Below are 115,343 nucleotides of genomic sequence, written 5' to 3'. Positions count from 1 at the left end.
GACGACATGCAGCTCGCGCGGCGCGGCCGTGGCCTCCAAGGTGCTCGTCACATGGGCCCGTAGCGCTTCGACCGTCGGTGCTTCGCTGCCCTCGCGCACCACGATCGCGGCGGCCACCCGCTGGCCCAGCCGGTCGTCGGCGAGACCGAACACCGCGCAGTCGGCCACCGCGGGATGGGTGCACAGCGCGGCCTCGACCGGCTGCGGCAGCACCGTCAACCCGCCCGTGCTGATCGCGTCGTCGGCGCGGCCGAGCACGGTCAGCACGCCCGCCTCGCCGAGGGCGCCCAGGTCCTCGGTGCGGAACCAGCCGGGCTCGGCGAACGGGTCGGGGTCGACGGGGTTGCGGTAGCCCTTGGCCAGCGTCGCGCCGCCGATGAGGATGCGACCGCCGGCCGTCACCCGCAGCGCCACACCGTCCAGCGGGACACCGTCGTACACGCACCCGCCCGCGGTCTCGCTCATCCCGTAGGTGCGGACCACGGCGATGCCCGCCGCGGCGGCCGCGTCGAGGACCGGTCTCGGCGCCGGCCCGCCGCCGAGCAGCACCGCATCCAGGTCGGCCAGCGCGGCCGTGGCCGCGGGGTCGGTGAGCGCCTTGGCGAGCTGGGCGGCGACCAGCGACGTGTATCGCCGGCCGGACCCCAATCGCGTTGCCGCACCGGGCAATTCGGCGACGTCAAATCCCTTCGACACGTCGAGCTCGACGGGCGCGGTGCCGGCGAGCACGCTGCGCACCAGCACCTGAATACCTGCGATGTGGTGGGGCGGCAAGGCCAGGAGCCACGCGCCGGGGCCGCCGAGGCGACGGTGGGTGGCCGTCGCGCTGGCGGTCAGGGCGGCGGCGGTCAGCAGGGCGCCCTTGGGGGCACCGGTGGTTCCGGACGTCGGCGCCACCAGGGCCACGTCGTCGTCTACCGGTTCGCCCACTCGCAGGGCGCGCGACGCGCCGTCGTCACCCGGAGGCACCGCGACCAGCGCGGGTTCGCGGCCGTCCAGCACCCGCTCGAGGGCCGGCAGCAGCACGGGGACGGCGGAGCCTGCCGGGACGCTGAGCGCACGCAGGATGGCTATGGGCGCGCTCCGTCGTCGCGAGGCTCGTCAAGCGGCCAACCCTTGGCGGCCAACCGGGTCCGGACGCGCTCGACGTCGACCGGCGACGGCAGCTCGTCGGTGATCTGGGTGATCGCCACACCGATGTCGATGTCGTCGAAATCGCCGCGCTGCGTGAGTTCGTGGGCCACGGCCACGACCTCGTCGTTGCTCAGCCGGCGGGTCAGCAGGGCAAGCACCGCGAAGGTGTCGGTCGCCGGGATGCCGTCCGGATATCCCGCGCGCAACCACGAGACAACCGAACTGAGGAATCGGTTCACCTTGTATCTCTCCGCGCGAGGGGCCGTACGACCATTCGATCCTACTTAGGCTTGGCCCCTAAAAAGGCCTGGCCCAGCTGGTGCGCGACGAAGTCGCGGGAAATGTACAGCAGCGCGAGGACGATCACCGCGAGCACCAGCGCGTAGATCGCCCAGGCGATGACCAGCAGCACCGGGTTCTTCTGCGCAGGGCCGCCGTTGTTGCCGGTGTGTCCGCCGCCGACGGCGTGCAACCGCAGACCCAGCGCGAACAGGCCCGGCAACGCGCCGCCGACCAGCATGCTGAAGACCAGGATCTTCAGGGAGGCTTCGTAATTGAACCAGTCGCCGAAGTGGTTCACGATCGGTTCGCCGCGCTGACTGTCGGGCCGTTGGAGGCGGTTCGGGATGGCGCCGGGATCCTCACCGTGGGCCCGGGATGCGCCGGCGGTTCGGGCTTTTCGTCCGTCCCGCCGAGACCGGCGGTCAGGCTGCCCTCCCACTCGGCGTTGACGTTCTTGTGGTCGACCTTGACCTTGCGCGACCGGATGTAGATGGCCGCGGCCACCGCGACCAGCAGCCCGAATCCGATGATCGCGCCGAGGTATCCGCCGATGAAGTGCACGATCCAGTACGTGATCGCCCCGACCGAACCGGCCAACGGGAGCGTCACCAGCCACGCGACCGCCATCCGGCCGGCCACGCCCCAGCGCACCTCGCCGCCCGGCTTGCCCAGGCCGCTGCCCAGCACGGACCCGGTGCACACCTGCGTCGTGGAAAGCGCGTAGCCGAAATGGGCGGACAGCAAAATGACAGCGGCCGAGGACGATTCGGCGGCCATGCCCTGCGGCGACCTGATCTCGACCAGCCCCTTGCCCAGCGTGCGGATGATCCGCCAACCGCCCAGGTAGGTTCCCGACGCCATGGCCAGGGCGCAGCAGACGATGACCCAGAGCGGCGGCGTGGCGGCGGTGTGGCTGACCGCGCCGTAGGACATCAGCGCCAGGAAGATGACGCCCATCGTCTTCTGCGCGTCGTTGGTGCCGTGGGCCAGCGAAACCAGTGACGCCGAGCCCCACTGGCCGTAGCGGAACCCGGCCTCGGTGTGCTTGGCCGACACACCGCGGGTGATCCGGTAGACCAGCCAGGTCGCCATCGCCCCGACCGCGATGGCGAGGATCGCCGAGACGACCGCCGGGATGATCGCCTTGGACACCACGCCCTTCCAGATGACGCCGTGCCCGCCCACGGCGGCGATCGTGGCGCCGACGATGCCGCCGATCAGCGCGTGCGACGAGCTCGACGGGATGCCGAGGAACCACGTCAGCAGGTTCCAGACGATGCCGCCGACCAGGCCGGCGAACACCAGGTCGAGCGTCACGATATGGCCGTCGATCAGACCTTTGGCGATGGTGGCCGCGACCGCGGTGGACATGAACGCGCCCACCAGATTGAGCACCGCCGACAGGGCGACGGCCGCCTTCGGCGCCAGCGCGCCGCTGGCGATGGACGTCGCCATCGCGTTGCCGGTGTCATGGAAGCCGTTTGTGAAATCGAAAGCGAGCGCCGTGATTACGACAACGATCAAGAGGAACAAATCGATGTTCACAAGGCCCGATTCTCGTAGTCGGAGGATTCAATTGTCGAACGGACAGGCGGCGGAGACGCAGGTGTACCTTGACTTGTCGTTTGATGTTAGCTCGTAGTTCACCGGATGTTCCCTTGGTCGCCGCGGGTGTCGCGGCGCAGGGGATGATCGCCGGGAACCTCGACGAAAATCAGCGTGATCCCGTCCGGATCCGTGACGTGCATCTCACGCAACCCCCACGATTCGCGGCGCGCTTCGCGGGCGATCGACACCCCCCGGCCGCGCAACTCGGCCTGGGTCGCCTCGATGTCGCGGACCTGAAGCCACAGCGCACCGGGAAAGGGTCCCCGCGAATGGTCCGGGGAGCCGTAACCGGCCAGCTCCAGCAAAGACTGCCCCGCGAAGAACACCGTGCCGGCGCCGTACTCGCGGGCTATCGCCAGCCCGATCTCGTCGCGGTAGAAGCTCAGCGACCGCTGATAGTCCGCCGGCCGGAGCAGCATCCGGCTGGCCAGGATCTCCATAGCTCGTGTCTATCACGTCTCTAGCGCGCCGGCTGGATGCTCTGGCGCTGCATGAGCGTGTTGACCCAGCGTGGGCCGAACGTGTCCAGCGCCTTGGCCGCGATCGCCATCCGCGGTGCGATCCGCACCGGTCGGGTGCGGGCCGCGGTGAGCATCCACTCGGCGGCCTCTTCCGACGTCAGCGCGGGCACCCCCTCGTAGGCCTTCGTCGGCGCGATCATCGGCGTGGCCACCAGCGGGTAATACAGCGTCGTCGAGTGCACACCATTGCGGCCCCACTCGGTTTCGACGACCCGGCTGACCGTCGACAGCGCGGCCTTCGACGCGTTGTAGACGGAAAACAGCGGCGAGGCCTCCGACAGCACGCCCCACGTGGAGACGTTGATGATGTGGCCGTCGCCGCGCTCGAGCATCCCGGGTGCGAGCCCGCGGATCAGCCGCAGCGGCGCGTAGTAGTTGAGCACCATGGTCCGCTCGACGTCGTGCCAGCGTTCCAGCGACTCGGCCAGCGGCCGGCGGATGGACCGGCCCGCGTTGTTGACCAGGATGTCGACGCCGCCGAGCCGCTTGTCGACGTCGGCGACCAGCGCGTCGACGGCGTCGAGGTCCGAGATGTCGCAGGGGATCGCGATGGCGGCGCCGCCGGCCTTGGTGACGCGGTCCACCAGCGCCTCGAGCAGGTCGCCGCGGCGGGCGACGACGACCACCGTCGCGCCCTCGCGGGCCAGCCGTTCGGCGCCGGCCTCGCCGATGCCCGACGACGCCCCGGTCAGCAGGATCCGCTTGCCGTCGAGGTTGACCGGCTTGATCGCGGGCCGGTTGACCAGGATCTGCGGCGAGATGGGGGGTCGCATGGTCGCCAGGACGAGCTGGTCGGTGAACCTGCGCAGCGGACTCTTGCTCACAGGGGGCGAGTGTAGGCGGGCCGGCGGGGAGACCGGGGTCACGCTCGCGTGGCCTAGAAGTAGCGCGGGAACGGGCTCCAGTCAGGGTCGCGCTTTTCCAGGAACGCGTCGCGGCCCTCGACGGCCTCGTCGGTCATGTACGCCAGCCGGGTGGCCTCGCCGGCGAACAGCTGCTGGCCCACCAGCCCATCGTCGAGCAGGTTGAACGCGAACTTCAGCATCCGTTGCGCCTGAGGCGATTTGGCGTTGATCGCGGCCGCCCACGCTACGCCGACGCGTTCCAGGTCGGCGTGGTCGACGACCTCGTTGACCGCGCCCATGCGGTGCATCTGCTCGGCGGTGTAGGCGCGGCCCAGGAAGAAGATCTCGCGGGCGAACTTCTGGCCCACCTGGCGGGCCAGGTACGCGCTGCCGTAGCCGCCGTCGAAGCTGCCGACGTCGGCGTCGGTCTGCTTGAAGCGCGCGTGCTCGCGGCTGGCCAGCGTGAGGTCGCAGACCACGTGCAGGCTGTGGCCGCCGCCGGCGGCCCACCCGTTGACCAGGCAGATGACCACCTTGGGCATGAAGCGGATCAGCCGCTGCACCTCGAGGATGTGCAGCCGGCCCGCGCGGGCGGCGTCGATCGTGTCCGCGGTCTCCCCGCTGGCGTACTGATAGCCCGAGCGCCCGCGGATCCGCTGGTCACCGCCGGAGCAGAACGCCCAGCCGCCGTCCTTCGGCGAGGGGCCGTTGCCGGTGAGCAGCACCACGCCCACGTCGGGCGACATCCGGGCGTGGTCGAGCGCCCGGTAGAGCTCGTCGACGGTGTGCGGCCGGAAGGCATTGCGCACCTCGGGCCGGTTGAAGGCCACCCGCACCGTGGCGTCGGCGACGTGGCGGTGGTAGGTGATGTCGGTCAGGTCGTCGAACCCGTCGACGGGCCGCCATGCCTGCGCATCAAAGGGGTTGTCGCTCACGGCCTTTGGGCTCCTATGCCGGGTCCAGCCGGAAGACCGGACACACACCGGCCAGCGCCTCGAACTCCTCGGGGCGTCCCTCCTTGACCAACCCGGAGCGTTTCATGAAGCCGACGCCGGTGGGCACCTCGGTGGGAAAGGCCCGCAGGAACGGCCGCGCCGCTTCGGCGGACAGTTCCACCATCCGTACTCGCTCGGAGTGCCGGCCGCGGGCCAGCGTCACGGAGTCGGCGGCGCGGACGTTACGGATCCAATCCGCGCCCGGAAACCCGCCCACCACATACCGTTTGCCGTCCACCGTCATCGGCGTCACCGGCGTCGAGCGCTCACGTCCGGACTTGCGTCCCCGGACCGTCAGCACGACGGGGCTTTCACCGCCGAAGCTGAGGCCAAGCCGCGACATCCGGATGAAAACCTTGTTCGCCGGCTTCAGCCACCAGGGCGGCTTGACGTATTTGCCACTGGCCATGCGCCTCACCCTAGCCGCCGAGGGCCTAGCCGACGGCCCGGCCGGCGCCCTCCCAGAACCGCGCCCGGACGGTCTTCTTGTCCGGCTTGCCCAGCCCGGTCAACGGCAGCGAGTCGACGATCACCACCCGCTTGGGCGACTGCACCGACCCCTTGCGTTCCTTGACCGCGGCCTGGATCTCGGCGGTCATCGCCTCGATCGCGGCGTCGTCGCGGGGCGCGTCGGCGCGCAGCACCACCACGGCGGTGACGGCCTCGCCCCATTTGTCGTCCGGCGCCCCGACCACGCACACCTGCGCGACGGCCGGGTGCTCGGCGACCACGTCCTCGACCTCGCGGGGGAACACGTTGAAGCCGCCGGTGACGATCATGTCCTTGACCCGGTCGACGATGTAGTAGAAGCCGTCGTCGTCCTCGCGGGCCATGTCGCCGGTGTGCAGCCAGCCGTCCTTGAACGTTTCGGCCGTGGCCTCGGGGAGGTTCCAGTAGCCCCCCGCCAGCAGCGGCCCGCCGACGCAGATCTCGCCCGGCTCGCCCTGCGGCACCGGCTGCCCGTCCTCGCCGAGCAGGGCCACGCGCGCGAACAGCGTCGGGCGCCCGCACGAGGTCAGCCGCTTCTCGTCGTGGTCGCCCTTGGCCAGGTAGGTGATGGCCATCGGCGCCTCGGACTGCCCGTAGTTCTGCGCGAAGATCTTGCCGAACCGGCTGATCGCCTCGGCCAGGCGCACCGGGTTGATCGCCGACGCCCCGTAATAGACGGTCTCCAGCGACGACAGGTCCCGGGTGCGCGAGTCCGGATGGTCCATCAGCGCGTACAGCATCGAGGGCACCACGAACGTGGCCGTGATCCGCTTCTCCTCAATGGTTTTCAGGACCTCGGCGGGATCGAACTTGGGCAGCACGTACATCTGGCCGCCCTTGACCAGGGTCGGCAGGAAATACGCCGCCCCGGCGTGGGACAGCGGCGTGATCATCAAGAACCGCGGCTCCTCCGGCCACTCCCACTCCGCGAGTTGGATCATCGTCATCGTCGAAATCGACTGCGCGGTGCCCATGACGCCCTTGGGCTTGCCGGTGGTACCGCCGGTGTAGGTCAGGCCGATGACCTGATCGGGCGGCAGGTCCTTGGCGGTCAGCGGCTGCGGCTCGTACTTGTCCGCCTCGGCCGACAAATCCACGGCCACACCGTTGAGCGCTTGCGGCACCGGGCCGATGGTCAGGATCTGCTTGAGCGAGGGCACCTTTTCCAGCAACGCCAGCGCGCGCTCGACGAACATCGGGTTGGGGTCGATGATCAGCGAGCTGATGCCGGCGTCGGAGAGCACGTAGGCGTGGTCGTCCAGCGAGCCGAGTGGATGCAGCGCGGTGCGCCGGTAGCCCTGGGTCTGTCCGGCGCCGATGATCATCAGCACCTCGGGGCGATTCAGCGACAGCAGGCCCACGGCCACGCCGGTGCCGGCGCCCAGCGCCTCGAACGCCTGGATGTACTGGCTGATCTTGTCGGCCATCTGGCCGCCGGTCAGCGTGGTGTCGCCGAGGAAGAGCACCGGCTTGTTCCTGTGGCGCTTGAGCGCGCCCACCAACATGTGGCCGTTATGGGTCGGGTTGCGCAGCTGCTGGTCACTCATGTGGGCAAGACTAGAACGTGTTGCAATTCGGGTCGGTCGCGCCCTCGGCCACTAGCATCCGTGCCTATGGCCGCCGCCGATCTCGTCGTCGCCGGAACCGTGCTGACCGTCCGCGACGCGCGGCCCACCGCCGAGGCGCTCGCCGCGGCCGCCGGCCGGATCGTCGACATCGGGCCGGTGACCGTGCGCGACGCCCGTGCGACGTTTTTCGCGGGCCGCCGGGTGTACCCGCGGTGAGGCCGTCGCTCGAGGACCTGGTGGGCCGCCTGCACGTGGTGGCGCTGCCGATGCGGGTGCGCTTTCGCGGCATCACCACCCGCGAGCTCGCGTTGATCGAGGGCCCGGCGGGCTGGGGCGAGTTCGGCGCGTTCGTCGAATACGGCCCGCAGGAGGCCGCGCACTGGCTGGCCTCGGCCATCGAGGGCGCATACCGGCCGCCGCCGCCGGTGCGCCGCGACCGCGTGCCGATCAACGCGACCGTGCCGGCCGTCCCCGCCGCCGAGGTCGCCGAGGTGCTGTCGCGATTTCCGGGGGCCGGCACGGCCAAGGTGAAGGTCGCCGAGCCCGGCCAGACGCTGGCCGAGGACGTCGAGCGGGTCAACGCGGTGCGCGAGCTGGTCGAAACCGTGCGCGTGGACGCCAACGGCGGCTGGAGCGTCGAGCAGGCGGAGCGGGCGGCGGCCGCGCTGACCGCCGACGGCCCGCTGGAATACCTCGAGCAGCCCTGCGCGACCGTGCCCGAGCTCGCCGCGCTGCGCGCACGGGTCGACGTGCCGATCGCCGCCGACGAAAGCATCCGCAAGGCCGACGACCCGCTCGCCGTGGTCCGCGACCGGGCCGCCGACGTCGCGGTGCTGAAAGTCGCTCCGCTGGGCGGGGTTTCGGCCCTGCTCGCCATCGCCGCCCGGATCGACATCCCCGTCGTGGTCTCGAGTGCGCTGGACTCGGCGGTCGGCATCGCCGCCGGTCTCACCGCCGCGGCGGCCCTGCCGCAACTGCCCCACGCCTGCGGCCTGGGCACCGGTGGGCTGTTCACCGAAGACGTCGCCGACGCCGCCGTCCCCGTCGACGGCTACCTGCCGGTGGGCCGGGTGACACCCGACCCCGCGCGGTTGCGGGCGCTGGCCGCGCCGCCGGGGCGGCGGCAGTGGTGGATCGACCGGGTCAAGGCCTGCTATCCGCTACTTGTACCGTCGTGCGGGTGATCAACCTGGCTTACGACGACCGCGGGTCCGGCGAGCCCGTCGTTTTCATCGCCGGCCGCGGCGGCGCGGGCCGCACCTGGCACCCCCATCAGGTGCCGGCTTTCCTGGCCGCCGGGTACCGGGCCATCACCTTCGACAACCGCGGGATCGGCGCCACGGAAAACGCCGAGGGGTTCACGACGCAGACCATGGTCGCCGACACCGCCGCGCTGATCGAGTCGCTGGGTGCCGCCCCCGCGCGGCTCGTCGGGGTGTCCATGGGTGCCTACATCGCGCAGGAACTCATGGTGGCCCGGCCCGAACTGGTCTCCTCCGCGGTGCTGATGGCCACCCGCGGCCGCCTGGACCGCGCCCGCAAGTTCTTCTACGACGCCGAGGTTGAGCTTTACTCCTCCGGGATCCAGCTGCCGTCCATCGTGGACGCGAGAAACCGTGTGCTGGAAAGCTTCTCCCGCAAGACGATCAACGACGACGCGGCGGTCGCGGACTGGATCGCGATGTTTTGCACGTGGCCGGTCAAGCAGACCCCGGGCCTGCGCTGCCAGCTGGACGTTTCCCCGCAGACCAACCGGCTGCCGGCCTACCGCAGCATCGCCGCGCCGGTGCTGGTGATGGGCTTCGCCGACGACGTGGTAACGCCGCCCTACCTGGGACGCGAGGTCGCCGACGCCATGCCCAACGGCCGCTACCTGCAGATACCCGACGCCGGCCACCTCGGGTTTTTGGAGCGCCCGCAGGCCGTCAACTCCGCGGCCCTGCAGTTCTTCGCCGGCGTCAAGGCCTAACCCGGGCCCCGACGTCGACCTGTTTGCGCGAAAATCCCGGCGGTTCGAGCCAACAACTCCACGCTCGGCGTCGGTTTCGCGGGTTATGACACCCTGTAGGAGTGAATCCCTCGACGACCCAGGCCCGCGTCGTCGTCGACGAGCTGGTCCGCGGCGGCGTCCGCGACGTGGTGCTGTGCCCCGGGTCGCGGAACGCGCCGCTGGCGTTCGCTTTGGCCGACGCCGACCGGTCCGGCCGGATCCGCCTGCACGTGCGCATCGACGAGCGCACCGCCGGGTACCTGGCCATCGGCCTGGCCATCGCCGCCGGCGCCCCGGTGTGCGTGGCGATGACGTCGGGCACCGCGGTGGCCAACCTCGGCCCGGCCGTGGTGGAGGCCAACTACGCGCGGGTGCCGCTGATCGTGCTGTCGGCCAACCGGCCCTACGAACTGTTGGGCACCGGCGCCAACCAGACCATGGAGCAGCTGGGCTATTTCGGCACCCAGGTGCGCGCCGCGATCAGCCTGGGCCTGGCCGAGGACGCGCCCGAGCGGATGGCGGAATTCAACGCCACCTGGCGCTCGGCCACCTGCCGGGTGTTGGCCGCCGCCACGGGATCTCGCACCGCCAACGCCGGCCCGGTGCAGTTCGACATCCCGCTGCGCGAGCCGTTGGTGCCGGATTCCGAACCGCACGCGGCCGCGGCCCCGCCCGGGCGGCCCGACGGCAAGCCGTGGACGTACACGCCCGCGGTCACGTTCGATCAACCGCTGGAAATCGACCTGGCTCCCGACACGGTCGTCATCGCCGGGCACGGCGCCGGAGCGCACCCGAACCTGGAGCGGCTGCCCACCGTCGCCGAGCCGACCGCGCCCGCCCCGGCCAACCCGTTGCACCCCCTGGCGCTGCGGCTGCTGCGCCCCAAGCAGGTGATCATGCTCGGCCGCCCGACGCTGCACCGGCCGGTTTCGGCGCTGCTGGCCGACCCGCAGGTGCCCGTGTACGCGCTGACCACCGGGCCCCGCTGGCCCGACGTCTCGGGCAATTCGCAGGCCACGGGCACGCGGGCGGTCACCACCGGGGAGCCGCAGCCGGCATGGCTGCACCGCTGCGCGGAGATGAACCGGCACGCCAACGACGCGGTGCGCACCCAGCTCGGGGCGCACCCGTTGACCACCGGGCTGCACGTCGCCGCGGCCGTGGCCGACGCGTTGCGCCCGGGGGACCAGCTGGTGCTCGGGGCGTCCAACCCGGTCCGCGACGCGGCGCTGGTGGGCCTCGGGTCCGCGAGGCATCGCGGACAGATCACAGTCCGGTCCAACCGCGGGGTCGCCGGCATCGACGGCACCGTGTCGACGGCGATCGGCGCGGCGCTGGCGTTCGAGGGCGCGCACGACGGGCGCACCGTCGCGCTGATCGGCGACCTGACTTTCGTGCACGACAGCTCGGGGCTGCTGATCGGGCCCACCGAGCCGACGCCGCAACGGCTGACGATCGTGGTGTCCAACGACAACGGCGGCGGCATCTTCGAGCTGCTCGAGCAGGGCGATCCCCGGTTCTCCGACGTGTCGTCGCGGATCTTCGGCACCCCGCACGACGTCGACGTCGGCGCGCTGTGCCGCGCCTATCACGTGGAGAGCCGGCAGATCGAGGTCGACGAGCTGAGCGCGGCCCTCGACGAACCCGTCCCCGGCATGCGGGTGCTGGAGGTCAAGGCGGACCGCTCCTCGCTGCGACAGCTGCACGCCGCCATCAAGGCGGCCCTTTGATTTCACCAAAGGTCTTGTTGCACGTACTTATTCACGGTCGAACCGACAAGCCGCCGACGACCCGCGGCCGGATCGTGTTGCGGTGGTTGCGCATCGCTGTGTTGGTCCTGACCGCCCTGGTCACGCTGCAGTCGGTGCTGCTGGTGGCCGGCGCGTGGCGCGACGACCTGGCGATCCAGCGCAACATGGGCGTGGCGCAGGCCGAGGTGCTCAGCGCCGGGCCGCGGCGCTCGACCATCGAGTTCGTCACGCCCGAGCGCGTCACCTACCGACCCGAGCTCGGCGTGCTGTATCCGTCGCAGTTGGCGACCGGCATGCGAATCTACGTCGAATACAACAAGAAGGATCCAAACCTGGTTCGGGTGCAGCACCGAAACGCCGGGCTGGCGATCATTCCGGCGGGGTCCATCGCGGTGGCCGCGTGGCTGGTCGCGGCGGCCGCCCTGGCCGGGCTGGCGCTGCTGGAACGGTCGCTGGACCGCCGGGACCAGCAGATTTCGCGCGGGATACGCCCGTAGGCAACCTGCCCGACAACCGAAGTCGGCATGCTGGCGTCGTGCGCGTTGCCATCGTCGCCGAATCCTTCCTCCCGAACGTCAACGGTGTCAGCAACTCGGTGCTGCGCGTCCTCGAGCATCTGCGCCGAACGGGTCACGAGGCCCTCGTCATCGCCCCCGACAACCCGCGGGGCATGCCCCGGGCGGACCGGATTCACGACGGCATCCGCGTGCACCGCGCGCCGTCGCGGATGTTTCCCAAGGTGACCACGCTGCCGCTGGGGGTGCCGATGCCGCGGATGCTCGGCGTGCTGCGCGGGTTCGATCCGCACGTGGTGCACCTGGCGTCGCCGGCGCTGCTCGGTTACGGCGGGGTGCTGGCGGCGCGCCGCCTGGGCGTGCCGGCGGTCGCGGTCTATCAGACCGACGTGCCCGGTTTCGCGGCGAGCTACGGCATTCCGATGACGGCACGGGCGGCGTGGGCCTGGTTTCGCCACCTGCACGGCCTCGCCGACCGGACCCTGGTGCCATCCACCGCGACCATGGAATCGCTTGCCGCCCAGCGCTTCCCGCGGCTGCACCGGTGGGCGCGCGGGGTGGACGTGCTGCAGTTCGCGCCGTCGGCGCGCAGCGAGGAGCTGCGGCGGCGGTGGTCGCCGTTCGGCAAGCCGATCGTCGGGTTCGTGGGCCGGCTCGCGCCGGAGAAGCACGTCGAGCGGCTGGCCGCGGTGGGCGCCGACGATTCGGTGCAACTGGTCATCGTCGGCGACGGCGTCGCGCGGGCCAAGTTGCAATCCGCCATGCCCTCAGCGGTTTTCACCGGCGCGCTCTACGGCCCGCGGCTCGCCGCGGCCTACGCCAGCATGGACGTCTTCGTGCATCCCGGTGAGCACGAAACGTTTTGCCAAGTCGTGCAGGAGGCGCTGGCGTCGGGCCTGCCGGTCATCGCCCCCGACGCCGGCGGCCCGCGCGACCTGGTCGCCCCGTGCCGCACCGGGCTGCTGCTGGGTGTCGACGAATTCGAGGCGCGGCTGCCCGCCGCCGTCGCGCACCTGCTCGCCGAGCGGCACCGCTACGCGCCGGCCGCCCGGCGCAGCGTGCTGCGCCGCAGCTGGCCGGTCATCTGCGACGAGTTGCTCGGGCACTATGAGGCGGTGCTGGGCGGGCGCGGGGCCGCCGCCGCCTGAGCGGCAGGTAGCGTCGACGCCGTGAGTCGCGCGGCGCTGGACAAGAACCCCCGCGACGTCGCGTCGATGTTCGACGGGGTAGCCCGCCGTTACGACCTGACCAACACGGTGCTGTCGCTGGGCCAGGACCGGTACTGGCGGCGGGCCACCCGCGCGGCGCTGAGGATCGGGGTGGGCCAGAAGGTCCTCGACCTGGCCGCGGGCACGGCGGTGTCGACCGTGGAGCTGTCGAAATCCGGGGCCTGGTGTGTGGCCGCCGACTTTTCCGCCGGCATGCTCGCGGCGGGCGCGGGCCGCAAGGTTCCCAAGGTGGCCGGCGACGCCACCCGGCTGCCGTTCGGCGACGCGGTCTTCGACGCCGTCACCATCAGTTTCGGGTTGCGCAACGTGGTCGACCACCGGGCGGCGCTGCGGGAGATGTTCCGCGTCACCCGCCCGGGCGGCCGGTTGGTGGTGTGCGAATTCTCCACGCCCACCAACGCGCTGTTCGCCACCGCTTACAAGGAATACCTGATGCGGGCGCTGCCGCGGGTGGCGCGCGCGGTGTCTTCCAACCCCGACGCCTACGTCTACCTGGCCGAGTCGATCAGGGCCTGGCCCGACCAGCCCACACTGGCGCACCAAATTTCAGCGGCGGGATGGTCGGCGGTGCGGTGGCGCAACCTGACCGGTGGGATCGTCGCCCTGCACGCGGGCTACAAGCCGCTGTAGCACTCTCGCCCGCGAGACTGCAACTACCGACATATCGGCCGAGAGAGGGTGTCGCTAGTTACAGTCTCGCGGTGCCGCCATTTGCTCAGCGGCCCGCGGCCTGCACGAAGCCGACCTGGTCCGGGCAGTAGTGGTCGACCGCGGCCCCCAGGAATTGGAGCGCCTGACCCTGCGTGGTGCCCAGCGGAAGGTTGTGCTGGATGAAGTTGGCCGACTTGTACGCGTCGCCGTCCACACCCCTGCCGATCCGCTCACAGCTGATCTTGCCCAGCCACGCGAGTTGGTCCTGCGGGCCGTAAACGCCGAAGTGGTTGACGGTCTGCTTGAAGATGTAGTCGTAGTCATCGGCCTGCGCGGGCGCCGCCAATGCGATAGCGGCGCCCGCCATGGCGATGAGCGAAGCCAGCCTCGAAGCCTTCATTAGCCGGACTATACACCTCACGCCAAATGCGCGGTCAGTAACCAGGCGCCGACCGATTTGAGGCCGTTGGGCTCGTCGCGGACGTCCGGAAACAGCATGCCCGGCATGTCCGTGATGCCCTCGGGCAGCTTGGCGTAGATGCGGGCCGGCCTGATGTCGTCGACGACCCAGTACTTGGATACCGCCTCGCGCAGCTCGTCGGCGGTGACGGCGTTGATCGGGCCCTCGGGCACCGAGGCCTTGTCGAAGACCAGCGCGAAGTACGACGCGCCCGGCGCGGCGGCCCGCCGGATCGACTGCTGGTAACCCTCGCGCGCCTCCACCGGGATGGAGTGGAACAGGGTGCTGTCGACGATGGTGCCGAACCGGCCGTCGTAGCCGGTGAACGAACTGATGTCGGCCACCTCGAAGGTCAAATTGGTCAGCCCGCGCCTCTCGGCCTCGCGGCGCGCCAGGTCGATCGCGGTGGGGGACAGGTCCAGGCCGACGGTGGTGTGGCCGCGTTCGGCCAGCGCCAGCGAGATGGCCGCTTCGCCGCAGCCCACGTCGAGGACGTCGCCGTGGAACTTGCCCTGCTCGATCAGCGCGGCGAGCTCGGGCTGCGGGGCGTCGATGCTCCAGGGCGGTCGCGTGCCCTCACCGAATTGGGCGGATTCGCCACGGTAGGCGGTTTCGAATTCGAAATCTAGTGGTTGAGTCATGCGTCATATATATCAACCGTGCTGATATATGTCAATGGGGTTGATACCTCGACATACACGGCGGCGGCGACACGCCGAAAAGCGCAGCCCCGGTTTATGTATCGGCTCGGCGGGGGAACCGGTCCCCGCGGAGGCTTGGCGGGTTCAGCTGAACGGCGTTCGGCGGTCGATCAGCCGGGACAGCCGCCCGCCGCCCCGCCAGGCCCGCGCCACCCAGTCGGCGTCCTCGTCGGTGACCAGGTTGGCCATCACCCGCACGGCGATGGCCATTAGCCGCGTCGAGCGCATCGCGATCGGCCCGGTCGCGGGCAAGAACCGCTGGAAGGTCAGCAACAACGCCAGCCGGCGCGCGACCGAGAACCCGCGCGCGTAATGGTTTTGCAGCAGCGACGGCCACAGCCGAGACAGATCGGCGCAGTCCAGCAGCTCGGCGGCCAGCCGACCAGTCTCCATGCCGTAGTCGATGCCCTCGCCGTTGAGGGGGTTGACGCAGGCCGCGGCGTCGCCGATCAGCATCCAGTTGGGCCCGGCCACCCCGGACACCGCGCCGCCCATCGGCAGCAGCGCCGACGCCACCGCGCGCGGCTCGCCGACGAAGCCCCACTCGTCGCGGCGCAGGTCGGTGTAGTAGGAGATCAGGGGTCGCAGCGCCAGGTCCGCCGGCCGCTTCGACGTCGACAGCGCACCGACGCCGATGTTCACCTCGCCGTTGCCCAGCGGGAAGATCCAGCCGTAGCCGGGCAAAACGGCGCCGTCGGGGGAGCGCAGTTCCAGGTGCGACGTCAGCCAGGGGTCGTCGCCGCGCGGGGTGGTCAGGTAGCCGCGGGCGGCGACGCCGTACACCGTCTCCTGATGCCAGCGCCGCCCCAGCTTGCGGCCCAGCGGTGACCGGGCCCCGTCGGCGACGATCAACCGGCGGCACCCCACCTCGGTCCCGTCGGCCAGCGTCAAAGAGACCACCCGCCGCGACGAGTCATGATGGGCGGCAACGGCTTTGGTGCCCAACAGCATCCGCGCCCCGGAATCCTCGGCGCACTTGCGGATCCGGTCGTCCAGCTCGAGGCGGGCCACGGCGCTGCCGGTCGACGGGAACGACGGCCCGGGCCAGTCGACTTCGACCTCGCCGCCGAACCCGCTCATCCGCAGCCCGCGGTGGCGGATGCGGGTGTCGAGCCAGTCGCCGAGGCCCAGTCGTTCGACCTCGGCGACGGCGCGCGGGGTCAGCCCGTCACCGCACGCCTTGTCGCGGGGGAAACTGGCGAAGTCGACGACGAGCACGTCGGCGCCCGCGCGGGCGGCCCAGGCCGCCGCGGCCGACCCCGCCGGCCCGGCGCCCACGACCACCACGTCGGCTCCGATCCTCATGCCCACCAGTATGTTGGTCGGGTGAGCACTCCGGCGACCGTGGTGGCGGGCATCGACTTCGCGGATGCCGCGTTCGCCGAGACCGTGCGCGACGGCGTCGGGCGGATCGAGCAGCTCATGGACACCGAGCTGCGCAGCGCCGACGCGGTGATGACCGACTCGCTGACCTACCTGTTCAAGGCCGGGGGTAAGCGGTTTCGGCCGCTGTTCACCGTGTTGTCCGCGCAGATCGGGCCCAACCCCGACGCCGCCGAGGTGACCATCGCCGGCGCGGTCATCGAACTGGTGCACCTGGCCACGCTGTACCACGACGACGTGATGGACGAGGCCGAGGTCCGCCGGGGCACGCCGACGGCAAATGTGCGCTGGGGCAACAACGTCGCGATCCTGGCCGGCGACTACCTGTTCGCGACGGCGTCGCGGCTGGTGTCGCGGCTCGGGCCCGAAGCGGTGCGGCTGATCGCCGAGACGTTCGCCCAACTGGTGACCGGGCAGATGCGCGAGGGGCGGGGAGCCGCCGAGGGGACCGATGCCCTCGAGCACTACCTGAAGGTGGTGTACGAGAAGACGGCGTGCCTGATCTCGGCCGCGGGCCGGTTCGGCGCAATGTTCGCGGGCGCCGACGGCGACCAGGTGGAGCGGCTGAGCCGCCTCGGCGGCATCGTGGGCACCGCGTTTCAGATCTCCGACGACATCATCGACATCGACAGCGACTCCCACGAGTCCGGCAAGCTGCCCGGGACCGACGTGCGCGAAGGCGTGCACACCCTGCCGATGGTTTATGCGTTGCGCGAGCCCGCGCCGGAGGCGGCGCGGCTGCGCGAGCTGCTGTCCGGGCCCGTCGAGGACGACGCGCAGGTCGCCGAGGCGCTGACGCTGTTGCGCGCGTCACCCGGCATGGCCAAGGCCAAGCACTTCCTGACGCAGTACGCGGCCCAAGCGCGCCAGGAGCTGGCGCTTTTGCCCGACGGCCCCGGCCGGCGCGCGCTCGAGACGCTCGTCGACTACACGGTGAGCCGCCACGGTTAGCGGTCACGGAACCTCAACCGCCGTCTCGGGCGTTCAATGGTCGACAATGATGAGCGTGAACGCGTCGTGCGGAGTGTTCCTAGGAGGGCACCGATGACCTGGCATCCCCATGCCAACAGGCTGAAGACCTTCGCCCTGTTGGTCGGTATGTCCGTGTTGATCGTGCTGGTGGGCTCGCTGTTCGGCAGGACGGCCATGTGGTTGGCGGTCCTGTTCGCGATCGGCATGAACGCCTACACCTACTTCAACAGCGACAAGCTGGCGCTGCGGGCCATGCACGCGCAGCCGGTCTCGGAGTTGCAGGAGCCGGCCATGTATCGGATCGTGCGCGAGCTGGCCACCGCCGCCCACCAGCCGATGCCGAGGCTGTACATCAGCGACACCAACGCCCCCAACGCGTTCGCCACCGGCCGCAACCCGCGCAACGCCGCGGTGTGCTGCACCACCGGCATCCTGCAGATGCTCAATGAGCGTGAGCTGCGCGCCGTGCTGGGGCATGAGCTTTCGCACGTCTACAACCGCGACATCCTGATCTCCTGCGTCGCCGGTGCGATGGCGTCGGTGATCACCGCGCTGTCCTACATAGCGATGTTCTTCGGCGGCAATGACCGCGACGGCGAGAATCCCTTTGCGCTGCTGCTGGTTTCGTTGCTCGGGCCCATCGCGGCGACCGTGGTCCGGCTCGCGGTGTCCCGGTCGCGGGAATACCAGGCCGACGAGTCGGGCGCCGTGCTGACCGGGGACCCGCTGGCCCTGGCGTCGGCGCTGCGCAAGATCTCCAGCGGGGTCCAGGCGGCCCCGTTGCCGCCGGAGCCGCAGCTGGCCAGCCAGGCGCACCTGATGATCGCCAACCCGTTCCGCGCGGGTGAGAGGATCGGCTCGCTGTTCTCGACGCACCCGCCGATCCAGGACCGTATCCGCCGGCTCGAGGAGATGGCCGGCCGCTAGCGGCGGCGTACCATCGGGTTTAGCCGTACTCCGTTGGCTGACCGTTATGAAGGCGGTGACTGCGATGCCGGAAGCTAACGCACTAGATATTCACGAAGCCGGGCTGGCACTGGATCTGCCGGATTTGATCTTCGAAACACGCGCCGGCGCGGACATGAACCAGGCCCAACTCGCGGAGGCGCTCGGCGTCGCGCAGGACGCCGTCGCGGCGTGGGAGGCGGGGACCGAGGTGCCGCGCGTCGATGTGCTGGCACGCCTGGCGCAGGTGTGCGGCAAGCGGCTTCACATCCGCATCGACGTCGACTGACCGCTCGCGGTTGGGTTAGGCTGCCGCTTCGGGCCTTTCGGCTTCGACCAGCCTGGTGGTGTGTCGACGGATGAGGTGGCCCGTCTCGAACAGTCCGTGGATCCGGACCGTGCCACGCGTCGCCTCGAACTGGCGCCGCCAGTCGCTGATCGCTTGATGGGCGGCGTGATCGAGGTAGTTGACCGAAAGCTCAACCGTCACTGACGATCCCGCGGGGACGGACGCCAACACGCGAGTCAGTCGGGGCAGGGCGAGGAAGGTGCATGCCGGGCCCTCGATCAGCACGTGCCATCCTTGGCCGTCGGGCGTGGCTTCGACCCTGGCGCGGATCACCCGCCATCCGGTCAACGCGATGGCCAGGGCGAGTCCGATCAGCACGCCGTGCAGCAGGTTGAGGAAGATGACGCTGACCGCGGTCACCACGTAGACGGCGAGATCGCCGTGCCTCATGGCCGTTTCGATGTGGGCCGGCTTCAGCAGCTGAATGCCGATGACGATCAGCAATCCGGCCAGCGCCGCGGTCGGAATCTCTTCGACCAACCCCGCGAACGGAACCGTGAACAACAGGATCCACACGCCGTGCAGGAGGGCGGAGGCGCGGGTTTTCGCGCCGGCGTTGACGTTGGTTGAGCTGCGGACGATCACCCCGGTGATCGGCAGCCCTCCGATCGCCCCCGACACGGCGTTGGCGGTGCCCTGCCCGATCAGCTCGCGGTCGAAGTCGGTGCGCGGACCGTGGTGCATCCGGTCGACCGAGACCGCCGAGAGCAGGCTCTCGACGCTGGCGATGAGCGCCACGGTGATCACGCCGATGGCGAACGCGCCCCAGTTGCCGTGCGGAATATCGGGCAGCTGCAGCGCGTCCAGGGGTGACCCGTTGAGCTGGATTCGCCGCACGTCGAACGGGAAGACCACCGAGATGATGGTCACACCCACGATGGCGACCAGCGGGCCCGGAATGAAGCGCAGTCGGGCCGGAACCCAGCGCCACCCGACCATGATGACGATCACCGCCACACCCAACAGCGCGCCGGGCCGATGCGCCCCGATGATCTGCCCAGGCAGGCCAACGAGGTTGTGCCAGGCGGTGCTCTTGGATTGCCCGCCCAGCAGCACGTGCGCCTGTTGCAGCGCGATCGTGATCCCGATCCCGGCCAGCATGGCGTGCACGACCACGGGCGAGATCGCCAGCGCGGCCCGCGCCACCCGGCTGAGCCCCAAAAGAACCTGGAGCACGCCCGCGGCCATGGTGATCAAACAGGTTACCCCCCAACCGAATTGGGAGATCAGGTCGGCCACCACCACGGTGAGGCCGGCGGCGGGGCCGCTGACCTGCAGCGGTGATCCGCCGATGGCTCCGACGACGATGCCCCCGACGACCGCGGCGATCAGCCCGGCGAGCACGGGGGCGTTCGAGGCGATCGCGATCCCCAGTGACAACGGGAGCGCGACCAGGAAGACCACGAGCGACGCCGGCAAGTCGTGGCGGGCGATCGATCGTATCCGGTCCATTCGTGTTTCCTTGTGGCCCTGGTCGATCGCTTGCTCGTCGAGCTGGTCGATGTCCTGCATCGGTTGGCTTCCCTCGTTGTCTTAGCGGGGGATGTTCCGATATTCGCCCCGGATTGCGCTGCGTTGCGTCGGCGTAGCTCGTTGGCGCACAGACGATTACGACTGCGCGAATCGCGGGTCACAGCCCGGCTACCTGCTACGACGGTATTTGCCGGGCAAAGCGCGGGTCAAGCCGACGGGCCTCCCGCATAGCGAATCCAAATGTTTTCGCTACGCGCCGTTCAACCGCCGGATCAGAAACCTGAGCCGTGCACCTCGTGACCGGGAACCTCGGCGGCGAGCCCGCGGTAGGCCTGTTCGACGCTCGAGCCGTGGTTGATCACCGCGTCCACCTCCCGGGCAATCGGCATGTTCAGGCCGAATTCGTTGGCGAACTCCATGATCACGCTGGCCGCCTTGACGCCCTCGGCGACCTGGTTCATCGACGCGATGATCTCGTCGATCGGCTTGCCGGCGCCGAGTTGTTCGCCGACGTGGCGGTTGCGGCTGCGCTGGCTGGTGCAGGTAACGATCAGGTCACCGAGACCGGCCAGGCCGGGGAAGGTGTCGGGGTTTCCGCCCATCGCCACGCCCAGCTTGGTCATTTCGCGCAGCGAGCGCGCGATCACCAGCGCGCGGGTGTTTTCCCCGATGCCCAGCGAGTAGCCCATCCCCACGGCGATGGCGAAGACGTTCTTCAGGGCACCGGCCATCTCGACCCCGATGACGTCGTCGGTGGTGTAGACGCGGAAGCGCCGGGTGCGGAACAGGCCCGCCAGCCGGGTCGCCAGGTGCTGGTCGGGCATCGCCAGCACCGCCGCGGCCGCGTAGCCCTCGGCCACCTCGCGGGCGATGTTCGGCCCGGCCAGGATGCCCGCCGGGTGGCCGGGCAGCAGCTCCTCGATGATCTGCGACATTCGCATGTTGGTGCCCTGCTCCAGCCCCTTGACCAGGGACACCACCGGCACCCAGGGCCTGAGCTCCTTGCTCAGCTCGGTGAGCACGCCGCGGAAGCCGTGCGAGGGCACCCCCATCACGACGACGTCGGCGGAGTTGGCGGCCTCGACGAAGTCGGTGGTGGCGCGCAGCGTGTCGCTCAGTACGACGTCGTTGCCGAGGTAGCGGCTGTTGCGGTGGTTGTCGTTGATGTCCTTGGCGGTCGCCTCGGAGCGCACCCACTGCAGCGTCGGCGCGCGGCGCGCGCAGATGGACGCCACCGTGGTTCCCCAGGAACCGCCACCGAGGACAACGACTCTGGCTTCGCGCTTGTCGGGTGCCATGGCGATCAGCGTATTCCCGCGCGGGCCTACCCGGCCAGCGCCGCGCGGTCGGACACGCGGCCGAACACCATCGACTCCTCGATGCGGTCGAACCGGTAGTCGATGGCGTCGGCGAGGTAGTTCTGCCGCACGTTCCACGGCCGCTTGGTGCCCGATTTCGGCAGCGCGTGCCACGACCGTTTCACGTAGTTGGCCTGGATGTCCCACGACGGCTTGACGTCCATGGGCTGGTCGCCGAGGTGCGGGTAGGCGTGCGTGTAGCCGTGGGAGGCCATGTGCGCCAGCAGCTTTGCCGTGGCCCGCGCGGTGATGTCGGCCCGCAGCGTCCACGAGGCGTTGGTGTAACCCACGCACCAGAACAGGTTGGGCACGTCTTCGAGCATGTGCGCCTTGTAGACGAATCGGTCGCGGTGGTCGACCGGTTCGCCGTCCAGGCTGATCGCGGCCCCGCCCAGGGCCTGCAGTTGCAGGCCCGTCGCGGTGACGATGATGTCGGCGTCGAGGTGCCCGCCGGATTCGAGGACGATGCCGGTCGCGTCGAAGTGGTCGATGCGGTCGGTGACGACCTCGGCGCGGCCCTGGGAGATGGCGTTATAGAGGTCGGCGTCCGGGATCAGGCACATCCGCTGATCCCACGGGTTGTACCGCGGCCTGAAATGGACGTCGACGGCGTAGCCGGGGGGCAGGCTGTTGATCGCCTTGCGCCGCAGCAGCCAGCGCACCAAACCCGGCGCCTTGCGGGACAAGAAGAAGAACACCGCCTCCGTCAGCGCGCTGTACATCCGGATCACCAGGTGGGAAGGCCTGCGGGGCAGCAGTTTACGAGCGACGGCGGCGACCTTGCCGTATTTGGACGCCGAAACCAGGTACGTCGGTGAGCGCTGCAGCATGGTGACCTTGCCGGCGCTTTCGGCCAGCGAGGGGATCAGCGTGACGGCGGTGGCGCCGCTGCCGATGACGACGACGTTCTTGCCGGCGTAGTCGAGGTCCTCGGGCCAGTGCTGGGGGTGGATGACGGTGCCCTCGAAGCGTTCGATGCCGGGAAAGTCCGGGGTGTAGCCCTCGTCGTAGTCGTAGTAGCCGCTGGCGAAGAACACGAAGCGGCCGCGGTAGGTCCGGCGCGCGCCGTCTTCCTCGGCGGTGACCGTCCACGTGTCGGTGGACGAGTCCCAGTCCGCCGCGACGACGCGGCTGTTGAACCGGATGTGGCGGTCGATGCCGTACTTGTGCGCGGTGGTCCTCAGGTACTCGCGGATGTGCTCGCCGTCGGCCACGCCCTCCTCGCGGGTCCACGGCTCGAAGGGGAACGACAGGGTGAAGATGCTGCTGTCGGAGCGAACGCCGGGGTAGCGGAACAGGTCCCAGGTGCCGCCGATCTGCGCGCGCCGCTCCAGGATCGTGTAGGTCAGGCCGGGGTTGCGCTCGGAGATACGGTAGGCCGCGTCGATGCCGGAGATGCCCGCGCCGATGATGACGACGTCGAACTGCCGGTCCTGGGGAGTCACGGTCATCGTGAACCTCGCTTAACTCCGGGGGCTTCCCCATGCAGCCTAGATACCCACCGGTTGGTCGGGCCAGGGACCAAGGTCAGCTGCTACCGGTAGTTGACGAACTGCAGCGCCACGTCCAGGTCGGCCTGCTTGAGCATCGCGATGACGGCCTGCAGGTCGTCGCGCTTCTTGCTGGTGACGCGGACCTCGTCGCCCTGGATCTGGGTCTTGACGTTCTTCGGCCCCTCGTCGCGGATGAGCTTGGTGATCTTCTTGGCGTTCTCGCTGCTGATGCCCTGCTTGAGGCTGCCGGTGACCTTGTAGACCTTGCCCGACGCCTGCGGCTCGCCGGCCTCGAAGGCCTTCATCGAGATGTCGCGGCGGACCAGCTTCTCCTTGAAGACGTCGACGGCTGCCTTGACGCGCTCCTCGGTGGACGACGTCAGCTCGATCGCCTCGTCACCCTTCCACGCGATCTTGGTGTCGGTGCCGCGGAAGTCGAACCGGGTGGCCAGCTCCTTGGCGGCCTGGTTGAGCGCGTTGTCGACTTCCTGGCGATCGACCTTGCTGACGATGTCGAACGATGAGTCAGCCATGCGATCCGTCCCTTCATCCGGTTAGCCGTTTGTGCCTTGTCTACCCGGTCGTTGTAACCTGTCTGGCGGCAGGTTGCCCGAGCGGCCAATGGGAGCGGACTGTAAATCCGTCGGCTTACGCCTACACAGGTTCGAATCCTGTACCTGCCACCAGTCTTCAGGGCGAGGGCGTTTCACGGACCTCGCCGAGCGCCCCCAAAGTCGCCTGCGCGCGCTCGATCGCGCTGCGAAACGGCGTGCCGGTGATGGGTAGCTGGGTGGCCGCCTCCGGTGTCGCGCGCACAGGCACGACCGATGCGGCGGCCGCGCCGGCGGTGGTCCTCCGGCGCGGGCCGTCGAATTGATACCCGAAGTCGTATTCGGGCGGGCTCAGCACCTCGGGCACGTCCAGCCGCGGGCCGAAGGGGTCGGCGGCCCCCGACACGTCGGTGCTGACGACTTGGCTCCCGCCGTAGCTGCCGGGCTCGATGTCCACCAGCCGCGGCGGCCACGTGGGGCTGGGCTCCTTGCGGGCGGTGTCGATCGGGCCCCTGCTGCCGGCCTCGTCGGGGGGTGGAATCGGCACGTCCGGCGGGCGCGCGTGCGACGCCGCGCCGCCGCCGTCGGCGGTCTCGGCGGGCGCCTGCGCGGTCGGCGCCTGCGGCGATCCCGGCGCCGCCCCCGTCATCTGCTCGAGGTATTGCCGCCAGGCCGCGAGATAGCTGAACAACTGCTGCGTGTAGTCGGCCGGCGCGGGCGGCGTCGGCGCGCCCGCCGCGGCGGGCGGCGGCACGAACGGCACCGCGGGCGGCACGAACGGCACCGCCGGCGGCACGAACGGCACCGTCGGCGGCACGAACTGCCCGCCCGGTGGCATGAACGGCGCCGCGGGCATCGCGAACGGGAGCGTCGGGAACGGCACCCCGGCCGTCATGCCGGTCCACTGCTCCAGCAGCTGGCGCCAGGCCTGCAGGTAGGCGAGCAACTGCTGGGTGTAATCGCTTGTCGGCATGAACATTTCTAACCTCCAGCGGGCGGGGGGACGGGGGACACGGGGGCACCCCAGCCGGCGAGTACGTCCAGCGGATGGGGGAGCGACTGTTGGCAGAATTTCGAGTCCAGCGTGCGCAGGGCCCGGGTGTCGGCCGGCTCGCGATTTTCGATGTCGAAGACGTAGCAGTAGTCACCGGCCGGTGTGGGCAGCCGAATCGGGCTCGACAGACCCTGATCGAGGAAGCCGTAGGGGAATTCCCAGCGCAGGGTCGTCTTCTCCCGGCGATCGACGCCGCCCGATTCGACCCAGACGTAGTGGTCGAGGATGGCGTTGACGGCATGCCGTCCCGACTCGCATGCGGCCTCCATCGAGGTCAACCGGGTGAACGTCTTGTTCCAGGTGCCCGCGAAGACGACCGAATTGTGGTGCACCTGATAGCCGCCGTGGCGGGCCTGCCAGACGTTGCGCTTCTCGAGGTCTTCCAGCCACCAGTCCTCCGGCGGCGCGCTGCTCCACGACGTCCCGTGCGGGTTCCACGGGTCGCTGCTGGGCCGGTTGGTCCAGTCCCCGACGATGGGAACGAGGTACGGCGTCTCGTTGCGCACGGGGCGGCCCCCGCCCTGACCCGGGCCGACCGCCATCACCAGGCCACGGTCGAGCGCGTACCACGCGGGCCACGGCAGGACCTCCTCGGCGAAGGCCTCGACGTTGCCCGTGAGCGCGGCCACGATCTGCCGCCACACCTCGGCGGCGATCTCGTCGGGCGTGCAGTCGCGGGCCGCCTTGCCCAGGTGACGGGACGGGGCGTTGAAATTCCCGATGTCGACCGACAGCACCGAGACGTGGCCGTCGCGGTCCAGGATCGGTTGTTTTTCCCACAAACCCTGCTGATTGATCGACGACAGCGCCCAGTCCGTGCCGGCGTACAACATGTGTCCGCGCAGCAGTTGGAATTCCGTGTCGAAGTAGTACTGGATGCCGCACAGCGTCTGGAACCGATCCCACGGCACCCGGCCCAATTCGTCCATGGCGTAGGGATTCCGGCGTGTTCGCGGCCGCGTCGACGCCGGCTGCAGCGGACCGTCGGGCGGGGGAGCGAGCGTGGTGAATCCGTCCAGTCCGGCCACGGTGCCGCCGGTGCCGCCCGCGCGCAGCGCGGTGGTGATGAATTCGGCCGCCGGGGCGTCGACGGCGACGATCGTGTAGTCGGGGGTGGCCCGCGTGCCGTCGGCGAATGTGATCCGCACCCGCGGCCTGAGGTGGGGCGGTTCGGCCGCGTCGAAGGCGGGCGGGTCGAGGCGGGTCGCCGCGTTGTGGACGAAGCGGACACCGAGCGCGACGAGGTGGCGATACCAATGGTCGAACCAGGCCTCGGTGGTGGGGCCGTTGAGTACCCCGTCGGCCTTGTTGTCGGTGCGGTCCATGTTCAGGTACAGCTGCAGATAGGTGCTGAGGTTGGTGCGCGCGTCGCCCCAGCGCGAGTCGAATGCGGCCAGGACCCTTGGCATTTGGCGCAGCAGCGCCTCGCACGGTGGCGTGTAGGAGAATTGGTTGGTTCCGGTCTTGCTGTCGTGTCCGACGAAGAAGTCGTAGGCGGACACGTTTTGCAGCTCCCGCGCCCGGCGCAGGGGGCTGGTGACCAGATAGCGCAGCATCCTGCTCTGGAAGGTCGCGACGTCGCCGAAAGTCAGGCCCACCGTCGCGAGTTGGCCCAGGATGCCGAGAAACTCGGCACCGCTGCGGGGGCGTTCGCGGGGAAAGACGAGGGACGGCTTGCCGTCGACGGTGACGCCCTGGGTGATCACCCGCCGGACGTTGTCATAGATGGTGCGCGAGGTCGGCGCCCATCCGCCCGTGTGGGTGGGCTCGTAGACCGGAATGCGCTGGAACATGTCCCAGATGTGTAGGTAATACGCGGGAAAGAAGCGGAACCCGTGTTCGCCCGCGACCGCTCGCCCGGGCGGACGTGGCCGCCCCCGGCGGCCCGGGAACGGTCGCAGTTCGGCTTGGCTTCCGTCGTGGCTGCCCACCGTCGAGTACTGGGACGCGGCGAGGCCGCCGAGCTTGACGGGAGGGTACGTCCCCGCGGGCGCGGTGCAAAATCCGTTGCGCTCGTCGCGTCGCGGCTCGTACACGGTGACGACGAAGCCGCGCTCGGCCAGTTCGTGCGCGGCGGTGAGGCCGGCGATGCCGGCGCCGAGGACCGCCACGGTGGGGCGCCGCTCGCAGGACGCCGGCGTGCAAACGCACTCGGTCATGGCGGCCCCGCCCGCAGTTCGGCCAGCAGTGCGGGCTGAGCGGGCGCGCGCACCGCGGCGTGGACGTAGGCCAGCAGCGAGTCGTGCGCACGCTGGACGTCGTCGAGAGCGCCCCGCACGCGCACCGTGCCCGCCTCCACCGCCTCGCCGAGCCCCACCCCGGCGTCGAGCAGGTCGAGGATGGTGGCTCGCGAGGTGACGATCCGGACACCGGCCGCGCCCGCCGCGCCGTCCGACACCCGAAGCCGATCACCGCCGCGCACCGCAAAGACCTCGCCGTCGACGTCCAGCTCCACCACCATCGTGCCGAGCTCGGCGACCAGCAAGCGGTAGCTGTCGGGCACCTCGTCCTCCAGGTGCTCGACCGAGCGACGCAGCAGCGATGAAATCCGTTCAGCCATAGAGGAACTCGAATACACCGGTACCGACAAAGTCGAAGTCTTCGCCTTGCACTGTGCCGCTCGCGCGGACGGTGCCGTCCGTTTCACAGAGCACCGTCGAGCGGTTGAGGTGCATCTCACTGGGCTGCGCCAGGCGCGCATAGGAGCGCGAGCGGAACTCGGCGTGCACCGAATCGCCCGCCCGCGTGGCGGTGATGTCGATCCGTTCCGGAACACCCGGCGCCTCGCCGTCCAGCAGCAGGCGCATCGGCGGCGGTAGCGTGCAGTCGGCCGCGCGGTCCAGCACGCCGTCCGCGCGTGTCTGCACCGCCGCGTGCCGGAATATCGCGCCGGGCTCGTCGTGGTGCCACACGTAGAGCGATCGGGACAGGCAGCGCAGCCGCTTCCGGTCGGTGATCTGCACGAAGACCATGGACCACGGGTCCCGCGGTCCGCTGGGCAAGATCGTGCCCCACGTCCAGCCGAAATCGTCGCCCCACCAGAACCGGCCCCAGTTATGGTCGTGATAGGCGAGGTCATCATCCATGCGGTGCTCGCGACCGCCGATGTGAAGCCATCCCTCGGCGCGCAGCCTCGGTACGACGAGCCAGCTAATCCGGCCGTCGCCCGCCGGTTCGTTGCGAACCACGAATGGCCGGATCGCCGAGGCAAAGTGCAATTTCCCGCGAATACCCTTGTCGGGCAAGTCGATTACCACGCAATAGCCATCGGGCCGAACGGTCATCCGGTTGCCGCCGACGGTCAGTTCGCCCAGATCGGCCGAGACGTTCAGGGCGCGGTCGTCGAACCGCTCGATGACGCCGGTCCAGTTCGCGTCGTGCGCGATCACGATGACCCGAGGCACCAGTCGGGCCCGGCCGGCGCCGCGCGCTTCGTTGGTGAGGCTGAAATTGATCAGGAGCCGGAAGCCCCGCCCGTGCACCACGAAGTGGTGCCACTCCTTGAAGCCGGCGGGCCGCGCGGTGGCCAGCACCGGGGCGCGGAGGAAGTCGCTGCGTGCGAGCACCGCGCTCATCGCAGCCACCTCAGGGTCGTCGGGGCCGCGGGCTCGGCGGTCGGGTGCGGTTGTGCCGCAGCGGCATTGGCGAGCCTCTCAATCGCTGCGCCCAGGCTCGCGAGCCCCAGCAGCGCGTGCACGAAGTCGTCGGGGTCGCGGCGAGCCGCGGCTGGGCGGTCGTCCTCGGCCAGGGTGTGGACCAGCCGGGCCAGCCCCGCGAGGCCGAGCAGGTAGCCAATGAAATCGGCCTGGTCGGCGAGCGCTTCGCGGGGATCGGCCAGTGTCATACGAACCCCTCGGGCCGCAGTCGGTCCAGGACGGAATCGTCGAGGCCGCCGCCGATGACAGCGTCGGCCAACAGATCCGCCCAGGCGTCGGGGGCGGCGTTGGGTGCGGCGGGACCGCCGAGAACGTTGAGGCTCACCATCTCCCAGACGCGTCGCAGGTTTTCTACCGCTTCCGAGGCGACCAACGCGTCGCGCAGCCGCGCCCCGCGCGGAGTGCTTGCGTAGCGACGGCCCTCGGCGACGAGTCGGTCGTGCAGCCCCCGGGCGGCCGCGGGGTTCCCCAAGACGGCACGGCGCGCGCCAAGGAGCAGGTCGAACACGCCCCGCTCCGTTTCGCCGGCCTCGTCCGCGGGGGCCGGTCGCAACCCAGGGGTCTGTCGCTCGATGAGGTCGAGGGTCAGCTCGCGGATGCGTTCGAGCTCCGCCAGCATGCCCAGCAAGGCTTCGGGGGTCATCGGGTGCGCCCGTGTACGTAGTCGACGAGATCGGCCAGCACGTCCCGATGGCGGCTGCGGGGGAACCAGTCCAGGCCCGCGAGCGCTTTGGCCGCGTCGCGGGCGTGCCGGGCGGCGACCTCGCGGGCGTGCCGCAGCGAGCCGACCCGGTGCATCAGTTCGTAGAGCCATCGTATGTCGTTGAGGCTCTTGGGCTCCGAGGGATGATGTCCCCGCAGCCGAGTATCGATCTCGAGCCGGCCGGATTGGGAGAGCTGGCCGCGGGCGGTCAGCCGATCGAGCAGCTCGGTCATCCCCAACTCGCCGTCGGCGCTCGGGCGCCGCCGGGACAGAATCTGCACGGCGCGATCCTGGTCGCCCGGTTCGGCGGATCGCAAGGTGTGCAACAGCATCAGGGTTCGCTTGCCCTCCCAGAGGTCGCCGCCGATCTCCTTGCCGTACTCCTCGGGGTCGGCCCGCAGATTCAGCAGGTCGTCGGTGATCTGAAAGGCCGCCCCGAGGTGCCGGCCGAGGGATTCCAGCGGCGCCATCTTCTCGTTTCCGGCGCCGGCCGCGATCGCGCCGGCCTGCAGCGGCGTGATGAACGAGTACCAGCTGGTCTTGAGTTCCACCATCTCGAGGTAGTCGTCGTCCTCGAGCCGCCAGGTGTTGGACCGGACCCACTCGAGCTCCAGGGCCTGGCCGTCGACGGTCAGGCGGGTCATCTTGGCGACGGCCCGCAGGATGCGCAGGGCGGGCCCCAGCCCCATCCGTTCGACGTTGTCGAGCAGCGGCTGCAGCGACAGCGACAGCATGGCGTCGCCGACGTTCACCGCAATCGGCACTCCGTGATCGATGTGAAGCGTGGGTTTGCCTCGGCGCCACCACGACTCGTCCTCGATGTCGTCATGGATGAGGAAAGCGTTGTGGTAGAGCTCGAGGGTCGCGGCGGTCGGCAGTATCGCCTCGAGGTGGCCCCCGAGCCCGAGGCAGGTCGCGATGCTCAGTGCCGGCCGCAGCGCCTTCCCGCCGCGCATCGGGTAGTCGAGGATCAGGTCGTAGAGACCGTTGGACCCGCGCTCACCCGGGCCGTACAGCCGGTCGATCTCGCCGTCGCAGGCCTCCTTGCACAGGGCGAGGTATTCCTCGAGCGCGCCCGGCGCCAGGGAAAGCGAGCGCGCCTGGGTAGGGGTCGACGTCATTATGGGCGAAGGATGACCGCGTATCCGCTCGGGTCCTTGATCCTTAACACGTAGGTGATGCGGACCCTGAATTGGATCATGTTGTTGGCCGCGCCGCCGACGACCTCCAGGCTGGGCGGGACGCTGACGGCGAGGTCCAGCGGCTCCTCACCCGCTGACGCGTCCGCCGCGCCGGCCGGCGCGATCCGTTGGCGCCGTCCCAGCAGATATGCCAGGGCTTTGGCCGGCGGGGTCTCGAGCGCATCCACCCGTTGCAGCGAGTTGATGTTGGCGGGAGGCAACAACACATTGGTGCCCGGGTACCCGCTGACCAATGCGCTGAGGTCCTTGAGCCCCTTCGTGTCCGTGATGAGGGACGACGGCGCCCGGTACCCACCCTGCTCGACCAGCGCCCGCGCATCGATGAGACCGTTCAGGATCTCCGGGGTGGTCCCCGGCTTGACGATCTTCGCCTCGGGTGCGCCGGTCCGAAGGGCGGGAAAGACCGCGTCGTCAACGGCCTTAGCGAGTTTCACGGTGTGAGCGATCACGTTCGCGAGCAGCGCGTCGGGCTTGGGCGCGATCACGTCGGCCAGCATCACCTGGAAGTCCTCTGGCAACGGCGTGAGCGTCAAGAAGTTTGGCGTTTTCAGGTTGTCGTTCGGCACCTGGGTCTGGCTGGGGTCCCCGGTGTCCCAGTGTGGGATGTTCTGCCAGGCGGCGCTGGACTGCTCGAAAGTCTCCTTGACCGTCTGGTTGGCGAGGGCCAACCGTTCCGCGCTCAGGTACATGGCTGTGACCCTCCTGACTGTCGCCCAAAATCATGGCAGACAAACGCACGCGTGCCCAGCAATTCATCGCGGTCGCAAAAAAGTGGGGTAGCGCGCTACTTGTTCGACAGCGCTATTTCCTGACCTGGGGTCATCTCGCCGCGGGCCACCGCGTCGCAGTGCGCCAAGTGCAGCAGTGCGACGGGGTCGTCGGGCAACAGCCGCCGGCATCGTTCGAACGCGGCGCGGGCCCGCTCGACGTCGCCGGCGTCGAACAGCGCGAAGGCCTCGTCGAAGGCGGGCTGCGCGGAGCGCTTGGCGGCGCGGAGCGGCGCCGAATCCTCGTTGTACACCTCGTAAATCGTCACCGGCCGGCGCCGATTGACCACCATGACGCGCTCCATGCGGCGCACGTCGAACTGCTCCGGATCCGCGAGGCGGGCATGGGTCGCATCGGAGATGAGCAGCGCGGAGCCATAGCGTTTGTTGGTGCTCTCGATGCGCGCGGCCAGGTTCACCGCGTCGCCAATGATGGTGAGCACCATGCGGTTCACCCCCCCGACGAGCCCGACCCCGACCGTGCCGGTGTTGATGCCGATTCCCGCCCGCAGTTCCGCGGAGCCGAGCGCGGCCCGCTCCCGGTTGTGCCCGCGCAGGGAGCGCAGCATGGCCAATCCCGCCCGGACGGCGTCGGACTCCGAGTCGAAGACGGCGACGATCTCGTCGCCGCGCACGTCTTGGATCATGCCGTTGTAACTGATGATCGGGAGCTCGACGGCGCGCAGGAAGCCCATCGCCAAGTTACTCGCCTCGGCGACGTCCATGTCCTCGAGCATGGTCGTGTAACCGCGAATGTCGCTGATGAGCACCGTCATTTCGCGTTCGACCCGGTAGCCGTTGCGCACGCGGCGGAGGTCGTCGATGTCGAGGATGCGCAGCAATTCGTTGGGCACGAATTTCGATTGCACGTCCATCAGCGACTGCCGGTGCTCGTCGGCGGCGCGGAGTCGCGCCTCGAGCTGGAAGTTCCACAGGGGAGCGGCGGCCTGTTCGCACAGGAAGGTGACCGCCTCCTCGTGGTCGGCGCCAAAGGTGCGGCCGGACGCGTCCCGCTCGGCGTAGATCACGCCAATCGTGGTGTCGTGCAACCTGATCGGAACGACGAGGATCGGCGAACTCGCCGCCTGGCGGTCGGCGCCGACGACGACCGTGGAGCCGCTGTCGATCGCGCGGCGCACGGCATCCCGGTCGTAGGGCACCTCGGTCCATGGCCCGTCCACGATCGAAATGTCGCCATGATCATTGACGGCCCGCACCGTGGGGCTCTCCGCTCCGCCGGTGAGGAACAGGACGCGGCCCGCACCGGTCGTGTCCGCGACGGAGCCCAGGATGATGTTGGCCAAGGCGTCCGGGGTCCGCGCGCCCGAAAGCGCATGCAAAAGCTGATGCGCGCCGACCGGGTCGATCCCGGCCGGGCCCGTCTTGAGATCGCGTCTGAGTAGCCAGGAGTGTTCCCGCGCGAGCCGGTCCGTGCGGACCGCCAAACCCAGACTCAGCCAGCGCTGGTACGCCGACCGCAGCATGTGTTCGTGAAGCGTCTTCCGCCCGGTGTCGGCGTAGAGGGCGGCGGCCTCCTCGTGGGCGTACGCACTGATCATCGGGAGCCGGCTTTCCTCCGCGAGCTCGATCGCTAGGTGAAGATGGCGCTCGGACTTGACGTGTCGTCCGCGCGCCCGCGCCCACGCCCCCTGGATCAGTTCGTGCGCCGCCCGGTAGTTGTCCGGCGCCCCCGCAGCCCACTTCCGATGCAGCTCCAGCGCCTGCCGTACGAAGCGGACCGTCGAGCGATGCCTCGGCGCGCACTGGATCATGCTGAGGGCGCCCAGCAGGTAGACGAGTTGCGACGCCGCGACGCCGGCCAGGCCGCCGCGATGCGCCATCGCCTCCGACGTTGCGGTGACCGCGCCGGCGTAGTCACCGCACCAGAAGTGCAGGCCCTGCTTCATCGCGGCGGCCGCGCTCAGCGCCACCTCGTCGCCCTCGCGGCGGGCCGCCGGCAGCACGTCGCGCTCGTCGTAGCCGCTCTCGCCGGCGAGCAGCAGGGGATCGGCACTGCGCCCCATCAAGTTGAGGCAAAGCTGCTGCACGGCCTGGCAAAGGGCGGTGGGCACGGGCTGGGAACGGATGTGGGGGATGAGGGCGCTTGCGAGGGCGTCGATCTCGGCCAGCGGACGACCGACCCAGAACGACTGGGAGAGCAGGACCGCGAGAAGGAATCCGGCGTTTTCCTGGTCGCCCTGGTCGAGTGCCTGCTCGACGGCGTCGCGAAGCTCGCCCAACCCGTCGCGGATGGGATGGCGCCAGTGGTGGATGTAGTCCAGGTACATGAACACCGTCTGCGGCCGGGCCTCGCGGAATTCCGGGCGCTCGGCAAGCTGCATGCTGACCTCGCCGAAGCGCTGGCCGCCCGCGTGGTCACCGAGCAGCACGAGGACAATCCCGTAGCCGGCAATGACCGGCGGCGAGGACGGCGTGTGGCCGTGGGCCAAGGTGAGATCGAGTTGCTTGCGCACCAGCAAGGGCAAGAGGTTGGGGCGGACGAGAACCGACATGCTGCACAGCTCGGCGAGAATCCGGTGCAGTGCGATCACCCGCTGGTCGTCGCAGCGCGGAAGTGCGAGCAGCCGCTCGTTGCTCCAGCGGCGCATCGTCAGCCGCATTCGCACCAGCGCGTTGCCCATGCGCACCTTGCCGGCGTCGGCCGGCACCGGTTCGCCGAGCTCGTCGAGCGCGCGCAGCCCGATCTCGAGGGCATCCTGGAGACGGTTCTGCGCCACGCGGCCCTTGAGCCTGAGGTAGGCCAGGCGGGCGCGGTCGGCGGGCTCGCCGAGATTCGCCTCGGCCTCGTCGAGGAGCGGGTGCAGCGCCGCCACGTCGCCTACCAGCAGCGCGGCGTCCGCGGCGTCGAGTTGCAGCTCCCGGGTCAGGGGGAAGTGCGCGGACCAACGCCGCTCCCCGAGCAGCCCCAGGGCGTTGCGACAGTATTCGAGCGCCAACGGGAACGAGGCCTGCGCCCGCGCCTTGCCGGCCGCACGCCGCAGCACCTCGGCGAACCGAACGCGCTCGGCGTCGTCGGCCAGCCCACGCCCGCCGATGCCCACGTGCCGTGCCGCTTCGAACAACCGATCGTCGCCGAGCTCGACCAGCCGCCGACCGATCCGCAGGTGCGTTTCGCGTTGGGCTTCGTCGGGCATCCCGTCCCGCGCCGCCTCCGCCACGCGGTCGTGGCTGAAGCGGTACCGGGCGTCGCGACTGATCGCATTGGCGATCCGCCTGCCGCGGCTGTCGACCGCCTCGAGCAGTCGAAGCTCGAGGCACGCCCAAAGCGCCTGTGCCACCACGTCCGGGGGCGCCGCGGCCGCGGCGATGGCGTCGTCCAGGTCGAACTCGCCCCCGATGCACGACAGCGAGCTCAGCACCGCCCGGTCGTTCGGGCGCAGCTGACCGAGGTAGCGGCCGAGGAACTCCGCGGCCGTGGCGGTGACCTCGATGGACGAGAGGACGCGCAGATCCCAACTGGGACGCCCGCTCGCGCCGGCGGGGATGAGCGCGCCTTCGCGTTGCGCGCGGTAGAGCAGCTGACGAACCTGCAGCGGATTGCCGCCGGTCCGGTGGTGGAATTCGGCGGCCACGTCGCCCAGCTCCACACCGCGCCCGGACACCGCGGCGAGCAACTCCTCGACGTCCTCGAGGGCCAGCGGGGCGAGCTCGAGCCGGAGCAGGCCCTCGGAGGTGAAACCCGCTGCGGCAGGGTCGAATTCACCCGCGCGATGCGCACCGAGGACCAACACGTTGCGCAGCGACACCGTCAGCAGCTCGGACAGCAGGAGCAAGGTGTCGCGATCGGCCCACTGCAGGTCGTCGATCGCCAGCACCACGGGTCGGTAGGACGCGGTTTCGGACAGCAACCGGATGGCCGCACGGTGCAGCCGCCGGCGTGAGTCCGCCGCGTCGAGGTCCGCCGCCACCTGCGGGGTCTCGCCGAGCACGCGCGCCAGGTCGGGCACGAGCTCCCCGAGAATCCCCGCGATCGAGGACATTCCGGCGAGGATGTCCGCGCGCCACCGGTCGCGTTCGGCGGGCCCGGTCGCCTCCATGGTGCGGACCAGCGAGCCGAGCGCATCCCCCACGGCCGAGTACGGTGCGGGCGCACCCTCCCGGCACCTCCCGTAGGCGAACACGCAGTCGCGCCCGGAAACCTCGGCGCCGAAGGCCTGCGTCAGCGTGGACTTGCCGACTCCCGGCGCCCCGCTGAGCAGGACGCATCCACCGCCGGTGCGCCCCGCCGCCTCCACCGCGGCCCGGAGGTCGGCGAATTCCTGCTGCCGGTCGACCACTCGCCCGTCGAGGTCGAGCACCGGGGCGGTCATGTTGCCGAGTCCATAACGCCCGTGTACCTCGATGTCCCTCTACCGGAGCTGTCGAATCATCGTAGTGACCGGCCCGCCCGCGCGGAAGTTCGCTGATCCGGTCGGCGCGTCGAAGGGGTCGGCCGGCGGTGTCCGGTCCGAGCAACGCTGCGTACCCTGGCGGGGTTCGCGGGTCCGATCGCGCCGGCGCCGCCGTCGCACGAAGGAGCTAGCCCAGGTGACCGAGACAAGCACGCCGGCGACCGACGCGGTCGACGCGTCGTCCGGATCCGCCTCGCGCCGCCGGTGGCTGGGCCGGGGGCTGCTGGCGATCTGGGGCCCCGGGCTGGTCGTGATGTTGGCCGACACCGACGCGGGTTCGCTGATCACCGCGTCGCAGTCCGGCGCCCAATGGGGCTATCGGATGGTCCTGCCGCAGTTGATCCTGATGCCGGTCCTCTACGTCGTGCAGGAAATGACGGTGCGGCTGGGCATCGTCACCGGGAAGGGGCACGCCGCCCTGATCCGGGAACGGTTCGGCCGGTTCTGGGCCTGGGTTTCGGCGTTCACGCTTTTCGCGTCGGCCATCGGGGCGCTGCTGACCGAATTCGCCGGGGTCGCGGGGGTCGGGGAACTGTTCGGCGTCTCGCGGCGGGTGAGCATTCCGGTCGCGACCGCCGCGCTGCTGGCGTTGGCGCTGACGGGCAGCTACCGGCGCGTCGAACGCATCGGCCTCATCGTCGGCGCGGCCGAACTGGCGTTCCTGGCCGCCATGGTGATGGCGCGGCCCGAACCCAAAGCCCTTGTGGAAGGCCTGAAGTCGCTGCCGCTGGGCGACTCGTCGTATCTGCTGCTGATCGCGGCCAACGTCGGCGCCGTCATCATGCCCTGGATGATCTTCTACCAGCAGGGCGCGGTCGTCGATAAGCGCTTGTCGAAGGCCGCGATTCGTCAGGCCCGGGCCGACACCGCGGCGGGCGCCGTGCTGACCCAGCTGATCATGATCGCGGTCGTGGTCACCATGGCCGGAACACTGGGCAAACACCACGACGGCGCGGCACTGCAGACCGTCGGCCAAATCGCCGGCGCGCTCACCCCGTACCTCGGCCACGTCGGTGGCACCGTCCTGTTCGGCCTGGGCATGCTCGGCGCGGCGCTGGTCGCCGCGATCGTGGCCTCGCTCGCCGGCGCGTGGGGCCTCTCGGAGGTCTTTGGGTGGCGCCACACCCTCAACGAGCGGCCCGGCCGCAAGACCGCCAAGTTCTATCTCACGTACGCGCACGCCCACGTCGTCGGCGCGGTGCTCGTGCTGGCCAGCGTCGACCTGGTCAACCTGGCCGTCGACGTCGAGGTGATGAACGCGTTGCTGCTCCCGGTCGTGCTGGGGCTGCTGCTGGCGCTCGAGGCCCGGGCGCTGCCCGAGCAATGGCGCATGCGCGGGCCGCACAAATACGTCGCGCGCGCCCTGTGCCTCGTCGTCATGGCCTTCGGGCTCTACATGGTCCCGCAGGCGCTCGGCTGGACCTGATGCCGCTTAGAACCAGGGCCCGGGGAAGCGGCCGTCCCGGTCCTGCACCATCACGATGTCCTTGCAGTCGCCGCCGGCCACGTTCTCGCCGCGGCACACCAGCGTCCACCCCGATATCCGGGCGAACGGCCGCGCCGACCAGCTCGTCGCGACCGGCTCCGTGGCCGGCAACGCCAGGACGGCGAACGTGTTGCCGGTATGCGTGATGTAGAGGTGGTCGGAGAAAAACGCCAGCTTCGCGATCGACATCGGCTGCGCGTCGTCCCGCGTGGTCAGCACATCCCAGTGCCGGGTGCGCAGGTTCCACACGCCGAAGCCGAACTGCGAGGTGTCCGAGTTGCGGCCGTCGACGAACAGCTTCCCGTCCGACAGCGTCGCGGCCAGCCCGGCGCCGGAGATACTGTCCGAATCACCTATCGTGACAAGGGATTTGGCGTTCAGATCGTAAAATGCGGTCGACATCACCGGCGGGCTCCCCGGATCCCGGCGCGTGATCTTCACCAGTTTGTCCGGGCCGTCGGACAATTCGCCGTCGACGGACTGGATGTCGTCGTCCTGATAGATCGCTTCGCCGTTCGGCCGGCGCAACTCCCCGCCGGTGTTGCGCTGAAACGCAACGACGTCCTGCCACACCTGGGCGGGCTGGGGGTCGTCCCACATCGTCGAAAGGTCGGAGCCGGAAAGGATCACGGTCCGGGGCGGCGACGGCGCGCCGCGCCCGTCGGTGAAGGCGTTGACCCACGCCACCCCGGACGCGGTCGCGGCCAGGCCCCATTCGTCGGGCCCGGTCAGTTTCAGGCCGGGGTTGGGCGGCTGCAGTTCCTTGGTGACCAACGGCTGATTGGTCCTGAGATCGAAAGCGTATGCGGTGGCCTTCTTCTCGGTTGCCACCAGATAGACCACCCGCATGTCGTCGGCCGTGCCCGCCAGCGCGCAGATGCCGCCGGTCACCCGCTCGCCGGCGGGCGGCGCGGGAACGCCCGGCGCGACGTACTGCCCGGTCTTGGTGTCGAACACCTTGGGCCGGATGTCCTCTAGCACCGAGGGGCTCTGCGTGAATTTCTCCGGGCAGCCGAAGTACGCCGTCCCGCCGTAGCTCTTCCAGTCCTTCTGCAGCGGGCCCGTCATCGAGGGCGGAGGAGTCGATGTGGTGGTCGTGGCCCCAGGGGTCGGCGCGGTCGACGTGGTCGGGGTTTCCGCGGGCGGACCGACGGTCTCCGAACAGGACGCGACGACGAGGCAGGCGGCCGCCATCAGGGCGAACCTGCGTGTGGACACAACCAAACCCCCGCTACCTAGTAACCACCGAGCGTAAGGCCGACCGATACCGGCCGCGACTCGGAAGTGATACACCGATAGCCATGAGCAGCCTTGCCGAAGACACCCGCTGGATGGACGCCACCGACCAGGCGGCGCTGGTGGCCAGGGGCGAGGTCACGCCGAGCGAGCTGCTCGAGGCGGCGATCGAGCGGATCGAACGGTCCAACCCAGCGCTGAACGCGGTGGTCATCGAGTGGTTCGACCACGCCCGATCCGTTGCCGCCGACCCCGGCCTGCCCAGGGGCCCGTTTCGCGGTGTCCCGTTCCTGCTCAAGGATCTGTATACGAGCTTCGCCGGCCAAACCCTGTCGAACGGCAACGTCGCGCTGAAAGAGGCGGCCAAGATCGACACCGCCGACACCACCTTGGTGGCCCGATTCAAGGCGGCGGGCCTGGTGATCGCCGGGCGGACCAACACCCCGGAGATGGGCAGCCTGCCGACCACCCAACCGCTGGCCTGGGGGCCCACCCGCAACCCGTGGGCGCTGGATCGCACGCCGGGCGGGTCCAGCGGCGGCGCCGCGGCGGCGGTGGCCGCCGGGATGGTGCCGTTCGCCAACGCCTCCGACGGCGGCGGCAGCATCCGGATTCCGGCGTCGTGCTGCGGGCTGGTGGGACTCAAGCCGAGCCAGGGCAGGATCTCGGTGGGCCCCGTGCGCGCGGAGACCGGGCTGGGTGTCGAGCTGTGCGTCACGCGCACGGTGCGCGACACGGCGAGGCTGCTCGACGCGGTGCGCGGGCCCGGGATCGGCGACTCCGTCATCGCCCCGGCGCCGGAGCGGCCGTACGCCGCCGAGGTGGGCGCCGACCCGGGCCGGTTGCGGATCGGGCTGCTCGACGTGCATCCCCGCGGCGAATTCCTGCACGCCGACTGCGTCGAGGCGGCGCGCACCGCGGCGGCGATGCTGGAGGCTCTCGGCCACCACGTCGAACCCGCCTGGCCGCAGTGCCTGGCCGACACCACGCTGGTCGAAAAGTTCATGGCGCTGTGGGCGACCCAGATGGCGATGGCGGCGCGCGGTTTCGGCGAGACGCTCGGACGCGAGATGACCGCGGCGGACATCGAGCCGGTGAACTGGGTCCTCGTCCAGCAGGCGCAGCGGCTGACCGCGGTGGACTACGCGGCGGCGCAGGCGGCGGGCTGGACCTTCCGCAGGGCGCTGCAGCAGTGGTGGGCCGACGGCTGGGACCTGCTGCTGACCCCGACGGTGGCCGAGCCGCCGCCGCCGCTGACGGAATTCGAGAACGACCCCGAGCAGCCGACCGCGCCGATGCGCCGCGCCGGCCGGTTCGCGGTGTTCACGCCGCCGTTCAACATGAGCGGGCAACCGGCGATCAGCCTGCCCCTGCACCGCAACGCCGAGGGCCTTCCCGTCGGCGTCCAGCTGGCAGCCGCCTATGGTCGCGAGGATGTGCTGATTCGCGTTGCGGCACAACTGGAATCGGCCCACCCGTGGTCATCGGCCCACCCGCCGATCCCCTAAGGCTGCCCCGGCGGCGCCAGCGCGTCCCGCACGTGCCCCCGCGCCCGGTCCAGCCGGACGGCGGCCTCGGCCGCGTCGACGCCCGCGAGCAGCGCGACGATCGCGGTCTTGGCGTGGCCGCCCGCGGCGGCGAGCGCGGCGGCCGCGGCCTCCTCGTCGACGCCGGTCGCGTCGCGGACGATGCGCACCGCGCGGCGGCGCAGCTTCGCGTTGGTCGCGCGCACGTCGACCATCCGCGGGCCGTAGGCCCTGCCGAGCGCGATCATCACGCTCGTCGAAAGCGCGTTGAGCGCAACCTTTTGGGCCGTCCCGGCGGTCAGTCGCGTGGAGCCGGCGAGCACCTCGGGCCCGGTCAGCAGCTCGACCACGATGTCGGCCGGCGCCGCGCTGCCCGGGTTGTTGACGATCGCGACGGTCAGCGCGCCGGTCGCGCGCGCGTGCTCGAGCGCCCCGAGCGTGTACGGCGTGCGGCCCGACGCCGTGATGCCGACGAGCGCGTCGGCGGAAGTCAGCCCGGCGAGATCGGCGGGTTCGAACGCGTCCTCCGCGCCCTCGATCGCCTCGGTCAGCGCCGCCGGTCCGCCGGCGATCACGCCGCGCACCAGATCGGTGCCGAACGTCGGACCGCACTCGGCCGCGTCGAGCACGCCGAGGCGCCCGGGCGTCCCCGCGCCGGCATAGATCAGCCTGCCGCCGCGCTCGAGCCGCGCGGCGATCGCCTCGGCCGCCGCCGCGATCCGCGGGACCGCGGCCACCACCGCGGCGTGCGCGTCGCCCTCGGCCTCGACCAGCAGCGCGACCAGCTCGGCGATCGGCCGCGTATCGAGGTCGTCCAGGTCCGGACGGTGGCCCTCGGTGGCGAGCGCGTCGAGCCGGCCCGTGGCGGCGGCGGCCCGCACGCGGATCAGATGTGGCTCGTGGATCGCCCCCAGGCGCAGCGCACCGTCCAGCGCGTCGCCGGCGGCCGGGACGAGGTCGAGCCGCGCGCGCAGCGCCCGGACTCCCGCCAGGCCGCCGACCATGGCCACCGGGCCATCGCCGGCCGCGCGGGCCGTCGCGGCGAGGGCGTCGGCCGCGGCGCGGACGATCGCCGACGCCTCGGCGTCGCCCCGCGCGGCGAGGACGTCGGGCGCGAAGGCGGCCAGCGCGGCGGCGCTGCTGAGCCGGGTGGGCCAGGTGCGCGGCGGGCCGAATCGGGCGCGCGCGGCGTCCGCCAGCGCGGTGGCCGGGCCGCGGCCGTCGAGGGCGCGCAGCGCCGCGCGCAGCCCGGCGGCCCCGATCCAGGCGCCGCCGCCCTCGTCGCCCAGCCACGGGCCCCACCCGTCCACGGTGCGGAGCGTGCCGTCGGCGCCGATCGCGAGCGCCACGACGCCGGTGCCCGCGATCAGCACGACGCCGGGCTTCCCGTTCAGCGCCCCCGCGTGCGCGAGCACGGCGTCGCCGGTGACCGCGACGCGCTCGGCCGGCAGGGAGCCCAGCAGCGCATGGCCCAGGGCGCGTGCCGCTTCGGGTGCCGCCAGCGCCCCGGCGGCGCCCACGATCACGTCCTCGGGCGGGCCGAACTCACGCGCGACCGCGAGGATCGCCGCCTCGGCGGCGCGTACCCCGCCCGGCGCGGCCAGCCCCGGCGCGCCCGGCCCCTCGGCCCTGCGCCGGCCCGCGGCGGCCCGGCAGGTCGTCTTGCCCAGGTCAACGGCGAGGATCACCGCACCCATCTTCCCACCGCGAGCAGACGCAGACTCGCATGGATTCGGCTGTAGCAGTGCGATTCTGCGTCTGCTCGCGCGGGCGGGAGGTGCCACCAGCTCGCGCAAGTGACTAGGTGTCGAATTCGATGGGCAGGCTCTTCGGGCCGCTCAGGCTCACCATCGGCTTCCACGGGACCGGGCCCGTGATGCGCGGGTTCAGCAACCGGCCGGCGATGACGTTCAGCGCCTCGGCGAGTTCGCGCCGCGCCAGGTTGGCGCCCAGGCAGTAGTGCACGCCGCCGCCGAACGTCAAGATCGGCGGCGCGCCCTCGCGCGTGATGTCGACGCCGTCGGGGTCGTCGTACACGGCGGGATCGCGGTTGGCGGCAGCGGTATTCACCAGCACCGTGGTGCCGGCGGGAAACAGGAAGCCGTCGAGCTCGGCGTCCTCGGCGACCAGCCGAAGGGTCCCGCACGCGATCGGCGAGTGCCGCATGGTCTCCTCGACCGCGCGCATCGCCAGCTCGGGCCGCTCCTTGAGCAGCACCCACTGCTCGGGGTCCTCGCACAGCACGTGCACCGAGGCGGCGACCTGGTTGCGCGTGGTGTCCGTGCCCGCCAACAGCAGCCCGCCCGCCATCATGCGCAGTTCGGCGGCGCTGAGCCGGTCGCCGTCCTCCTCGGCGCGGATCAGGTCGGACAGCAGGTCGTCGGTGAGGCTGTGCCGGCGGCGGGCGACCATGTCGTCGACGTAGTCGTCGAGCTCGCCCCAGGCGCGCATGACCACCGGCTCGACCTCGCGCAGGTCGACCGTGAAGCTGAAGGCCTTGAAGACGTCGTCGGCCCACGTCGAAAACCGCTGCCAGTCCTCGCGGGGCGCGCCGAGCAGCGCGCAGATGATCGGGACCGGGTAGGGGCGGGCGAGATCGGTGACCACGTCGCAGCGGCCCGCGTCGGCGACGCTGTCGACCAGCTCGGTCATCACGGCGGCCATCGTGTCGTGCAGGCGCAGGGTCGCCCGGGGGGTGAAGGCCTTGGACGCCAGGCTGCGCACCCGATGGTGGGTGGCGCCCTCCATGCACAGCAGGCTGTTGACGACCTTGTCCCACAGCGGGCCCGAGCTGATGCCCTGGGTGAGCATGTTCAGCCCGGGCGGGATCTGGAACCGCGGATCGCGCAGCACCGAACGCACCAGGTGGTAGGAGAGCACCTCGGGACCGAACGGTCCCATCGCGACGGGGGCCTGCCGCTGCGCCTCGCGCAATCGGGGGCAGACCTCGGCGGGGGTTTCCTCGGCGTCATAGGCCAATGTCGGTAGGTCGGCGTCGAAAACGCTTGTGGGACTGGCACTGACGGTCATGACGGACCCCTGCCTGATGCATGTTCATGCTCGCGACGACTTTCAGTCAATGTATGGCCAGGGTGGGGCCATGTCAACGACCGGGGTAGGCCGCGGGCCCCCTGCGGCCATACACAACGCAAAATACGTATTGTCGTGTGGCTCGCCGGGACCGCCACGCTAGTCGTGGCCGCGCAGCCGCACCATCCGGGTCGTGGAACTCTCGTCCAACTCGACGAGGTCGGACCGCGCGCGCAGGAAGTCGCTGAATGACCGGAATCCCAGGGACTTTTCGCTGAACGAGGGGTCCATCCGCTTCATCTGCGCCTTGACCGCCGAGTTGTGCAGCCAGTCGACGTCGTCCTTCTCCAGGCCGATCTGCAGCGCGCGCGTCAGCAGCGCGGTGGCGGCGGCCTGGGGGTCCGGTGTCTCCTCGGGCTCCTCGCGCCTGGCCGTCTTGCGCCCGGACCGCTTCTTGGGCTTGGCCGTCTCGTCGGTGTCACCGGAAGCCGGCTCGGGCTCGAACACCGGAACCCCCGGCAGCGCGTCGTAGATGACGAACTCGTCGCAGGCCGCCGCCAGCGAACGGCTCGACGCCCCGGCCACGCCGATGCCCACCACGTAGCGGCCGAGCCGCTTGCAGCGCTGCGCCAGCGCGATGTAATCGGAGTCGCCCGCCACGATGACCACGTGGGTCAGGTCGGGCAGCCGGAACATGTCCTCGACCGCGTCGACCGCGAGCCGGATGTCGGCGCCGTTCTTGCCGTAGGCGGCCGCCGGGAACAGTTGCACCAGATCGACCGCGCGCGCCACCAGCTGCCCGCGGTACCCGGCGTTGACGTCCGCCGACCAGTCCGCGTAGGCGCGGGTGAGCACCAGTGTCCCGAACGACGACGCGAAATCGATGATCGCGCCGACGTCGACGGTGGCCCGGGCCAGCCGCTCGGGGTGCTGCTCGAGCCCGTTGGCCTTGTCGCGCTGGAACGAGTTGCGCCCATTGACCTGGTCGTACCGCGAGATCACGATGTTGTCGAAGTCGAGGTAGACCGCCACGCGGGTCGCACCGGGTTCGGTCATGCCTTCAATCTAGATCCCTGAATCCCGCTAGATCTGGTAGTCCGGCAAGTCGAAGTCGTCGATGACGGTGCTGGCGAAAAGCCGTGCCATCGGACCGAAGTTCATGGTGCGCATCGCCAGGATGCGGAACCACAGACCGAAACGGGTCCTCGTCGCGAAGAAGGGGATGTTCTTCGCGGCACCGGACTGCTTGCTCTCGATGAACGGACGCATCCGCTTCTCGTAGGCGTCGAAGGCGCGGCGGTGATCGCCGCCGGCCCGCGCGAGCTCACCGGCCAGCACGTACGCCTCGGTGATCGCCAGGCCGGTGCCCTCGCCGCCGAGCAGGGAAATGCAGCCGGCCGCGTCGCCGATCAGCAGCGCCCTTCCCCGCGACCAGCGGTCCATGCGGATCTGACCGACGACGTCGAAGTACAAGTCGTCGACCGCGTCCAGCGTCGCCAGGATCTCCCGACTCTCCCAGCCGACATCACCGAACTCGTTGCGCAGCTGGTCCTTTGGCGGTTCGCCGTGATCGTCGTGGGCCGCGCGGAAAATGAAAAGGAACATCGTGCGGTCGCCGCGCAGCGCGCACCGTGCGAGCTGGCGGCCCGGTGTGGCGTACATGACATAGATCAACTCGTCGCGCGGCCGGTAGCCGTCGACCACACACGCGGCGACCTTGCAGCCCAGGTAGTGCTCGTATTCCCGGTCGGGCCCGAAGATCAGCCGCCGCACGTTGGAATGCAATCCGTCGGCGCCGATGAGCAGGTCGAAATCGCGCGGCGCGGCTTGGTCGAAGGTGAGCCGAACGCCGTCGCCGTGGTCGTCGACGGCGGCGATGCTGTCCCCGAAGATCGTTTCGACCTTGCCCTCGACGGTGTCGTAGATCGTGGCGGCCAGGTCGCCGCGGGGCACGCTGGTGAAGTCGTGGCCGAGCATGCGGCGGAAGACCTCGACGTCCACGTCCGCCTTGACCTCGCCGCGGGGGCCGACGGAGTGCAGCCGCTGGATCTGGTATCCCGCGGCGCGCACCTCGCTTTCGATGCCCATGCGTTTGGCCACCTGGTAGCCGACGCCCCAGAAGTCGATCATGTAGCCGCCGGTGCGGAACTTCGGCGCCTTCTCGATCAGTGTCGGCGTATGTCCGGTGCGGTGCAGCCAGTGGGCAAGCGCGGCTCCGGCCACGCCGGCACCGCTGATCGCAATCCTCATGGTGAGTCCTACGTTCGCACCCACCGCCATGCGGCGTCCAGCCGTTCGCGGTCATAGGTTCGCAACTCGCCGCTCATCAGCAGCGCGGCCGCGACATTGACGCACCATTGCTCCCACCGCGGTGCGCCGACGACCGCGACCTTGGCAAAGTGGTTGCGATGCTTGACATCAAAGACCGTGTTTGCCCAGGCCGCGCGCGGGGTCCAGCCGTGGAACGGCTCGTCGAGACAAAACAGCACCTTCAGCGAATCGAAACGCGCCAGCAGCGTCCGCACCGAGGGCTCCAGCACGTCGTGGTAATCCGCCACGCTCAGTTTTCCCGTCGCGCGCAAGCCCAGCACGTCCCCGTCGCTTTCGCGCATCACTTCGATCATCGGCGCCGCCCCCGCGGGTAGGCGGCGAACAGCGCGTCGGCGGTGGCGCCCAGTCCGGTTGGGGCCTCGATCGTTACGACGAGCGCGTCCTGCCGCTCCTCGATGGTGAAGTCCAGGAAGGGGCAACATTGCCGTTCGCGGCGCACGAATTCCCGCACGGTGGGGGCCGCCGCCGGGTGGTAGACCAATCGCAGCCGTGAGCCGTAGCGGTCATAGCCGCTCAGCGCGCCGGCGTTGAGCTCGTGGATCCACCGAATGCGGCCGGCGTGCTCGTCGGCGGTCAGGGTGCAGGTGAGCGGGATGGGTCTACGTTCTGAGCTCATGGCTCCAGCGTCGTACCTGCAGTGGCTTGAGGGTCAAGGTTGAGAGCGGGACCATGGACGCATGGCTCTCAAGATCGGCGAACTTGCCGATATGACGGGAACGACCGCGCCGGCGATCCGCTACTACGAGGAAATCGGTCTGCTGCCCACCCCGGCGCGGGTGGGCGGCCAGCGCCGGTACGGCGGCGACGATGTGCGCCGGCTGACGTTCATTCGGCGCTGCCGCGACCTCGGTTTCCCCGTCGAGCAGGTCCGACAACTCGTCGAGCTGATGCGGGACGACCACCGTTCGTGCCTGGAGGCCCGGGGTGTGGCGGAGACCCATCTGACGGCGCTGCGGGCGAAGCTCGTGGAGCTGCGCGCGCTCGAACGCAGTATGGCGCGGCTCATCGAGGCCGCGGGCGATGCCTGCGGCGGCGTGGCCGGGCCGGAATGCGTTGTGCTCGAACGGCTCTCGCGTCCCGGTTAGACGGTGGCGCGGTCCCCGCCCCGGTAGTCGACCTGCCAGTGCTTGATGCCGTTGATGAACGACGATCGCAGCCGTTCGGGATCGCCCACCGAGGTCAGGTCGGGGATGTGGTCGGCGATCGCGTTGAACATCAGGTCGACCGTCATGCGCGCCAGGTTGGCGCCGATGCAGTAGTGCGCGCCGGTGCCACCGAATCCGAGGTGTGGGTTCGGGCTGCGCAGCACGTCGAACGCGTACGGGTCGTCGAAGACCTCTTCGTCGAAGTTGGCCGACCGGTAGAACAGCACGACCCGCTGGCCCCTGCCGATCCGCACGCCGCCGATCTCGGTGTCGGCCAGGGCGGTGCGCTGAAACGCCGTGATCGGCGTGGCCCAGCGGATGATCTCGTCGGCGGCGGTCTTGGGCCGCCGCGCCCTGAACAGTTCCCACTGATCGGGGTGATCGGTGAAGGCCATCATTCCCTGCGTGATCGAGTTGCGGGTTGTCTCGTTGCCGGCGACGGCGAGCGTGACCACGAACATGCCGAACTCGGCCTCAGACAGGCATTGGCCCTCGGCGTCGGCCTGGACCAGCGTCGTCACGATGTCCTGATCTTTGGAGCCGGGTGCTCCCTGCTTCTGGGCCGCCAGTTGCATGGCGTACCACATCAATTCGCCGGCGGAGGTCAGCGAGTCGTTGTCGGCGAATTCGGGGTCGTCGCTGCCGATCATGTTGTTGGTCCAGTCGAACAGCTTGAGGTAGTCCTCCTGCGGCACCCCGAGCAGCCCGGCGATGGCCTGCAGCGGCAACTCGCAGGCCACTTGCCGGACGAAGTCGCCCGACCCCGCCGCCGCGGCTTCGGTCACGATGCGCCGCGCGCGCTCGGCGAGGTCGGCGCGCAACCGCTCGACCGCGCGCGGCGTGAAGGCCCGCGAAACGACCTTGCGCAGCCGGTTGTGTTCGGGGTCGTCCATCATGATCATCGACGCCCGGCCGGCCTCGATCTGGCCGGCCGCCAGGTCTTCCCGGTAGCGCGGGACGATCGACTTCGCCGCCGACGAAAAGACGTCGCTGCGCAGCGAGACGTCGCGGATGTCGCGGTGCTTGGTCACCGCCCAGTAGCCGCCGTCGCCGAACCCGCCCTGGTCCGGCGCCTGCTCGTTCCACCAGACCGGCGCCGTAGCGCGCAACTCGGCCAGCTCGGCGACGGGAAGACGGTGCGCGTAGATGTCGGGATCGGTGAAGTCGAAGCCCGGGGGGAGGTTCGGGGCGGCCATGTGTGCCGATGGTAGTCGCGGCGCCGGCGATGTCGCGCGTATCGGCCAAACGCAAGGATTCCGCAAGGAATTGGCGAAAATCCGCCAAGCGCCGCGGCGCAATCTCAACGTATGGACACCGCCCGCAACGCCACGTGGTCGCCCCGCGGCACGAAATACTGTGCTTCTCAATGAGAATCACGGCATGGCTCGTCGTGGCCGGCCTGTTGGCCGGCGCGTTGGTGGTGGCGAGCCCCGCGCCGGCGGAGACGCCGGCGCAGCCCGCGACGCGCCAGTACTATCCACTGCAGCCGGCCCCGGGGGACCCGATGGCGGAGGCGGAGGAGCTGCGGCGCCAGATCGCGGACCTGGACGCCAGCTGGGAAGCTCTGACCCCCGAGCAGCGAAACCAGCGGATAGCCGGGCTGCAGCAGCAGGTCACCAAGGTGGATCTGGACAGCCGGAATCTGCCGCAGGACCAGAAGGCGCAAATGGACGCGATCCTGTTGCCGTCACTCCTCCACCTGGCCGATCTGCTCAGAAAGGTTCAGACGCCGCCCCAGGGACCGTGCGTATTTCCCTTCTGCCTGCCGGGCCTGTAGCGCGGCGTCAGCCCGGCGGCGGGCCGGCCACCGCCAGGCCATCGCGCACGCCGAGGATCGCGGCCGCGGTGTCGATGGCCCGTTCGATCTGGCGCAGCGCATGCACCGCGGTGAGGAACCGCCGGGTGTCGGGCCGCAGCTCGCCGTCGCCGTCCCGCTGCCGGGCGGCGGTCTCGGCGGCGTCGAGCTCGTCGGTCGCGGAGTTGACCGTCACCCCGTCGGCGCCGTCGATGGCCGCGATCAGCGCGTCGATGTTGCTGCGGGTCCGGGCGGCGGCCGCCATGAACTCCGTTGCCGCCCTTTCCGATCCGACCGGATCCTGGTACTGCTCGGCACTGCGCGCCAGGCTGCGCCCGTAGCGGTCGCACGCGGCGAATATCCGCAAGCCGCGCCGGATGCTTCGCCGGCCGGCCAGCCCGGCCACGCCCGCCAACAGCGGCTTGGCGCTGACACGGAACTGCTGCAGCGCCCGGTCGAGTTGGCGCGCCTGCTCGGTCGGACTGGCGGCCTCCTCCTCGCCGAACATGGTCGCGGTGGAGATCTCGATCAGCGTGGACAGGGCCGTCAGGAACGCGCGGGTGTCGTTGCGGATGGTGGCGCGGGTATTGGTCGGCAGCACCAGGATCGCCGCCGCCACGCCGATGACGGCGCCGATCGCGGTTTCCTCGAGGCGCAGCATCAGCACGCCGAACGAGAATTGGCCCAACAGGCCGTACAGCAACGCCAGCATCGTGGTGATCCAGAAGGTCATCAGGCTGTAGGTGACCGTCATGAAATAGAAGGCGCAGAACAGGCACACGAAGATCGCGACGAGCGAGGCAATCGTGTGCCCGGACACCAGCGTCGCCACCAGCACCCCGCTCGGCACGCCGAGCATGGTGCCGAGCAGGCGTTGCCAGCCTTTGGTCAGGGTCTCGCCCCAGGAATTCGTCCCGGCGAAGATGACGAACGCCGCGATCACCGCCCAGTACCAGCGGGCCGGCGACACCAGTTCGCCGGTGACGATGGCCAGCGACGCGGCGACGGACACCTGGATCGCCTGCCGGGTGGTCGGCCGCAGGCCCCCTGCGGCGCCATCGTCCGGGCCGTCGGTGTCCGGCGTGGCGGCCGGCAGGCTCTCGGTGTCCGGCGGCGCGGCTTTTCCGGAGGCGACGCCTTCGACTATCGCCCGGACTTCGGCGGTTGCGTTGGCGGCGTTGATGATCGCCAGGGCGAGGCGGCGCACGGCGACGGCGCCGGGGTCGCCGGATGCGGTCGTCGCCGGCTGCCGGTCGAGGATCCGTCGCGCCCGCCGCGCGGCCTGCTCGAGCCCGCGGGCCTGCGGCGCGCGGATCGCCCGCGCGAGCTGGGCGAGCGCCGCGACGAGTTCGGCGCGGGTGGCGGCGGGTATGTCGGTTGTGACGGCCGCTCGACGGCCGGCGGTGGCGACCCATTCGATGGACAGCTCGGCGTCGAACAGCCAGGGGGCCAATTGCTCGCTCGTCACGCCGGGCCACGGCGTGGCGGCGTCGGCCCGGTCTTCGATCTGGCCCTGCACCATCAGCGCGGTCTCGTTGAGCCGGATGGTGCGGGCGCGCATGCGGCGGCGGCGCCGTTCGTCCAGGCGGCCGGTGCGTACCGCTTCGGCGGTGGTGTCGACCACGATCGCCATCCGGGCCCGCAGCGCGCGAATCGTGGAGCGCAGCACGCGCTCGGGCCGGTCGGGCAGGACGTAGGCGCTCATGACAAACGTGCACAGCGTCCCCACCAGGACCGCGCCGATCATCCACGGCAACTCCGAAATGCGGGCCCGCAGATACAAAGTGAAGAAATAGGACATGAAAGCGACCATGCCCAGCGCCCGCCCGCGCGGCCCGAAGCGGCGGATGTACACCGCGGCGAAGACGATCGCCACGAAGACGGCGTCGCTGGCGACCGGGTGCGGCGCCAGCAGCGCGGCGGCGGTGATGGCGGCCGCCGCCGGCACCGGCAGCAGCGCCATCGTGATCCGTTGCTCGCGCGGTCCCGGTTCGTTGACCGATCGCGAGGCGACCATGGTGATGACGACGCCGAGCAGCGCGACCGTCAGCGGCTGCCCGGTCGTTCTGGTCAGCACGAACATGACCAGCAGCGAACAGCCGAGCGCGGCCGTCGTCCGCGTCGCCATCCGCAGCCGCAGCAGCCCGGGATCGGACCCGGCCCACCAGTTGCGGGCTCGTTCGTAGGCACCGGTTATCGCCCGACCCCCTCTCGCCTGCTCGACACAGCACCCCCAAGCTAGTCTTCGACATCGTGACGGCGCCGACGCGGGCGAAGCTGGCCGATGGCCGCGACCTGCTGTTCTTCGCGCTGCCCGGCCATCGTCCCGCGCCGGTCGAAGACCGCAGGCCGCTGCCCGCGCGCGATCCGGACCAGGCGCGGTTGCGGTTCGACCGGGCGACCGGGCAGTGGGTCATCATCGCCGCGCTGCGCCAGGACCGCACCTACAAGCCGCCCGCGGAGCAGTGTCCGCTGTGCCCGGGTCCAACCGGGCTGACCAGCGAGGTGCCCGCTCCCGACTACGACGTCGTCGTCTTCGAGAACCGGTTCCCGAGCCTGTCCGGAGTGGGCGCACCGGCGCCCGCGCCGGCCGACGCCGGCTTCGTGTCCGCCCCCGCGCGCGGGCGCTGCGAGGTGATCTGCTTTTCGGCCGACCACACCGGATCGTTCGCGGAGCTGGACCCCGGGCACGCCCGTCTGGTCGTCGACGCGTGGCGCCACCGCACCGCCGATCTGATGTCCACGCCGGGCATCGAGCAGGTCTTCTGTTTCGAAAACCGCGGCGAGGAGATCGGGGTGACGCTGACGCATCCGCACGGCCAGATCTACGGCTACCCGTACCTGACGCCGCGGACGGCGGCCATGCTCGGCCAGGCCCGTGAGCACCGAATGCGCCACGGCGGCAACCTCTTTGCCGACCTGCTGGCGCACGAGGTCGCCGACGGCGGTCGCATCGTCGCGCGCACCGAGGCGTTCACGGCGTTCGTGCCGTTCGCCGCGCGCTGGCCGGTCGAGGTGCACATCTACCCGAATCGGTTCGTGCACAACCTCATCGAGCTCGCCGAGGACGAGCTCGACGGTTTGGCGCGGATCTACCTCGACGTGCTGGGGCGCTTCGACCGGATGTATCCGGCTGCCGTCGGTCCACTGCCCTACATTTCGGCGCTGCACCAGTTCGCCGACACCGAGGCGCAGGCCGACGGCTACTTCCACATCGAGCTGATGTCGATCCGGCGCAGCGCGACCAAGCTCAAGTACCTGGCGGCCTCCGAATCGGCGATGGACGCGTTCATCAGCGACGTCACCCCCGAGGACGTGGCGCGGCGGTTGCGGGACCTCGGCCTATGACCGAGACGGTGCGGTATGGCGCCCCCGGGCGGGTCAACCTGATCGGGGAACACACCGACTACAACCTGGGGTTCGCGCTGCCGATCGCGCTACCGCAGCGCACCGTGGTGACCTTCGCACCCGACGGCGCCGACGCGATCACGGTGCGCAGCGATCGCGCCGACGCCCCGGTGCGCATTCCGCTCGACACCGCCCCCGGCGGTGTGGACGGCTGGGCCGCCTACGTCGCCGGGGTGATCTGGGCGCTGCGCCAGGCCGGCCACCCGGTGCCCGGCGGCACCATGTCGGTCACCAGCGACGTGCCGATGGGCTCGGGCCTGTCCTCCTCGGCCGCGCTGGAGTGCGCGGTGCTGGGCGCCATCGCGTCTGCCGTGGGCGGCGCACCCGCCGACCTCGTGGAGAGGGCGCGGCTGGCCCAGCGCGCCGAGAACGATTACGTGGGCGCCCCAACGGGTTTGCTCGACCAGCTGGCCTCGCTGTTCGGGGCCCCGTCCGCGGCGCTGCTGATCGACTTTCGCGACCTCACCGTGACCCCGGTGGGCTTCGAGCCGGAGGCGCGCGGGGTGAGGCTGCTGCTGATCGACTCCCGGGCCCCCCATCGTCACGCCGGCGGCGACTACGCGGCCCGGCGGGCTTCGTGCGAGCGAGCGGCGGCCGACCTGGGGGCCTCGTCGCTACGCGAGATCTGGGACCGCGGACGCGCGGAGCTGCACGCGATCCACAACCCGATCGATGCCCGCCGCGCACGCCACGTCCTCACCGAGAACGGCAGGGTACTGGATTTTGTCGGGGCATTGAGTGAGTCGGACTTCGTCGAAGCCGGACGCATCTTCACCTCTTCGCACGTCTCCATGCGGGACGACTTCAACATCACCACCGAACACATCGATCTGATCGCCGATACGGCGGTGCGCGCGGGAGCTTTCGGCGCTCGGATGACCGGCGGCGGATTCGGCGGCTGCGTGATCGCGCTGGTGCCGGACAGCCGGGCGGACGCCGTCGCGGACACGCTGCGACGGGCGGTGCCGGGTGCGGGTTACCCGCGGCCGATGATCGTCCGAGCCGGCGCCGCCGCGGGTGCCGGACCGGGTGGATGAGCGAACCGCCCGGCTACGTCGAGGTTCGGGCGTACGCCGAACTGAACGACTTCCTGCCGCCCGCGTCGCGGGGTGTGGCGACGCGCCGCCCCTTTCGCAGCCACCAAACGGTGAAGGACCTGCTGGAGGCGATGGGCATTCCGCATACCGAGGTCGACCTGATCCTGGTGAACGGGTCTTCGCGGGGGTTCGGTTACCGCCCGAGCGCGGGCGACCGGATCGCGGCCTACCCGATGTTCGAGGCGCTGGACGTGGGGTCGACGGCGCGGCTGCGGCCAGCGCCGTTGCGGGACACGCGCTTCGTCGTCGACGTCAATCTCGGGCGGCTCGCGCGGCTGCTTCGCGTGCTCGGCTTCGACGTGTGGTGGTCCAGCGACGCCGACGACGCGACCCTTGCCGATGTCAGCCTGACCCAGCAGCGGATCCTGCTGACCCGGGATCGTGGCCTGTTGAAGCGCCGCGCCATCACCCACGGTTTGTTCGTCCACTCCCAGGACGCGGAGCAACAGGCGCTGGAGGTGATACGGCGACTGGACCTCGCGCAACGGCTGGCGCCGCTGTCGCGATGTATCCGCTGCAACGGCGCGCTGGCGGCGGTCGCCAAGGGCGAGGTGATCGACCAGCTCGAGCCGCTGACGCGCGAGCGCTACGAGAAGTTCAGCCGGTGCGCACGGTGCGGGCGAATCTACTGGGCCGGGTCACACTACGCGAGATTGGTGGGCCTCGTCGAAAGGCTTCGCGCCCAACTGTGATCGGATCCGGCGCCTACTGGTCCGGAGTCAGCCGGACCGCCGCCAGGTGCAGCCGGTCGACGGCCTCGGCGAACTCCTCGCGCGAGGGGATGCGCGGGTCGCGGAATTTCAATCCGATCATGCTCTGCGCGCGCTGCACCCCGTAGGACTCCGCGCAGCGGTGGAACAGGCCGGACACCACGGCGCGGTCGCGGATCAGTTCGCCGTGCATGTCGGTGGCCTTGCCGTCGTAGACCACCCGGGCCGGCGCGCCGTCGCGGAAGTTCTGCTTCCACGCGGCACCGGTCAGCGCATACAGCTCATGGTCGATCACGTGGGCGCTCACCGGAATTGAGTACGACTTGCCACTCTTGCGCCCGATGAAGCTCAACACCATCAACTGCTTGCGTGCTGGGCCGGCGAGCGGAGTGCGCAGCAGGAAACCCAGCATGGGGTTGACCAGCCGCAGCAGCGCCGACGGTGGGTGCCCGACGTCTATCGCATGCTCTGCCATGCCAACACGGTACGGTCCGCGGGCGCGCCGGCATAGCGATTCCCGTCAGGGGGCGATGGTTGTTTGGTCGTCGATGATGGTCGTCGCCTCCATCAACGGGCCCTCATCGCTCTGCAGCGAGTCGGCGTTGAGCTGGAGCACGAACACCGCGCCGTCGCTGGGGATCACGACCGTCTTCTGTGCGACCGCCCGCGTCTTGCCGTCCTTGCGGTAGGTGCCCTTCAGCTGCCAGGCGGCGAATCCGTTGAGTGTGGTTGCCTGGCCGGTGCCGGAGCCCTGATAGCCGGGCAGGCCCAAAAGCTCGTTGGGCGCGTACTGAATGATCTTGTCCGGGTCGACATCTCCGGTCAGCTTCGAGTAGAGCGCCGAGATGGTGGGCGGATCGGAGGGATTCGTCGGCTGGGCCAAGACGATGCCGCCGTAGGAGGTGTTGGCGTTCTGGTTGATCCGCCAACCGGACGGAACGGGGAGATCGACCTTGGGGGCGGGATCGCCGTGACGGATCGGAGTTTCGGCGATGTGGTTGTCACGGACGTAGTCGGCGATCGTGGGACCGACCTGCGCCGCCGCGGTCGAGGTTGTCGCCGCCGACGTCGTCGATGTCGAGGTCGACGTCGAGGTCGAACGTCGACGTGGACGGCGACGACTGGTTGTCGGAGCCGCACGCCCCAAGCGCCAGGCTAAACGCGACCGTGATGGTTGCTGCGGTCAAGTGTTTCATCGATCAAGTCTCCCGAAAATTGGGCCGGTACCAGCGCCGGCCACGCCGAATGAGACTAACCGAAATCGGGGCAAAAAAGGTTGCTAGAGAAATTCGGGAATTCTGCGCTCCCGAAACTCGAGCGAAATACCGCCCCGAGAGCCGCTCATGCAGTAAGAGACAGCTATGCGGTCACGCGCCCGTTCCAGGGCCCTCGTCGCGGTGGTCGCCGCGTCGGCCGTCTTCATGGCGTTCATCGCGGCCGCCCCGCAGTACGCCTACGACGGCGAGCCGCAGTTCGTCGCCGACCCCGTCGACCACGTCGACACCCTCATCGGCACCGGGACGGGTGGTGAAACGGTGGGGGAGATCAACAACTTTCCCGGTGCCGCCGTGCCCTTCGGCATGGTCCAGTACTCGCCGGACACGGTCGGCAACTACGCCGGGTACAACTACGACAACCCGCACTCGACCGGGTTCAGCATGACCCACGCCTCGGTGGGCTGCGCCGCGTTCGGCGACATCTCGATGCTGCCGACCACCACCGGAATCGGCGCGCAGCCGTGGAACGCCTGGGAACGAATCGCCCACGACGACACCGAGCAAGGCATGCCGGGCTACTACCGGGTGCGGTTCCCCCGAACCGGCGTGACCGCCGAACTCACCGCCACCGCCCGCACCGGCGTCGGACGGTTCCGGTACCCGCAGAACGGCCGTCCCGCGCTGTTCCAGGTGCGCTCCGGCGCGTCGCTGGCGGGAAATTCCCGCGCGAGCATCCAGATCGGCGAGGACAACACCAGCATCACCGGGTGGGCGACCAGCGGCGGCTTCTGCGGCAAGCCGAACACCTACACCGTGTATTTCGCAATGAAGTTCAGCCAGCCGTTCACCTCCCACGGCGTCTGGGACGGCTATGCCGTCTACCCGGGCGCGCGCGGCGCGGCATCGCCGTGGAGCGGGGGCTACGTGCAGTTCCCGGCCGGCTCGGTGCTGGAGGTGCGGACCGCGATCTCCTACGTCGGCATCGACGGGGCGCGCGCGAACCTCGCGGCCGAGGGCGGCGGAAGCTTCGATGACGCGCGCGCCGCGGCGGTATACGAGTGGAACTCCACGCTGTCGCGTATCGAGGTGGCCGGCAGGAACATTCGCGACGTGGACACCTTCTACACCTCGCTGTACCGGTCGCTACTGCACCCCAACACTTTCAACGACGCCGACGGGCGCTACATCGGATTCGACGGCGCGATCCACACCGTGGAAAGGGGTCGCATCCAGTACGCCAACTTCTCCGACTGGGACACCTACCGCAGCCTGGCGCCGCTGCAGGGGCTGCTCTTCCCGAAGCAAGCCAGCGACATGGCCCAATCGCTCGTCAACGACGCCGAGCAGAGCGGATCGCTTCCCCGTTGGGCGTTCGCGAATTCGGCGACCGGCGAGATGAGCGGGGACAACGTGGTCCCGCTCATCGTCAACCTGCATACCTTCGGGGCCAAGGACTTTGACACCCACAAGGCGCTGCGTTACATGGTCGGCGCGGCGACAAGCGGAGGTGCCGGGCTGGGCGGCTACGTGGAGCGGCCGGGCATCGCCACCTACCTGGCGCTCGGCTATGCGCCACATACCTGGGAATTCGGCAGCGACGGCTGGATCGCCGACGCGTCGATCACGCTCGAGTGGTCGGTGGACGATTTCGCGATATCCCGGTTCGCCGAGTCGCTCGGCGACTCCGCGACCGCCGCCGAATTCCAAGGCCGATCGCAATACTGGCAGAACCTGTTCAACCCCAGCACCGGCTACATCTCGCCCCGGGGCGCGATGGGATTCTTCCCCGATGGGCCCGGGTTCTTCGACGATCCTTTGACTTTCGGGCAGACCGGGTATGAGGAGGGCAACGCGGAGCAGTATGTGTGGTGGGTGCCGCACAATGTCGCCGGCCTGGTGGCCGCGCTGGGTGGCCGCGCCGCGGCGGGCGACCGGCTCGACCGGTTCACCCGAAAGCTCAACGTGGGGCCCAACGAGCCTTACCTCTGGGCCGGCAACGAGCCGGGCTTCGGGGTGCCGTGGCTGTACAACTACATCGGTCAACCGTGGAAGACCCAGCGCACCGCCGACCGGGTGCGCGGGCTGTTCGGTCCGGTGCCCGACGGTGAGCCGGGGAACGACGACCTCGGGGCGTTGTCGAGCTGGTACGTGTGGGCCGCGCTGGGCCTGTACCCGACCACCCCCGGGACGCCGATCCTTTCGGTGAGCGCACCCGTGTTCGATCGTGTCGTGATCGCGCTTCCGCAAGGCAAATTCCTGCGGATCTCCGCCGCGGGTGCGTCGGGACCAAACCACCTGAAGTACATCAACGCGCTCAACGTCGACGGCCAGGGCACCGACCGCACCTGGGTTCCGGAATCCATCGTCCGCACCGGCGGCGAGCTCACCTTCTCACTCGCGGCTTACCCCGACAAGGCATGGGGCACCGCCGAATCCTCCGCGCCGCCGTCGTTCGGTGCGGGAAGTTCGGCGCTGACCGTCAACGTTTCCCAACCCGCCGTCACGATCGCGCCGGGGGATACCGGCGCCGTCAAACTCAAGGCGCAGCGGATGATGGACGGCGTCGGCGGCTACAGCGTCACCGGCACGTCCACCGACGGCGGGATCGGCGTGACGTCCGCATCCGGGCAGTTCGGCGCCGACGGATCGGCCGCCGTCGACGTCGCGATCACGGTGGCGAAGTCGGTGCCCGAGGGCTACTACGTGGTCTTCCTCAGCACCGCGGCCGGCGGAAGCGTCAGGAAGTCAATCGTTTTCGTCTACGCCCAGCGCGGGTCCGAGCAACCCTGAGAGTTTCTCAGATCATCTCGTTCGCGGTGAGCCACCGCATCACGGGCCAGCCGGCGAAGACGGGCAGCCAGCAGGTGAGTACGCGATACAGCAGCACCGACGGGACGCCGGTGGCCGCGGGAATGCCGAAGGCGGCCAGCCCACCGATGAGTGCCGCCTCGACGGCGCCGATACCGCCGGGCGTCGGGGCCGCCGACGCCAGCGTTCCGCCGACCATCGTCACCACGGTGCACGTGACGAACGTGGCGCCGCCGCCGAAGGCTTCGACGCTGGCCCACAGCGCCAGCGCGGCACCGAGAGTCGTTCCGGCGCAACCGAGTACGATAAGACCCAATCGCTTCGGTTCTTTGGCCAGTACGACCAGGTCACCGGCCACCTCCTTGAGCCTCGGGCGCAGGTCCGTGGCGAGCCAGCGCCGTAGCCGCGGCACGAACAGAAACGTACCGACGATGCCCAGCGCCACGCCCGCGATCAGGTACAGCACCGTGGCATTCGGGACGTAGTGCGAGAGGTCCATCGACGCCCCCGCCACCGTGCTGAACAGGATCAGCAACGTCAGGTGGGCGATCACCTGCACCGACTGTTGTATCGCCACGGCCGCGGTGGCCCGCAGCGCGGGCATGCCCGCCTTCTGCAGATATCGGGTGCTGAGCGCGAGCCCGCCGACGCCGGCCGGGGTGGTGGTGGCCGCAAACGTGTTGGCCACCTGCACGATCGACAACTTCCAGAAGCTCACCGACTCGTCGGCACAGGCCCACAGTGCCGCCGCCGCACCGACATACGTGAGGGCCGACACCGCGAGACCCGCGAGCGCCCACCACCAGTTCGCGGTTCTCAATTGGGCGAAGAAGGTCGGCACGGTGCTGATGAACGGGTACGCGACGTAGACCAGCGCGACCAGCAGCACCAGTTGAATGACCTGCCTGCGGGTGAACCGGGTGATCGTCTCGGTCTTGATCTGATCCGCGCCGGTTTGCCGTTTCACCTCCGCGCGCGCGCCCGAGATCACCGGGCCCGCATCGGCGATCGAGCGCCGGATATGTTTCGGCACGGCGGTTTTGGTGAGCCGACGCGACGCGTTGAGGACGGTGTCCTTGCCGAAGGCGTCGATCGCCGCGCCCACCGCGGACTTCGCGTCGTACAGCGCCGACGTGGTGACGAGAAGTTGCGCGATGTCGGATTGAAGTTGGGTTTCGGTGGCCCCGTATTCGGCGTTGCCGAATCCACCGAACTTCACCGTGCCGCCGTCGACGGTGATCTCGGTGGCGCGCAGGTTACCGTGGGAAATCTGGTGGTCGTTGAGGGCCCGCAGCGATTCCCACGCGCGCTCGACCGGGGTCGTCGTGGCGCAATCGTTCAGCGAAATCCCGCGAACGGGCCTGTGCGCGTACAGCATCCATCCCCGGTCGAGGCTGGCGACGGCGATGATCGACGTGTTGGCCAGACCAATGTCGTCGACGGCGATGGCCATCAGCGCGCGGTGCTCGACGGCGCGGCGCATCGACGTGATCAGGGGCGCGGTCTCCCGCGCCCGCAGCCGGAACTTGCGCCACAGCTGCAGCAGCGCGCCTCCGCTCCGCTGGTGCGGTCCGTACAGCTCGATGACGGCCGATCCGGCATCCGGATCGGGGCCGCCGCACGTCGCCGAGAGGACGAGCGGTCCGCGTCCGGCCGGCCGCTCCACGCGCAATCCCGAGACCACGCATCCCCGTTTGGCCAGCGCGCGCACCGTCCCCTCCAACGGCACCTCGAGGGCCGGGGTGCCGACGACCAGGACGACCAGCGCGCCGACGAACCATCCGACCGCCAGGCCCACCAGGGAGCGCGCCGGGACGATGGCGCTGACGAACAGGTGGATCGGCACGAAGGCCAGCAGCAACGCCCACCACCAATGACGCCAGCGCGCGGGCAGCCAGGGACCCGACACCGTCAGCACCGCCGCGAGCAGTGCGATCCACCGGGGGTCGTCCAGGATCTGGGCCAGCACGGTTTGCGGCCGGTCCGTCAGGTCGAAATGCCACCGCGGCGCCGAGATGCCGTTGCCGCCGATCGACAGCGAGAGGACCGCGAGGACGCCGGCGGCACCGTAGGCGCCGAGCATTTTCCACTGCCGCGCGGCGATCAGACCGATCAGGATCGCGAACGGCAGCGCGAGGATTGCGATGCCGTACACCAGGTAGACCAGGTCGGACTGGGTGGGGCTGAGCACCCCCACGATCTCGGATATCGAGCGCTCCAGCGCGACCCACTGCGGGCGGGTGATCAGCGAACCGGCGATCACGATCGCGAAGAACACCACGGAGGCCGCGAGCCGCAGGATGTCGTTGGTCCGCCGGGTCAACGGTTGCAGCAAATCGCCCGAAACGCTGATGTCGCGCCCGTCAACCCGCATGGCTCAGATCTTTGACGACCGTTCGCGTCCTTGTCGATCCCGGCGGACGGCGCGTGCCACCTGACGCGCGTAGGGTCGGCCAGTGATAGGTAGTTGTGCTAGTCGAATCGGAGGGCACGAGCGTGGCGAGGGCCGACAACGACACCTGGGACATCACCGAGAGTGTGGGCGCCACGGCACTGGGTGTCGCCGCGGCCCGCGCTGCGGAGAGCGAGAGCGAAAACCCGCTGATCAGCGACCCGTTCGCGCGGGTGTTCCTCGACGCCGCGGGCGAGGGCATGTGGACCTGGTTCGCGGCGCCCAACCTGCCCGCGGAGATCGTCGAGGCCGAGCCCGAGCTGCAGCCGCGAATGCGGGGCATGGTCGACTACATGGCCGCGCGGACGTCGTTCTTCGATCAGTTCTTCCTCGATGCGACGCGCGCCGGTGTGGCCCAGGTGGTGATCCTGGCGGCGGGCTTGGACTCGCGGGCGTGGCGGCTGCCCTGGCCGGACGGCACGACGGTGTACGAACTCGACCAGCCCCGCGTGCTGGAATTCAAGTCCGCCACGTTGCGGGAACACGGCGCGCGCCCGACGTGCAACCTGGTGCCCGTCCCGGTCGACCTGCGACACGACTGGCCTGCCGCGTTGCAGGGGGCCGGCTTTGACGCGGAAGCGCCCGGCGCGTGGTCGGCCGAGGGGCTGCTGCCGTTTTTGCCGGCGGTCGCCCACGAGCTGCTGTTCGAGCGCGTTCACGCGCTCGGCGCGGCCGGCAGCCGGATCGCCGTCGAGGCGCCGGGCCCCGACTTCCTCGACGAGGCCGCGATCGCGAGGCGGCGCGCGAACATGCGTCGGATCCGCGACCTGATGGCCAAGCTGGAGCCCGACCGCGATCTGCCCGAGGTTCAGGACCTGTGGTACTTCGAGGAGCGCGAGGATGTCGGCGACTGGTTGCGCCGGCACGGCTGGGACGTGACGGTGACGCCGGCCGAACAGATGATGGCCGACTGCGGCCGGCGACCCCCGCAGAACATCGAAGACGCCGCCCCCTCGACCCTTTTCGTGTCCGCCGGGCGCGGGGCGGGGGTGAGCCCGGAATGAGCGGCGCCAGAAGCGACAACGACAGCTGGGAGATCACCGAGAGCGTGGGCGCGACGGCGTTGGGCGTGGCCTCGGCCCGCGCCGCCGAAACCCGCAGCGCGACCCCCCTGATCGAGGATCCGTTCGCGCAGGTTTTCCTCGACGCCGTCGGCGACGGCGTGTGGAACTGGCATTCCGCCCCGGCGCTGCCGCCCGAGCTGATCGAGGCCGAACCCAGCCTGCCGCTGCAGATGCAGTCGATGGTCGCCTACATGGCTTCGCGGACGGCGTTTTTCGACGAGTTCTTCCTCGAGGCAACCCGATCCGGCATCCGCCAGGCGGTGATCCTGGCCGCGGGCCTGGACGCGCGGGCGTGGCGCCTGCCCTGGCCCGACGGCACCGCCGTCTACGAGCTCGACCAGCCCAGGGTGCTGGAGTTCAAGTTGTCCACGCTGACCGAGCATGGCGCCGAGCCCACCTGCAACCGGGTCGCCGTCCCGGTGGACCTGCGCATGGACTGGCCGGAGTCGTTGCGGCAAGCGGGCTTTGACGTCGACGCGCCCAGCGCCTGGTCGGCCGAGGGGCTGATGCCCTATCTGCCCGCCGCGGCCCAGGAGCTGTTGTTCGCCCGCGTGCAGGAACTCAGCGCGGCCGGCAGCCGGGTCGCCGTCGAGGCGCTGGGACCAAAGTTCCTCGACGCCGACGCGCGCGCCAGGCGCCGCGAGCGCATGGATCGGGTGCGCGCCATCATGGCCAAGGTGGACCCGGGCCGCGAGATCCCCCGGACCGACGAACTGTGGTATTTCGAGGAGCGCGAGGACGTCGGCGACTGGTTCCGCCGCCGTGGCTGGGACGTGACCGTGACGCCGACCGACGAGCTGATGGCCGGCTACGGGCGTAAGGCGCCGCGGGAGGTCGAGGACCAGATTCCGGGGAATCTGTTCGTGGTGGCTCGGCGGGCGGGGAGTTAGCCGCCCACAGCGCCGAAAGAATCGCGACACGCCGGTGGTCTGACCACTTGACTCACGTCACAGCAGCCACACTGGCCACATGGTGGTGCAGCCGGTACATCGATCGGTGCCCGAGAAGGTCTTCGAGCAGATCGCCGCCGACGTGCTCAGCGGGCAGATGCGGCCCGGTGAGGCGTTACCCAGCGAGCGCCGGTTGGCGGAGGCCTTCGGGGTGTCGCGGCCCGCCGTCCGCGAGGGCATCAAGCGGCTTTCGGCGGCCAGCCTGGTCGAGGTGCGCCACGGCGGCGTCACCACCGTGCGAGATTTCCGGCGGCACGGCAGCCTTGACCTGTTGCCCCGGTTGCTCTTTCGCGATGGCGGGCTCGATCCCGCCGTGTTCCGCAGCATCCTCGAGACCCGGCTGCGCATCGGCCCGAAGGTCGCCGAGCTGGCCGCCGAGCGGCACGAACCCGAACTGGCCGAACTGCTCGACGGTTCGCTGCGCCTCCTCGAGGCCGACCAGGACCACCTCGAGTGGCACCGCGACACGCTCGCCTTCTGGGATCACGTGGTGGACGGCACCGGATCGATCGTATTCCGGTTGATGTACAACGCTTTTCGTGCTGCGTATGAGCCGGCGCTGGCCGCGCTGGGCGCTACGATGACCGCCGGGGCCACGCACCGGGACGCGTACCGAAAATTGGCCGCCGCGATTCGCGCCGGCGACCCCGCCGCCGCGAAGCGAGCCGCCCACGACGCCCTCGAGCTCGCCAACGCCGCGCTGATCGGCGCGCTCGACCGCCGCGAGGACCGGCGATGAGCACCGCGACCGTGGTCACCGCCTACCTCCGCGGCCAGATCCAGCCCGGGATCGACGCGATCGGCGGCTTCTTCCGCACCTGCGTGCTCACCGGCAAGGCGCTGTTTCGCCGGCCCTTCCACTGGCGGGAGACGATCGAGCAGGGCTGGTTCATCACCAGCGTCTCCCTGCTGCCGACGCTCGCGGTGGCGATCCCGCTGACCGTGCTCATCATCTTCACGCTGAACATCCTGCTGGCGGAGTTCGGCGCCGCCGACATCTCCGGCGCGGGAGCGGCATTGGGAGCGGTGACGCAGCTGGGGCCGCTGACCACCGTGCTGGTGATCGCCGGCGCCGGCTCGACGGCGATCTGCGCCGATTTGGGCGCGCGCACCATCCGCGAGGAGATCGACGCGCTGGAGGTGCTGGGCATCGACCCGATCCACCGGCTGGTGGTGCCGCGCGTCGTCGCCGCGACCATCGTCGCCACGCTGCTCAACGGCGCGGTCATCACCATCGGTCTCGTCGGTGGGTTCGTGTTCGGGGTTTTCATCCAACACATCTCGGCCGGCGCCTACGTCGGCACCCTCACCCTGGTCACCGGTTTGCCCGAGGTGGTCATCTCGGTGGTCAAGTCCGCCTCGTTCGGCACGATCGCAGGCCTGGTCGGGTGCTATCGCGGCCTGACGACGAAGGGCGGCCCCAAGGGCGTCGGCATCGCCGTCAACGAGACGCTGGTGTTGTGCGTGATCGCGCTGTTCGCGGTCAACGTGGTGCTGACCACGATCGGCGTGCGATTCGGGACGGGGCGCTAGCGTGGCCGCCGCGTCGACGGCCGTCGTACTGCGCGCCCGCTATCCGCGGACGGCCGCAAACCTCGACCGTTACGGCGGCGGTGCGGTCCGAAGGCTTTGGCAGGTCGGGGTTTTCGCCAGGTTCACCCGCACCAGCATCGGGCAGATCGGGTGGGCCCTGCGCCACTACCGCAGGGAGACCCTGCGGCTGATCGCCGAGATCGGCATGGGCACCGGCGCCATGGCCGTCGTCGGCGGCACCGTCGCGATCATCGGCTTCGTGACGTTGTCCGGCGGTTCGCTGATCGCCATCCAGGGCTTCGCGTCGCTGGGCAACATCGGGGTCGAGGCGTTCACCGGATTCTTTGCCGCGCTCGCCAACACGCGGGTGGCCGCGCCCATCGTCGCCGGCGTCACCTTGGCCGCCACCGTCGGCGCCGGGGCGACCGCCCAGCTGGGCGCCATGCGGATCAGCGAGGAGATCGACGCGCTGGAAGTCATGGGCATCAAGTCGATTTCGTTTCTCGTCTCCACCCGCGTCCTGGGCGGGCTCGCGGTGATCGTGCCGCTGTACGCGCTGGCGCTCGACATGGCGTTCACCTCGGGCCAGGTCGTCACGACGGTGTTCTACGGCCAGTCGAACGGCACCTACGAGCACTACTTTCGCACTTTTCTGCGCCCCGAGGACGTGGGCTGGTCGGTGGTGGAGGTCGTCGTGATCGCGGTGGTGGTGATGATCACGCACTGCTATTACGGCTACACCGCCAGCGGCGGCCCGGTGGGAGTCGGCCAGGCGGTCGGTCGATCGATGCGATTCTCGCTGGTCTCGGTTGTGGTGGTCGTCCTGCTGGCCCAGTTGGCGCTCTATGGCGTCGACCCGAACTTCAACCTCACGGTGTAGCGGCATGACTGCCATGACCATACCCGTGACGCGGAAAAGCCGACGCGCGTGGGTCTACGTCGAGGGCGTGGTCCTGCTGTTGGTCTGCGGTCTGGTTCTTGCGTTGGTGTACCGGCAATTTCGGGGCGACTTCACGCCCAAGACACAGCTGACCATGGTGGCTTCGCGGGCGGGCCTGGTGATGGAGCCGGGCTCGAAGGTCACCTACAACGGCGTGGAGATCGGTCGGGTGGCCGCCATCTCGGAGATGGAGCGCGACGGCAGGCCGGCGGCCAAGCTGGCGTTGGACGTCAACCCGCGCTATGTCGACCTGATTCCGGCCAACGTGGTGGCCAACATCGAGGCGGCCACGCTGTTCGGCAACAAGTACGTGTCGCTGACCTCGCCGGAAAACCCGGCGCCGCGGCGCATCTCGCCGAGTGACGTGATCGACGTGCGGTCGGTGACCACCGAATTCAACACCCTGTTCGAGACGGTCACGTCGTTGGCCGAGAAGGTGGACCCGGTCGAGCTGAACGCGACGCTGTCCGCGCTGGCGCAGGCGCTCGGGGGTCTGGGCCGCAAGTTCGGGGAGTCGATCGTCAACGGGAATGAGATTCTCGCGCAGCTGAACCCGCGGATGCCCCAGATCAGGTACGACGTCCGGCGGTTGGCGGACCTGGCCGACGTCTACAGCAAGGCCTCGCCGGATCTGTGGGAGTTCCTGCGCAACGCGCTGACCACCGCGCGCACGTTGACCAGGCAGCAGGGCGACCTGGATGCCGCGCTGTTGGCGGCGGTGGGCGTGGGGCGCACCGGTGAAGACCTCTTCGCCCGGGCGGGACCGTACCTCTCGCGCGGGGCCGCCGATCTGGTTCCCACCGCTGAGCTCCTCGACACCTACAGCCCCGAACTGTTCTGCATGATCCGCAACTTCGACGAGGCCGCGCCCAAGGTCGCGAACGCCGTTGGCGGCAACGGCTATTCGCTCGCGGGCTTCGGAACGGTCGCGGGATCGCCCAACCCGTACGTGTATCCGGACAACCTGCCGCGGGTGAACGCCCACGGTGGGCCCGGCGGTCGGCCGGGCTGCTGGCAGACCATCACCCGCGAACTGTGGCCGGCGCCGTATCTGGTGATGGACACCGGGGCCAGCCTCGCGCCCTACAACCACCTCGAGCTCGGCCAGCCGATGTTCACCGAATACGTGTGGGGACGCCAATACGGGGAGAACACGATCAACCCATGACGAGGAATCCATGAAAGGCACTGGCACAGCGGTCAAACTCGGCGTCTTCTGGTCGGTGCTCTTGCTGTTCACCGTGATGATCATCGTCGTGTTCGGGCAGGTGCGATTCGACCGCACCACCGGGTATTCGGCCGTGTTCGCCGACGTGAGCGGGCTCCGGGCCGGGCAGTTCGTCCGGGCCTCCGGGGTGGAGGTCGGCAAGGTCGCCAAGGTGACGCTGACCGACGGGGACAGGCGGGTGGTGGTGGACTTCAACGTGGATCGCTCGCTGTCGCTGGACCGGGCGACCACCGCGTCGATCCGCTACCTCAACCTGATCGGCGATCGCTACCTGGAGCTCAAGCGCGGCGACAGCGGTCGGCGGCTGCCGCCGGGTGGCACGATCCCGCTCGAGCACACCCAGCCGGCGCTGGATCTCGACGCGCTGATCGGGGGGTTCCGCCCGCTGTTCAAGGCGCTGGACCCGAACAAGGTGAACAGCATCGCCCAGTCGATCATCACGGTGTTCCAGGGTCAGGGTGCCACCATCAACGACATCCTCGACCAGACGGCGTCATTGACCGCGACGCTGGCCGGGCGCGACCGGGCGATCGGCGAGGTCATCAACAACCTGAACACGGTGCTGGCCACCGCGGTCAAGCATCAAAAGGAGTTCGACAGAACCGTCGACAACCTCGAGCTGCTGATCACCGGGCTGAAGAACCGGGCGGATCCGCTGGCCGCGGCGGTGGCACACCTGAGCAACGCCGCGGGAACCCTGGCCGACCTGCTCGCGGAGGACCGGCCGCTGCTGCACGGCACCGTCGGATACCTCGAGGGCATCCAGCAGCCGCTCATCGACGACCTGCCGACCCTGGACGGAGTGCTGGCCAAGTTGCCGGAGGCCTACCGCATCATCGGTCGCGCCGGCGGGACCTACGGCGACTTCTTCAACTTCTACCTGTGTGATCTCTTGGTGAAGGTCAACGGATTACAGCCCGGCGGCCCGGTGCGCACGATCAGGCTCTTCCAGCAGCCCACGGGGAGGTGCACGCCGCAATGAGAAGCCTGACGGAATTCAACCGCGGCCGCGTCGGGCTGATGGGCGCGGTGGTCACGCTGCTCGTCGTCGGCGTCGGGCAAAGCTTCACCAGTGTCCCGATGCTGTTCGCCACGCCCACCTACTACGCCCAATTCGCCGACACGGGGGGCATCAGCCCCGGCGACAAAGTGGAAATTGCCGGGGTGAACGTCGGCCTGGTGCGCTCGCTGGAGATCCGCGGCGACAAGGTCCTGGTCGGATTCACGTTGGCGGGCCGGACGATCGGGGTCCGCAGCCGGGCGGCGATTCGCACCGACACCGTCCTCGGGCGCAAGAACATGGCGATCGAACCGCGAGGTACGGAGCCGTTGCGGCCCAACGGGATTCTCCCCGCGGGACAAAACACCACGCCATATCAGATCTACGACGCGTTCGTCGATGTCACGAAGGCGGCGACCGACTGGAACATTGACGTCGTCAAACGATCGCTGAAAGTGTTGTCGGAGACCTTCGATCAGACCGCCCCGCATCTGAATGCGGCCCTCGACGGCGTCGCCAAGTTCTCCGACACCGTCGGCAAACGCGACGAGCAGATCAAGCAACTGCTCGCCAACGCCGGCAAGATCTCGCGCGTGCTCGGCGACCGGAGCCAACAGTTCAATGGATTGCTGGTCAACGCCGAGACCCTGCTTTCGGCGTTCCGGGAACGCAGCCAGGCGCTGAGCATTCTGCTGAGCAACGTGTCCGCGGTGTCGACGCACGTGTCGGGCCTGATCGGGGAGAACCCCAACTTCCACCACGTGCTGCAGGAGTTGGGCACGGTCAGCGACGAGCTGGTCAAGCGCAAGAACGAGTTGGCCGACGTGCTGGTGCTGCTGAGCAGGTACACCGCTTCGCTGGCGGAGGCCGTGGGCTCCGGACCCTATTTCAAGGCGATCGTGGCGAATCTGGTGCCCTATCAGGTACTTCAGCCGTGGGTGGACGCGGCGTTCAAAAAGCGGGGCATCGACCCGGAGGACTTCTGGCGCAGCGCCGGCCTGCCGGCGTTCCGCTGGCCGGATCCCAACGGCGTTCGGTTCCCCAACGGCGCGCCGCCGCCCGCGCCGCCCGCGCTGGAGGGCACCCCGGATCATCCGGGGCCCGCCGTCCCGCCGGGCTCGCCGTGTTCCTACACCCCGGCCGCGGACAGCCCGCCGCGTCCCGCAAACCCGTTGCCGTGCGCGCTTTCCGGCCAGGGACCGTTCGGCGCGGTCCCGGGCGGCTTTCCCGCGCCGCTGGATGTACAGGAGTCACCGCCCAACCCCGACGGGCTGCCGCCCGCGCCCGGCGTGCCGAGCGCCGGCCGTCCCGGCGATGCGCCGCCCGACGTTCCCGGCACCCCGGTGCCGCTGCCGGCGCACGCGCCCCCGGGCGCACGCACGGAACGACCGGGCCCGGCCGGCGGCGGCCCGCCGCCAGCGGGACCGGCTCCGGGTCTCGCGCCGCCGGGGCCGGGCCCGCAGCTGCCGGCGCCCTTCATCACGCCGGGCGGGACCGGAGGTAGCAGCCAATGAGCACCATCTTCGACATCCGCAGCCTTCGGCTGCCCAAAGTGTCCGGCAAGGCAATGGTTCTCGGGGCGCTGGTGGCGGTGTTGGCCGTCCTCGCGGTCGTGATCGGTTCGCACCTCTATCGGAAACTGACCACCACCACCGTGGTCGCGTATTTTTCAGAGACCCTGGCGCTGTACCCGGGGGACAAGGTTCAGATCATGGGAGTGCGGGTCGGTTCGATCGACAAGATCGAGCCGGCCGGCGACCAGATGCGGGTCACGTTCCACTACGACAACACGTTCAAGGTGCCCGCCAATGCCACGGCGTCGATCCTCAATCCCAGCCTGGTCGCTTCGCGCACCATCCAGCTGTCGCCGCCCTACAACGGCGGGCCGGTGCTCAAGGACGGCGCGGTGATCCCAATCGAGCACACCCAGGTGCCCGTCGAATGGGATCAGCTGCGCGACTCCATCAACGGGATCCTGCGGCAGCTCGGTCCCACCCAAGCGCAGCCGAAGGGGCCGTTCGGCGACATTCTCGAGTCGGCCGCGGACAACCTGGCCGGCAAGGGCAAGCGGCTCAACGACACCCTGAACAGCTTGTCGCAGGCGCTGACCGCGCTGAACGAGGGCCGGGGGGACTTCGTCGCGATCACGCGCAGCCTGGCGCAGTTCGTCACCGCGCTGTACCAGAACGACCGGCAGTTCGTCGCGCTCAACGGCGACCTGGCCGAATTCACCGGCTGGTTCACCAAGTCCGACCGTGAGCTGGGCGACACGATCAAGCGGATCGACGAGGTGGTCGCGACCGTCCGAAAGTTCGTGGGCGACAACAGATCCGTGCTGGCGCACGATGTCAACAACCTCGCCGACGTGACCACCACGATCCTGCAGCCCGAGCCGCGGGACGGCCTGGAGACCGCGTTGCACGTGCTGCCCACGTATGCGAGCAACTTCAACAACCTCTACCACCCGCTGCAGGGCTCGCTGTCGGGGTTGTTCGCGTTCCCGAACTTCGCCAACCCGATGCAGTTCATCTGCAGCGCCATCCAGGCGGGCAGCCGGCTGGGCTACCAGGACTCGGCCGAGTTGTGCGCGCAGTACCTGGCGCCGGTCCTGGACGCCATCAAGTTCAATTTCTTCCCGGCCGGCATCAACCTGTTCAGTTCGGCGGCGGCACTGCCCAAGGAGGTGGCCTACTCCGAGGACAGGCTGCGCCCGCCGCCCGGGTACAAGGACACCACCGTCCCGGGGATCTTCTCGCGGGACACCCCGTTCTCGCACCGCAACTCCGAGCCGGGCTGGATCGTCGCACCCGGGATGCAGGGCGAGCAGGTCCAGCCGTTCACGGCCAACATGTTGACTCCGGATTCGCTGGCCGAGCTCATGGGCGGACCCGACGTCGCGCCCCCGCCGCCGGGGACCACCCTGCCCGGGCCGCCGAACGCCTACGACGAAACCAATCCCCTGCCGCCGCCGTGGTATCCGCAACCCGCGCCGCCACCGGGGCCGGCCGCACAACCGGGGCCGGGGCGGTGAAAGCCACGATGGTTGGCGCATGCCGCCGCGCACTGGTGTTCCTGTTGACGGCGTTCGTGGTGACGTCGTGCACCTGGCGCGGCATCGCCAACGTGCCGCTGCCCATCGGCCGGGGTTCGGGCCCGGATCGCCTGACCGTCTACGTGCAGATGCAGGATACGTTGGCGCTCAACACCAACAGCCGGGTGCGCGTCGCCGACGTGTGGGTCGGCACCGTGCGCGCCATCGCCCTCAAGGACTGGGTCGCGACCCTGACGCTGGACCTCGATCCGGCCGTGCGACTGCCGGCGAATGCGACCGCCAAGATCGGCCAGACCAGCCTGCTGGGCACCCAGCACGTCGAGCTGGCCGCGCCGCCGGACCCGTCGCCGCATCCACTGCGCAGCGGCGACACCATCCCGCTGACCAACTCGTCGGCGTATCCGACCGTCGAACGGACGCTGGCCAGTGTCGCGGTGATCCTGAACGGCGGCGGCATCCCGAACCTCGACCTGATCCAGACCGAGGTCATCAACATCCTCGACGGCCACGTCGACCAGGTGCGCGAATTCCTCGGCAAGATAGATACTTTCGTCGCCGAGCTGAACCGCCAACGCGACGACCTCACCCGCGCCATCGACTCGAGCAACCAACTGCTGACGATCTTCGCGGACAACAACGACACGCTGGACCGGGTGCTCACCGACATCCCGCCGCTGATCCAGCACTTCGCCGACACCCGCAATCTGTTCGCCGACGCCACCGAATCCCTGGGCCGGTTCAGCGACGCGGCAAACCGGGCGCTGGTGGATACCCGGCCGAACCTGCACCGCAGCCTGCAGGCGCTGCAGCGACCGCTGCGGGAACTCGCCCGGGCGGCGCCGTACGTGGTCGGCTCGCTGAAGTTGGGCCTCACCGCGCCGTTCAACATCGACTACGTGTCGAAGGTGATCCGCGGCGACTACGTCAACGTGTCGGGGGCACTGGATTTGACGCTGTCCACCATGGACAACACGCTGCTGAGCGGGACGGGATTCTCCGGGGCGCTGCGGGCGCTCGAGCAGTCGTGGGGGCGGGACCCGGGCACCATGCTGCCGGACGTGCGCTACACGCCGAACCCGAACGACGCGCCCGGGGGACCGCTGGTGGAAAGGGGCGAGTGAAAGATGTTGACCCGCCTCATCAAAACGCAGCTGGCGCTGTTGACGGCGGTGGCGCTGGCCGCGGTGGTGGTGCTGGTCTGGTACTACCTGCAGATACCCAGCCTGGTCGGCATCGGCCGCTACACGCTTTATGCCGAGCTGCCGCAGTCCGGGGGCCTGTACCGAACGGCCAACGTCACCTACCGGGGCGTCACGATCGGGAAGGTCACCAACGTCGAACCGACCCGGCGCGGCGCGCGGGCGACGTTGAGCATCGACGACGGCTACCAGATCCCCGCCGACGCGTCGGCCAACGTGCACTCGGTCTCGGCCGTCGGCGAGCAGTACATCGACCTGGTATCGACGAGCAAGCACGGCCCGTACCTGCGCGACGGGCACACCATCACCAAGAGCACGGTCCCCAGCCAGATCGGCCCGGCGCTCGACGCCGCCAACCACGGGCTGGAGGTGTTGCCCAAGGGCAAGGTCGCGTCGCTGCTCTACGAGACCTCACAGGCGGTGGGCGGGCTCGGACCCGCCCTGAAGCGCCTGGTCGACAGCGCTCAGGCGATCGCGCATGACTTCCGGGGCAGCCTCGACGACGTCGACGACATCATCGCGCGTGCGGCGCCCATCGTCGACAGCCAGGTCGATTCCGCTGACACGATCGGGCGTTGGGCCGCCAACCTGAATACGTTAACCGCGCAGACCGCGCAGCAGGATCAGGCGGTGCGCGGCATTCTGGCCAATGCGGCGCCGACCGCCGAGCAGGTCAACGCCGCGTTCGCCGACGTGCGGGACGCGCTGCCGCAGACGCTGGCCAACCTCGAGGTCGTGATCGACATGCTCAAGCGCTACCACAACGGCGTCGAGCAGGCGCTGGTGTTCCTGCCGCAGGGCGGTGCGATCGCCCAGTCGGTGACGTCGGCCTCCCCCGGGATGGCGGCGCTCGGCATCGGCGCCACGGCCCTCAACCAGCCGCCGCCGTGCCTGACGGGCTTCCTGCCGGCGTCGGAATGGCGGTCACCGGCGGACACCAGCACCGCGCCGCTGCCGTCGGGCACCTACTGCAAGATCCCCATGGACGCAACCACTGTCGTGCGGGGGGCCCGCAACTACCCCTGCGTCGACGTGCCCGGCAAGCGGGCGGCCACTCCGCGGGAGTGCCGCAGCAAGGAGCCCTATGTGCCGGCGGGCACCAACCCGTGGTACGGCGATCCCAACCAGGTCCTCACCTGCCCGGCGCCTAGCGCGCGTTGTGACCAGCCGGTGAAGCCGGGCATGGTGATCCCCGCGCCGTCGGTCGACAACGGCCTCAACCCGCTGCCCGCCGATCGCTTGCCGGGGACCCCACCGCCGGTCAGCGACCCGTTGCAGCGGCCGGGGTCGGGCACGGTCCGGTGCAACGGCCAGCAGCCGAACCCGTGCGTCTACATCCCGAGCGTGGCGACGTCGATCTACGACGTGCAGAGCGGCAAGGTCGTGGGCCCCGACGGTGTGGTGTATTCCGTTGAGAACTCGCGGAATATCGGCGACGAGGGGTGGAAGGACATGCTGACGCCGGCGAGGTGAGCTCAGCGCGGGCGATCGGTGCCATCCTCGTCGGCACCGCGGCCCCCCGTGCTGCGGGTGTGCGCGCGCCAGATTCGGTAGCCGTGGCGCGCGGCGAACGCGCCGACGACGGCGGTCACGCACCACACCGCTATCGCCGCGTACGCCAGCGCCGACGACGGATTCCCGATCGAGGCGCCGAGCGAGGTGTAGGCGAACGCGCGCGGCACCGAACCGATGAAGGAGCCAACGGCCATCTGCCACAACGGAACTCCGAACGCCCCGAACGCATAGGAGGCGAGCGCATCGGAGATGCCCGGGACGAAGCGCTGACCGACGACGGCCCACAGCCCGCGTCGTTCGATGAGCGCGTCGATGCGGTCGGCACGGTGGTTCCCCAGCAGCGCCCGTGCGCTGTCCCGGCCGGCGCGGCGGCCGACGAGGCCGGCGACGATCGCGGTGCCCACCGCCGCGCCAAGCGTCACCACGATGCCCACGGCGGGGCCGAACAGCACCCCGCTGCCCGCGGCCAGGATCGAGCCGGGCACGAACAGCGCGCCGAGCCCGACCGACACAACGGCGTAGGTCAGCGGCGCGGCGGGACCGGTGGCCGACACCGCGCGCCGCACCGCCTCGACGTCGACCACGCGCATGACGGCCACCAGAACGTACAGCGCCAAGAGGAAACCGGCGAACACGGCGAGCCGCGCGATGTGGCGGCGTCGGGAGGTTGGCGGGGCGTCATCGTCGGCCATGCTGCCCGCGATTCTGCCCCACCCGCGCCGGCGCAGGTCAACGAGACCTGTCGGTGCCCCGCGTTAGCGTGGGGAACCTATTGAACCCCAGGTTGATCGGGAGGTATCCGTGGCGCATCTTCCAGGGCACTTGCCGGCGAAATGCCGGGTCATCCTGCTCGGTGACCACGACACGGTGCTGGGGCACCGCGACGACCTGTCGGCACTGGCGGCGCGGTACGCGTGCACCGTCGCCGAGGCCTTTTCGTTCGCCCCTGGGGAGGCGGTGTCGCATGACGACCTCACCGAGATGCCCGCGGTCGTCTCGGCGCTGGCCCGTGCGATCGCGGGTCGCATGCACATCTGGGCGCCGTTCGCCGGCCCGGATCTCGGGCGTGAGCAACACTGGCGGCGACTGAGCCTCGTGTTGCAGCGCCACGGGCTCAACCTGCGGGTCGGTCGGGAGCTCGAGCCGTGCCCCGTCGCCGGCGCGTACAGCGAGGTCGACTTGGCGCTGCGGCGGGAAGTCCAGGCCGTCGACGAGCTCGACAGCGCGGCGCTCGCTGCCGCGGGGGCCGAAAGTCTCAGCCGTGACATCGAACTCGCGCTGGCCGCCGCCGCGGGGGCCGCGCCCGTGGGGCCGGCGGAGCGACGCACGCCGACGGGCGCCGGTGTCCGCACCGAAGGCGTGATGCCGCCGCCGCTCCCGGCGCCGACCGCGCCGTGGGCGCAGCGGCAGCCGGAGCTCAAGCGCTACGTGCGTTGGCTGGTTGACGGCTGCGGCGTCACGCACGTGGCGACCGCGCGGGTGCTCAACTCGGCCGGACAGCGCACCCAGAAGGGCCGCCCGTGGCGCCCCACGACCGTGTCGGCGCTGCTCAATGGAACGGGAGGAAGCCGATGAAATAAACCTGCGCGCAAATCAATTCGACCGCGCTAGTCGGCGGCTCAGCAGCGCCACCAACTCCACCGGGTCGGGTCGCGTGTCGAGCAGCTCGACCAGCGCGTCGCGCTCCTGCGCCGCGACGGGTTCCACGCCGCCGAGAAACTGCATGCTGTCCCCGGCCGGGACCACGCGCGCGCACACCAGCTGCCCCGGCTGCAACCGATGGCTGGCCGTGCGCTCCCGCAGCTCGTGCGTTTCGCCGGTGCGTAGGTCGCGCACGGTGACGCCCTGCCCACGCTCGACTTCCTCGACCTTGAACACCGAGCGATCCGTGGCGGCCCACTGCTCCGCCAGCCGGCGCTCGTCGTCGGGCAGCAGCGACCCGCGAACCTCGAGGAACTCCGCGAACGCGCCGCCCTCGAACAGCACCGTGTCCAGCACCAGCGGATCACCCATCGCCTCGTCCAGCGCGTCGGGATCGTCGGCGAGGCCGTGACGGCACCGCTCCCAGGCGACCTCTTCCACCAGGGCGTCCCACCCGTCCAGCAGCGCGTGGTGGCAGGCTTTCTTGTACAACCAGCCGACCCGCGCGGCCAGCGGCAGCTGCTCCCTTCCGAGGTGGCACTTCTTGTACTTGCGGCCAGATCCGCACCAGCATGGCTCATTTCGGCCGAGGTCAGAGCGCGGCTGCGCCCGGTACCGCTCCAGCAACTCCACCAGCGGATTGTCCGGATCGGCATCGGCGCGGCGCAGCAGCGCCAGGCCGTGCTCGGCGTCGCCGCGGTCGGAGGCGAAGCGGGCCAGGGCCATCAGGACCAGCGGCCAGTCCGGATCCATCGACTCCGCCGCCAGCAGCTCGCGTTCGGCCGCCGCGATGTCGCCGATCCGCTCCAGCGCCACCGCGTGCAGCCAGCGACACGCGACTCGCGCCGCGCGCGGCACCTTCGGCTCGAGGATCTCGGCGAACAGGCCCAGCACGGCCGCCCCTCGGGGGTCATTGTCGAGCGTCTCGGTCAACAGCAGCTCGGCGACCAGGGGGTCGGCGAGAGCGGCCCCGGCCTCGGCGACCAGATCGGCGAACTCCCGGTCTTCCAGCTCCGGGGTGTCCCCGAGCGCTTCCGTCGAGACGTCCTCGAGCCCGTCGTCCGCCCCGGCGATGGCCTCCATGATCGCCGATACCTGCTCGTAGAGTTTGACCAGCGTGTAAAGCGGTACCGCGTCCTCGCGGTCGAGCTCGTGCCGGGCGGCCAGCGCTTCGCACCCAACGTCGAAATGCCAACTGTCAAAATCGAATTCGGCGGTTGCCAGGTTGATACCGTCATACGCCAGACCGATCTCATCGACGATCTCACCGATGGGCGCCAGCGGCTCGGTGAAGACCGTGGGGTGCTCGACGCATGTGGTCCATACCGCAGCGGCGACGTCGAGCGGCTCGGCGGCAGCGACAGTAGCGGCCAGCCGCTCGCCCGCGACGCCATCGGCGAGCGTCGTCACCCGCTCGGCCACCAGCCCCCGGTCGGTGATCCGCACCCCGACCAGGTCACCCTCGGCCACCCCCAACGCCGCCAGCGTGCCGGGCGCGAGGAGCAGGGCCCCCACCGGGTCGGCCAGCTCGTCGGCAATGCCGCGCTCGTCCAGCAGCTCGTCGTCGTAGTCCGGCATCGCCACCCGCGCCGGTGATCCGTCGGTGAACCGCCCGTACTCCTCGTGCTCGCACAGCGAGACGATCGGGGCCAGGTCCGGAGTCACCGCCAGCACGTCCCGGGCCATCTCATCGGCGCTGATCCGGTGCGTGAACACCCGCCCGGCCAGCAGCGTCGGCAGCCACACCCAGCGACCGTCGGCCAATTGCGCCACCGGCCAATTGATTTCGTCGATATTGGCGTCCGGTTCGGCCACGCCGCTGTCGCGCAAGTGTCGCGCGAAATCGTCCGAGTGCAGCGGACCGTGTTCGGTCAGGATTGCCGCAACTGTCTGCACCGGGTCGAACGCTTCCGCCACGAGGGACCACCCTATGCCTCGGTTCGCCGAGATGCGAGTAGGTCACAGCTTTGTCGCTGCTAGGCGGGCAAATAGGTTGACCGTCTGTGGACAGAGATTGCTGTGCCAAACGTGATGCTGCGAAGGTGTCGGACCTCTGCAGGATGCTGGGCGTAGTAGACACGATGCTCGAAATCGCGTCAGTACGAATGGGGGCCGACATGGGCAACAGGGCAAACTACGTGATCGTGAAAGACCAGGATTGGCAGTTGTATTACGCGCATTGGGCGGGCTGCCGCTTACTCGATGCGCTGATCGGTGGGCCGGAACTCGCGCTGCGATACGCGCAATCGCTGCGGCCCTGCGCCAAGGGCGAGTGGACCGATCCGCTGTGGGCAGACGGCGGTGTGGTGGTGGACCTCGACCGCGGGCGGCTGTTGTTCTTCGGCGACGAGCTGATGGTGTCGATGGCCGAACGCCGAGCCATGATGGCTGTGCTCGCGGACGTGTGGCCCGGCTACGCGATCGGCTGGGCGTATGACGGCACCGTGGAACTGGCGGGATATGTGGGAGCCGAGGTGCGGCCCGATACCTCGGACATGCGGCCGCCGATTGAGCTTGCACGAAACCGAAACACGTTGTGCCATCTCGTTTCCGTTGCCGACGACACGGGCATAGTCCGGACATGGCCGCTGCGGTGGGACGTCAGCCCGGCGTGGCACGGGCCCGCGTTGATCGACAAGCTCCCCGGCCGTGGCGTCCGACGCTTGACGCTCGGCATGATCCCCTTGGGGGGCGTCCATATCGATTTGCGCCGAAAGACGGTGGGAGCGTGGCAAACCGCGGACACCACCGGCGTCTTTCGAGCCCTGCCGGGCCTGTGGAGCGGGTGGCAACTGGACTGCTGGGAGGATCGATTCGAGGAGCAGGCGCTTCGATGCCAGGGTGCTCTGCGGCTTCCCGAGTTGGACTTGGCCGCGGGTGCCGGCAGCGCGCGGGCGTGGATCCGCCGCCGGGTGTTTCAGAGTTTCGATGACAGCCCGGCGGGCCAGGTCGCCAAAATCGCCGGGTGGCTGGCGCCGATCGAGCCCGGTCTCGTGGTGAGCGACGATGCCCTCGCCGGTGAGGGAGTTCGTCCCACCAGGCCGGAGTGGGTTCGCTTTGTCGCCGCATGCGAGGCCCTGCGGACAGGCCACGCCGCATCCGCGTGACTTAGCATCAGCGCATCGTGATGCGCTGATGCTAAGATCGGGTATGCGTACGACGATCGACCTTCCGGAGGATCTCCACAGGCAGGCGCTGGCGATCGCCCGGGACACCCACCGCACGCTGAGCGAAACGGTCGCCGACCTCATGCGCCGCGGCCTCAAAAGCGAGGGCGCCGGCGCCCCCGCCCGAGACCCGAAGACGGGCCTGCCGCTGGTGAGCGTCGGGACCGTCGTGACCTCGGAAGACGTGCGGGCACTGGAGGATGATTGGTGACGGCGCTGCTTGACGCCAACGTGCTCATCGCGGCGATCGTCACCGAGCATGTGCATCATGAGTCCGCCGTCGAATGGCTGTCGGCATCGGGCGCCGGGTTTGCGACCTGCCCGATCACACAGGGAAGCCTTGTCCGATTCCTGGTGCGCAAAGGTCATTCGGCGGCGGGTGCGCGAGACGTGGTCAGCCTGATCGAAAGCGCGGCTGGCCACGAGTTCTGGCCTGACGACATCTCGTTCGCCGACGTCGAGATCGGAGGGGTGGTCGGGCACCGACAGGTAACAGATGCCTACCTTGCTCACCTGGCCCGAAGTCGCAAAGCGCAGTTGGCAACCTTCGATAGCGGCCTGGCGCACCTGCACCGCGATGTCGCGGTGCTCATTCCCACGGCGTTCGATTAGCCTCATGTCGCCCGCAGCCGATCCGCCAACCCGCTGGCCCGCATCGCCCGCCGCCCGATCGCAGCCCGCGCGGAGTCCTCGGACCCGACCACGCGCACCTTCTCCTTCGCGCGGGTCACCGCGGTATAGAACAATTCCCGCGTCAGCAGCCGCGATTCCTCGCCCGGTAGCAGCACCGTCACCTCGTCGGCCTGGCTGCCCTGTGACTTGTGGATCGTCATCGCGTGCATGGTTTCGACGTCGCTGAGTCGGCTGATCGCGAAATCCAGCGGCCCGGCCGCGGCGGCGATGATGGCCCGCAAGCCGTCGGGACCCGTCACCGCCACACCGGTGTCGCCGTTGTAGACGCGCAGCGCATAGTCGTTCGCGGTCACCAGTAGCGGGCGCCCGGCGTACCACTCCGACCACGGCGGCAGGCCGGTCTCCTCCGAAAGCCACTGCTCCACTTGCCGATTCCAGCGCCGCACCCCGAACGGCCCCTGCCGGTGCGCGCACAGCAGCCGATGCGCGTCCAGCCCCGCCAGGGCAACGTCGGCGGCCCCCAACAAGGCCGCCTCGCGCAACCGAAGCGCGTGCGGCAGCAGGACCGACCGCAACCGATCGGAAGGATCGTCGCCCTCGTTGCATTCGATGAACTCGATATGCTCGTCGCCCGACCGCAGCAACGCCAGCGCACCATCGGAGTCTCCGGTCCGGATCGCGTCGGCGAGAAGTCCGATCGACTTCCCGAATCGGTACGACGTCCGCAACGCCGCCACGCGCACGTCGTCGCGGCCCGACAACCCGTCCACCAGGTCGGCGAGCACCGCGCCGGCCTCGACCGATGCCAGCTGATCGGGATCGCCGACCAGAATCAGCCGGGCATCCGGACGCACCGCCTCCAGCAGCCGCGCCATCAGGGTCAGCGACACCATCGACGTCTCGTCGACCACAATCACGTCGTGCGGCAACCGGTTTCCGCGATCGTGGCGGAACCGCGACGACGAGTCCGGCCGGCGGCCCAGCAACCGATGCAGCGTCATCGCCTCCAGCCCGCCCAGCCGCGCGCGGTCGGCCGCATCCAGCCGGGCCAACTGAAGCTGCACGGCTTCGGCCAGCCGAGCCGCCGCCTTGCCCGTCGGGGCCGCCAGCGCGATCCGCGGCGGCGCGAAGCCGGCGACCTCGGCCTGTTCGGCCACCTCCGCGAGCAGGCGGGCGACCGTAGAGGTCTTGCCGGTCCCGGGCCCACCGGTGAGCACCGTGACCGCCTGCGACAGCGCAATTTCCGCGGCTTCGCGCTGCTCGGGGTGATCGGGCGGGAAAAGTCGCTCGGAGGCGCGGGCTGCGGCCAGCGGCCTGGACGCCAGCAGCGCGATCAGGTCGTCGCACACCTGCTTTTCCTCGCGCCAATACCGGTCGAGGTACAGCAGCCGGTCGTCATAGAGATGTAGCACCTGCGGGGCGTCCGCCAACGTGCTCGCCCGCACCGCGGCCAGCCACTCCGACGGATCGGGCCACGCCACGTCGTCGACTCCCACCACCCCCGCGATCGTCGGCAGATCGACGCACACCGATCCGCCCCGCAGCGCACGCACCGCCAGCGCCACCGCCAGCGCCACCCGCTCGTCGCCCTCGCCGGCCAGCGCGCAGAGCCGTTGCGCCACATGCACATCCGCGACGTCGAGGACTCCGGCCTCGTTGAAGGCGCGCAGCAGGCCTTCGGCGCCGACCGCAACCTCGACATCGGCGGTCACGCGGCACGCCTTCCCTCGTCCAACAGATCCGAGAGCGCTGCGACCAGCCCGGCCGGCGGCTGCCACCCGAACACCCCGCACGGATGGCCGTCGACAATCGGCGTGCCCGCCCCGCACATGCCCCGCACAAACAGATACAGCACCCCGCCCAGGTGCCGTGACGCCTCGTACCCGGGCTGCCGCCACCGCAGAAACCGGTGCAGCACAACGGTATACAGCAGCGCCTGCAGCGGGTAGTCCGAATGCAACATGGCCTCGATCAACCGGTCCCGGCCGTAGTCGGCGGCGCTGTCACCGAGGTTGTTGGTTTTGTAATCAACCACCAGGTAACGCTGATCGGGCAATCGCAGCAAAGCGTCGATCGAGCCGGACAGGTAGCCGCGCAGCGATTGACCACCCAGCTCTGCCGACGTCAATCGTTCGGCGTACGGCTCGAACGGATCGCCGGGGGGCAGGCGGCCGCGCAGCAGCGCGCCCACGTCGGACAACGAGACGTCGGGCGCGGCGACACGCACGTCACCGCCGGCCAGTGGGATTTCGAACTCCAACTCCCGCAGGCGGTCCCGCAATCCGATCTGGCCCAACGTCAGCCCGCCGGCCAGCGGCCCCAACGTCGTTGCATTCATCGGCACCAGGGCGGCGGCCAGCGCGGCCGGATCGACGTCGACCGGCCACCAGGGCAAATGCCGCCGAACTTGTGCTTCCAGTTCGGCGGCCAAGTCGGGCGCGGCGGGATCGGCGCTCTCGAGCACCGCGTGCACCAGCGACCCGAATGCCGCGCCGGCCGGCATCCCGGTCAGCGGCGACTCGATGTCCTGGCCGACACCCGGCGCGGTGACCACGACGGCCTCCGCCTCGTCGTCGCGCACACCGACCTCGGGCTCGCTGTCCGTGCCGGCCGGGCCGGCGGATTCACTACCGCGGACCAGCGCCGAGTACGAGGTGCGTCGCCATCCGGTGTCGATCGTGCGATGGAAATGCCGCACCTCGAAGCGGGGGACGGGTGGCGCGGCGGGCCTGGCCGCCGGCGGCACGACCGCGGACTCCTCCACCGAGGGTCCGCCGGCGCCCTGCCACCGCGTGAACAGCGCCCAGGCGTCGTCGTCGGTGATCGCCGCGTCGCACCTGTCCGGCACCGGCGCCTCACCCATGCCACGGCCCCGCAGCAGCCGCGACAGCCCGCCGTTGCGCTCGTCGGCCGACGGTGCCCACCACGCCACCACCTGCGATTGGGCCCGGGTCAGCGCGACGTAGGTGACCCGAATGTTGTTGCGCGCCTCCTCGGTCCGGTAGAGCTCCTCGACGCGGCGACGATCGGGGCTGTCCGCACCGCCGATGTGCAGACAGCGGGTGTCGTTCTCGTCGTGATAGAGCCGGATGTCACCCTTGCGGACGTTACGGTTGAAGGCGAACGGCAGATACACGATCGGGAACTGCAGCCCCTTGGCCACGAACACCGTCATGATCTGCACCGCGGCGGCGTCGCTGTCCAAGCGACGGTTGCGCTCGGACGCGCCGGTACGGTCGGCGCATTGGCGGCGCAGCCAATCGCGCAGCGCCGGAAGGCCGTAGCGTTCGCGATGCGCGGTTTCGTGCAGCAACTGCGCGATGTGCGCCAGGTCGGTCATGTGCCGCTCGCCGCCCCATTGCGCCAGCACGCGACGGCCCAACCCGCGCAGCTGCGCGGCCTCGAAGACCGCGGCGATCCCGCGCTGACGCGCCTGGGAGGCCCATTCCCGTAGCGCGGTGGACACCCGGTCGGTCAGCGCGTCGCCCTCGGCGGCAAGGGTTTCCGCGGTCTCGCCGAAGAACATCGTGCACGCCGCGGCGCGCACCAGCCCGCTGCGGTGCGGGGCGTCGAACGCCTCCAGCAGGCACAGCCAATCCTTGGCGGCCTGCGACTCGAAGACGTCGGTGTCGCCGGTGTAGACAGCGGGGATGCCGGCCGCGGCGAGCGCGTCCCGGCAGGCCCGCGCGTCCCGGTGCTGCTCGACGATCACCGCGATATCACCGGCCTCGACGGGCCGGCCGTCGTAGGTGGCGCCGGAGGCCAGCAGCGCGCCGATGTCGCCGGCCAGATCGGCGGGGATGTGCCCGCGCAACGCGTCAATCGGGATGTTGTCGGTCCCGTCGTAACCGAGGGCGGGGCGCTTGACGACCCGCAACCGGAACGGCGCGTTGTGCGCCGCCCCGGCCAGCCGGTGTCCGCCGTGCTGGGCGTGGATCCCGTGCACGACGATGTCCGGATGGCCCAGCGCCGCACCGCGCAACACGGTCTGCAAGCTGTCCACCAGCGCGCGGTCGCTGCGCCAGTTGACGCCCAGCGTGTAGCGGGCTTCGGCGGCGCGCGCGGCCCTGAGGTAGGTGTGGATGTCGCCGCCGCGGAAGCCGTAGATGGCCTGCTTGGGGTCGCCGATCAGGATCAGCGTGGAGTGGCCCGCGAACGCGCACTCGAGCACCCGCCACTGGATGGGGTCGGTGTCTTGGAACTCGTCGACCAGCACGATCCGCCACCGCCCGCGCATCCGCGTGCGGGCCGGTGAGTCCTCTGCCGCAAGGGCTTTCGCCAGCCCGGTCAGCAGGTCGTTGAAGCCGGCGACGCCCTGGCGGCGCTTGCGATGCTCGAGCTCGGTGAGCACGTCATTGGCGAAGCGCAGCCGGGCCGCGGGCGTGCTGTCCGGCTCGGGATCGAGCGGCCGCAGCTCCGCGCACGGGTCGTCGACGACCTCGCGGGCCAGGGTGAGCGCCTCCTGATAGGTCAGCGGCGGCCCGCCTTCGCCACCGCCGAATCGGGCGAGGTAAAGGTCGTCGGCGATTTCGGTGACCAGGTCATCGAGGCTTTCGACAAGTGTGACGCCCTCGGCCGTATCACCGGCCACGCCAAGCGATTTCAGCACCCTCGCGCAGAACTCGTGCGTGGTCGCGATGGTGGCGGCGTCGAAGTTCGCCAGCGCGTCACGCAGCCGGGTCCGCCGCAGGGCACGCTCGGCGTCGACGCCGCGCGTCAGGTGCTCGACGAGGTCGTTGGCCGGCTCGGCCCGGCCCTCCAGGGCGGCGACCGCCTGGGCGATCTGATCGCGCACGCGTTCGCGCAGCTCGCGGCTGGCGGCCCGGTTGAACGTGATCAGCAGCATCTCGTCGAGCGTCGCGCCGGCCTCGGCGAGATAGCGGGTGACCAGCCCCGCCAGCGCGAAGGTCTTGCCGGTACCGGCGCTGGCCTCCAGCACGGTGGTGGAGCCCGAGGCCGGCAGCGGCCCCAACAGGTTGAACGGATCCATCAGCCCGGGCGCCTCTCCGCGGCCAGCAGCGGCAGCCACAGGCGGGCAGCCAGCGCACCCAGCCGGGTGTCCTCGCCCGGCATGCCCAGATCCGGATCGGGCGGCCCCAGCAACACATCGAACGGGGCCCTGGGTCCCCACACCCGCACGTGCGCCCGCTCACCGTCCTCGCCGTCGTGAAAGTTGTTGGACTCCCACTTACCGCGGGCGTATTTCACCGGATCCCTTCCGCGGTGCCGGCGTTCCGCCCAGGCATAGGAGGTCTTGAGTGGCAGCGGCAGCGGCTCCCGCCGTCCCGCGTCGAAAATTCTTACCAGGTCCCGTATTACGGTCACGGGGTCGGCCGGGGCGCCCAGCCCGCAGACCTCGATGGTGTCCTTGCCGCCGCGCCCGACGCAGATCGCCGTCCAGTCGCCGTCCGGGCGGCCGGCGGCGAGCGCAACCAGGGAGATCCACGCCTGGAGTTTGTGTTTGGCGGCCAACCTCGAGTAGCTCACGTCGACGATGCGGTTTTCGAACACCCGATTGACGGTGCCGGTGACGCGACGGCCGGCACCCAGGCCGACCGCGACGTCGTACGCCCGCGCCTGCACCCGTTGGTGGCTTCGGGCGGTGTCGGCCAGCCGGGCCGCCGTCTGGCTGATCGCTTCGGCCTTGCGCCAACCCAGGCGCTGGGGCGGCAGGGTACCGCGGCGCCATTCGGCGTTCATCGCCACCTTGCGGTCCATGCCCCGCAACATGTCGTGCAGCATCCGATCGCCGACCACCCACGACTGCAGCGGGTCGATGTCGACGGGCATTTCGTCCTCGATCCCGTCGACATCCCACGGCAGCGTGCAGTCGAGCGCCCGGAAGAACCCCTTGACCGGGTCCTTGAAGAAGTCGAGCAGGTCGGCCAGGGACACGTCGCCGAGCGGTGCGGCCGGCAGTGCGCCGGTGATGAAAGCCGTTGGCGCGCGGCGCTCGCCAGTGGCCGCCTGCGCGGCCGCCAGCGCCGCCGGGTCGAAAGTGAACGCCTGGCCGGGCGCCAGGGCGCCGGGGGTGACGTTCTTGCGGTCGAACGGCTGCAAGGGGTGCTGGGTCAGGACGTGTTCGCGGACCGGGGTTTCGGTCGTCTGGTCCAGCGCGTCGAGCACCTCGGCGAGGGGAACCGCGGGCGGCCGCGGATGACCGGTGTGCTCGTCGTTGCCCGTGTAGGTGATCACCAGCGTCTCGCCCGCCGCACAGACCGCGTCGAGCAGCAATTGCCGGTCCTCGGAACGGATGTCGCGCTCTCCGGTCATCGGCGCGCGCGCCAGCGCGTCGTCGCCGTCGGGAACGTCCAGCCGCGGGAAGGCGCCGTCATCGAGCCCGACCAGGCACACCACCCGGTGGGGCACCGAACGCATGGGGACCATGGTGCACGCGGTGAGGGTGCCGGTGCGGAAGTTGGCCCGGGTGGGTCGGCCGGCCAATTGCGAGGACAGCAGCGCACGCACGTCGGGCAGCCGCAGCGGCGCCGATGCCCGGGCGCCGGCGCGCGCGACGATCTCGGCGAACTCCCGCTGCAGTTGCGCAGTCTCCCAGGCGTCGTGCGAATGGGTGAGTGCGCCGATGCCGACGGCCAGCGCGTCCAGCCAGTCGACCAATGATTGTGTGCCGCTGAGGCTTTGGACAATGCTCTGCAAGCGGCCTACGTAGTCGGCGAGCCGCCCGGCCAGCTCCACCCGGTTGCTGCCGACGTCGTCGAGGGGCAGCGCGGTGCCCAGCCAGGCCTGCGAGTCGTCGGACATCGCGACCCCGGCCAAGATGCGGTCGAGGCCGAACCGCCAGGTGTTGTGCACGATCTTGTCCAGGCCGTACGGCCGGCGGTACTCCGGGTCGAAGCCCCACCGGATGTTTGCCGAACGGACCCATTCGGTGACCGTGTCGAGGTCGTCGTCGGTGAACCCGAACCGGGCCCGCACCGGCTGGGCCTGGGCGAGGTTGAGCACCTGGCTGGCGGTGGCCCGGGTGTCCGCGATGCCCAGCAATTCGGCGACCACACCCAGCAGCCCATTGGTCTGCGTCAGCGAGCGGTCGGCGAGGCGCACCCGCAGTTGGTGCGCGGGATGGCTCCCAAGCCCAAAGCCCGCGATCTCGCCGAGCCCGAAGCCCGCGATGATCAGCGGCGCGTACTTTTCGATGTCGGGGCACATCACGACGATGTCGCGGGGCTCCAGTGTCGGGTCGCCCGCCAAGAGGCCGAGCAGCACCTCACGCAGTACGTCGATCTGTCGCGTGGGGCCGTGGCAGCTGTGCACCTGCACCGAGCGGTCCGCCGCGGCCAGCGTCCGGCCGTCGGGCCGGACCGCATTGGCGGCGATGTCGGCCTGCAGCCAGCCCAACAGCGTGTCGGGTCTGGTTGTGCCGCCGATAAATTCGTCACTCGCCGGGTCGGCGGGCAGTGTGCGCTGCAGTTCGCGCAGGTCGCGGCCCAGCGTCTCGAGCAGCGGATGCCCGGCGGCGGTCCGGCTGCTGTCAGCGCACCGCGGCACCGCGCCGTGGGTGCCGGCCAGCGCCCGCCACAGCTCGTCGCTGGGGTGTGGCAGCCACAGGTGCAGGTCGTGGTGGGTCGCCAGCGCGTCGAGCAGCTCCACTTCGGTGCACGCCAGGCGGGTGTGCCCGAACAGCGACAGCCGCTCCGGCAGGTCACTCGGCCCCTCGCGCAGCCGCGCGACCGTCTTCTGGTGGCGGACGTGCGGGGGATCGGCCTCGACGCGCTCGACCAGCGACCGCCATAGCTTCGGCTGCCAGAGCAGGTCCTCGTCGAGGCCGGCCGCGTTGCCGTCCAGCCAGTCGACCAGCAGCTGCGGACGCTGCCGGGCGTAAGAGGTGAACAGCCCGGCCAGCCGCCGCGCCACCGCGTAGCGACGGCCCCTGCGGGCCTCGGCCTCGATCGCGTCGGTGTCGAAGTGGCCCAAGTGCTTTGCCAGCGTTCGGCACCACGGCTCGTCGAGGCTGGAGTCGATGACCTCCAGCAGCGGCCACGTCAGCGCCTCCGGCGACCATGGGTCGTCGTCGACGGTGCCCGTGACTTCGGCGAGCAGCGAGCCCGGACTGCGGAACGCCACGCCCGCGCATACGCCGTCGCCGGCACCGGGCCGCCGTCCCAGGACGTGCGAGAGCCGTTGGCTCAGCCAGCGCTCGATACCGCGCGCCGGCACCAGCACGAGCTCCTCGGCGAACGGGTCGGGCAACGGGTTGGCCAGCAGGGCGCCGAGACCGTCGGCGAGCAGGTCGGTGCGTTCGGCACGGTGGAGATGGAGGCCCATTGCGCTGCCACCATAGAACGCCCCGCCGACAGCCGGGGATGATTCGGCGCCGACGTGCCGTTCGACGGTGGTGGCAGCATGGGCGGGGGTCGAGAAAGAAACGAGGAATGACGATGGAAGCTTGGGACGCGATCCGCGCGCGCCGCAACGTCCGGCAATACACGTCGGAGCAGGTTTCGGCCGAGGATCTGGACCGCATCGCCGAGGCCGGCTGGCGGGCGCCGTCGGCGAAAAACCGGCAGCCGTGGGACTTTGTGATCGTCACCGACCGCGACCAGCTGCGGGAGCTGTCCACCGTGTGGCAGGGCGCCGGCCACATCGCCTCGGCCCCGGCCGCGATCGCGCTGGTGGTCCCCGTGCCGCCCAGCGAGCGCCGGCTGGTCACGGACACCTACGACATCGGCCAGGCCACGATGGCGATGATGATCGCGGCCACCGACCTCGGGATCGGGACGGGCCATTCGTCGGTGGGGGACCAGGACAAGGCGCGCGCCATCCTCGGGGTGCCCGACGGTCACCAGGTGGCTTTCCTGCTCGGCATCGGCTATCCCGCCGACCGGCCGCTCACCCCGATCCGCCGACCGAATCGGCGACCGTTTTCCGAGGTCGTTCACCACGGGCGGTGGTGAGACGATGCGCGAGCACCAGGGCGACTACGGATACGACGGGTCCTTTCACACCGTCTCGGCCGGAACGCAATTGGCAATCGTCGCCGCCGGATCCGCGGTCCTGCTCGCGGCGGCGGGCCGGTGCCTCGCGCGCGGCAAGCGGGCGGCGGCGGCGCTCGCCGGGGCCGCGGCCCTGCAGATCGCCGGGACGGCGGCCTGGTACATCTACGCGACGCGGGCGGGCAAGTTCGTCGTGTGGGACCGGGTGCTCGACGAGCTGCGGCTGCGTGGCGACGAAACGGCGCTCGACCTGGGGTGCGGGCGTGGTGCCGTGCTGCACGCGATCGCCAAGCGGTTGCCGCGGGGCCGCGCGATCGGCGTCGACCTGTGGCAGGCCGACCAGACCGGCAACGCGCAGGAGGCGACGCTGGCCAACGCCAAGGCGGAAGACGTCGCCGACCGCGTCGAGGTGCGCACCGCGGACATGACCGCGCTGCCGCTGCCCGACGAATGCGTGGACGTGATCGTCAGCAGTTTGGCGATACACAACATCCCCACCCACGCGGGCCGGCGAGAGGCGCTCGACGAAGCGGTGCGCGTGTTGCGGCCGGGTGGTCGGCTGGCCATCGCCGACCTGTGGGAGACTCGTCAGCACGCCGACCATCTGCGCGAAATCGGGTGGCGAAATGTGAAGCGCCGCAACCTCGGATGGCGCATGTGGTACGGCGGCCCCTGGTTTTCCACGCGCCTGGTCACCGCCACCAAGCCGGGGTGAGCGGCGGCTTCTGCGCCGCGCCTGGCTCGGCCACGCCCTGGAGTGCATGCTGGGACGCATGACCAGAAACGAACTCACCGAACAGATCGTCGCCGCGCGGCTGGCGAAGGGGTTGACGTGGCAGGAGCTGGCCGACGCGATCGGCCGGCCGGTGCTGTGGACCACGTCGGCGTTGCTCGGCCAGCAGCCCATACCGGCTGAGCTCGGCAAGGTCCTCGTGGAGAAGCTCGGCCTCGACGAGTCGGCGGTGCCCGTGCTGGCGGCCCCGCCCATACGCGGCGGCCTGCCCACCGCGGTGCCGACCGACCCGACCATCTACCGCTTCTACGAGGCCCTTCAGGTCTACGGCGGCGCCATCAAGGAAGCGATCCACGAGCAGTTCGGCGACGGCATCATGAGCGCGATCAACTTCAGCGTCGACGTGCAGAAGAAGCCGCATCCCTCCGGCGACCGTGTCGTGGTGACCTTCGACGGGAAATTCCTTCCCTACCAATGGATTTCGGCTGAGGGGTGACCTGACCTTGGCGCACCAGCGACGGCCGAAGCGGGCCGACCTCATCCTCTCCGGTGGGGGTGTGAAGTTCATCGGCCTGGTCGGTGCGATCGTCGCGCTGATGGACGCGGGATATGCGTTCCCGCGCATGTCGGGGGTCTCCGGCGGCTCGGTGGTTTCGGCGATTCTGGCCGCCGCGTCCAACGGCAACCAGCTGACCAGCCACGAGATCCGGGAACTCGGACTTTCTGTGCCGCTACGCAAATGGCGCGACGCGGCGCCGATCCCCGTCCTCGGCCCGGGCTGGGGTCTCCTGCGCGACACCGGGCTCTACCGCGGCGACTTCGCCCACGACTGGGTCCGCAGCCAGCTGAAGAACCTGGGCGTGACGACGTTCGGCGACTTGGCGCTCGACGACGACCATCTGCTCGAGGAGCGGCGCTACAAGCTTGTGGTGACGGTGGCCGACCTGACCCTCGGGCAGCTGGTGCGGCTGCCGTGGGACTACCGGCGGGTCTACGGCCTGGACCCGGACGAGCAGCTCGTCGCCGACGCGGTGCGCGCCTCGATGGCGATCCCGTTCTTCTATCGGCCGGTCAGCCTGACCGGCGCCACCGGGCTGCGCTCGACGCTGGTCGACGGTGGTGTGCTGTCGACCTTCCCGATCGACTCCCTGGACCGCGTGGACGGCAAGCCGCCGCGCTGGCCCACATTCGGAATCACGGTGGTGCCGAAGCTCGTTGAGGGCGTGCAGACCGCGATTCCGCGGTTGCGGCCGCTGCGGTTTCTCGGGCCGCCGTCGTTGCTGGAAAGCCTGATCACCACCATGCTGGTCGGGCACGACCTCACGCACCTCAACCAGCCGTGGGTGCGGGCCCGGGCGATCCCCGTCGTCACGACCGACGTGAGCGTCCTCGACTTCGGGATCTCCAGAGGACGTCTCGAAGAGCTCTTCGACCGCGGCTACGCGGCGGCGCAGGAGTTCCTGTCCACGTGGGACTGGGCCGAGTACGTCGAACGATTTCGGCGGTTCCATTGACGGCGAGCGGGTGAAGTGACGGCGCGCCGCGCTCGTGTCACACTTTCCGCGAGGAGGCGAGCAACGCGGTGGCCAGGTCTTTTCCGGGCCACCGCGTTCGCTACCTTCAGCTCATCAAGACCTGCGGCGAGAGCTCTTTGAGCATGGCGTTGGCCCAGCGCATCTGGCGCAGCGTCTCGGGGTGGCAGCGTGACGCCAGGCCCAGCAGCTCCTCGTCCTTGGCGGCCTGAGCGCCCTGGGCCAGCAGTTCCCAGTCCAGCGACGCCCCGGCCGCCAGCCGGTGGATCCGCCGCAGGTCGGCCAGCAGCACCAGCCCGGGTTCGGGCCGGTGCCGCAGCATTCCACTCACGCGCGACTGAAGAAAGCCGCTGAGCGCGTTGGTGCGCGGCTCGGCCGACAGCCGCAGCCCATAGTGGCGGCCATGCTCGGCCAGCTGGCGCAGGTGGTGGCGCGACCAGCCGGCCATGTCCTGCGCGAGGTGAAACACGTCCTGGTCGCTGTGGTGCCGGGCGGCCACCACGTTGAGCTCGTGCGCGAGTTTGCGTTCGGCGCGGTGAAGTTCGCGGATGGCCATTTTCAGCTTCACGGCTGACCTCCCGCCGGCACGGCTTCGGCGACCGCCGCGGGGTGCGCTGCGGCGCCGCCGTTCCCACCGGCGTGCCGCACCCGGCTCTTGTGCAGCTTGGCCGCCGCGGTCTTGAAGATCGGCTGCTTGGACACCGGATCCCAGTCGGTCAGCGTGAGCTCGTTGCCCGCCCGGTGGTGACCGCCCGCGTCGGCGTCCCAGTAGCCGTAATGGAACGGCACGAACAGCACCCCGTCGCGGATGCCGCAGATCCGGGCGGCGCACACGACGCATCCCCGCGGCGTGCGCACCTCGACGGCGTCGCCCTCCCCGATGCCCAGGCGGCGCGCGTCGCTCGCCGAGACCTCGACCCACACCTCGGGCGCGGCGGCCTGAAGCTGCGGCGCCCTGGCGGTCTTGGTGCGGGTGTGGAAGTGGTAGACGGTGCGGCCGGTGATCAAGGCGAACGGGTAGTCGGGGCTGGGCCGCTCGTGCGGCGGCACGTACTGGGCCGCCTTGATGACGGCCTTGGCGTAGGGGTTCATCGAGCGATACTCGTCGGGCTGCAGCGGGGCCCCGGTGATCAGGTCCTTGCCGTAGGCCTCGCAGTAGTCGGGATGCGACCAGAACTTGTTGTCGGAGTAAAGCCGTTCGGTCCCGTCGGGATGCTCGGCGTTGCACGGCCATTGGATCCCGCTGCCGCCGCGCAGCTTCTCGTACGTCAAACCCGTGTAGTCGCACGGCCGGCCCGCGCTGCACTTCTTCCACGCCTCGAACGCCGACTCCGGGTCGGTCCAGGGCGGGAACGGTTGGCCGTCCTTGTCGCGAAAGTCCATTCGTCGCGCGTAGTCCAGGAAGATGTCGAGGTCGGAGCGCGCGGAACCCGGTGGCTCCACGGCCTTTTCGGAGAGGTGCACGGTGCGGTCGGCGTTGGTGAAGGTGCCGGTCTTCTCGCCCCACGCGGCGGCCGGCAGCACCACGTCGGCGAGCGCGGCGGTTTCGGTCATGAAGATGTCCTGCACGACCAAAAAGAGGCGCTCCTGGGACAGGATGTCGCGGACGCGCGCCAGCTCCGGCAGGGACACCGCGGGATTGGTGGCGGTGACCCACAACATCCGCAGGGTGCCCTCCTCGGCGAACCGGAACATCTGCATGGCGTGGGTCGGCGGCGCGTAGTGCGGAATCTGCAGGGGTTCAAGGTTCCACAACTGCGCCAGCTCGGCGATGTGGGAGTCGTTGGACCAGTTGCGGAAGCCGGCCAAGTCCCCGTCGGCGCCGCACTCGCGCGTGTTCTCCGCGGTCGGCTGCCCGTTCATCTGCAGCACGCCGCAGCCGGGCTTGCCGAGCATGCCGCGCACCAGGTGAATGTTGTTGACCTGCACGGCCGCGGCGGTCGCCTGGTGCGACTGGTAGAAGCCCTGCAGCACGGTGGACAGCAACCGCTCCGCGGTTCCCAAAAGCCGTGCGGCGCTGCGGATGTCGTCGGCCGCGACGCCGCAGATCTCGGCGACCCGCTCGGGCGGAAACGCCTCGACCCGACCTTGCAGCTCGTCGAAACCGACCGTGTTCGCGTCGATGTAGTCCCGGTCGACCCAGCCGTGGGCGATGATCTCGCGCAAGAGGCCGTTCATCAACGCGACGTTGGTGCCCGGCATTGGCGCCAGGTGGACGGTGGCGCGCCGGGCGACTGGAGTGAGCCGCGGGTCGACGCACACGATCGCCGGCGGCGACTCGCCGGCCAGTCGGTCCAGCATCCGCGCCCACAGCACCGTCTGCGTCTCCGCGACGTTGTGGCCGAACAACGCGATGACGTCGGCATGGTCGACGTCGGTGTAGGAACCCGGCTGCCCGTCGCAGCCGAACGATTCCTTGAGCGCCTCGGCCGCGGTCGCCGTGCACAGCCGGGTGTTGCCGTCGACGTGATTGGTGCCGATCGCCCCGTGCGCGACGGCCCCCTGCGTGTAGTACGCCTCGAGGAACAGCTGACCGGAGGTGTAGAAGCCGATCGAGCTGGGGCCCCGGGTGTCGAGCAGGTGGCGGCTGCGCTCCACGATCCGCCCCATGGCGGTGTCCCAGTCGCACGGCTTCAATTCCCCGCCGACCCGGACCAGCGGGGTGGTGAGCCGGTCCGGGGACGCGTTGGCCTGCCAGCCGAACAGGTCCTTGGGGTCGAGGCGGCCGTGGTTGACCCGGTCGACGGCGCGCCCGCGCACCCCCACGATCCGCCCGTCCTTGACGGCGATGTCCAACCCGTCACCGTTGGAGTGCAACACCGCCGCCGACTGCACCCAGCGGTCCACCGATTCGGGGGCGATCCCGTCGGCCAGATAGGTGTCGACCCGCTCCGGCCACTCGGTGCCCGGTTGGTACGGCGTGCGCGTTCCCCACGGGTCGGCGATGCGGTCTGTCGTCACGCCCGAGAATTACCCGGGCGCGGGACCCCGAAACCTCGCTCAGCGCGGCTTCAGAGCCCGAACTCGGCCTCGATGTCGTCGATTCCGGCGCGGATCGCCTTGAGGGCGTCGGCACGGACGCGCAATTTGGTTGCGGCGTGGGCATGTTGGTTCAGGCCGGCGAATTCGCGCGCGGCCTCTTCGGCGCGGTCGACCACCATCTCGGGCAACACGATCTCGTCGACGAAGCCGGCGGCCAGGGCGGTCTCACCGAAGAACGTCTTGGCCAGCCCGGCGGCCTGCTGATAGGCCGACGGCGTCAGCCGCAGCTTCATGATCTCCAGGGCGGCGTAGGGGATGACCATGCCGATGGCCACCTCGTTGGCCTGGATGTTGTACGCGTGGGCGGCCACCCGGTGGTCGCCGGAGGACAACAGGAACGCGCCCATCGCGATGGCGTGGCCCGTGCAGGCCATCACCACCGGCCTGGGGTAGGACAACAGCCGGTAGGCCAGCTCGAAGCCCCCGCGGAGCATGTCGATAGCGGGCTGCGCCTGGCCGGAGGTCAGGATCTTCAGGTCGAACCCGCCGCTGAACACCCGCTCGTTGCCGGTGATCACCAGGGCGCCGACGTTGTCGCTGTCGGCGCGATCGATCGCCTCGTTGAGGGCCTGCTGCATCGTCGGGCCCAGCGCGTTGACCTTGCCATCGTCCATCCTGATGACGGCGATGGAATCCTCGTGGCTGTAGAGGACCGGGCCGCTCATGGTTGCTCCTTCGACTCGGCCCCGCGGGGCGTGGCTCGTCTCAGACGTGCTGGCTGCGGTGCTTGGCGAAAGTCTTCTCGCCGTTGCCCCAGCGCAGGCTGACGTCGGTGGGTGCGTCGAGCTGACGGGCGCGCCACCTGTCCTGCGTTTCCCGCACGGCGCCGTTGATGCGTTCGATCTCGTCGCGGAACACGTCTGCGCGGGTTTCCTTGCTCGCGTAGTGGAAGTAGGTCAGCAGGCCGCGCAGCAGCTCCAGCTTCTGCTTTTCGCGCTTCGCCAGGTCGTGGGTCGTCATCAACTCGATGCGCTGAACCGGCGGCAGCTCGTTCCAGTCGAGCACCACCTCGGTCTGCAGAACGGGCCGATCGCGTTGCCAGAACCGCCAGCCGCGCGGCTTGTCGGGGCGGTCGTGGTAGATGACGGACCCGGCGAAGCGCGATTCGATCCCGCTTCCGATCTCGGCGCGGTCGAGCGCCGAGTCCCACACCATGCGCCACTCCTGGCCCGGCGCGAGCACCGGCAGTTCGCGCGGGAGCTGCAGTTCGACCACGTCGGCGTAGCCGTCGGCGGCGTTTTCGTATTCGGCCACCGTCGGCGGCGTCGGAAACGCGAAGCGGATGTCGTAGGCCGCGGTCTTCCCGAAATTCCGGACCACCAGTTCGATGACGTGCCAGTCCGCGGGGTGCGGTTCCATGAACATCGCGACCTGGGGACGGGTCTGCTCGGCGACCAGCCGGCGGTTGACCCTGAGCTGCCTGGTGACCACGACCAGCGCGACGATACCCAGCAGAATTGCCGCCCAGGCGGCCCACGCCAGCCAGGTACTGGACGCGACATTGGTGACCCCGTGCCAGGCGTTCTGGATCCACCCCATGAGATCCACCCTTCCGCTTATATCACAGTGGTCCTCGGCCGGAAGTTTCGCTGGACCGATCGTAGAGGGGCCCGGCGCGCACCGCTGAACCGAAAGCCGGCCCGGGATGACGCCGCCCAAATGCGCGCAATTGTTCGTCCGTCGGTTATCCGCCCATCAGCATTCGCCACTGGTCGAGGTTGGCGGCGCGATACACGTAGTTGGAGCGTTTGACCTCCGACAAAGACGCGCTCGGCTCCGCCGAGTACCAGTGACCCGGAAACACCGTCGGATCGCCGGGAAGCGTGGCGAGCCGCTGCAGGCTGCGATACATCTCGTCGGAGTCGCCGCCCGGAAAGTCGGTGCGCCCACAGCCTTCGAGGAACAGCGTGTCACCGGCGACCAGGCGGCCGTCGAGCAGGAAACACTGGCTGCCCGGCGTGTGACCCGGGGTGTGCAGCAGCTCGATTTCGATATCTCCGACGCTGACCTTGTCGTGGCCCTCATGGGCGGTGAGGTCTGCCAGGCCGATCCCGGTGACCCGCGAAACCCAAAGGGCCTCATGGGTATTGACGTGCACCGGCACGGGCGCGCGCTCCAGCAGCTCAGCCAGTCCCTTCAACTCGAAGCCCATCATCGACCCGCCCACGTGGTCGGGGTGGTGGTGGGTCACCAGCACCCCGGACAGGTGCATGCCGTCGGCCTCGAGCGCGTCGAGCAGATCGCCGGCGGCGTAGGCGGGGTCGACCACCATGCAATCCCCGGTCTGGCGGTCGCCGATCAGGTAGGCGAAGTTGCGCATTTGGGTCGCGAACATGTCGCCGGGGGCGAAATCGCGACCCGAGAGCAACTGACGGAAATACAGCCGGTCCTCTGCCACCCGACCAGACTAGGACCCCGCCCGATGCGCGCCGCTGCCGACTGCGCATTGGCGCGGTGTTTGCCAGAAACCCCCCGTCGTCGGTGGGTTCGGGCCGTGCCCAGTGGGTATTGTTGCCGCATGAGGAAGAGGGTCGAGATCGACATCGACGACGATCTGGTCCAAGAGGCGATACGTCGGTTCCATCTGGCTGACACGCGCGAGGCCGTCCATCTCGCGCTGCGGACCCTGCTCGGCGAGTCCGGTGCGGATGATCAGCAAGACAGCGCATACGACGAGTTCAGCGACCTCAGCGCGTGGCAGCCGCGCCCCGGCGGCGACAGCGGGTGATATCGCGTCGTCGCCCCCCGCCCGTCGCGCACCGGTGGGCAGCCGCCCGGGCGCATTCGTGGTTTGGTGAGGCTGCGCGGCAGGCTGTACCCTCTTTTAGGCCCCGCGGCAGGACTGTCGCTTGGGTGAACGGCCCCCTTAGCTCAGTCGGTAGAGCGTTTCCATGGTAAGGAAAAGGTCAACGGTTCGATTCCGTTAGGGGGCTCGGCGGACGCCGAGCAGGCAGGCGGCCCTCAACCCCAACATGGGTGGCCCAGAGGCGATGTAGCTCAGTCGGTTAGAGCGAACGACTCATAATCGTTAGGTCGCCGGTTCGAGTCCGGCCATCGCTACAACACAACAACGGCACAACAGACGACAACAACGCGAGTTTCAACGAGCGACTGAGCAGAGAGAACCGACATGGCTTCCAGTACCGATGTGCGGCCGAAGATCACCCTGGCGTGCGAGGTGTGCAAACACCGCAACTACATCACCAAGAAGAACCGCCGCAACGATCCCGACCGGATGGAACTGAAGAAGTTCTGCCCGAATTGCGGCAAGCACCAGCCGCACCGCGAGACACGCTAGCGCCGCCCAGCACTCATTTATCGACACCGACTAGGTAGGTTCTACAGCCGTGGGTTTGTCCACAAACATCGTCGGGATGCACTATCGGTATCCCGACCACTACGAAGTGGAGCGCGAGAAGATCCGCGAATACGCGGTGGCCGTGCAGAACACCGACACCTGCTTTTTCGAGGAGGACGCGGCCGCCGAGCTGGGATACAAGGGCCTGTTGGCGCCGCTGACGTTCATCTGCGTGTTCGGCTACCAGGCGCAATCGGCGTTCTTCAAGCACGCGAAGATCGCGGTCGAGGACGCGCAGATCGTCCAGGTCGATCAGGTGCTGAGATTCCAGAAGCCGATCGTGGCGGGCGACAAGCTCTATTGCGACGTGTACGTCGACTCGGTGCGGGAAACGCACCACACCCAGATCATCGTGACCAAGAACATCATCACCGACGAGGCCGGTGACATTGTGCAGGAGACCTACACGACCCTGGCGGGCCGTGCGGGTGAAGACGGAGAAAAGGGATTTTCTGATGCCACTGCGTGAGTTCAGCTCGGTCAAGGTGGGCGACAAGCTGCCGGAGAAGACCTACCCGCTGACCCGTCAGGACCTGGTGAACTACGCGGGGGTCTCGGGTGACCTGAACCCGATCCACTGGGACGACGAGATCGCCAAGGTCGTGGGGCTGGACACCGCGATCGCCCACGGCATGCTCACCATGGGCATCGGCGGCGGCTACGTGACCTCGTGGGTGGGCGACCCGGGCGCGGTCACCGAATACAACGTGCGGTTCACCGCCGTCGTGCCGGTGCCCAACGACGGCAAGGGCGCCGAGCTCGTGTTCAGCGGCAAGGTGAAGTCGGTCGACCCGGAGACCAAGTCGGTGACCATCGCGCTGACGGCCACCACCGGGGGCAAGAAGATCTTCGGGCGGGCCATCGCGTCGGCGAAGCTGGCGTAGGCGGGGACGCAGTTCATGGCCCTCAAGACCGATATCCGCGGCATGATCTGGCGGTATCCGGACTACTTCGTCGTCGGCCGCGAGCAGCTGCGCGAGTTCGCCCATGCCATCAAATGCGACCACCCGGCCTACTTCGACGAGGGCGCGGCCGCCGAGCTCGGCTACGACTCGATCGTCGCGCCGATGACCTTCGTGACGATCCTGGCCAAGTACGTCCAGCTCGATTTCTTCCGGAACGTCGATGTGGGCATGGAGACCATGCAGATCGTCCAGGTCGACCAGCGGTTCCTCTTCTACAAGCCGGTGCTGGCGGGCGACAAGCTGTGGGCCCGGATGGACATCCATTCGGTGGACGAGCGGTTCGGCGCCGACATCGTCGTCACCAAGAACATCTGCCACAACGACGAGGGCGAGCTCGTGCTGGAGGCCTATACCACGCTGATGGGCCAGCAGGGCGAGGAATCGGCCAGGCTGAAATGGGACAAAGAGTCCGGGCAGGTCATCCGGACCTCGTAATCGGAGTAATCGGATTTCCTGAGCTCGGGTGGGATCGAGTACACTCGGGCCTCGGGGTTTTCCCAGCATCAGCGCGCTTTCCGGGATTTGAACATCGGGGGGCGCGCGTGTCATGTAAGCCCCGGCAGGTAAGCGCAGGTTGGCCTGCCAACCGCGAAGGGGCGTAGCTCAACTGGCAGAGCAGCGGTCTCCAAAACCGCAGGTTGCAGGTTCAAGTCCTGTCGCCCCTGCTGAAGACGGACTACAGGTGCCGTGCCATGGTGGACACTGGAAGGGTAGTGGCCCATCAGAATGGGACGGTTCGCGGGATATCAGCAAACAAAGGAGCACGCGGTGAGCGACGAGGGCCCCGACATCGGTGCAGCCAACGACGCCGCACGCGACGGCGGTGACACCGAGGACGGTCGCGACAGCGGCGTCCGGACGGCCGTGGTGACCCGGCCGCAGCGCCCCACCGGCAAACGATCCAGGCAGCGAGCGGCCGACGTCGGCGAGGACGTCGACGCCGAGTCCGTCGACGAAGTCGAGGCCCCCAAGCGGGACACGCCCAAGAAGGGCGGCAAGAGCAAGGCGGCGGCCAAAGCCCGCAAGCCCGGGGACCGGTCGGCCAATCCCTTCGTGTTCGTCTACAACTACCTCAAGCAGGTCGTTGCGGAGATGCGGAAGGTGATCTGGCCGAACCGCAAGCAGATGCTCACCTACACCTCGGTCGTGCTGGCGTTTCTGGCCTTCATGGTGGCGCTGGTCGGTCTGGCGGATTTCGGCCTGGCCAAGCTGGTGCTGCTGGTGTTCGGCTGAGCTTTGAGAGTGACAGGAAGGACCGAAAACCGTGACTAGCTTCGACGGTGACACGTCCGCGGGCGAGGCAGCAGTCGACGTGCAGGAAGCCCCTGAGACGTCAGCGGCTCCGGAGGGCTCGGAGACCCCGGAGACCCCGCAGACGTCAGAGACCGCAGAGACCGCAGAGCAGGCGCAGCCCGCAGAGCAGGCGGAGCCGGCCGACGAGGCGGAGCCGTCCGAGGAGGTCGACCCGGCCGCCGCGCTGAAGGCGGAGCTGCGCAGCAAGCCCGGCGACTGGTATGTCATCCACTCGTATGCGGGATACGAGAACAAGGTGAAGGCGAACCTGGAAACCCGCGTGCAGAACCTGGACGTCGGCGACTACATCTTCCAGGTGGAGGTGCCCACCGAAGAGGTCACCGAGATCAAGAACGGCCAGCGCAAGCAGGTCAACCGCAAGGTGCTGCCGGGCTACATCCTGGTGCGCATGGACCTCACCGACGACTCGTGGGCCGCGGTGCGCAACACCCCGGGGGTCACCGGTTTCGTGGGCGCCACGTCGCGCCCGTCCGCGCTGACGCTGGACGACGTGGTGAAGTTCCTGCTGCCGCGCGGGGCGGCGAAGAAGACCGCCAAGGGCGCGGCCAGCACCGCCGCCGTGGCCGAGGCGGGCGGCCTGGAACGGCCGGTCGTCGAGGTCGACTACGAGGTCGGCGAATCGGTGACGGTGATGGACGGACCGTTTGCCACGCTGCCGGCCACCATCAGCGAGGTCAACGCCGAACAGCAGAAGCTCAAGGTGCTGGTGTCGATCTTCGGCCGCGAAACCCCCGTCGAACTGACGTTCAGCCAAGTCTCCAAGATCTAACCGGGCAATCGCGCCCAGTTCCCAGGAAGGAAACCGCAACATCTCATGGCCCCGAAGAAGAAGGTCGTTGGGCTGATCAAGCTCCAGATCCAGGCCGGGCAGGCCAACCCCGCCCCGCCGGTCGGGCCCGCGCTCGGCCAGCACGGCGTCAACATCATGGAGTTCTGCAAGGCGTACAACGCCGCGACAGAAAACCAGCGTGGCAACGTCATCCCGGTGGAGATCACGGTCTACGAGGACCGCAGCTTCACCTTCACCCTCAAGACGCCGCCCGCCGCCAAGCTGTTGCTCAAGGCCGCCGGCGTGGGCAAGGGCTCGGCCGAGCCGCACAAGACCAAGGTCGCCAAGGTCAGCTGGGATCAGGTCAAAGAGATCGCCGAGACCAAGAAGTCCGACCTCAACGCCAACGACATCGACGCCGCCGCCAAGATCATCGCCGGCACCGCCCGGTCGATGGGGATCACCGTCGAATAAGATTTTCACCCGTGGGAGGGCTGGCTTCGGCCCGACAAACCACGACCCAACACCGATTGGATGAATGAATGAGCAAGCAAAGCAAGGCGTATCGCGCCGCCGCCGAGAAGATCGACCGCGCCAACCTGTACACCCCGCTGCAGGCGGCCAAGCTCGCCAAGGAGACGTCGTCGACCAAGCAGGACGCCACGGTCGAGGTGGCGATCCGGCTCGGAGTCGACCCGCGCAAGGCCGACCAGATGGTCCGTGGCACCGTCAACCTGCCGCACGGAACCGGTAAGACGGCACGGGTCGCGGTGTTCGCCGTGGGCGACAAGGCCGAGCAGGCGCAGGCCGCCGGCGCGGACATCGTCGGCAGCGACGACCTGATCGAAAAGATCCAGGGCGGGTTCCTGGACTTCGACGCGGCGATCGCCACCCCCGACCAGATGGCCAAGGTCGGTCGCATCGCGCGCATCCTGGGCCCGCGCGGCCTGATGCCCAACCCCAAGACCGGCACCGTCACCCCCGACGTCGCCAAGGCCGTGTCCGACATCAAGGGCGGCAAGATCAACTTCCGCGTGGACAAGCAGGCCAACCTGCACTTCGTCATCGGCAAGGCGTCGTTCGACGAGAAGAGCCTGGCGGAGAACTACGGCGCGGCGATCGACGAGGTGCTGCGGCTCAAGCCGTCGTCGTCGAAGGGCCGTTACCTCAAGAAGATCACCGTGTCGACGACCACGGGCCCCGGCATCCCGGTGGACCCGTCCGTCACGCGCAACTTCGCCGACGCCTGAGGTTCGTTCGGCGAAAGTCACCCGCCGCATTCGGCGATGCGTCGCCGCAGGAATTGCCGGCCCGGCTCGGAACCGTTGGACTCCAACGCCGTTCGGTACCACGTCAGGGCCTCGGCGGGCCGTCCCGCGCGCCGGAGCAGGTCGGCGCGCACCGTCGCGACGAGGTTCGAGCGCGCCAGCCGGGGATCATGCGCCACCGCGTCCAGGGCCGCCAGGCCGGCGTCGGGGCCGTCGCGGAAGCCGACGGCCAGCGCGCGGTTGGCCCGCGCCACCGGGGAGTCCGTGATCTGCAGCAGCCGGTCGTAGGCCGAGCAGACGGTGACCCAGTCCGTCAGCTCCCAGGTCGGCGCCGTCGCGTGCAGGGCGGCGATCACCGCCTGCGGCAGATAGGGACCCGTCGACCCCTCGGCCCGCCGCAGCCTGTCCAGCCCGCGGGTGATGCGGCCCCGATCCCAGCGGCGACGGTCCTGCTCCTCGAGCGGCACCAGCATCCCCGCGGCGTCGGTCCGGGTGGCGCGCCGCGAATCGTGCAGCAGCACCAGGGCGGCCAGCGCGTGCGCCTCCGGCTCGTGCGGCATGAGGGCGCACAGCTCCTGCGCCAGCCGGACGCCCTCGTCGCACAATTCGTCGCGGATCGCCGACGGACCCGCCGTCGACCAATAGCCCTCGGTGAACACCGAGTAGATGCAGCCGAGTACGTGGGGGGTGCGCTCGGGCAGCAGCTCGGCGGGCGGCACGCGCAGCGGGATGTTCGCGTGCCGAACCTTGTTCTTGGCGCGGGTGATTCGCTGGCCGATGGCCGCCTCGCTCTGCAGCAGCGCCCGGGCGATCTCGCCGACGGTCAACCCGGAGACGAGCCGCAGCGTGAGCGCCAGCTGTGACGGCCGGTCCAGCGCCGGGTGCGCACAGGTGAACATCATCCTCAGCTCGTCGTCGCGAACCGGGTGCGGCTCGGCGCGATCTGTGCGTGCCCGGATGTCGTCTACCACCGCGGCCAATTCCTTTCCGGGACGCGCCGATTCGCGGCGCAGCCGGTCCCGGGCGCGGTTGCGGGCGACGGTCACCAGCCATGCGCCGGGATGGTCGGGCGGCCCGTCGCGGGGCCAGGCGCGGAGCGCCTCGGCGCAGGCCTCCTGGACGGCGTCCTCGGCGACGGTGAGGTCGCCGGACCAGCGCGCCAGCGCGGCGACGGCGGGTCCCCATTCCCGGCGGAAGACGCCGTCCAGGTCGGCCATGCGCTACAGGCCGGAGACCCCCGCCAGCTGGCGCAGCTCCACGGCCGAGGCGGGGATCATGGATGCGATCTTGACGGCCTCGTCGCGATCTCCGGCGCTCAGCAGGTAGATGTCGGTGGCGATTTCGGCGCCTTCCACGTAGGGCCCGTCGGTGATCAGGACCTCGCCGTCGCGGACCCGCACGGTCGTCGCGGTGGTCCGGTCGTGCAGGGCGGCGCCGCCGATCACGTGATCGCCCGCCGCCGCGTGCAGGTCGACGTGCTTCGCCGCCACCGCCTCCCACTCCGGCGTGCCCGGGGTGTGTGCGGAGGCGGGCGGCTCCAGCAGCAGCGCGAGCCAGTCGTTGCCGGTGAGCTTGCGGGACAGCTCCACCGAATGGACCAGCGGCCACAACTCCACCGCCCCGAACGCGGCGACCGGGACGCCGCGCGCCAAGGCCAGCGCCTCGTCGAGGTTCTCCGCCTCGAAGACGTAGTAGCCGCAGGCCACCTCGGCGGACTCGGCGAACGGGCCGTCGCTGACGACCGGCGCGTCCGGGCCGCCGGAGATGCGCACACCGGTCGCGGCCGGCGTCAGGGCGTCGCCGGCCCTGATCGCCGCGGCGGCCGTGGCGTGAAAGCTCTCGAACGCTGCCATCGCGGCGGCCCCGTCTTCGGGCGTGCGGTCTTGCTCCCTGCTGATCAACAGCGCGAAGTACTGCATGTTCATCACCTCCGGTAAGGAGCGAAGCCTCCTGCTCCACTCTCTACCTACTCGACGAACGGCGCATCCCCGATCCGACAGGCGCCGGGAAACTCAGGCGGCGGCGCCCGGCTTGAGGTAGGTCACCAGGCGGACGTCGAGCATCTCGTCGGAGAAGTAGTGTTCGCAGCCGCGCAGGTACTTCATGTAGCGGTTGTAGACCTCTTCGGAGGTGACCTCGATCGCCTTCTCCCGGTTGGACTCCAGCGTGTCGCCCCAGATGTGCAGCGTCTTGATGTAGTGCGGGCGCAACGAAAGCGTCTCGGGCACAACGAAACCGGCCTTCTCGCCGTGCTCGACCATCATCTCGGCGGAGGGCAGCCGCCCGCCGGGGAAGATCTCGGTGATGATGAACTTGATGAAGCGCGCCGTCTCGAAGCTCAGCTTCTTGCCGCGCGCGGCCATGTCGAACGGGTGATAGCCGACGCTGCTCTGTATCGTCATCCGGCCGTCGGAGGGCATGATGTCGAAACACCGCTTGAAGAAGTCGTCGTAGTTCTCGTGGCCGAAGTGCTCGAAGGCCTCGATCGACACGATCCGGTCGACGGGCTCGTTGAAGTCCTCCCAGCCGTGCAGCCGCACCTGGCGCGAGCGGCCGGTGTCCAGCGCGCCCAGCACCTGCTCGCAGCGGGCGTGCTGGTTCTTCGACAGCGTCAGGCCGACGACGTTGACGTCAAACCGCTCGATGGCGCGCTTCATGGTGGTGCCCCAGCCGCAGCCGATGTCCAGCAGCGTCATGCCCGGCTTGAGGTCCAGCTTGTCCAGGTTGAGGTCGATCTTGGCGTACTGGGCCTCCTCGAGCGAGATGTCCGGCGGCTCGAAGTATGCGCAGCTGTAGGTCCGGGTGGCGTCCTGGAACAGCGCGAAGAAGTCGTCGGAGACGTCGTAGTGCGCCTGAATGTCTTCGAAGCGCGTCCGCGTCTTCGTCGGGCTCGTCGGTTGCTCAGCCATTTCTCGTCTTGTTCTCCTGGAAGAATTCACTGCCTGAAGCGCAGGCCCGCGCTGTCGTGGCGTTACCCGACGAGCACGATACCCAAGTTCACTTCTCCAACGTGAATTGGTTGCAGTCGATGTAGCCCATCCGGAACGCCTTGGCGCAGCCGGTCAGGAACTTCATGTAGCGCTCGTAGACCTCTTCGGACTGGATCGCGATGGCCTCGTCCCTGTGCGCCTCGAGGGCCTCCGCCCAAAAGTCCAGGGTCTTGCCGAAGTCCTCCTGCAGCGACTGGATGCGGGCCACCTTGAAGCCCACCTTCGCCGAGTGCTCCGCGACGGTCTCGATCATGGGCAGCCGCCCGCCCGGGAAGATCTCGGTCACGATGAAGCGGATGAACTTGGCCATCTCCATCGTCAGCGGTATGCCGCGCTCCATCACCTGCTTCACGTGCAACCCCGTGATCGCATGCAGCGCCATCACCCCGTCGGCGGGCATCGCCTCGTAGGCGAACTTGAAAAAGTCGTCGTAACGGTGGAAGCCGAAATGCTCCAGCGCCTCGATGATGACGATGCGGTCCACCGGTTCGCCGAACTCCGCCCAGTCGCTCAGCAACACCCGCCGGGACCGGGCGCTGTCAACCTGGTCGAGCAGCTCCCGGCAGTAGGCGTGCTGATTCCTCGACAGGGTCAGCCCGACGACGTTGACGTCGTAGCGCTCGACGGCGCGCTTCATGACCGACCCCCAGCCGCAGCCGATGTCGAGCAGGGTCATCCCCGGCTCGAGGCCCAGCTTGTCCAGCGTCAGGTCGATCTTGGCGAGCTGCGCCTCGTGCAGGGTCATGCCCTCGCGCGGGAAGTAGGCGCAGCTGTAGGTGCGGGTGGGGTCGACGAACAGCGCGAAGAATTCGTTCGACAGGTCGTAGTGCGCTCGGACATTGTCGGAATCAGACCGCATCCGCGTGGCGCCCACTCGATTCTCAGACATAATGTCCTCCCGATTGACAGGCACCTTCACAGGTGTCTGCCCCCGGCACCCTACACGGGGCCGGGCGCATCGCTCGCATTTAAGGTCGCATGCCCTTGGGTTTTTCGCTCGAGCCCCGCGCCCCAGTGTGACGGTTGCAAGCGCTATTTCTCCAGCGTGAACTGGTTGACGTCGATGTAGCCGATGCGGAACGCCTCGGCGCAGCCGGTGAGGTACTTCATATACCGCTCATAGACCTCTTCGGACTGGATCGCGATGGCCTCGTCGCGGTGCGCCTGCAGCGCCTGCGCCCACAGGTCCAGCGTCCTGGCGTAGTGCGGCTGCAGCGACTGCCGGCGGGTCAACGTGAAACCGGCGTTGCCCGACCGCTCGGTCACCATCTCGATCGACGGCAACCGGCCACCCGGGAAGATCTCGGTGACGATGAACTTGATGAAGCGGGCCATCTCGAAGGTCAGCGGAATGCCGCGCTCGATGCACTGCGGACCCGTGAGCCCGGTGATGGTGTGCAGCAGCATCACGCCGGCGTCGGGCGGGCCGGGAAGGATTCGGTGGGCCAACGCGAAGAAGTCGTCGTAGCGGTCGTGGCCGAAGTGCTCGAACGCGCCGATCGACACGATGCGGTCGACGGGCTCGTCGAACTGCTCCCACCCGGCCAGCAGCACCCGCCTGGTGCGCGGGGTGTCCATCTCCTCGAACGACTTCCGCACGTGGGCGGCCTGGTTCTTCGACAGCGTCAGGCCGACGACGTTGACGTCGTACTTCTCGACCGCCCGCCGCATCGTGGCTCCCCAGCCGCAGCCGACGTCGAGCAACGTCATGCCGGGCCGCAAGCCCAGCTTGCCCAGCGCCAGGTCGATCTTGGCGAGCTGCGCCTCTTCCAGCGTCATGTCGTCGCGCTCGAAGTACGCGCAGCTGTAGGTCTGGGTGGGGTCGAGGAACAGGCGGAAAAAGTCGTCGGACAGGTCGTAGTGCGCCTGCACGTCGTCGAAGTGTGGCTTCAGTTCCTTGGCCATGGCGCTAGGTGCCTCCCCCCGGCCGGGTCGCTCACTTGGTGAGGGTGAACTGCGCGACGTTGATAAGCCCGCGGCGGAACCGCGCCGCACACCCGGTGAGGTAGTGCATGAAGTTGTCGTAGACCTCTTCGGACTGCACGGCTATGGCGCGATCCCGGTTGGCCTCCAGGTTGGCGGCCCAGGTGTCCAGCGTCTTGGCGTAGTGCTGCTGCAGCGGCTGGGTTTGCTCGACGGAAAACCCAGCGGCACGCGCGTTGTCGACGATGTCGGGCTCGGACGGCAGCTCGCCGCCGGGGAAAATCGACTCGCGCAGGAATTTCAGGAAGCGCAGGTCGCTCATCGTCAGCGCGATGCCCTGCTCGTGCAGCCACCGGCGGTCATAGGTGAACAAGCTGTGCAACAGCATCCGGCCGTCGTCGGGCAGGATGTCGTAGGAGCGCTCGAAGAACGCGCCGTAGCGCTCCTTGTGGAAGGCGTCGAACGCCTCGAAGGAGACGATCCGGTCGACCTTCTCGTCGAACTCCTCCCAACCCTGCAGGCGCGCCTCGGCGCGTCGCGTCGTCGGGATCTCGGCGAGCCGGGCCCGGCTGCGCTCACAGTGGTTGCGGCTCAGCGTGAGTCCGACGACGTTCACGTCGTACTTCTCGACGGCCCGCACCAGCGCCCCGCCCCAGCCGCACCCGACGTCGAGCAGCGTCATCCCGGGCTCCAGGTTCAGCTTGTCCAGCGCCAGGTCCAATTTGGCCAGCTGCGCCTCTTCCAGCGTCATGTCGTCGCGCTCGAAGTAGGCGCAGGTGTAGACCCAGGTGGGGTCGAGGAAGAGCCCGAAGAAGTCGTCCGAAATGTCGTACGCGGCTTGCGAGTCTTCGTAGTAGGGCTTGAGCTCCGCCATTATTAGACATCCTCCCAACGGCAACCGTACAACGGGGCAAGACCTTGTGTGAAATTCGCAGGGGCACTATAAAAGCCGCCCGATGGCGGCCCCCATCGCCTCAGCCGGCCTCGGCGAAGTTGCTCGTCAGCACACCGATCACCCGATCCCACAGTTGCTGAGGCAGGTCGTGGCCCATGCCGTCAAACAAGACTAGTCGAGCGCCGGTGATGGCGCGTGCAACGGCGCGGCCGCCCGAGGGCCGCATCAGCTTGTCGGCGCGGCCGTGCAGGACCACCGTCGGTGCGACCGTCCGCCGGTTGTAGCCGAGCAGGCTGCCGCTGGCCATGACCGCGCTGAAGTGCCGCGCGACGCCCCAGGGGTAATAGCTGCGCTCGTAGCCCTCGATGGCCTCCGCGCGGACCCGCTCCTCGGGCGCGCGGTAGGCCGGGCTGCCGGTGATCTTCGTGACGCGCACGGCGTTGTCGACGATCACGTCGCGGGGAGATCCGGGCGGCGGGCCCTTCAGGACCGCCAGCAGGGCGCGCGGCGCCGGCGGCGGCAGGAAGGGGCGATTGTTGCTCGAGAAGATGACCGCCAGGCTCTTGGTCCGCTCGGCGAACCGCGCGGCGAAGATCTGCGCGATCATGCCGCCCATCGAGGCCCCGACGATGTGGGCGCGCGCGATGCCCAGGTGATCGAGCACGGCGGCGGCGTCGTCGGCCAGGTCCTCCAGCGCGTACGCCGCGTCGTCGCGCAGCCCGAACCAGAACCGCAGCAGCCGCGGGACCAGGGGCCGCCCGCCGCCCGCCGCTGGCGTCTTGGTGGACAGGCCGACGTCGCGGTTGTCGTACCGGATGACGCGCAGGCCTTGGGCGACCAGCCTCTCGCAGAACTCCGTCCGCCACAGCAGCAGCTGCGCGCCCAGCCCCATGATCAGCAGCACGGGTGGGTCGTCGACGTCACCCATGTCCTCGTAGTAGAGCTTCAGGTCACCCGAAATGGCCTCGCCGCTGCGGGTCTGCATCACAGCGCTCTAGACCTCGATGTCGGACTGGTGCTCGCGGCTGACCTCGACCATGAAGTTCGCGAAGTACCCCGTCAGCTGCGGGTCGGACATCATCTGCCACTTGGGCGCCAGCAGCTTCATGTACCGCTCGACGTAGAGGAACTGCTTGCCGATCAGCACCAGCTCGCGGGGCAGCTTGACGTCGTAGGCGTCGGCGAGCGTCGACAGCTGCCGCCCGATGTCGGCGTAGGACATGTCGCCCAGCGTCTGCATCGTCAGCGGGGTGGCGAACTTCTCCAGGTCCTTGGCGGCCTGGGCCTCGGGCTTCATGGTGCCGACGGCGCCCATCAGCACGACGATCTTGCCGGCGGCCGCGTGGTCCTTCTTGACCAGCAGCGCGTAGACCAGCTCCCGCAGCAGCCAGCGGGTGCGGGGATCGATGCGGCCCATGATGCCGAAGTCGAAGAACACGATGCGGCCCTCGTCGTCGACGTACAGGTTGCCTGCGTGCAGATCGCCGTGGAACAGCCCGTGTCGCAGCCCGCCCTCGAACACGGAGAACAGCAGCGCCTTGACCAGTTCGGTGCCGTCGAACCCGGCCTTGCGGATCTCGGCGACGTTGTCGATGCGGATGCCGTGCACCCGCTCCATGGTCAGCACCCGCTCGGTGGTGAACTCCCAGTACACCTGCGGGACCCGGATGTTCTTGCCCAGCGGCGACGCGTGCAGGTGGGCGACCCACGCCTCCATCGACTGGGCCTCGAGGCGGAAGTCCAGCTCCTCGGCCAGGTTGGCGGCGAAGTCGGCGACCACGTCCTGCGCCGACAAGCGGCGGCCGAGCTTGGCCAGCTCGACGGCCTGGGCGAACCGCTTGAGGATCTGCAGGTCGGCCGCGACCCGCCGCCGGATGCCCGGGCGCTGGATCTTGACGACGACCTCCTCGCCGCTGTGCAGGGTGGCGTAGTGCACCTGCGCGATGGACGCCGAGGCGAACGGCGTTTCGTCCCACTTGGCGAACAGCTCGGCCGGGTCGCGGCCCAGGTCCTCGACGAAGAGCTTGTGCACCTCTTTGGGGTCGGCGGGCGGCACCCGGTCGAGCAGGCCGCGGAACTCGCGGGACAGCGACTCGCCGAACGCGCCGGGGCTGGAGGCGATGATCTGCCCGAACTTCACGTACGTCGGCCCCAGGTCGGCGAACGTGCCGGGGAGCTGCTTGATGACTTTCTGCTGCCAGGGGCCCCGGCTTGGGAGCTTGGTGACGACGCGGGCGGCGGCGCGGGTGACCTGCCAACCGGTGGCTGCTACCCGGGCCGCTTCGATGGGTAAGGGCACCCGGTCGAGCTTGGCCACCTCGCGGTGTTTGGTAGTAGTCATTTCAGCAGTCTGCCAAATCGTGGGTGTCAAGTCCCAATTCCTGTGAGCGCGCTCACCGGGCCCGCGCGGCCCCCGCGAGCGCGAAGTTCTCGGTGAGGGCCTCGACGATCGGGCGCCAGACCGGCTCGGGAAGGTCGTGTCCCATCCCCTCGATCACCACGAAACGGGCGGCGGGGATGGCCGCCGCGAGGGCGCGCCCGTTGCGCGGCCGCACCATCGGATCGGCCGAACCGTGCAGCACCACCGTCGGGGCGGTGACCGCCTTGCTGTAGCGCAACAGGCTGCCGGTGCCCAGCATGGCGTCGACGTGGCGCAGCCGGCCCGGCGGGTAGCTGCAGCGGTCCGCGAGCCGCCGGACCCGCTCGCGCAGTTCGGCGTCGGACGGCAGGAAGTTGGGGCCGTTGAACACCGCGATGTTGCGCGCCTCGTAGGCCACCTTGTCCGCATCGGGGGCGTCCGCGGCGGGGGCGTCGAACCGCAGCCTGATGACGCGCCAGGCCGGCAGCGCCGAGAGCGGCTTGCCGGTGCTGGACATGATGAGGCCCAGGGAGGCGACCCGCCGCGGCTCGGTGGCGGCCAGGATCTGCGCGATCATGCCGCCCATCGAGGCGCCCACGACGTGGGCCCGCGCGATGCCCAGGTGGTCGAGCAAGGCGACCACGTCCCCGGCCATGTCGACCAGGTTGTAGGGCACGCGGCTGGGCCTGCCCAGCACATAGCTGCCCACCCGACGGTAGACCGAGCCCCGCGCCCGCAGCCCGTGCATCTTGGCCGACAGCCCGATGTCGCGGTGGTCGAAGCGGACGACGCGATAACCGGCGCCGACGAGGCGCGCGCAAAATCCGTCGGGCCACATGGGCAGCTGCGCGCCCAGGCCCATGATGAGCAGCACGGGCGGTGCGGCGGGGTCGCCCAGGTCCTCGTAGTAGAGGCCGACGGTGCCGTGCGGTGTCTCGCGGCGCGCGATGCCGCTGCGGGTCGGGAGGGTCAGGACTTGCCCCAAGGCGTCACCCAGCCCTCGATCTCCCACCGCTCCAGCGCCGCGATCAGCTCGTACATGGTGGCGCCGTCGATGGATTCCCGAATGATGTCGGCGTGGCCCGCGTGGCGCGCCAGCTCGTTGATCACGTGCAGGATCACCCACCGCACCGACCAGGCCGGCTGGTTTTTGGGAAACCACGGGATGTCCTGCGGGACGGGCACCGCGGCGTCGAGGTCGGCGGTTTCCACCAGCCGCAGCGATTCCGCGTTCCGCGCCGCGAAGGCCTCGAGCAGCCCGGCCAGCGTCTCGTCGGGCCGCATCACGTGCTGGTCGGCAAACTCCTTGGCGATCGCGTCGAACGGACGGGGGTCTTTGGCCGGTGCGCCGGGCGCCGCGGCGACGCGCGCCATCCAGGTGCGCTGCATGGCCGTGGCGTGCTTGATCAGCCCGCCGACGGACAGCGCGCTGACCGTGGGCGTCGACCGGGCCTGCTCGTCGGTGAGGCCGTAGGCGACGGCGAAGTAAGCGCTTTGGTGGAACGCCATGAATTCGCGCAGGGCGCTGCGTTCGTCGGCGACGGGCGGGGCGAGGGCGGGCATGGCTCATGGTACTTCGCGCGATCGGGTCTCACGACGGCCGATGCCGGGGCGGCCCGCCCGCCGTAAGGTGCAGGGATGCAGGTGGTTTCGGCGGCCTCGACCGAGCTCTTCACCGGGCCGCCGGACGCTCCGCTGCAACTGGCGCGCGTCACCGTCGCCGGCTGCGAGCAGCCGACGCCGATCCGCATCGACGGCGACGGCCTGAGCGGCGAGGCCGTCGCCGCGGGAGACCGGGCCGGGTTCGAGGTCGTCGAGGTGCCGCTGACGGTCGACCGGCCGCGCGTCGGACAGCGACGGGCCGCGGTGGCGCACGCGGGGCCCGACGCGACGTTGGCCTTCGAGTTCACCGTGGCCGAGCCCGGCTGGACGATGTTCATGGTCAGCCACTTCCACTACGACCCCGTCTGGTGGAACACCCAGGGCGCCTACACCAGCGAGTGGACCGAAGACCCGCCCGGCCGCGCGCGCCAGACCAATGGCTTCGAGCTGGTGCACGCGCACCTGGAGATGGCCCGCCGCGAGCCCGAATACAAGTTCGTGCTCGCCGAGGTGGACTACCTCAAGCCGTACTGGGACACCCGCCCCGAGGACCGCGCCGACCTGCGCCGGCTCATCGTGCAGGGCCGCGTCGAGGTGATGGGCGGCACCTACAACGAGCCCAACACCAACCTCACCAGCCCGGAAACCACCATTCGAAACCTGGTGCACGGCATGGGTTTTCAGCGTGACGTGCTCGGCGCCGACCCGGCCACCGCGTGGCAGCTCGACGTGTTCGGCCACGACCCGCAGTTCCCCGGTATGGCCGCCGACGCCGGGCTGACGTCGAGCTCGTGGGCCCGTGGACCCCACCACCAGTGGGGCCCGGCGCATTCCGGCGGCGTCGAGGGCATGCAGTTCTGCAGCGAGTTCGAGTGGATCGCGCCGTCGGGCCGCGGCCTGCTGACCCACTACATGCCCGCGCACTACTCGGCGGGCTGGTGGATGGACTCGTCGACCACCCTGGCCGAGGCCGAGGACGCCACCTACCAGCTGTTCGATCAGCTCAAGGCGGTCGCCCTGACCCGCAACGTGTTGCTGCCGGTCGGGACCGACTACACCCCGCCGAACAAGTGGGTCACCGCGATCCACCGCGACTGGGCCGCGCGCTACACGTGGCCGCGGTTCGTGTGCGCGCTGCCGCGGGAGTTCTTCGCGGCGGTGCGCGCCGAGCTGGCGCAGCGCGGGTCGTCGTCTTCGGGGCCGTCACCGCAGACCCGGGACATGAACCCGATCTACACCGGCAAGGACGTGTCCTACATCGACACCAAGCAGGCCAACCGGGCCGCCGAGAATGCCGTCCTGGAAGCCGAGCGCTTCGCCGTGTTCGCCGGGCTGCTGGCCGGCGCGCCGTACCCGCAGGCCGCCCTGGCCAAGGCGTGGGTGCAGCTGGCCTACGGCGCGCACCACGACGCGATCACCGGCTCGGAGTCCGACCAGGTCTACCTCGACCTGCTGACCGGGTGGCGCGACGCGTGGCAGCTGGGCCGCACGGCCCGCGACAACGCCCTGGCCGAGTTGTCCGGGCCGTCCGGCGGCGCGCGGGCCCACGCCGGCGACGTGACCGTCTGGAACCCGCTGGCGCACCGGCGCACCGACGTCGTCACCGCCCGGCCGGTCACGCCGCTGGGCCCGGGGGTCCGGGTGCTCGACGCCGACGGCGCCCGGGTGCCCGCGCACGTCGAGCACGGCGGGCGCTCGGTCACCTGGCTGGCGCGCGACGTGCCGTCGCTGGGCTGGCGGGCCTACCGGCTGGTGCCCGGCGACGACGGGGCCGCCGGGGCCGGCTGGCGGCCGGTTCCCGGCTTCCGGATCGCCAACGAGCACCACCGGCTGGAGGTCGACCCGCGGCGCGGCGGGACGGTCGTGTCGTGGGAGCGGGACGGCCGCCAGCTGATCGCCGAGGGCCGGGTGGGCAACGAGCTCGCCCTGTACGAGGAATATTCGCAGCACCCGACGCAGGGGGAGGGGCCGTGGCACCTCCTGCCCCGCGGCCCCGTGGTCTGCTCGTCGGCGTACCCGGCGCGCGTGCAGGCCTTCCACGGCCCGCTCGGCCAGCGGCTGGTGGTGCGCGGCCGCATCGGCGGGCAGCTGCGCTACACCCAAACCCTGACCCTGTGGGACGGCGTGGCCCGGCTGGACTGCCGCACCACCGTCGACGAATTCACCGGCGAGGACCGCCTGCTGCGGCTGCGCTGGCCGTGCCCCGTGCCGGGCGCCATGCCGGTCAGCGAGGTCGGCGACGCCGTCATCGGGCGGGGCTTCGCGCTGCTGCACGAGGGCGACCGCTCGGTGGACACCGCGCAACACCCGTGGACGCTGGACAACCCGGCCTACGGCTGGTTCGGGCTGTCCTCGGCGGCGCGGGTCCGCGTCGAGGGCGCCCTGGGTAAGGCGGTGCGGGCGCTCTCGGTGGCCGAGGTGGTGGCGCCGGCCGAGGCCGGGTCCGGGCCGCTGGCCCGCGAGCTGATGGTCGCGCTGGTCCGCGCCGGGGTGACGGCCACCTGCAGCGGCGCCGACAAGCCGCGCTACGGCCGCCTCGATGTCGACTCCAACCTGCCCGACGTCCGGATCGCCCTCGGCGGGCCCGCCCGCAACTCCTTCACCAAAGACGTTCTGACGCAGGCAGATCCGGAATACGCCGCCGAGCTCGAGCGCCAGCTGGCCGAAACCGGCCGGGCGAGGCTCTGGGTGCCGGCCGCGACCCCGCTGGCGGCCGCCTGGGTGCCCGGCGCGGACCTGAGCGGGCCGCGGGCGCTGCCCGTCCTGGTGATCGACGGCGACGACGGCGTCCGCGACGAGGGCCTGGCCGCCGCGATCGCGTCGGTGGCCGGCGAGCTGGCGAACTCGCAGGCCGCCGAGATCCGCGTGTCCCAGCGGGCGCCGTCGGGCATGGGCCCCTTCGAGGACCGCACGGTCGCGCTGTTCAACCGCGGCGTGCCGAGCTTCGCCGTCGACCCCGACGGCACCCTGCACACCGCGCTGCTGCGCTCCTGCACCGGCTGGCCGTCCGGCACGTGGATCGACGACCCGCGCCGCACCGCGCCCGACGGATCCAACTTCCAGCTCCAGCACTGGACGCACACCTTCGACTACGCGCTGGTCAGCGGCGACGGCGACTGGCGGCGGGCGGCGATCCCGGCCCGCAGCGCCGAGTTCGCCCACCCGCTGCTCGCCGTGCCCGGCGGCGGGCGGGGCGGGGCCGCGCCGACGGGATCGCTGCTGCGCGTCGAGCCCGCCGGCGTCGTGCAGCTGGCGGCCCTCAAGGCGGCCGGCAACCCGCTGGCGTCGTGCAGCGCACGCCCGCTGGACCCGGGCGAGGTGGTCCTGCGGTTGGTGGAGACGACGGGCCGGGGCGCCCGGGTGTCGGTCGACTCCGGGGTGGGCAAACTGAGCGCGCTGCGGCGCGCCGATCTGCTGGAAAACCCGCTCGCCGGTCCGCCGGCGGGCGCCGCGTCGATCGACCTGCACGGCTATCAGGTGGCCACCGTGCTGGCCCACCTCGAAATGCCCGGTGGCGCGGGGGATTCTGCCGAGCTCGCGCCCAACGCCGAAGCGGCGCAGCCGCTCTACGCGCGGTATTGGCTGCACAACCGCGGGCCCGCGCCGCTCGGCGGCCTGCCGGCCGTCGCGCACCTGCACCCGCAGCGCTTGGCGGGCCCGCCGGGCGGAGAGGTGGTGTTGCGGCTCACCGCGGCCAGCGATTGCAGCGACGCCGCGGTGCGCGGCGCGGTGACCGTCGCGTGCCCCGCCGGGTGGTCGGCCACACCGGCCGCGCTGCCCTTCACGCTGTGCGCCGGCGATCACCGCGAGGCCGACATCGTGGTGTCGATCCCGGCGCGGGCGAAGCCCGGCCCCTACCCGGTGCGCGCCCAGCTGTGCCTGACCGGCGACGACCTCCCCGCGTCGTGGCGCCAGGTGGTCGAGGACGTGTGCATCGTCGAGGTCGGCGCGCGCGCGGCGGGCGGCGAGGTCCGCGGGACCGACCTGGTCCACCTCGTCGACGGCCCGGCCGACGTCGAGCTCGCGCCCGGGGACACGGCCCGGCTGACCGTGACCGTCGGCACCCGGGCGCGGGCCGACCTGGCGGTCGAGGCGCACCTGATCAGCCCGTGGGGCACCTGGGAGTGGATTGGCCCCGCCGCGCTCGGCGCGGTGCTGCCCGCCCGCGGCACCGTCGAGCTCGACTTCGAGGTGGCCCCGCCCGCCTGGCTCGACCCTGGGCGGTGGTGGGCGTTGGTCCGGGTCGGCTGCGCCGGTCGGCTGCTCTACTCGCCGGCGGTGAAGGTGACCGTGACATGAGCCCCGGGTGGGTGGCCACCGTCGCCGGCGAACCGGTCCCCGTCGACGAGGTCGACGCCGCCGAGGCGCGGCTGCGCCGCGGCCCGGCGGCCGCCGCGCTGCCCGGGCGCGGGACCAGCGAGGGCCGGCAGCTGCGGCGCTGGCTCACCCAACTGATCGTGACCCGGCGCGTGGTCGCCGCCGAGGCCGCCGCCCGCGGCCTGACCGGGCGCGACGCGCCCGCCGAGGCCGACCTGCTGCCCGACGCCACCGCGCGGCTGGAGATCGGCAGCGTGGCCGCCGCGGCGCTGGCCGATCCACGGGCGCGAACGCTGTTCGCCGCCGTCACCGCCGCCGTCGACGTCAGCGACGACGACGTCGCCGGCTACCACGCCCGCAACCCGCTGCGGTTCGCCGCGCCCAGCCCCGGCCCGCACGGCTGGCGCGCCCCGCCGCAGGCCGGGCCGCCGCTGGCGCAGGTGCGCGCGGCGATCGCCGACCATCTGCGCGGCGCCGCGCGCCGGCGCGCCTTCCGCGTGTGGCTGGACGCGCGCCGCGCCGAGGCGGTCCGGCTCGCGCCCGGCTACGAACACCCTGGCGACCCGCGCCAGCCCGACAACACCCACCGCCACTGATGGCCGCGCTGACGCTGTGCCTCGACATCGGCGGCACCAAGATCGCCGCCGGCCTGGCCGATTCCGCCGGCGCGCTGGTGCACACCGCCATCCGCCCGACCCCGGCCGGCGCCGCGGCCGAGGACGTCTGGGCCGCCGTCGCCGGGCTCATCGCCGAGACGCTGCCCGTCGCCGACGGCGCCGTCGCCGCGGTCGGCGTCGGCTCGGCCGGCCCGATCGACCTGCCCACCGGCGGCGTCAGCCCGATCAACATCCCGTCCTGGCGCGGCTTCCCGCTGCGCGACCGGGTCGCCGCCGTGATTCCCGGCGTGCCCGTGCGGCTGGGCGGCGACGGCGTGTGCATGGCGCTGGGCGAGCACTGGCGGGGGGCGGGCCGCGGCGCGCGGTTTCTGCTCGGAATGGTGGTGTCCACCGGCGTGGGCGGCGGACTGGTGCTCGACGGCGCCCCGTACACCGGGCGCACCGGCAACGCCGGCCACGTCGGCCATGTCGTGGTCGACCAGGACGGCCGGCCGTGCCCGTGCGGCGGGCGCGGCTGTGTGGAAACCGTCGCGGCCGGCCCGTCGCTGGTGCGCTGGGCGCTGGCCAACGGCTGGTCCCCGCCACCGGGCGCCGGTGCCCGGGAGCTGGCCGCCGCGGCCGCGGCCGGCGACCCGGTGGCCGTTCGGGCGTTTGCCCGGGGCGCGAGGGCGCTGGCGGCGATGATCGCCTCGGTCGCCGCGACGTGCGACCTCGACCTCGTCGTCGTCGGCGGCGGCGTCGCGAAGTCCGGGGCGGTGCTCTTCGACCCGCTGCGGACCGCGCTGGCCGGCTACGCGGGGCTGGACTTCCTGTCCGGCCTGCGGGTGGTGCCGGCCGCCCTCGGCGGGGACGCCGGCCTGGTCGGCGCGGCCAGGCTGGCCTTGCTCTAGCCGAGCGTTTTGGCTGACCGCGGGGGGTCGCGCTATTGTGTGTGGCGATCCACCGAAGACCGTCGGTCACCGAGCAATCGGTCGAAGGTCCGGGAAACATCCCGGCGGCCCGCGCAGGAGGACGAGGCACACGCCGGCACCCACCGGCGCATTTGTACGCCCCGGCCGTTTCCTGCGCCGGGGCGTTCGTCGTTTCACGGGTGGTCACCGACGACACGTCACACGGACTTCGACCCAGGAGGTTAGGCATGGCCAGGGCTGACAAGGCCACCGCCGTGGCAGACATCGCCGAGCAGTTCAAGGACGCGACGGCCACCCTGATCACCGAATACCGCGGCTTGACCGTGGCCAACCTGGCCGAGCTGCGCCGGTCCCTGGCGGGCTCGGCGACCTACACCGTGGCCAAGAACACGCTCATCAAGCGAGCGGCCGCCGACGCCGGCATCGAGGGTCTCGACGAGCTGTTCGTCGGCCCGACGGCCATCGCGTTCGTCCGCGGCGAGCCGGTGGACGCGGCCAAGGCCATCAAGACCTTCGCCAAGGACAACAAGGCGCTGGTCATCAAGGGCGGCTACATGGACGGCCACCCGTTGACCGT

At 69.9% G+C, this 115,343-nt stretch carries 102 protein-coding genes, 4 tRNA genes and 5 pseudogenes (2 of these 111 cut by a window edge); 54 read left to right on the top strand and 57 right to left on the bottom strand.

Features of this window, described 5'->3' with window-relative positions; translation table 11 throughout:
• The 9 genes from menE to fadD8 all read right to left on the bottom strand — a co-directional run.
• On the bottom strand, positions 1-1,002 hold the 5' portion of the coding sequence (gene menE, locus BST11_RS00825) for an o-succinylbenzoate--CoA ligase (RefSeq protein ID WP_244897431.1). Its footprint begins 69 nt before the window's first position; 1,002 of the gene's 1,071 nt are visible here — the first part of the coding sequence; its start codon is at positions 1,000-1,002; its stop codon lies beyond the left edge, outside the window.
• 68 nt (positions 1,003-1,070) lie between these two features.
• On the bottom strand, positions 1,071-1,373 hold the full coding sequence (locus tag BST11_RS00820) for a DUF3349 domain-containing protein (RefSeq protein WP_083136128.1): 303 nt from the start codon (positions 1,371-1,373) through the stop codon (positions 1,071-1,073).
• A 41-nt stretch (positions 1,374-1,414) separates the two neighbouring features.
• On the bottom strand, positions 1,415-1,714 hold the full coding sequence (locus BST11_RS00815) for a hypothetical protein (protein ID WP_083136127.1): 300 nt from the start codon (positions 1,712-1,714) through the stop codon (positions 1,415-1,417).
• Positions 1,711-2,961, bottom strand: coding sequence for an inorganic phosphate transporter (locus tag BST11_RS00810; protein ID WP_083136126.1), 1,251 nt, complete (start codon positions 2,959-2,961; stop codon positions 1,711-1,713). Before BST11_RS00810 ends, BST11_RS00815 begins: the two co-directional genes overlap by 4 nt.
• 98 nt (positions 2,962-3,059) lie before the next feature.
• A complete protein-coding gene (locus tag BST11_RS00805; RefSeq protein ID WP_068213679.1) occupies positions 3,060-3,464 on the bottom strand; it encodes a VOC family protein in 405 nt (134 codons plus the stop codon).
• A 20-nt stretch (positions 3,465-3,484) separates the two neighbouring features.
• Positions 3,485-4,369 carry an SDR family oxidoreductase gene (locus tag BST11_RS00800; protein WP_083136125.1) on the bottom strand — a complete coding sequence of 295 codons (885 nt, stop codon included), beginning with the start codon at positions 4,367-4,369 and terminating at the stop codon, positions 3,485-3,487.
• 53 nt (positions 4,370-4,422) lie between these two features.
• Positions 4,423-5,325 (bottom strand): 1,4-dihydroxy-2-naphthoyl-CoA synthase, encoded by a 903-nt coding sequence (locus tag BST11_RS00795; protein WP_083136124.1) that lies wholly within the window; start codon positions 5,323-5,325, stop codon positions 4,423-4,425.
• Between the two features lie 13 nt (positions 5,326-5,338).
• Positions 5,339-5,794 (bottom strand): nitroreductase family deazaflavin-dependent oxidoreductase, encoded by a 456-nt coding sequence (locus tag BST11_RS00790; protein WP_083136123.1) that lies wholly within the window; start codon positions 5,792-5,794, stop codon positions 5,339-5,341.
• A gap of 25 nt (positions 5,795-5,819) precedes the next feature.
• Complete coding sequence (gene fadD8, locus BST11_RS00785) at positions 5,820-7,421, bottom strand: fatty-acid--CoA ligase FadD8 (protein WP_083136122.1); 1,602 nt, start codon at positions 7,419-7,421, stop codon at positions 5,820-5,822.
• 66 nt (positions 7,422-7,487) lie between these two features.
• Between fadD8 and BST11_RS28325 the strand changes: the two are divergent.
• The 7 genes and pseudogenes from BST11_RS28325 to BST11_RS00755 form a co-directional block, all read left to right on the top strand.
• Positions 7,488-7,595 (top strand): annotated as a pseudogene (locus BST11_RS28325) (hypothetical protein); the annotation flags it as partial.
• A gap of 59 nt (positions 7,596-7,654) precedes the next feature.
• The gene (locus tag BST11_RS00780; RefSeq protein WP_083136121.1) at positions 7,655-8,626 is read left to right on the top strand and encodes an o-succinylbenzoate synthase; all 972 of its coding nucleotides are present in this window, start codon (positions 7,655-7,657) and stop codon (positions 8,624-8,626) included.
• Positions 8,623-9,411 (top strand): alpha/beta fold hydrolase, encoded by a 789-nt coding sequence (locus BST11_RS00775; protein WP_083136225.1) that lies wholly within the window; start codon positions 8,623-8,625, stop codon positions 9,409-9,411. Before BST11_RS00780 ends, BST11_RS00775 begins: the two co-directional genes overlap by 4 nt.
• 101 nt (positions 9,412-9,512) lie before the next feature.
• Positions 9,513-11,162 carry a 2-succinyl-5-enolpyruvyl-6-hydroxy-3-cyclohexene-1-carboxylic-acid synthase gene (menD, locus tag BST11_RS00770; RefSeq protein WP_083136120.1) on the top strand — a complete coding sequence of 550 codons (1,650 nt, stop codon included), beginning with the start codon at positions 9,513-9,515 and terminating at the stop codon, positions 11,160-11,162.
• On the top strand, positions 11,159-11,680 hold the full coding sequence (locus BST11_RS00765; protein ID WP_083136119.1) for a DUF3592 domain-containing protein: 522 nt from the start codon (positions 11,159-11,161) through the stop codon (positions 11,678-11,680). Before menD ends, BST11_RS00765 begins: the two co-directional genes overlap by 4 nt.
• Positions 11,681-11,718: 38 nt before the next feature.
• Positions 11,719-12,846, top strand: a complete 1,128-nt coding sequence (locus tag BST11_RS00760; protein WP_083136118.1) for a glycosyltransferase family 4 protein — start codon at positions 11,719-11,721, stop codon at positions 12,844-12,846.
• A gap of 21 nt (positions 12,847-12,867) precedes the next feature.
• Positions 12,868-13,557: a demethylmenaquinone methyltransferase gene (locus BST11_RS00755; RefSeq protein WP_083136117.1), complete on the top strand. Its 690-nt coding sequence runs from the start codon at positions 12,868-12,870 to the stop codon at positions 13,555-13,557.
• Positions 13,558-13,642: 85 nt separating this feature from the next.
• Here the strand turns inward: BST11_RS00755 and BST11_RS00750 are convergent, their stop codons facing one another.
• From BST11_RS00750 to menJ, 3 genes are all read right to left on the bottom strand, one after another.
• Positions 13,643-13,978: a DUF732 domain-containing protein gene (locus BST11_RS00750; protein ID WP_083136116.1), complete on the bottom strand. Its 336-nt coding sequence runs from the start codon at positions 13,976-13,978 to the stop codon at positions 13,643-13,645.
• A gap of 17 nt (positions 13,979-13,995) precedes the next feature.
• Positions 13,996-14,679: a class I SAM-dependent methyltransferase gene (locus BST11_RS00745; RefSeq protein WP_083136115.1), complete on the bottom strand. Its 684-nt coding sequence runs from the start codon at positions 14,677-14,679 to the stop codon at positions 13,996-13,998.
• A 144-nt stretch (positions 14,680-14,823) separates the two neighbouring features.
• Complete coding sequence (gene menJ / locus BST11_RS00740) at positions 14,824-16,044, bottom strand: menaquinone reductase (RefSeq protein ID WP_083136114.1); 1,221 nt, start codon at positions 16,042-16,044, stop codon at positions 14,824-14,826.
• A gap of 21 nt (positions 16,045-16,065) precedes the next feature.
• On the opposite strand from menJ, the gene grcC1 reads away from it, so the two are divergent.
• From grcC1 to BST11_RS00725, 3 genes are all read left to right on the top strand, one after another.
• Complete coding sequence (gene grcC1 / locus BST11_RS00735) at positions 16,066-17,073, top strand: nonaprenyl/(2E,6E)-farnesyl/geranylgeranyl diphosphat synthase (protein WP_083136113.1); 1,008 nt, start codon at positions 16,066-16,068, stop codon at positions 17,071-17,073.
• Positions 17,074-17,166: 93 nt separating this feature from the next.
• Positions 17,167-18,021, top strand: coding sequence for a zinc metalloprotease HtpX (htpX, locus tag BST11_RS00730; RefSeq protein ID WP_083136112.1), 855 nt, complete (start codon positions 17,167-17,169; stop codon positions 18,019-18,021).
• 46 nt (positions 18,022-18,067) lie between these two features.
• Entirely contained in the window at positions 18,068-18,328 is a 261-nt protein-coding gene (locus BST11_RS00725; protein WP_083136111.1) for a helix-turn-helix domain-containing protein, read from the top strand.
• A 15-nt stretch (positions 18,329-18,343) separates the two neighbouring features.
• Here BST11_RS00725 and BST11_RS00720 read toward each other — a convergent pair whose 3' ends face one another.
• The 4 genes from BST11_RS00720 to BST11_RS00705 all read right to left on the bottom strand — a co-directional run bounded on the left by BST11_RS00720 (position 18,344) and on the right by BST11_RS00705 (position 23,245).
• A complete protein-coding gene (locus BST11_RS00720) occupies positions 18,344-19,900 on the bottom strand; it encodes a SulP family inorganic anion transporter (protein WP_083136110.1) in 1,557 nt (518 codons plus the stop codon).
• 233 nt (positions 19,901-20,133) lie between these two features.
• Positions 20,134-21,159, bottom strand: a complete 1,026-nt coding sequence (locus BST11_RS00715) for an NAD(P)H-dependent glycerol-3-phosphate dehydrogenase (RefSeq protein WP_083136109.1) — start codon at positions 21,157-21,159, stop codon at positions 20,134-20,136.
• A gap of 26 nt (positions 21,160-21,185) precedes the next feature.
• Positions 21,186-22,670, bottom strand: coding sequence for a flavin-containing monooxygenase (locus BST11_RS00710; protein ID WP_083136108.1), 1,485 nt, complete (start codon positions 22,668-22,670; stop codon positions 21,186-21,188).
• A gap of 83 nt (positions 22,671-22,753) precedes the next feature.
• A complete protein-coding gene (locus BST11_RS00705) occupies positions 22,754-23,245 on the bottom strand; it encodes a YajQ family cyclic di-GMP-binding protein (RefSeq protein ID WP_083136107.1) in 492 nt (163 codons plus the stop codon).
• Between the two features lie 67 nt (positions 23,246-23,312).
• Between BST11_RS00705 and BST11_RS00700 the strand changes: the two genes are divergently transcribed.
• Positions 23,313-23,398: transfer RNA gene (locus BST11_RS00700), tRNA-Tyr, on the top strand.
• 523 nt (positions 23,399-23,921) lie between these two features.
• On the opposite strand, the pseudogene BST11_RS00695 reads toward BST11_RS00700, so the two are convergent.
• The 8 genes and pseudogenes from BST11_RS00695 to BST11_RS00660 all read right to left on the bottom strand — a co-directional run.
• Positions 23,922-26,476 (bottom strand): annotated as a pseudogene (locus BST11_RS00695) (FAD-dependent oxidoreductase); the annotation flags it as partial.
• A complete protein-coding gene (locus BST11_RS00690) occupies positions 26,473-26,877 on the bottom strand; it encodes an SCP-2 sterol transfer family protein (protein ID WP_083136106.1) in 405 nt (134 codons plus the stop codon). The gene BST11_RS00690 and the pseudogene BST11_RS00695, both read right to left, overlap by 4 nt.
• Entirely contained in the window at positions 26,870-27,892 is a 1,023-nt protein-coding gene (locus BST11_RS00685) for a hypothetical protein (RefSeq protein ID WP_083136105.1), read from the bottom strand. Before BST11_RS00685 ends, BST11_RS00690 begins: the two co-directional genes overlap by 8 nt.
• Positions 27,889-28,161, bottom strand: a complete 273-nt coding sequence (locus tag BST11_RS00680) for a hypothetical protein (protein ID WP_083136104.1) — start codon at positions 28,159-28,161, stop codon at positions 27,889-27,891. The genes BST11_RS00685 and BST11_RS00680 overlap by 4 nt, the downstream gene beginning before the upstream one ends.
• On the bottom strand, positions 28,158-28,616 hold the full coding sequence (locus tag BST11_RS00675; protein ID WP_083136103.1) for a hypothetical protein: 459 nt from the start codon (positions 28,614-28,616) through the stop codon (positions 28,158-28,160). The genes BST11_RS00680 and BST11_RS00675 overlap by 4 nt, the downstream gene beginning before the upstream one ends.
• Positions 28,613-29,800, bottom strand: a complete 1,188-nt coding sequence (locus BST11_RS00670) for a polyprenyl synthetase family protein (RefSeq protein WP_372509666.1) — start codon at positions 29,798-29,800, stop codon at positions 28,613-28,615. The genes BST11_RS00675 and BST11_RS00670 overlap by 4 nt, the downstream gene beginning before the upstream one ends.
• Complete coding sequence (locus tag BST11_RS00665; protein ID WP_083136101.1) at positions 29,797-30,567, bottom strand: hypothetical protein; 771 nt, start codon at positions 30,565-30,567, stop codon at positions 29,797-29,799. Before BST11_RS00665 ends, BST11_RS00670 begins: the two co-directional genes overlap by 4 nt.
• Positions 30,568-30,662: 95 nt before the next feature.
• A complete protein-coding gene (locus BST11_RS00660; RefSeq protein ID WP_211284593.1) occupies positions 30,663-34,964 on the bottom strand; it encodes an AAA family ATPase in 4,302 nt (1,433 codons plus the stop codon).
• A gap of 229 nt (positions 34,965-35,193) precedes the next feature.
• On the opposite strand from BST11_RS00660, the gene BST11_RS00655 reads away from it, so the two are divergent.
• Entirely contained in the window at positions 35,194-36,483 is a 1,290-nt protein-coding gene (locus BST11_RS00655; RefSeq protein ID WP_083136099.1) for an NRAMP family divalent metal transporter, read from the top strand.
• A gap of 6 nt (positions 36,484-36,489) precedes the next feature.
• On the opposite strand, the gene BST11_RS00650 is transcribed toward BST11_RS00655, so the two are convergent.
• On the bottom strand, positions 36,490-37,737 hold the full coding sequence (locus BST11_RS00650; RefSeq protein WP_083136098.1) for a hypothetical protein: 1,248 nt from the start codon (positions 37,735-37,737) through the stop codon (positions 36,490-36,492).
• Between the two features lie 107 nt (positions 37,738-37,844).
• On the opposite strand from BST11_RS00650, the gene BST11_RS00645 reads away from it, so the two are divergent.
• A complete protein-coding gene (locus tag BST11_RS00645; RefSeq protein WP_083136097.1) occupies positions 37,845-39,287 on the top strand; it encodes an amidase in 1,443 nt (480 codons plus the stop codon).
• On the opposite strand, the gene murQ is transcribed toward BST11_RS00645, so the two are convergent.
• The 7 genes and pseudogenes from murQ to BST11_RS00615 form a co-directional block, all read right to left on the bottom strand.
• A complete protein-coding gene (murQ, locus tag BST11_RS29115) occupies positions 39,284-40,186 on the bottom strand; it encodes an N-acetylmuramic acid 6-phosphate etherase (RefSeq protein ID WP_308211622.1) in 903 nt (300 codons plus the stop codon). The genes BST11_RS00645 and murQ overlap by 4 nt on opposite strands.
• 141 nt (positions 40,187-40,327) lie before the next feature.
• Positions 40,328-41,002 (bottom strand): annotated as a pseudogene (locus BST11_RS29110) (BadF/BadG/BcrA/BcrD ATPase family protein); the annotation flags it as partial.
• A 103-nt stretch (positions 41,003-41,105) separates the two neighbouring features.
• Entirely contained in the window at positions 41,106-42,335 is a 1,230-nt protein-coding gene (locus BST11_RS00635) for a cytochrome P450 (protein ID WP_083136095.1), read from the bottom strand.
• Positions 42,336-42,494: 159 nt separating this feature from the next.
• A complete protein-coding gene (locus BST11_RS00630) occupies positions 42,495-43,391 on the bottom strand; it encodes an NYN domain-containing protein (protein WP_083136094.1) in 897 nt (298 codons plus the stop codon).
• A 27-nt stretch (positions 43,392-43,418) separates the two neighbouring features.
• Positions 43,419-44,585 (bottom strand): FAD-binding domain, encoded by a 1,167-nt coding sequence (locus tag BST11_RS00625; RefSeq protein ID WP_083136224.1) that lies wholly within the window; start codon positions 44,583-44,585, stop codon positions 43,419-43,421.
• Between the two features lie 8 nt (positions 44,586-44,593).
• Positions 44,594-44,959: a SpoIIAA family protein gene (locus tag BST11_RS00620; protein WP_083136093.1), complete on the bottom strand. Its 366-nt coding sequence runs from the start codon at positions 44,957-44,959 to the stop codon at positions 44,594-44,596.
• On the bottom strand, positions 44,956-45,282 hold the full coding sequence (locus tag BST11_RS00615) for a hypothetical protein (RefSeq protein WP_083136092.1): 327 nt from the start codon (positions 45,280-45,282) through the stop codon (positions 44,956-44,958). Before BST11_RS00615 ends, BST11_RS00620 begins: the two co-directional genes overlap by 4 nt.
• A 61-nt stretch (positions 45,283-45,343) precedes the next feature.
• Here BST11_RS00615 and BST11_RS00610 point away from each other — a divergent pair, with 61 nt between their 5' ends.
• Positions 45,344-45,751 carry a MerR family transcriptional regulator gene (locus BST11_RS00610; RefSeq protein WP_083136091.1) on the top strand — a complete coding sequence of 136 codons (408 nt, stop codon included), beginning with the start codon at positions 45,344-45,346 and terminating at the stop codon, positions 45,749-45,751.
• On the opposite strand, the gene BST11_RS00605 is transcribed toward BST11_RS00610, so the two are convergent.
• Entirely contained in the window at positions 45,748-47,007 is a 1,260-nt protein-coding gene (locus BST11_RS00605; protein ID WP_083136090.1) for a cytochrome P450, read from the bottom strand. The genes BST11_RS00610 and BST11_RS00605 overlap by 4 nt on opposite strands.
• Positions 47,008-47,177: 170 nt before the next feature.
• Here BST11_RS00605 and BST11_RS00600 point away from each other — a divergent pair, with 170 nt between their 5' ends.
• Positions 47,178-47,588: a hypothetical protein gene (locus tag BST11_RS00600; RefSeq protein WP_083136089.1), complete on the top strand. Its 411-nt coding sequence runs from the start codon at positions 47,178-47,180 to the stop codon at positions 47,586-47,588.
• Positions 47,589-47,595: 7 nt separating this feature from the next.
• On the opposite strand, the gene BST11_RS00595 is transcribed toward BST11_RS00600, so the two are convergent.
• A complete protein-coding gene (locus tag BST11_RS00595; RefSeq protein ID WP_083136088.1) occupies positions 47,596-49,734 on the bottom strand; it encodes an FUSC family protein in 2,139 nt (712 codons plus the stop codon).
• A gap of 125 nt (positions 49,735-49,859) precedes the next feature.
• Between BST11_RS00595 and galT the strand changes: the two genes are divergently transcribed.
• From galT to BST11_RS00580, 3 genes are read left to right on the top strand one after another with little or no spacing between them, the layout of a single operon-like run.
• On the top strand, positions 49,860-50,954 hold the full coding sequence (galT, locus tag BST11_RS00590; protein WP_083136087.1) for a galactose-1-phosphate uridylyltransferase: 1,095 nt from the start codon (positions 49,860-49,862) through the stop codon (positions 50,952-50,954).
• Entirely contained in the window at positions 50,951-52,051 is a 1,101-nt protein-coding gene (locus tag BST11_RS00585; RefSeq protein WP_083136086.1) for a galactokinase, read from the top strand. The genes galT and BST11_RS00585 overlap by 4 nt, the downstream gene beginning before the upstream one ends.
• Complete coding sequence (locus BST11_RS00580) at positions 52,048-52,803, top strand: Mut7-C RNAse domain-containing protein (protein WP_083136085.1); 756 nt, start codon at positions 52,048-52,050, stop codon at positions 52,801-52,803. The genes BST11_RS00585 and BST11_RS00580 overlap by 4 nt, the downstream gene beginning before the upstream one ends.
• 13 nt (positions 52,804-52,816) lie before the next feature.
• Here the strand turns inward: BST11_RS00580 and BST11_RS00575 are convergent, their stop codons facing one another.
• Together BST11_RS00575 and lpqN are read right to left on the bottom strand one after the other, a co-directional pair.
• Positions 52,817-53,296 (bottom strand): hypothetical protein, encoded by a 480-nt coding sequence (locus BST11_RS00575; protein ID WP_083136084.1) that lies wholly within the window; start codon positions 53,294-53,296, stop codon positions 52,817-52,819.
• Between the two features lie 45 nt (positions 53,297-53,341).
• Positions 53,342-54,017: pseudogene (gene lpqN, locus BST11_RS00570) on the bottom strand (envelope biogenesis lipoprotein LpqN).
• A 165-nt stretch (positions 54,018-54,182) separates the two neighbouring features.
• On the opposite strand from lpqN, the gene BST11_RS00565 reads away from it, so the two are divergent.
• Positions 54,183-56,828 carry a GH92 family glycosyl hydrolase gene (locus tag BST11_RS00565; protein ID WP_083136083.1) on the top strand — a complete coding sequence of 882 codons (2,646 nt, stop codon included), beginning with the start codon at positions 54,183-54,185 and terminating at the stop codon, positions 56,826-56,828.
• A gap of 7 nt (positions 56,829-56,835) precedes the next feature.
• On the opposite strand, the gene BST11_RS00560 is transcribed toward BST11_RS00565, so the two are convergent.
• Positions 56,836-59,220, bottom strand: coding sequence for a lysylphosphatidylglycerol synthase transmembrane domain-containing protein (locus BST11_RS00560; RefSeq protein WP_083136082.1), 2,385 nt, complete (start codon positions 59,218-59,220; stop codon positions 56,836-56,838).
• A 122-nt stretch (positions 59,221-59,342) separates the two neighbouring features.
• Here BST11_RS00560 and BST11_RS00555 point away from each other — a divergent pair, with 122 nt between their 5' ends.
• The 11 genes from BST11_RS00555 to BST11_RS00505 all read left to right on the top strand — a co-directional run bounded on the left by BST11_RS00555 (position 59,343) and on the right by BST11_RS00505 (position 71,737).
• On the top strand, positions 59,343-60,302 hold the full coding sequence (locus BST11_RS00555) for an SAM-dependent methyltransferase (RefSeq protein WP_083136081.1): 960 nt from the start codon (positions 59,343-59,345) through the stop codon (positions 60,300-60,302).
• Entirely contained in the window at positions 60,299-61,252 is a 954-nt protein-coding gene (locus BST11_RS00550) for a class I SAM-dependent methyltransferase (RefSeq protein WP_083136080.1), read from the top strand. The genes BST11_RS00555 and BST11_RS00550 overlap by 4 nt, the downstream gene beginning before the upstream one ends.
• A 79-nt stretch (positions 61,253-61,331) precedes the next feature.
• The gene (locus tag BST11_RS00545) at positions 61,332-62,051 is read left to right on the top strand and encodes a FadR/GntR family transcriptional regulator (protein WP_083136079.1); all 720 of its coding nucleotides are present in this window, start codon (positions 61,332-61,334) and stop codon (positions 62,049-62,051) included.
• Positions 62,048-62,845, top strand: coding sequence for an MlaE family ABC transporter permease (locus tag BST11_RS00540; protein WP_067324321.1), 798 nt, complete (start codon positions 62,048-62,050; stop codon positions 62,843-62,845). The genes BST11_RS00545 and BST11_RS00540 overlap by 4 nt, the downstream gene beginning before the upstream one ends.
• A gap of 1 nt (position 62,846) precedes the next feature.
• Positions 62,847-63,725 (top strand): ABC transporter permease, encoded by an 879-nt coding sequence (locus tag BST11_RS00535; RefSeq protein ID WP_083136078.1) that lies wholly within the window; start codon positions 62,847-62,849, stop codon positions 63,723-63,725.
• 13 nt (positions 63,726-63,738) lie between these two features.
• Positions 63,739-64,953 carry an MCE family protein gene (locus BST11_RS00530; RefSeq protein WP_083136222.1) on the top strand — a complete coding sequence of 405 codons (1,215 nt, stop codon included), beginning with the start codon at positions 63,739-63,741 and terminating at the stop codon, positions 64,951-64,953.
• Between the two features lie 10 nt (positions 64,954-64,963).
• Entirely contained in the window at positions 64,964-65,995 is a 1,032-nt protein-coding gene (locus tag BST11_RS00525; RefSeq protein WP_083136077.1) for a virulence factor Mce family protein, read from the top strand.
• Positions 65,992-67,527, top strand: a complete 1,536-nt coding sequence (locus BST11_RS00520; protein WP_083136076.1) for a virulence factor Mce family protein — start codon at positions 65,992-65,994, stop codon at positions 67,525-67,527. The genes BST11_RS00525 and BST11_RS00520 overlap by 4 nt, the downstream gene beginning before the upstream one ends.
• A complete protein-coding gene (locus BST11_RS00515) occupies positions 67,524-69,044 on the top strand; it encodes a virulence factor Mce family protein (protein WP_083136075.1) in 1,521 nt (506 codons plus the stop codon). The genes BST11_RS00520 and BST11_RS00515 overlap by 4 nt, the downstream gene beginning before the upstream one ends.
• An 8-nt stretch (positions 69,045-69,052) precedes the next feature.
• Positions 69,053-70,186, top strand: coding sequence for a virulence factor Mce family protein (locus tag BST11_RS00510; protein ID WP_083136223.1), 1,134 nt, complete (start codon positions 69,053-69,055; stop codon positions 70,184-70,186).
• Positions 70,187-70,189: 3 nt separating this feature from the next.
• On the top strand, positions 70,190-71,737 hold the full coding sequence (locus BST11_RS00505; protein ID WP_083136074.1) for an MCE family protein: 1,548 nt from the start codon (positions 70,190-70,192) through the stop codon (positions 71,735-71,737).
• A gap of 2 nt (positions 71,738-71,739) precedes the next feature.
• Here BST11_RS00505 and BST11_RS00500 read toward each other — a convergent pair whose 3' ends face one another.
• A complete protein-coding gene (locus BST11_RS00500; protein ID WP_083136073.1) occupies positions 71,740-72,471 on the bottom strand; it encodes a TVP38/TMEM64 family protein in 732 nt (243 codons plus the stop codon).
• Between the two features lie 109 nt (positions 72,472-72,580).
• Between BST11_RS00500 and BST11_RS00495 the strand changes: the two genes are divergently transcribed.
• Positions 72,581-73,354 (top strand): hypothetical protein, encoded by a 774-nt coding sequence (locus BST11_RS00495; RefSeq protein ID WP_244897419.1) that lies wholly within the window; start codon positions 72,581-72,583, stop codon positions 73,352-73,354.
• A gap of 30 nt (positions 73,355-73,384) precedes the next feature.
• On the opposite strand, the pseudogene BST11_RS00490 reads toward BST11_RS00495, so the two are convergent.
• Positions 73,385-75,337 (bottom strand): annotated as a pseudogene (locus BST11_RS00490) (SEC-C metal-binding domain-containing protein); the annotation flags it as partial.
• A 164-nt stretch (positions 75,338-75,501) separates the two neighbouring features.
• On the opposite strand from BST11_RS00490, the gene BST11_RS28310 reads away from it, so the two are divergent.
• Genes BST11_RS28310 through BST11_RS00475 form a run of 3 tightly spaced genes read left to right on the top strand, consistent with a single transcriptional unit; the run spans position 75,502 to position 77,199 of the window.
• Positions 75,502-76,527 (top strand): hypothetical protein, encoded by a 1,026-nt coding sequence (locus BST11_RS28310; RefSeq protein WP_244897418.1) that lies wholly within the window; start codon positions 75,502-75,504, stop codon positions 76,525-76,527.
• Between the two features lie 43 nt (positions 76,528-76,570).
• Complete coding sequence (locus BST11_RS00480) at positions 76,571-76,798, top strand: antitoxin (RefSeq protein WP_083136070.1); 228 nt, start codon at positions 76,571-76,573, stop codon at positions 76,796-76,798.
• Positions 76,795-77,199, top strand: coding sequence for a TA system VapC family ribonuclease toxin (locus BST11_RS00475; protein ID WP_083136069.1), 405 nt, complete (start codon positions 76,795-76,797; stop codon positions 77,197-77,199). The genes BST11_RS00480 and BST11_RS00475 overlap by 4 nt, the downstream gene beginning before the upstream one ends.
• 2 nt (positions 77,200-77,201) lie before the next feature.
• On the opposite strand, the gene recD is transcribed toward BST11_RS00475, so the two are convergent.
• From recD to recC, 3 genes are read right to left on the bottom strand one after another with little or no spacing between them, the layout of a single operon-like run.
• A complete protein-coding gene (recD, locus tag BST11_RS00470; RefSeq protein ID WP_211284577.1) occupies positions 77,202-78,932 on the bottom strand; it encodes an exodeoxyribonuclease V subunit alpha in 1,731 nt (576 codons plus the stop codon).
• Positions 78,929-82,210 (bottom strand): exodeoxyribonuclease V subunit beta, encoded by a 3,282-nt coding sequence (gene recB, locus BST11_RS00465; RefSeq protein ID WP_083136067.1) that lies wholly within the window; start codon positions 82,208-82,210, stop codon positions 78,929-78,931. The genes recD and recB overlap by 4 nt, the downstream gene beginning before the upstream one ends.
• Positions 82,210-85,503, bottom strand: a complete 3,294-nt coding sequence (gene recC / locus BST11_RS00460; RefSeq protein WP_083136066.1) for an exodeoxyribonuclease V subunit gamma — start codon at positions 85,501-85,503, stop codon at positions 82,210-82,212. The genes recB and recC overlap by 1 nt, the downstream gene beginning before the upstream one ends.
• Before the next feature lie 113 nt (positions 85,504-85,616).
• Here recC and BST11_RS00455 point away from each other — a divergent pair, with 113 nt between their 5' ends.
• From BST11_RS00455 to BST11_RS00440, 4 genes are read left to right on the top strand one after another with little or no spacing between them, the layout of a single operon-like run.
• Positions 85,617-86,132, top strand: coding sequence for a nitroreductase family protein (locus BST11_RS00455; RefSeq protein WP_083136220.1), 516 nt, complete (start codon positions 85,617-85,619; stop codon positions 86,130-86,132).
• Positions 86,133-86,136: 4 nt separating this feature from the next.
• Complete coding sequence (locus BST11_RS00450) at positions 86,137-86,886, top strand: class I SAM-dependent methyltransferase (RefSeq protein ID WP_083136065.1); 750 nt, start codon at positions 86,137-86,139, stop codon at positions 86,884-86,886.
• A 58-nt stretch (positions 86,887-86,944) separates the two neighbouring features.
• A complete protein-coding gene (gene cynS, locus BST11_RS00445; RefSeq protein WP_443677625.1) occupies positions 86,945-87,400 on the top strand; it encodes a cyanase in 456 nt (151 codons plus the stop codon).
• Positions 87,401-87,407: 7 nt separating this feature from the next.
• Positions 87,408-88,418 carry a patatin-like phospholipase family protein gene (locus BST11_RS00440; RefSeq protein ID WP_083136063.1) on the top strand — a complete coding sequence of 337 codons (1,011 nt, stop codon included), beginning with the start codon at positions 87,408-87,410 and terminating at the stop codon, positions 88,416-88,418.
• A gap of 106 nt (positions 88,419-88,524) precedes the next feature.
• On the opposite strand, the gene BST11_RS00435 is transcribed toward BST11_RS00440, so the two are convergent.
• The 5 genes from BST11_RS00435 to BST11_RS00415 form a co-directional block, all read right to left on the bottom strand.
• Complete coding sequence (locus BST11_RS00435) at positions 88,525-89,004, bottom strand: hypothetical protein (protein ID WP_083136062.1); 480 nt, start codon at positions 89,002-89,004, stop codon at positions 88,525-88,527.
• A complete protein-coding gene (locus BST11_RS00430) occupies positions 89,001-91,397 on the bottom strand; it encodes a molybdopterin oxidoreductase family protein (RefSeq protein ID WP_083136061.1) in 2,397 nt (798 codons plus the stop codon). The genes BST11_RS00435 and BST11_RS00430 overlap by 4 nt, the downstream gene beginning before the upstream one ends.
• Before the next feature lie 50 nt (positions 91,398-91,447).
• Positions 91,448-92,143, bottom strand: coding sequence for a crotonase/enoyl-CoA hydratase family protein (locus tag BST11_RS00425; RefSeq protein ID WP_083136060.1), 696 nt, complete (start codon positions 92,141-92,143; stop codon positions 91,448-91,450).
• A gap of 40 nt (positions 92,144-92,183) precedes the next feature.
• Positions 92,184-93,017 (bottom strand): hypothetical protein, encoded by an 834-nt coding sequence (locus BST11_RS00420; RefSeq protein ID WP_083136059.1) that lies wholly within the window; start codon positions 93,015-93,017, stop codon positions 92,184-92,186.
• Between the two features lie 145 nt (positions 93,018-93,162).
• Entirely contained in the window at positions 93,163-93,876 is a 714-nt protein-coding gene (locus tag BST11_RS00415; RefSeq protein WP_083136058.1) for an MBL fold metallo-hydrolase, read from the bottom strand.
• Positions 93,877-93,996: 120 nt separating this feature from the next.
• Between BST11_RS00415 and BST11_RS00410 the strand changes: the two genes are divergently transcribed.
• The 12 genes from BST11_RS00410 to rplA all read left to right on the top strand — a co-directional run bounded on the left by BST11_RS00410 (position 93,997) and on the right by rplA (position 99,134).
• Positions 93,997-94,206 (top strand): type II toxin-antitoxin system VapB family antitoxin, encoded by a 210-nt coding sequence (locus tag BST11_RS00410; RefSeq protein WP_083136057.1) that lies wholly within the window; start codon positions 93,997-93,999, stop codon positions 94,204-94,206.
• A 132-nt stretch (positions 94,207-94,338) separates the two neighbouring features.
• Positions 94,339-94,411 (top strand) — tRNA-Thr (locus BST11_RS00405).
• Between the two features lie 53 nt (positions 94,412-94,464).
• Positions 94,465-94,538: transfer RNA gene (locus BST11_RS00400), tRNA-Met, on the top strand.
• A 70-nt stretch (positions 94,539-94,608) separates the two neighbouring features.
• The gene (gene rpmG / locus BST11_RS00395; protein ID WP_066907182.1) at positions 94,609-94,776 is read left to right on the top strand and encodes a 50S ribosomal protein L33; all 168 of its coding nucleotides are present in this window, start codon (positions 94,609-94,611) and stop codon (positions 94,774-94,776) included.
• 49 nt (positions 94,777-94,825) lie between these two features.
• The gene (gene hadA, locus BST11_RS00390; protein WP_083136056.1) at positions 94,826-95,305 is read left to right on the top strand and encodes a (3R)-hydroxyacyl-ACP dehydratase subunit HadA; all 480 of its coding nucleotides are present in this window, start codon (positions 94,826-94,828) and stop codon (positions 95,303-95,305) included.
• Positions 95,292-95,720, top strand: coding sequence for a (3R)-hydroxyacyl-ACP dehydratase subunit HadB (gene hadB / locus BST11_RS00385; RefSeq protein WP_067324275.1), 429 nt, complete (start codon positions 95,292-95,294; stop codon positions 95,718-95,720). Before hadA ends, hadB begins: the two co-directional genes overlap by 14 nt.
• A 15-nt stretch (positions 95,721-95,735) precedes the next feature.
• Positions 95,736-96,236: a (3R)-hydroxyacyl-ACP dehydratase subunit HadC gene (gene hadC, locus BST11_RS00380; RefSeq protein WP_067324273.1), complete on the top strand. Its 501-nt coding sequence runs from the start codon at positions 95,736-95,738 to the stop codon at positions 96,234-96,236.
• A 157-nt stretch (positions 96,237-96,393) separates the two neighbouring features.
• Positions 96,394-96,466: transfer RNA gene (locus BST11_RS00375), tRNA-Trp, on the top strand.
• A gap of 103 nt (positions 96,467-96,569) precedes the next feature.
• A complete protein-coding gene (secE, locus tag BST11_RS00370) occupies positions 96,570-97,034 on the top strand; it encodes a preprotein translocase subunit SecE (protein ID WP_067324567.1) in 465 nt (154 codons plus the stop codon).
• Between the two features lie 31 nt (positions 97,035-97,065).
• Positions 97,066-97,884 carry a transcription termination/antitermination protein NusG gene (gene nusG, locus BST11_RS00365; RefSeq protein WP_067324271.1) on the top strand — a complete coding sequence of 273 codons (819 nt, stop codon included), beginning with the start codon at positions 97,066-97,068 and terminating at the stop codon, positions 97,882-97,884.
• A gap of 45 nt (positions 97,885-97,929) precedes the next feature.
• On the top strand, positions 97,930-98,358 hold the full coding sequence (gene rplK / locus BST11_RS00360; RefSeq protein ID WP_067324269.1) for a 50S ribosomal protein L11: 429 nt from the start codon (positions 97,930-97,932) through the stop codon (positions 98,356-98,358).
• 68 nt (positions 98,359-98,426) lie between these two features.
• Positions 98,427-99,134 carry a 50S ribosomal protein L1 gene (gene rplA, locus BST11_RS00355; RefSeq protein WP_067324267.1) on the top strand — a complete coding sequence of 236 codons (708 nt, stop codon included), beginning with the start codon at positions 98,427-98,429 and terminating at the stop codon, positions 99,132-99,134.
• Positions 99,135-99,151: 17 nt separating this feature from the next.
• On the opposite strand, the gene BST11_RS00350 is transcribed toward rplA, so the two are convergent.
• From BST11_RS00350 to BST11_RS26955, 10 genes are all read right to left on the bottom strand, one after another.
• Complete coding sequence (locus BST11_RS00350) at positions 99,152-100,369, bottom strand: RNA polymerase sigma factor (protein ID WP_083136055.1); 1,218 nt, start codon at positions 100,367-100,369, stop codon at positions 99,152-99,154.
• Between the two features lie 3 nt (positions 100,370-100,372).
• Positions 100,373-101,071 (bottom strand): YciI family protein, encoded by a 699-nt coding sequence (locus tag BST11_RS00345; protein ID WP_083136219.1) that lies wholly within the window; start codon positions 101,069-101,071, stop codon positions 100,373-100,375.
• 93 nt (positions 101,072-101,164) lie between these two features.
• The gene (mmaA4, locus tag BST11_RS00340; protein WP_067324263.1) at positions 101,165-102,061 is read right to left on the bottom strand and encodes a hydroxymycolate synthase MmaA4; all 897 of its coding nucleotides are present in this window, start codon (positions 102,059-102,061) and stop codon (positions 101,165-101,167) included.
• A gap of 88 nt (positions 102,062-102,149) precedes the next feature.
• Positions 102,150-103,031: a cyclopropane mycolic acid synthase family methyltransferase gene (locus BST11_RS00335; RefSeq protein ID WP_083136054.1), complete on the bottom strand. Its 882-nt coding sequence runs from the start codon at positions 103,029-103,031 to the stop codon at positions 102,150-102,152.
• A 143-nt stretch (positions 103,032-103,174) separates the two neighbouring features.
• Positions 103,175-104,047: a cyclopropane mycolic acid synthase MmaA2 gene (gene mmaA2, locus BST11_RS00330; protein ID WP_067324261.1), complete on the bottom strand. Its 873-nt coding sequence runs from the start codon at positions 104,045-104,047 to the stop codon at positions 103,175-103,177.
• Positions 104,048-104,078: 31 nt separating this feature from the next.
• Positions 104,079-104,939, bottom strand: a complete 861-nt coding sequence (mmaA1, locus tag BST11_RS00325; protein WP_083136053.1) for a mycolic acid methyltransferase MmaA1 — start codon at positions 104,937-104,939, stop codon at positions 104,079-104,081.
• A 100-nt stretch (positions 104,940-105,039) separates the two neighbouring features.
• Positions 105,040-105,945 (bottom strand): alpha/beta fold hydrolase, encoded by a 906-nt coding sequence (locus tag BST11_RS00320; protein WP_083136052.1) that lies wholly within the window; start codon positions 105,943-105,945, stop codon positions 105,040-105,042.
• 9 nt (positions 105,946-105,954) lie between these two features.
• Positions 105,955-107,301 carry an ABC1 kinase family protein gene (locus tag BST11_RS00315; protein ID WP_142276139.1) on the bottom strand — a complete coding sequence of 449 codons (1,347 nt, stop codon included), beginning with the start codon at positions 107,299-107,301 and terminating at the stop codon, positions 105,955-105,957.
• A 52-nt stretch (positions 107,302-107,353) separates the two neighbouring features.
• Positions 107,354-108,304: an alpha/beta fold hydrolase gene (locus tag BST11_RS26960; RefSeq protein WP_244897417.1), complete on the bottom strand. Its 951-nt coding sequence runs from the start codon at positions 108,302-108,304 to the stop codon at positions 107,354-107,356.
• Entirely contained in the window at positions 108,289-108,882 is a 594-nt protein-coding gene (locus BST11_RS26955) for a DinB family protein (RefSeq protein WP_142276138.1), read from the bottom strand. The genes BST11_RS26960 and BST11_RS26955 overlap by 16 nt, the downstream gene beginning before the upstream one ends.
• A 75-nt stretch (positions 108,883-108,957) precedes the next feature.
• On the opposite strand from BST11_RS26955, the gene BST11_RS00305 reads away from it, so the two are divergent.
• The 4 genes from BST11_RS00305 to rplJ all read left to right on the top strand — a co-directional run.
• Positions 108,958-113,220: a glycoside hydrolase family 38 N-terminal domain-containing protein gene (locus BST11_RS00305; protein WP_083136049.1), complete on the top strand. Its 4,263-nt coding sequence runs from the start codon at positions 108,958-108,960 to the stop codon at positions 113,218-113,220.
• A complete protein-coding gene (locus BST11_RS00300) occupies positions 113,217-113,834 on the top strand; it encodes a DUF7158 domain-containing protein (protein ID WP_083136048.1) in 618 nt (205 codons plus the stop codon). Before BST11_RS00305 ends, BST11_RS00300 begins: the two co-directional genes overlap by 4 nt.
• Positions 113,834-114,745, top strand: coding sequence for an ROK family protein (locus BST11_RS00295; protein WP_083136047.1), 912 nt, complete (start codon positions 113,834-113,836; stop codon positions 114,743-114,745). The genes BST11_RS00300 and BST11_RS00295 overlap by 1 nt, the downstream gene beginning before the upstream one ends.
• 248 nt (positions 114,746-114,993) lie before the next feature.
• A protein-coding gene (gene rplJ / locus BST11_RS00290; protein WP_083136046.1) for a 50S ribosomal protein L10 crosses the window boundary here: on the top strand, positions 114,994-115,343 show its 5' portion. It continues 253 nt past the right edge of the window; the window shows 350 of its 603 coding nt (coding positions 1-350); the start codon lies at positions 114,994-114,996; the stop codon falls past the right edge of the window.

It is taken from the genome of Mycobacterium alsense (assembly GCF_002086635.1).
In the GTDB taxonomy this organism is placed as follows: domain Bacteria; phylum Actinomycetota; class Actinomycetes; order Mycobacteriales; family Mycobacteriaceae; genus Mycobacterium; species Mycobacterium alsense.
This window is presented reverse-complemented; position numbering and strand designations above follow the sequence as displayed.

Coding starts and splice junctions, on each gene's coding strand:
- BST11_RS00805 (WP_068213679.1), bottom strand. CDS start 3,464: ATGGAGATCCTGGCCAGCCGGATGCTGCTCCGGCCGGCGGACTATCAG.
- BST11_RS00790 (WP_083136123.1), bottom strand. CDS start 5,794: ATGGCCAGTGGCAAATACGTCAAGCCGCCCTGGTGGCTGAAGCCGGCG.
- fadD8 (WP_083136122.1), bottom strand. CDS start 7,421: ATGAGTGACCAGCAGCTGCGCAACCCGACCCATAACGGCCACATGTTG.
- BST11_RS00750 (WP_083136116.1), bottom strand. CDS start 13,978: ATGAAGGCTTCGAGGCTGGCTTCGCTCATCGCCATGGCGGGCGCCGCT.
- BST11_RS00745 (WP_083136115.1), bottom strand. CDS start 14,679: ATGACTCAACCACTAGATTTCGAATTCGAAACCGCCTACCGTGGCGAA.
- menJ (WP_083136114.1), bottom strand. CDS start 16,044: ATGAGGATCGGAGCCGACGTGGTGGTCGTGGGCGCCGGGCCGGCGGGG.
- htpX (WP_083136112.1), top strand. CDS start 17,167: ATGACCTGGCATCCCCATGCCAACAGGCTGAAGACCTTCGCCCTGTTG.
- BST11_RS00725 (WP_083136111.1), top strand. CDS start 18,068: ATGAAGGCGGTGACTGCGATGCCGGAAGCTAACGCACTAGATATTCAC.
- BST11_RS00720 (WP_083136110.1), bottom strand. CDS start 19,900: ATGCAGGACATCGACCAGCTCGACGAGCAAGCGATCGACCAGGGCCAC.
- BST11_RS00715 (WP_083136109.1), bottom strand. CDS start 21,159: ATGGCACCCGACAAGCGCGAAGCCAGAGTCGTTGTCCTCGGTGGCGGT.
- BST11_RS00710 (WP_083136108.1), bottom strand. CDS start 22,670: ATGACCGTGACTCCCCAGGACCGGCAGTTCGACGTCGTCATCATCGGC.
- BST11_RS00705 (WP_083136107.1), bottom strand. CDS start 23,245: ATGGCTGACTCATCGTTCGACATCGTCAGCAAGGTCGATCGCCAGGAA.
- BST11_RS00690 (WP_083136106.1), bottom strand. CDS start 26,877: ATGGCTGAACGGATTTCATCGCTGCTGCGTCGCTCGGTCGAGCACCTG.
- BST11_RS00685 (WP_083136105.1), bottom strand. CDS start 27,892: ATGAGCGCGGTGCTCGCACGCAGCGACTTCCTCCGCGCCCCGGTGCTG.
- BST11_RS00680 (WP_083136104.1), bottom strand. CDS start 28,161: ATGACACTGGCCGATCCCCGCGAAGCGCTCGCCGACCAGGCCGATTTC.
- BST11_RS00675 (WP_083136103.1), bottom strand. CDS start 28,616: ATGACCCCCGAAGCCTTGCTGGGCATGCTGGCGGAGCTCGAACGCATC.
- BST11_RS00665 (WP_083136101.1), bottom strand. CDS start 30,567: ATGTACCTGAGCGCGGAACGGTTGGCCCTCGCCAACCAGACGGTCAAG.
- BST11_RS00650 (WP_083136098.1), bottom strand. CDS start 37,737: ATGGCGGCCGCCTGCCTCGTCGTCGCGTCCTGTTCGGAGACCGTCGGT.
- BST11_RS00645 (WP_083136097.1), top strand. CDS start 37,845: ATGAGCAGCCTTGCCGAAGACACCCGCTGGATGGACGCCACCGACCAG.
- BST11_RS00635 (WP_083136095.1), bottom strand. CDS start 42,335: ATGACCGTCAGTGCCAGTCCCACAAGCGTTTTCGACGCCGACCTACCG.
- BST11_RS00630 (WP_083136094.1), bottom strand. CDS start 43,391: ATGACCGAACCCGGTGCGACCCGCGTGGCGGTCTACCTCGACTTCGAC.
- BST11_RS00625 (WP_083136224.1), bottom strand. CDS start 44,585: ATGAGGATTGCGATCAGCGGTGCCGGCGTGGCCGGAGCCGCGCTTGCC.
- BST11_RS00620 (WP_083136093.1), bottom strand. CDS start 44,959: ATGATCGAAGTGATGCGCGAAAGCGACGGGGACGTGCTGGGCTTGCGC.
- BST11_RS00615 (WP_083136092.1), bottom strand. CDS start 45,282: ATGAGCTCAGAACGTAGACCCATCCCGCTCACCTGCACCCTGACCGCC.
- BST11_RS00610 (WP_083136091.1), top strand. CDS start 45,344: ATGGCTCTCAAGATCGGCGAACTTGCCGATATGACGGGAACGACCGCG.
- BST11_RS00605 (WP_083136090.1), bottom strand. CDS start 47,007: ATGGCCGCCCCGAACCTCCCCCCGGGCTTCGACTTCACCGATCCCGAC.
- BST11_RS00600 (WP_083136089.1), top strand. CDS start 47,178: ATGAGAATCACGGCATGGCTCGTCGTGGCCGGCCTGTTGGCCGGCGCG.
- BST11_RS00595 (WP_083136088.1), bottom strand. CDS start 49,734: ATGGCGACGCGGACGACGGCCGCGCTCGGCTGTTCGCTGCTGGTCATG.
- BST11_RS00585 (WP_083136086.1), top strand. CDS start 50,951: ATGACCGAGACGGTGCGGTATGGCGCCCCCGGGCGGGTCAACCTGATC.
- BST11_RS00580 (WP_083136085.1), top strand. CDS start 52,048: ATGAGCGAACCGCCCGGCTACGTCGAGGTTCGGGCGTACGCCGAACTG.
- BST11_RS00575 (WP_083136084.1), bottom strand. CDS start 53,296: ATGGCAGAGCATGCGATAGACGTCGGGCACCCACCGTCGGCGCTGCTG.
- BST11_RS00565 (WP_083136083.1), top strand. CDS start 54,183: ATGCGGTCACGCGCCCGTTCCAGGGCCCTCGTCGCGGTGGTCGCCGCG.
- BST11_RS00560 (WP_083136082.1), bottom strand. CDS start 59,220: ATGCGGGTTGACGGGCGCGACATCAGCGTTTCGGGCGATTTGCTGCAA.
- BST11_RS00550 (WP_083136080.1), top strand. CDS start 60,299: ATGAGCGGCGCCAGAAGCGACAACGACAGCTGGGAGATCACCGAGAGC.
- BST11_RS00545 (WP_083136079.1), top strand. CDS start 61,332: ATGGTGGTGCAGCCGGTACATCGATCGGTGCCCGAGAAGGTCTTCGAG.
- BST11_RS00540 (WP_067324321.1), top strand. CDS start 62,048: ATGAGCACCGCGACCGTGGTCACCGCCTACCTCCGCGGCCAGATCCAG.
- BST11_RS00530 (WP_083136222.1), top strand. CDS start 63,739: ATGACCATACCCGTGACGCGGAAAAGCCGACGCGCGTGGGTCTACGTC.
- BST11_RS00525 (WP_083136077.1), top strand. CDS start 64,964: ATGAAAGGCACTGGCACAGCGGTCAAACTCGGCGTCTTCTGGTCGGTG.
- BST11_RS00520 (WP_083136076.1), top strand. CDS start 65,992: ATGAGAAGCCTGACGGAATTCAACCGCGGCCGCGTCGGGCTGATGGGC.
- BST11_RS00515 (WP_083136075.1), top strand. CDS start 67,524: ATGAGCACCATCTTCGACATCCGCAGCCTTCGGCTGCCCAAAGTGTCC.
- BST11_RS00510 (WP_083136223.1), top strand. CDS start 69,053: ATGGTTGGCGCATGCCGCCGCGCACTGGTGTTCCTGTTGACGGCGTTC.
- BST11_RS00505 (WP_083136074.1), top strand. CDS start 70,190: ATGTTGACCCGCCTCATCAAAACGCAGCTGGCGCTGTTGACGGCGGTG.
- BST11_RS00500 (WP_083136073.1), bottom strand. CDS start 72,471: ATGGCCGACGATGACGCCCCGCCAACCTCCCGACGCCGCCACATCGCG.
- BST11_RS28310 (WP_244897418.1), top strand. CDS start 75,502: ATGCTCGAAATCGCGTCAGTACGAATGGGGGCCGACATGGGCAACAGG.
- BST11_RS00480 (WP_083136070.1), top strand. CDS start 76,571: ATGCGTACGACGATCGACCTTCCGGAGGATCTCCACAGGCAGGCGCTG.
- recB (WP_083136067.1), bottom strand. CDS start 82,210: ATGGATCCGTTCAACCTGTTGGGGCCGCTGCCGGCCTCGGGCTCCACC.
- recC (WP_083136066.1), bottom strand. CDS start 85,503: ATGGGCCTCCATCTCCACCGTGCCGAACGCACCGACCTGCTCGCCGAC.
- BST11_RS00455 (WP_083136220.1), top strand. CDS start 85,617: ATGGAAGCTTGGGACGCGATCCGCGCGCGCCGCAACGTCCGGCAATAC.
- BST11_RS00450 (WP_083136065.1), top strand. CDS start 86,137: ATGCGCGAGCACCAGGGCGACTACGGATACGACGGGTCCTTTCACACC.
- cynS (WP_443677625.1), top strand. CDS start 86,945: ATGACCAGAAACGAACTCACCGAACAGATCGTCGCCGCGCGGCTGGCG.
- BST11_RS00425 (WP_083136060.1), bottom strand. CDS start 92,143: ATGAGCGGCCCGGTCCTCTACAGCCACGAGGATTCCATCGCCGTCATC.
- BST11_RS00420 (WP_083136059.1), bottom strand. CDS start 93,017: ATGGGGTGGATCCAGAACGCCTGGCACGGGGTCACCAATGTCGCGTCC.
- BST11_RS00410 (WP_083136057.1), top strand. CDS start 93,997: ATGAGGAAGAGGGTCGAGATCGACATCGACGACGATCTGGTCCAAGAG.
- rpmG (WP_066907182.1), top strand. CDS start 94,609: ATGGCTTCCAGTACCGATGTGCGGCCGAAGATCACCCTGGCGTGCGAG.
- hadB (WP_067324275.1), top strand. CDS start 95,292: ATGCCACTGCGTGAGTTCAGCTCGGTCAAGGTGGGCGACAAGCTGCCG.
- hadC (WP_067324273.1), top strand. CDS start 95,736: ATGGCCCTCAAGACCGATATCCGCGGCATGATCTGGCGGTATCCGGAC.
- rplK (WP_067324269.1), top strand. CDS start 97,930: ATGGCCCCGAAGAAGAAGGTCGTTGGGCTGATCAAGCTCCAGATCCAG.
- rplA (WP_067324267.1), top strand. CDS start 98,427: ATGAGCAAGCAAAGCAAGGCGTATCGCGCCGCCGCCGAGAAGATCGAC.
- BST11_RS00350 (WP_083136055.1), bottom strand. CDS start 100,369: ATGGCCGACCTGGACGGCGTCTTCCGCCGGGAATGGGGACCCGCCGTC.
- BST11_RS00345 (WP_083136219.1), bottom strand. CDS start 101,071: ATGCAGTACTTCGCGCTGTTGATCAGCAGGGAGCAAGACCGCACGCCC.
- mmaA4 (WP_067324263.1), bottom strand. CDS start 102,061: ATGGCTGAGCAACCGACGAGCCCGACGAAGACGCGGACGCGCTTCGAA.
- BST11_RS00335 (WP_083136054.1), bottom strand. CDS start 103,031: ATGTCTGAGAATCGAGTGGGCGCCACGCGGATGCGGTCTGATTCCGAC.
- mmaA2 (WP_067324261.1), bottom strand. CDS start 104,047: ATGGCCAAGGAACTGAAGCCACACTTCGACGACGTGCAGGCGCACTAC.
- mmaA1 (WP_083136053.1), bottom strand. CDS start 104,939: ATGGCGGAGCTCAAGCCCTACTACGAAGACTCGCAAGCCGCGTACGAC.
- BST11_RS00320 (WP_083136052.1), bottom strand. CDS start 105,945: ATGCAGACCCGCAGCGGCGAGGCCATTTCGGGTGACCTGAAGCTCTAC.
- BST11_RS00315 (WP_142276139.1), bottom strand. CDS start 107,301: ATGACTACTACCAAACACCGCGAGGTGGCCAAGCTCGACCGGGTGCCC.
- BST11_RS26955 (WP_142276138.1), bottom strand. CDS start 108,882: ATGCCCGCCCTCGCCCCGCCCGTCGCCGACGAACGCAGCGCCCTGCGC.
- BST11_RS00305 (WP_083136049.1), top strand. CDS start 108,958: ATGCAGGTGGTTTCGGCGGCCTCGACCGAGCTCTTCACCGGGCCGCCG.
- BST11_RS00300 (WP_083136048.1), top strand. CDS start 113,217: ATGAGCCCCGGGTGGGTGGCCACCGTCGCCGGCGAACCGGTCCCCGTC.
- BST11_RS00295 (WP_083136047.1), top strand. CDS start 113,834: ATGGCCGCGCTGACGCTGTGCCTCGACATCGGCGGCACCAAGATCGCC.